57 protein-coding genes and 5 tRNA genes are annotated in these 81,297 nt (G+C 58.9%); 47 read left to right on the forward strand and 15 right to left on the reverse strand.

The features are described from left to right. The coding region (locus tag AC1VS5_RS01435; protein WP_481217449.1) for a GGGtGRT protein at positions 1 to 826 on the forward strand (826 nt) is incomplete at its 5' end. Between the two features lie 233 nt (positions 827 to 1,059). On the opposite strand, the gene AC1VS5_RS01440 is transcribed toward AC1VS5_RS01435, so the two are convergent. Then, positions 1,060 to 1,776, reverse strand: a complete 717-nt coding sequence (locus AC1VS5_RS01440; protein ID WP_019128107.1) for a coenzyme F420-0:L-glutamate ligase — start codon at positions 1,774 to 1,776, stop codon at positions 1,060 to 1,062. A gap of 180 nt (positions 1,777 to 1,956) precedes the next feature. On the opposite strand from AC1VS5_RS01440, the gene AC1VS5_RS01445 reads away from it, so the two are divergent. From AC1VS5_RS01445 to AC1VS5_RS01455, 3 genes are all read left to right on the forward strand, one after another. Then, positions 1,957 to 2,033 (forward strand) — tRNA-His (locus tag AC1VS5_RS01445). A 16-nt stretch (positions 2,034 to 2,049) separates the two neighbouring features. Beyond that, a tRNA-Lys gene (locus AC1VS5_RS01450) sits at positions 2,050 to 2,125 on the forward strand. 141 nt (positions 2,126 to 2,266) lie between these two features. Then, a complete protein-coding gene (locus AC1VS5_RS01455; protein WP_481217450.1) occupies positions 2,267 to 3,061 on the forward strand; it encodes a transposase in 795 nt (264 codons plus the stop codon). A 9-nt stretch (positions 3,062 to 3,070) separates the two neighbouring features. On the opposite strand, the gene sufU is transcribed toward AC1VS5_RS01455, so the two are convergent. The 5 genes from sufU to sufC all read right to left on the reverse strand — a co-directional run bounded on the left by sufU (position 3,071) and on the right by sufC (position 8,586). Next, positions 3,071 to 3,490 (reverse strand): Fe-S cluster assembly sulfur transfer protein SufU, encoded by a 420-nt coding sequence (sufU, locus tag AC1VS5_RS01460; RefSeq protein WP_087185734.1) that lies wholly within the window; start codon positions 3,488 to 3,490, stop codon positions 3,071 to 3,073. Positions 3,491 to 3,622: 132 nt separating this feature from the next. Further along, entirely contained in the window at positions 3,623 to 4,963 is a 1,341-nt protein-coding gene (locus AC1VS5_RS01465; RefSeq protein ID WP_481217451.1) for an aminotransferase class V-fold PLP-dependent enzyme, read from the reverse strand. Continuing rightward, the gene (locus AC1VS5_RS01470; protein WP_481217452.1) at positions 4,960 to 6,351 is read right to left on the reverse strand and encodes a SufB/SufD family protein; all 1,392 of its coding nucleotides are present in this window, start codon (positions 6,349 to 6,351) and stop codon (positions 4,960 to 4,962) included. The genes AC1VS5_RS01465 and AC1VS5_RS01470 overlap by 4 nt, the downstream gene beginning before the upstream one ends. Further along, positions 6,352 to 7,764, reverse strand: coding sequence for a Fe-S cluster assembly protein SufB (gene sufB / locus AC1VS5_RS01475; protein WP_481217453.1), 1,413 nt, complete (start codon positions 7,762 to 7,764; stop codon positions 6,352 to 6,354). Positions 7,765 to 7,773: 9 nt separating this feature from the next. Beyond that, positions 7,774 to 8,586, reverse strand: a complete 813-nt coding sequence (gene sufC, locus AC1VS5_RS01480; protein ID WP_481217454.1) for a Fe-S cluster assembly ATPase SufC — start codon at positions 8,584 to 8,586, stop codon at positions 7,774 to 7,776. A gap of 279 nt (positions 8,587 to 8,865) precedes the next feature. Between sufC and AC1VS5_RS01485 the strand changes: the two genes are divergently transcribed. Both AC1VS5_RS01485 and AC1VS5_RS01490 read left to right on the forward strand, forming a co-directional pair. Beyond that, entirely contained in the window at positions 8,866 to 9,294 is a 429-nt protein-coding gene (locus AC1VS5_RS01485; RefSeq protein WP_019128114.1) for an RrF2 family transcriptional regulator, read from the forward strand. A 362-nt stretch (positions 9,295 to 9,656) separates the two neighbouring features. After that, on the forward strand, positions 9,657 to 11,528 hold the full coding sequence (locus tag AC1VS5_RS01490; protein ID WP_481217455.1) for a hypothetical protein: 1,872 nt from the start codon (positions 9,657 to 9,659) through the stop codon (positions 11,526 to 11,528). A 299-nt stretch (positions 11,529 to 11,827) separates the two neighbouring features. Here the strand turns inward: AC1VS5_RS01490 and AC1VS5_RS01495 are convergent, their stop codons facing one another. From AC1VS5_RS01495 to AC1VS5_RS01510, 4 genes are all read right to left on the reverse strand, one after another. Beyond that, complete coding sequence (locus AC1VS5_RS01495; RefSeq protein ID WP_481217456.1) at positions 11,828 to 12,949, reverse strand: IS1249 family transposase; 1,122 nt, start codon at positions 12,947 to 12,949, stop codon at positions 11,828 to 11,830. Positions 12,950 to 13,260: 311 nt separating this feature from the next. Next, a tRNA-Glu gene (locus AC1VS5_RS01500) sits at positions 13,261 to 13,337 on the reverse strand. A 4-nt stretch (positions 13,338 to 13,341) separates the two neighbouring features. Then, positions 13,342 to 13,415, reverse strand: a tRNA-Gln gene (locus AC1VS5_RS01505). Between the two features lie 131 nt (positions 13,416 to 13,546). Beyond that, entirely contained in the window at positions 13,547 to 14,653 is a 1,107-nt protein-coding gene (locus AC1VS5_RS01510; protein WP_022348642.1) for an ATP-binding protein, read from the reverse strand. Between the two features lie 223 nt (positions 14,654 to 14,876). On the opposite strand from AC1VS5_RS01510, the gene AC1VS5_RS01515 reads away from it, so the two are divergent. After that, entirely contained in the window at positions 14,877 to 17,552 is a 2,676-nt protein-coding gene (locus AC1VS5_RS01515; protein ID WP_022348643.1) for a hypothetical protein, read from the forward strand. Between the two features lie 84 nt (positions 17,553 to 17,636). On the opposite strand, the gene AC1VS5_RS01520 is transcribed toward AC1VS5_RS01515, so the two are convergent. Continuing rightward, positions 17,637 to 18,935 (reverse strand): Shedu immune nuclease family protein, encoded by a 1,299-nt coding sequence (locus AC1VS5_RS01520; RefSeq protein ID WP_481217457.1) that lies wholly within the window; start codon positions 18,933 to 18,935, stop codon positions 17,637 to 17,639. A 240-nt stretch (positions 18,936 to 19,175) separates the two neighbouring features. Here AC1VS5_RS01520 and AC1VS5_RS01525 point away from each other — a divergent pair, with 240 nt between their 5' ends. After that, a complete protein-coding gene (locus AC1VS5_RS01525; protein WP_481217458.1) occupies positions 19,176 to 20,336 on the forward strand; it encodes an IS256 family transposase in 1,161 nt (386 codons plus the stop codon). Positions 20,337 to 20,665: 329 nt separating this feature from the next. On the opposite strand, the gene AC1VS5_RS01530 is transcribed toward AC1VS5_RS01525, so the two are convergent. Then, positions 20,666 to 21,121: an acyltransferase family protein gene (locus AC1VS5_RS01530; protein WP_481217459.1), complete on the reverse strand. Its 456-nt coding sequence runs from the start codon at positions 21,119 to 21,121 to the stop codon at positions 20,666 to 20,668. Positions 21,122 to 21,548: 427 nt separating this feature from the next. Here AC1VS5_RS01530 and AC1VS5_RS01535 point away from each other — a divergent pair, with 427 nt between their 5' ends. The 6 genes from AC1VS5_RS01535 to AC1VS5_RS01560 all read left to right on the forward strand — a co-directional run bounded on the left by AC1VS5_RS01535 (position 21,549) and on the right by AC1VS5_RS01560 (position 35,517). Continuing rightward, entirely contained in the window at positions 21,549 to 24,833 is a 3,285-nt protein-coding gene (locus tag AC1VS5_RS01535) for an NlpC/P60 family protein (protein WP_481217460.1), read from the forward strand. A gap of 157 nt (positions 24,834 to 24,990) precedes the next feature. Next, a complete protein-coding gene (locus tag AC1VS5_RS01540; RefSeq protein ID WP_481217461.1) occupies positions 24,991 to 28,860 on the forward strand; it encodes an N-acetylmuramoyl-L-alanine amidase in 3,870 nt (1,289 codons plus the stop codon). 290 nt (positions 28,861 to 29,150) lie between these two features. Continuing rightward, entirely contained in the window at positions 29,151 to 30,185 is a 1,035-nt protein-coding gene (locus AC1VS5_RS01545; protein WP_481217462.1) for a glycosyltransferase family 2 protein, read from the forward strand. A gap of 3 nt (positions 30,186 to 30,188) precedes the next feature. Continuing rightward, entirely contained in the window at positions 30,189 to 31,295 is a 1,107-nt protein-coding gene (locus AC1VS5_RS01550; protein ID WP_481217463.1) for a glycosyltransferase family 4 protein, read from the forward strand. 57 nt (positions 31,296 to 31,352) lie between these two features. Further along, positions 31,353 to 32,795: a lipopolysaccharide biosynthesis protein gene (locus AC1VS5_RS01555; protein ID WP_481217464.1), complete on the forward strand. Its 1,443-nt coding sequence runs from the start codon at positions 31,353 to 31,355 to the stop codon at positions 32,793 to 32,795. Positions 32,796 to 33,069: 274 nt separating this feature from the next. Then, entirely contained in the window at positions 33,070 to 35,517 is a 2,448-nt protein-coding gene (locus AC1VS5_RS01560; RefSeq protein WP_481217465.1) for a YfhO family protein, read from the forward strand. Positions 35,518 to 35,613: 96 nt separating this feature from the next. Here the strand turns inward: AC1VS5_RS01560 and AC1VS5_RS01565 are convergent, their stop codons facing one another. Then, positions 35,614 to 36,858 (reverse strand): nucleotide sugar dehydrogenase, encoded by a 1,245-nt coding sequence (locus AC1VS5_RS01565; protein ID WP_481217466.1) that lies wholly within the window; start codon positions 36,856 to 36,858, stop codon positions 35,614 to 35,616. 275 nt (positions 36,859 to 37,133) lie between these two features. On the opposite strand from AC1VS5_RS01565, the gene AC1VS5_RS01570 reads away from it, so the two are divergent. Further along, the gene (locus tag AC1VS5_RS01570; RefSeq protein ID WP_481217467.1) at positions 37,134 to 39,512 is read left to right on the forward strand and encodes a glycosyltransferase family 2 protein; all 2,379 of its coding nucleotides are present in this window, start codon (positions 37,134 to 37,136) and stop codon (positions 39,510 to 39,512) included. Positions 39,513 to 39,852: 340 nt separating this feature from the next. Here AC1VS5_RS01570 and AC1VS5_RS01575 read toward each other — a convergent pair whose 3' ends face one another. Next, a complete protein-coding gene (locus tag AC1VS5_RS01575) occupies positions 39,853 to 41,064 on the reverse strand; it encodes a DUF4422 domain-containing protein (protein WP_481217468.1) in 1,212 nt (403 codons plus the stop codon). 264 nt (positions 41,065 to 41,328) lie between these two features. Here AC1VS5_RS01575 and rfbA point away from each other — a divergent pair, with 264 nt between their 5' ends. The 9 genes from rfbA to AC1VS5_RS01620 all read left to right on the forward strand — a co-directional run bounded on the left by rfbA (position 41,329) and on the right by AC1VS5_RS01620 (position 52,233). Next, on the forward strand, positions 41,329 to 42,225 hold the full coding sequence (gene rfbA, locus AC1VS5_RS01580) for a glucose-1-phosphate thymidylyltransferase RfbA (protein ID WP_481217469.1): 897 nt from the start codon (positions 41,329 to 41,331) through the stop codon (positions 42,223 to 42,225). A 49-nt stretch (positions 42,226 to 42,274) separates the two neighbouring features. After that, the gene (locus AC1VS5_RS01585) at positions 42,275 to 42,544 is read left to right on the forward strand and encodes a type II toxin-antitoxin system prevent-host-death family antitoxin (protein ID WP_276867785.1); all 270 of its coding nucleotides are present in this window, start codon (positions 42,275 to 42,277) and stop codon (positions 42,542 to 42,544) included. Then, the gene (locus AC1VS5_RS01590; RefSeq protein ID WP_481217470.1) at positions 42,534 to 42,857 is read left to right on the forward strand and encodes a type II toxin-antitoxin system RelE/ParE family toxin; all 324 of its coding nucleotides are present in this window, start codon (positions 42,534 to 42,536) and stop codon (positions 42,855 to 42,857) included. The genes AC1VS5_RS01585 and AC1VS5_RS01590 overlap by 11 nt, the downstream gene beginning before the upstream one ends. A 12-nt stretch (positions 42,858 to 42,869) precedes the next feature. Further along, complete coding sequence (rfbB, locus tag AC1VS5_RS01595; protein WP_481217471.1) at positions 42,870 to 43,892, forward strand: dTDP-glucose 4,6-dehydratase; 1,023 nt, start codon at positions 42,870 to 42,872, stop codon at positions 43,890 to 43,892. A gap of 121 nt (positions 43,893 to 44,013) precedes the next feature. Next, positions 44,014 to 45,480, forward strand: coding sequence for a sugar nucleotide-binding protein (locus tag AC1VS5_RS01600; RefSeq protein ID WP_481217472.1), 1,467 nt, complete (start codon positions 44,014 to 44,016; stop codon positions 45,478 to 45,480). Between the two features lie 74 nt (positions 45,481 to 45,554). Continuing rightward, complete coding sequence (locus tag AC1VS5_RS01605) at positions 45,555 to 46,637, forward strand: glycosyltransferase family 2 protein (protein ID WP_481217473.1); 1,083 nt, start codon at positions 45,555 to 45,557, stop codon at positions 46,635 to 46,637. Next, positions 46,637 to 47,704, forward strand: a complete 1,068-nt coding sequence (locus tag AC1VS5_RS01610; protein ID WP_481217474.1) for a glycosyltransferase family 2 protein — start codon at positions 46,637 to 46,639, stop codon at positions 47,702 to 47,704. The genes AC1VS5_RS01605 and AC1VS5_RS01610 overlap by 1 nt, the downstream gene beginning before the upstream one ends. Next, positions 47,694 to 50,126: a glycosyltransferase family 2 protein gene (locus tag AC1VS5_RS01615; protein ID WP_481217475.1), complete on the forward strand. Its 2,433-nt coding sequence runs from the start codon at positions 47,694 to 47,696 to the stop codon at positions 50,124 to 50,126. Before AC1VS5_RS01610 ends, AC1VS5_RS01615 begins: the two co-directional genes overlap by 11 nt. A 1-nt stretch (position 50,127) precedes the next feature. Further along, on the forward strand, positions 50,128 to 52,233 hold the full coding sequence (locus tag AC1VS5_RS01620; protein ID WP_481217476.1) for a hypothetical protein: 2,106 nt from the start codon (positions 50,128 to 50,130) through the stop codon (positions 52,231 to 52,233). 70 nt (positions 52,234 to 52,303) lie between these two features. Here AC1VS5_RS01620 and AC1VS5_RS01625 read toward each other — a convergent pair whose 3' ends face one another. Continuing rightward, positions 52,304 to 53,245 carry a glycosyltransferase family 2 protein gene (locus tag AC1VS5_RS01625; protein WP_481217477.1) on the reverse strand — a complete coding sequence of 314 codons (942 nt, stop codon included), beginning with the start codon at positions 53,243 to 53,245 and terminating at the stop codon, positions 52,304 to 52,306. 140 nt (positions 53,246 to 53,385) lie between these two features. On the opposite strand from AC1VS5_RS01625, the gene AC1VS5_RS01630 reads away from it, so the two are divergent. From AC1VS5_RS01630 to AC1VS5_RS01740, 23 genes are all read left to right on the forward strand, one after another. Next, positions 53,386 to 55,095, forward strand: a complete 1,710-nt coding sequence (locus tag AC1VS5_RS01630; protein WP_481217478.1) for a DUF6020 family protein — start codon at positions 53,386 to 53,388, stop codon at positions 55,093 to 55,095. Between the two features lie 175 nt (positions 55,096 to 55,270). Further along, a tRNA-Arg gene (locus AC1VS5_RS01635) sits at positions 55,271 to 55,347 on the forward strand. A gap of 617 nt (positions 55,348 to 55,964) precedes the next feature. After that, the gene (locus AC1VS5_RS01640; protein ID WP_019128138.1) at positions 55,965 to 56,228 is read left to right on the forward strand and encodes an HPr family phosphocarrier protein; all 264 of its coding nucleotides are present in this window, start codon (positions 55,965 to 55,967) and stop codon (positions 56,226 to 56,228) included. 142 nt (positions 56,229 to 56,370) lie between these two features. Further along, entirely contained in the window at positions 56,371 to 58,074 is a 1,704-nt protein-coding gene (gene ptsP, locus AC1VS5_RS01645) for a phosphoenolpyruvate--protein phosphotransferase (RefSeq protein WP_481217479.1), read from the forward strand. A gap of 155 nt (positions 58,075 to 58,229) precedes the next feature. Next, positions 58,230 to 59,159, forward strand: coding sequence for a 1-phosphofructokinase family hexose kinase (locus AC1VS5_RS01650; RefSeq protein ID WP_019128140.1), 930 nt, complete (start codon positions 58,230 to 58,232; stop codon positions 59,157 to 59,159). Positions 59,160 to 59,396: 237 nt separating this feature from the next. Beyond that, positions 59,397 to 60,854: a CCA tRNA nucleotidyltransferase gene (locus AC1VS5_RS01655; RefSeq protein ID WP_481217480.1), complete on the forward strand. Its 1,458-nt coding sequence runs from the start codon at positions 59,397 to 59,399 to the stop codon at positions 60,852 to 60,854. A gap of 163 nt (positions 60,855 to 61,017) precedes the next feature. Further along, the gene (locus tag AC1VS5_RS01660) at positions 61,018 to 62,676 is read left to right on the forward strand and encodes an ABC transporter substrate-binding protein (protein ID WP_481217481.1); all 1,659 of its coding nucleotides are present in this window, start codon (positions 61,018 to 61,020) and stop codon (positions 62,674 to 62,676) included. Continuing rightward, positions 62,676 to 63,659, forward strand: a complete 984-nt coding sequence (locus AC1VS5_RS01665) for an ABC transporter permease (protein ID WP_481217493.1) — start codon at positions 62,676 to 62,678, stop codon at positions 63,657 to 63,659. The genes AC1VS5_RS01660 and AC1VS5_RS01665 overlap by 1 nt, the downstream gene beginning before the upstream one ends. Further along, a complete protein-coding gene (locus AC1VS5_RS01670; protein ID WP_481217482.1) occupies positions 63,656 to 64,597 on the forward strand; it encodes an ABC transporter permease in 942 nt (313 codons plus the stop codon). Before AC1VS5_RS01665 ends, AC1VS5_RS01670 begins: the two co-directional genes overlap by 4 nt. Then, a complete protein-coding gene (locus tag AC1VS5_RS01675; protein WP_481217483.1) occupies positions 64,597 to 65,499 on the forward strand; it encodes an ATP-binding cassette domain-containing protein in 903 nt (300 codons plus the stop codon). Before AC1VS5_RS01670 ends, AC1VS5_RS01675 begins: the two co-directional genes overlap by 1 nt. Beyond that, on the forward strand, positions 65,496 to 66,332 hold the full coding sequence (locus AC1VS5_RS01680) for an ABC transporter ATP-binding protein (protein WP_481217484.1): 837 nt from the start codon (positions 65,496 to 65,498) through the stop codon (positions 66,330 to 66,332). The genes AC1VS5_RS01675 and AC1VS5_RS01680 overlap by 4 nt, the downstream gene beginning before the upstream one ends. Positions 66,333 to 66,440: 108 nt before the next feature. Then, positions 66,441 to 68,102, forward strand: coding sequence for a CTP synthase (locus AC1VS5_RS01685; RefSeq protein ID WP_481217485.1), 1,662 nt, complete (start codon positions 66,441 to 66,443; stop codon positions 68,100 to 68,102). A gap of 4 nt (positions 68,103 to 68,106) precedes the next feature. Further along, positions 68,107 to 69,087 carry a tyrosine recombinase gene (locus AC1VS5_RS01690; protein WP_287748089.1) on the forward strand — a complete coding sequence of 327 codons (981 nt, stop codon included), beginning with the start codon at positions 68,107 to 68,109 and terminating at the stop codon, positions 69,085 to 69,087. Between the two features lie 440 nt (positions 69,088 to 69,527). Beyond that, positions 69,528 to 69,956, forward strand: a complete 429-nt coding sequence (locus AC1VS5_RS01695) for a division/cell wall cluster transcriptional repressor MraZ (protein WP_019128157.1) — start codon at positions 69,528 to 69,530, stop codon at positions 69,954 to 69,956. 16 nt (positions 69,957 to 69,972) lie between these two features. Continuing rightward, positions 69,973 to 70,932: a 16S rRNA (cytosine(1402)-N(4))-methyltransferase RsmH gene (rsmH, locus tag AC1VS5_RS01700; RefSeq protein ID WP_417057393.1), complete on the forward strand. Its 960-nt coding sequence runs from the start codon at positions 69,973 to 69,975 to the stop codon at positions 70,930 to 70,932. A gap of 87 nt (positions 70,933 to 71,019) precedes the next feature. Next, positions 71,020 to 71,565, forward strand: a complete 546-nt coding sequence (locus AC1VS5_RS01705) for a cell division protein FtsL (RefSeq protein WP_481217486.1) — start codon at positions 71,020 to 71,022, stop codon at positions 71,563 to 71,565. A 235-nt stretch (positions 71,566 to 71,800) separates the two neighbouring features. Further along, positions 71,801 to 73,603 (forward strand): peptidoglycan D,D-transpeptidase FtsI family protein, encoded by a 1,803-nt coding sequence (locus tag AC1VS5_RS01710; RefSeq protein WP_481217487.1) that lies wholly within the window; start codon positions 71,801 to 71,803, stop codon positions 73,601 to 73,603. A 171-nt stretch (positions 73,604 to 73,774) separates the two neighbouring features. Next, complete coding sequence (locus AC1VS5_RS01715) at positions 73,775 to 75,223, forward strand: UDP-N-acetylmuramoyl-tripeptide--D-alanyl-D-alanine ligase (protein ID WP_481217488.1); 1,449 nt, start codon at positions 73,775 to 73,777, stop codon at positions 75,221 to 75,223. After that, entirely contained in the window at positions 75,223 to 76,254 is a 1,032-nt protein-coding gene (gene mraY, locus AC1VS5_RS01720; RefSeq protein WP_019128163.1) for a phospho-N-acetylmuramoyl-pentapeptide-transferase, read from the forward strand. The genes AC1VS5_RS01715 and mraY overlap by 1 nt, the downstream gene beginning before the upstream one ends. A gap of 9 nt (positions 76,255 to 76,263) precedes the next feature. Next, positions 76,264 to 77,670 carry a UDP-N-acetylmuramoyl-L-alanine--D-glutamate ligase gene (murD, locus tag AC1VS5_RS01725; protein ID WP_481217489.1) on the forward strand — a complete coding sequence of 469 codons (1,407 nt, stop codon included), beginning with the start codon at positions 76,264 to 76,266 and terminating at the stop codon, positions 77,668 to 77,670. 33 nt (positions 77,671 to 77,703) lie between these two features. After that, positions 77,704 to 79,389: a putative lipid II flippase FtsW gene (ftsW, locus tag AC1VS5_RS01730; protein ID WP_481217490.1), complete on the forward strand. Its 1,686-nt coding sequence runs from the start codon at positions 77,704 to 77,706 to the stop codon at positions 79,387 to 79,389. Next, positions 79,379 to 80,503, forward strand: a complete 1,125-nt coding sequence (murG, locus tag AC1VS5_RS01735) for an undecaprenyldiphospho-muramoylpentapeptide beta-N-acetylglucosaminyltransferase (RefSeq protein ID WP_481217491.1) — start codon at positions 79,379 to 79,381, stop codon at positions 80,501 to 80,503. Before ftsW ends, murG begins: the two co-directional genes overlap by 11 nt. A gap of 201 nt (positions 80,504 to 80,704) precedes the next feature. Further along, positions 80,705 to 81,297: Mur ligase domain-containing protein (locus AC1VS5_RS01740; RefSeq protein ID WP_481217492.1), on the forward strand; the 593-nt coding region annotated here is incomplete at its 3' end.

Consider the following 81,297-nt stretch of genomic DNA (forward strand, 5'->3'; position numbering starts at 1 on the left):
CACCCTTGGCTGCGCAGTTGCCATCAAGAAGGGTGCCAAGACCGCTTCCGAGGCCGCTTCCATGATCGGCGAGGGCATCCAGGCCTTCACCGTTCCCGGCTCCGTTGCCGAGGACCGCAAGGTCGGTCTGGGCCACGGCAACCTGGGCGCCATGCTCCTCGGTGACGACACCGAGTGCTTCGCGTTCCTGGCTGGCCACGAGTCCTTCGCTGCCGCTGAGGGCGCCATCGGCATCGCGATGAACGCCAACAAGGCTCGCAAGAAGCCCCTGCGCGTCATCCTCAACGGTCTGGGCAAGGACGCCGCCCAGATCATCGCCCGCATCAACGGCTTCACCTATGTGAAGACCCAGTTCGACTACTACACGGGCGAGCTCAAGGTCGTCGAGACCATTCCGTACAGCGATGGCCCGCGCGCCGAGGTCAACTGCTACGGCGCCGACGACGTCCGCGAGGGCGTTGCCATCATGTGGCACGAGAACGTCGACATCTCGATCACCGGTAACTCCACCAACCCCACGCGCTTCCAGCACCCCGTCGCGGGCACCTACAAGAAGGAGCGCCTCGAGGCCGGCAAGAAGTACTTCTCCGTGGCCTCTGGTGGCGGCACCGGCCGTACCCTGCACCCGGACAACATGGCTGCCGGCCCTGCCTCCTATGGCATGACCGACACCATGGGCCGCATGCACTCCGATGCCCAGTTCGCCGGCTCCTCCTCGGTGCCTGCGCACGTGGACATGATGGGCCTCATCGGCATGGGCAACAACCCCATGGTCGGTGCGACCGTCGCCTGCGCCGTGGCCGTGAACGCCGCCCTCAACGCCTAATGTGAAATTAGGACAGAGGTAATTTTACGAAAGGCCGCCGTTCGGGTTCGTCCGAGCGGCGGCCTTTTTCATGCAAAAATAGGACAGAGGGAATTTTGCATCGCATCGCATAGCGGCGGTAGCAAAAACGCCACCGCCTGGATGTGTTAAGCGGTGGCGTGCAGGACTGCGTATGGAAACAAGGACGAACGGACGCGACGGGGCGTGTGAGCGCCCGTGTGCGCGTTTCTCGGCTACTGAACCTTGCGCACGATGCCGAAGGGCGTGCGCTGAGAGGCCTGGCCCAAGGGATTGTCGTGCAGGATGTCGATGAGCGTCTCGTTGGAGTAGGGGAGGTTGTAGGCGCCGAGGATCTCGCCACCAAGGTCGTTCTGGTCGATGATGGCAACGCCGACGTTCTTGCCGAGCGCCTCGGCGATCTTCTTCGCGGATTCAGCGGGTTCGGCAGGGGCTAGAGAGACATATTCGTTGTAGGGAGGGATGGTGTAGGAGCACGGTCCATCGATAGACGCTGCCTTGCGCCCTGCAACCATGTAGAACCAGCCCCGTTTGCCCACGAGCTTGCCAAGGGCGCCTACGGCCGCAGCAAGCAGGATGCGGGGCGTTCCGACCTCCTGAAGGGCCATCTCCATCGTCTCGGGCATGCCGAGGCCGATGCCGGCCGGGGTCTTCGTGACGAACTTGGTGAGGAAGCGCGCGAGCGGGCGCGGGTGGATGTCCGTGAGCTTGACGGCGCGGCCCTGGGTGCAGCCGAGCGCTTTCTCGGAAAGCACGATCACGTCGTTGGGCTCGCAGTTGGGGCCAACGTAGCGCTGGGCAACCTCGCAGATGTCATCGCTCTTGTCGAGTACGTGCGTCTGCACGCCATAGCGCTCATAGCTCACGCCGTCGACAACGCGCACCTTGTTCTTCTCGTCATTGACGATGAGGTTGTTCATGTTCGTATCCATTCGGTCTCCCGGTGATGATCCTTGTGCCCTACACGGCGCATCTATCATACCGCAGTGCATGCGGCCCTGGAGCAGGCTCGCTGCAGCGCGACGGATGCTCCAAAATATTTTGAAGAAAGTACTTGCATCCGTGGGCGAGGCCTGCAATAATAGTCAAGCGCTTTGGCGCGAGGAAACACGGTGGGTGTAGCCCAGTTGGCTAGAGCGCCGGGTTGTGGTCCCGGAGGTCCAGGGTTCGAGTCCCTGTACCCACCCCACTGTTTCTTGATATGTGGACCGGTAGCTCAGCTGGTAGAGCAGGGGACTCTTAATCCCAAGGTCCAGGGTTCGAACCCCTGCCGGTCCACCATTTGATTTTCGAGCTCCTTCGGGAGCTTTTTTTATGCAAAACCAGTGCAAAACCAGGACAGAGGGAATTTTGCATGCGCCTGCCCCGTCCCTTCCCGACTCGTTGGGGAATAAGGACTCTAATCGGGGGAGGTGGGTGCGTATGGCAAATGCACCTCGGCGACGTTCTGAAACAGGCGTGTACCATGTGGTCGTTCGCGGGAACGGGCGACAGGTCCTTTTCTATGACGATGCGGACCGTCAGGCCTTCTTGGCCATGCTTGCTCGGCGGACATCTGATGCCGGCATGAGCATCTGGGCGTGGTGCCTCATGAGCAACCACGTTCACATGCTTCTTGAGGATCAACGAAACGAGCTAAGCCACGCTATGCAGTTGCTGCTCACGGGCTATGCTCGGTATTTCAACGATAAAACGGGGCATGTCGGCCACGTCTTTCAACAGCGGTTCTTTAGCGAGCCTATCGAATCGGAGCGATACCTCATGGCGGCCGTGCGCTACGTCCACATCAACCCGGAAAAGGACGGCATTGAGGCTGCGTCAACGTATCGATGGAGCAGTTATGCCGAGTACACGGGCGGCGCGCTTGCAACTAAGGAGCCGCTCTGCACGACGAAGCCCGTGCTCGATGTATTGGATGGCCCACAGGGCTTTGTTGAACTCTGTGGGGGCGCAGAGCTCCATGAGGCGGGTTTTGAGGGCTCGTTGCACCTCTCTGATGCGGAAGCGATTCGTTTGGCAGATGAGATTGCGCGGGCGCGCGGGTTCGCGCACCTGATGGAAGTTCGCAAGCTGCCGCGTGCCGAGCGCGATGCTGTGATTCGCCAGCTGCGCGGTAACGGTATGACTATCAACCAGGTGGAACGCGTGACCGGTGTCGGAAGGAGCATCGTTGCGCGCGTCCATGAGCGGTCGAATGCAAAATCCCCTCTGTCCTGATTTTGCAAGTTAGGAGAGAATGCCGTCGAGGGTGCGCCAGGCGAGCTCGGCGCACTTCACGCGGGCAGGCATGTGCGAGATGTCCTTGAGCTGCGCGGCCTCATCGAGGTCTTCGAAATCGTCTTCGGAGAGCTCCTCACCGCGAATCATCGCGAGGAACAGCCCAGAGAGGCGCTTGGCTTCCTCTACGGTCTCGCCGGTGATGAGGTCGGCCATGATGTCGGCCGACGCCTGGCTGATGGCGCATCCGTGACCGGTGAAGCTTGCTTCCTCGATCACGCCGTTCTCCACGCGCAGCATGAGCGTCAGCTCGTCTCCACAGCTGGGGTTGATGCCGTCGTGGCTATGGGTGGGGGAATCCATCTCGTACTTGTAGTCCGGGTGCGAGTTGTGCTCCATGAAGGTGGTCGAAGTATAGATGTTGCCCATGAAGGGTCCTTTCGTGCGGGTCATTTTGGGACGGGGTTAAAATGACTCATCGGGGCTGGGCTGAAAAGCTGCTGCTCCACACAGCTCCGTCCCATTTTGAGTCAAAACAACCCCGTCCCATTTTGACTCAGTCTAGTTGAAGGTGCGGTAGACGGTTTCGAGGCCGTCGATGAAGGCATCCACGTCGTGCTTGTCGTTGTAGAACGCGAGGCTCGCGCGGCAGCAGGCGAGGTTCTCGACTCCGAGCCAGGTGAGCAGCGGCTGGGCGCAATGGTGGCCCGCCCTGATGCACACGCCCTGCATATCGAGGATGCTCGCCACGTCGTGCGGGTGCACGCCGCGCACGTTGAAGCTGATGACGCCGTGGTGGCGATCCCAATAGATCGAGCCGATGATTTCCACATAGGGAAGCTCCACCATGCGGCTCATCGCGTAGTGGACGAGCGCCTGCTCGCGCGCCTGCACGGTGTCATAGCCCACCTGGTTCACCAGATAGTCGAGTGCTGCGCCCGTGGCGTAGATGCCTGCCGCATCCTGCGTGCCCGCCTCGAACTTCTCGGGCACGGGAGCCCAGACGGCATCCTGCTCGGTCACGGAGTCGATCATCTCGCCGCCCGTGAGGAAGGGCGGCATGGCCTCCAAAAGCTCCAGGCGGCCCCAGAGCACGCCCACGCCCATGGGGCCCAGGGCCTTGTGGGCGGAGAAGGCAAGGAAGTCCGCGCTCAGCTCTCGCACGTCGACCGGCATGTGCGGCACGGACTGGGCAGCATCGACCACCAGGTACCCGCCGCGGGCGTGCACGGCAGCGCCGAGCTTCTCGACCGGCACACGGCAGCCGAGCACGTTCGACACCTGCGTGCACGCCACGATTTTCGTGCGCGGGCCGATCTTCTCGGCAATCTCGGCGTCGGTGAGCTCACCGGTCTTGGTGGGGTAGAGGTAGACGAGCTTGGCACCCGCCGCGCGGCATGCTTGCTGCCACGGGATGAGGTTAGAGTGATGCTCCATGATGGTGATGGCTACCTCGTCGCCCGGTTCGAGGACCGTGGGCGCGAAGGAGCTCGCCACGATGTTCAGCGACTCGCTCGTGTTGCGCGTGAAAACGACCTCGTCCGCGCGTGGCTTGCCCGCCTCGTCAACGGCGCCGATGAGGCCCGCGATCTGCGCGCGCACCTTGGCGATGGCCTCGGTCGCCTCCACCGAAAGCGAGTACAGTCCGCGCAGCGGATTGGCGTTCATGGTCTCGTAGAAATGCTTCTGCGCCTCCAGCACGCAGGCGGGGCGCTGCGCGGTGGCGGCGCTGTCCAAAAAGGCGATGTCCGGATGCTGGGTGAATAGCGGGAACGCCGCCTTGAACGGATTGGTCTCGATGTCGATGCGCGGCCAGGCGCGCGAGGCGGCGTCGGAGGCATCCAGCACGCCCGGTGCGGGCGCGGTGCAGGACTCGCAGGCTACGGACTCGGTGTCAATCATGCGGCATCCTCCTTGGGTGCGTCGATGTCGTCGGTAAAGCCAGGGATGAGGGCCTCGCCCAGGCGAAGGACGGAGGCGCGGATGCGCTCGTCCGGCGCGGAGAGCGCGGCGTCCTCGAGCTTGGCACGGATGAACAGCGCCTCGGCAGCCTCCGCGGACACGCCGCGGCTCTCAAGGTAGAAGAGTTGCTCGGGGCGAACGTGCCCGATCGTGGCGCCATGGTTGCCCGCGACGTCGTCTTCATCGCAGAGAATCGTGGGCACGGTCTTGTTGTCCACGCCCTCGCTCGCCAGAAGGACGGTCTCCTGCTCGGAGCCCTCGCTGCCCTTGCAGCCGTGCACGAGGTCGATGGTGCCGCGCAGTACCTTCTTGCTGGTTCCGGTGAGCACGCCGTTGGCGTTCATGTTGCTCACCGTCTTGCGTCCGCGCTGGCGAACGACGTAGTTGAAGTCGCGCTGCTCGGAGCCGGAAGCGAGGTAGCGGGTGTCGATATCCAGGCGAGCGGCGTCACCGCGCACGTCGGCGGCAAGGCCGGTGACGGTGAGCTCTCCGCCGAGCACCACGTGGCGCACATTCACGCGCGCGCCCTCGTCGAGGACGTAGCCCTCGTCGTCCAGCAGCATGGCCGCAGGCGTTCCCAGGGCGTAGACGGTCACGTTCACGCGGGCATGTGAACCGGCGAAGACGCGGAGCGTGGTGCCGGCAAGTGCCGCGGTTGCGTTGTCCTCGGCGCCCATGGCGGCCGTCGCGTCGAGCGCGATGACGAGGTCGAGGGTGGAGCCCGGTGCGGCAACGACGTCGATGCTCGCTGCCGCGGCCTCGCCAGCCTCGGCCTCAACGCGGATGGTCGCTTGCTCGCGCGCGTCCTTCGCTGCCGCGAGCACCATGGTCTCGCGGGCGAGGAAGTTCAGGTAGGCGCGGGCATCTGCGCCGATGCCGGTCTCGAAGGCGGTGGCAACGTCGAGCGCGGCCTCCTCCAACGCGGCGCGCTTCTGGTAGCGCGAGAGCGCGGGGAGCTCGAGATTGGACGTGGGCGCGCTGGCGGAGCCGCTTTCAGCCGTCTCGGCCGTGCCGGGCATCTCGGTTGCACCGTCTGCTGCGACGTTGCGGGCAGCATTCTCGGCCAGTGCAGCGCGCACGCAGGCACGGTCATCGCCCGTGCTGTCCTCGTCCGCCGCCGCGCGTGCCGCGTCGAGGCGCGCCTGCAGTTCGGCCACCGCACCCTCGAAGCTCATGGCGTGGTCGAACAGGCGGTCTTCCGCCTCAACCTCCATCGAGCCGCCGGGTGCCAGGCTCATCGGAATCTCGATCTGCGTATCGTTCATGCGCAGCCAGCCCCAGGTGGGGGCGGGCATGGCGTTGGCGTGCTTAATCGTCAGGGAATCCATCTAGCCAATAGCCCCTTCCATCTCCAGCTTGATGAGGTTGTTCATCTCGACGGCATACTCGAGCGGCAGTTCCTTGGCCACCGGCTCAGCGAAGCCGTTCACGATCATCGCGCGCGCCTCCTCCTCGGAGATGCCACGGCTCATGAGGTAGAACACCTTGTCGTCGCCGATGCGCCCGATGGTGGCCTCGTGGCCCACGTCCACGTGCTTGGCGCGGATGTCCATGGCGGGGATGGTGTCCGAGCGGCTCTGGGCGTCGAGCATGAGCGACTGGCAGCTCACGCTCACCGCGGAGTTCTCGGCGCGCTCCGTTACCACCACGGAGCTGCGGAAGGTCTGGATACCGCCGCCCTTGGAGATGCCCTTGGTCTCAACGGTCGCGCTCGTCTCGGGAGCGTTCAGCACCACTTTGCAGCCGGTGTCCAGGTTTTGCCCCGCGCCGGCGAACGTGATGCCCGTGAAGCTCGAGCGGCTTTTGCGGCCGTTCAGCACGCTCATGGGGTAGAGGTAGCCCACATGGCTGCCGAAGCTGCCGCTGATCCACTCGATCTCGCCCTCGTCGTCCACGCGGGCGCGCTTGGTGTTCAGGTTGTACATGTTCTTCGACCAGTTTTCGATGGTCGAGTACCGCAGGTGCGCGCGCTTGCCCACGAAGAGCTCCACGGCGCCTGCGTGCAGGTTGGCCACGTTGTACTTCGGGGCCGAGCAGCCCTCGATGAAGTGCAGGTCGGCGTCGTCCTCCACGATGATGAGCGTGTGCTCGAACTGGCCCGCGCCCTTGGCGTTCAGGCGGAAGTAGCTCTGGAGGGGAAAGTCCAGCTTCACGCCGGCGGGCACATAGACGAACGAGCCGCCGCTCCACACCGCGCCGTGGAGCGCGGCGAACTTGTGGTCCGTGGGCGGGATGAGCGTCATGAACTTCTCGCGGATGAGCGCCTCCCACTTGGGCTCGTGGAGCGCCTCCTCGATGCCGGAGTAGACGATGCCCATCTTCGAGGCCGTGTCCTGCATGTTGTGGTACACGAGCTCGGAATCGTACTGGGCGCCCACGCCGGCCAGGTAGCTGCGCTCAGCCTCGGGGATGCCCAGGCGCTCGAAGGTGTTCTTGATATCGTCGGGCACCTCGTCCCACGTTGCCTGCTGGTCGGTGTTGGGCTTCACGTAGGTGACGATGTGGTCCATGTCGAGGCCGGCGATGCTGGGGCCCCAGGTGGGGTTGGGCATCCTGTGATAGGTCTCGAGCGACTTCAGGCGAAAGTCGAGCATCCACTCGGGCTCGTCCTTGCGCTCGGAGATTTCGCGCACGATATCCGGCGTGAGTCCGCTGTCCAGGCGCTCGAAGCCCTCCTCGCTGTCAACGATGTCGTAGAGGGTGCGGTCGATGTCCGCGACCTCGGTGCGTTGCTTTGCCACGGCCGCCTCCTAGCGCTCGATGACCGCGGAGAGGTCGGCCGGGGAGAGCTCGGCGTCGGAGCTGTCGCCCGCTGCCTCCTGCTCGAAGCGCTCGAAGCCGTGCTCGTCGATCCAGTCGATGAGCGAAGCGTCGCCCTCATGCACCACGCGCCCGTTCACCATCACGTGCACGCGGTCGACGTCGAGGTGCTCGAGGATGCGCGTGTTATGCGTGATGATGAGGAGCGTTCCGTCGCAGCTCTTGCGGTAGAGCTCCATGCCGCGGCTCACCACGCCGAGCGCGTCCACGTCGAGGCCCGAATCGGTCTCGTCCAAGATGGCAAGCTTGGGCTTGAGGAGCAGCAGCTGGAGCATCTCGACCTTCTTCTTCTCGCCACCGGAGAAGCCCACGCCCAGTTCGCGGTTGAGGTAGGCGGGCGGCATGTCGAGCTCCGCGCAGAGCTCCTTCATGCGGCGGCGGAACTCCTTGCCGCGCATCTCCAGACCGGAGCGGTCGGCGATGGTGGCGCGCAGGAAGCTCGAGAGCGGCACGCCGGGAATCTCGACCGGTGCCTGGAAGGAGAGGAAGACGCCGGCACGGGAGCGCTTGTCCGGGCTGAGCTCGGTCATGTCTTCACCATCGAAGGCGATGGTGCCGGCGGTCTGCGTGTAGGCGGGGTCGCCCATGATTACGTGGCCGAGCGTGGACTTGCCGGCACCGTTGGGGCCCATGAGCACATGGGTCTCGCCAGCGGGGATGGTAAGGTCGATGCCGTGGAGAATGGTCTTCTCGTCCACGGCGGCGGCAAGCCCCTGAATGGAGAGGAGCGGGGTCTGGGACATGGTTTCTCCTTGCTGTGAACTCGGATGTTAATCCTAGGAATTATCTCGGATTAACGATAAAATGATTGCGCTCGAAGTCAAGGTTAATTCCCACTAATCCACTAGGATTTCGGAGCTCAGGGCCGGTGAAGCAAAAACACCGGGTGATTATGTTTCACGCGGGCCGAGCAGGGTGCGAGGCCTGGGCGGGCCCCGGCTCCGGGTCTTCCGGTGTCACGGGATGGCGGGGTGAGACAATTTGCCCCGGCACGTTTGTCTCATTGTTTCGAAGGAGGCGGCATGCTCATTTCTTCCAAGGGGCGGTACGCTCTCCGCCTCATGATCTACATCGCGGCGTTCGGTGATGCCGAGGGCAAGATCGCCCTGCGCGAGGTGGCCGATCGCGAGGACATCTCGCTGAAGTACCTAGAGCAGCTCGTGCGCCCGCTCATGCATGCGGGGCTCCTCACGAGCGTGCGCGGCAAGGGCGGCGGCTATGCGCTCGCGCGCCCGGCGGACGAGATTCGCGCCGGCGATATCCTGCGTGCTGCCGAGGGCACCACGGCCCCTGTTGCCTGCGAAGGGCTCGAGGGGGCGTGCCATCGAGCCGATCTCTGCTCCACCGTCAAGTTCTGGACCGGGCTCGACGAGGCGATCGAGGCGTATGTGGACGGGGTCACCCTTGCGGATCTTGCGCGCGTGCCCGAGATCGATCTGAGCATCGATTAGGCGGCTCTCGCTCGCGTGCCGATTGGCGCCGGTCGTGCTCCAAGAGACACTTGTGCCGGGTGAAACTGTCTCAAGCGAGACACTTGTGCCGGGTACAACTGTCTCATTTCAGAGTATCCCGGGAACCCTTCGTCTGGGTTCTCGCGGTTCCAGTGTGCGCTGGTTGAGTTTGCCGCTGTGGCGCCTCCAAAATAGGGGGGCCGGCACTTTCAAGCTCTACTTCAACCTTAATTGACTTCCTTAAGCTTCGTGTGAATGCCTTGACCCGCTTTTTGGGCCCTTGGCATACTGGGAGCCTCTCGCGTACTGCGAATGAAACCTTAACCGCACCAGCTCCTCGGAGCCGCAGATTGGAGAGCTTCATGAAGCCCCGCCACATCGCTATAGCATCGGGCCTTGCGCTCACGTTGACCTTCGGCGCCGTACAGGCAACCACCGCAGCATTTGCCGAGCCGAGCGCTTCCGCAGACGCGGATGCCGCTGCAACCGGCACTTCCGCGGCCGGCAGTGCCGACTCCGCCGCAGACGATACGGCGGAGCAGCTTCCCGCACCGGCGGACTACGATAAGGCCGACTTCTACGAGAGCGCCCCTGCCGTCTCGGCGCGTTCCGCGCGCTCGGCGAGCAGCTCGAGCCTCTCTTCGGTTTCTGTCTCGAGCGAGATGAAGTACTTCACCAAGTACGAGAGCCACAGCAACTATCGCCAGGGCTTCAGCTATGGCGATGGCTACAACGCGCTCGGCTACTACCAGTTCGACCGCCGCTACTCGCTCATTCCGTTCCTTACCCAGGTGTACAACGCCAACCCCACGAAGTACTCGATGCTCAAGGCCGTGATCGACCGGGGGAGCGAGGTCAAAAGCGCCTCGTCTATGTACGATAGCGGCAGCAAGACGTTGACCGAGCTCGGCCAGCTCGTGCAGAGTGCCTGGTATGCCGCATACGACGCCGACCCGGCGGAGTTCTCTGCCTTCCAGGATGCGTATGCATACAATAGCTACTATGTGCCGACCGAGCGCTGGCTGAAGAGCGAGCTGGGGATCGACATGTCTGGCCGCGCGGACTGCGTGAAGGGCATGGTGTGGGGTCTGTCCAACATGTGGGGCACCAGAGGCGTCAAAAAGGTGCTCCGCGGCGCGAACCTCTCGAACGACATGACCGATCGCGAGTTCGTGGCGGCGCTTTCCGCGCAGATGACCGACAACATCGAGAAGTACAGCTCGCAGACCCAGTATTACAAGGGCTGGAAGGACCGTTACAAGAACGAGCTGAACGACTGCCTGGCATTTATCTCGCTGCATGAAGCGGAAGACGAGGCGGCGGGCGGCGCGGCAGGTTCGACCGACGATGCGACCAATGGAGCGGCCGGCGATTCTGCGGGTGATGCGGGCGGCTCGGCGGGCGATGCCGGCGCGGGCTCTGGGTCGGATTCCGGTTCGGACGAGGGCGCCGGGGATAGCACGGGATCCGGTTCGAATAGCGGCACGGCTGGCGGCTCGAATAACGGGGCATCCGGCTCCGGTTCGAATGGCGCTGGGTCTGCCGGTGATTCGGCTGGTTCCGGCTCGGGCTCTGCAGACGATGCGCCGAGCAATGGAGCTACTGCTGGCGGCGATTCCGCGGGCGGAAGCGGCGGCAGCTCTTCGAACAGCGGGTCGGCGAACAACGGCGCTTCGAATGGGGGCAGTTCCACGAACGGGGCCGCAGATGATTCGGTTGCGGGCGGCTCCGGTTCCAACGATGCTTCTAACAACGGTATCTCAGGCGGCGCTTCGAACGGCGCGTCCAATGGGGCTGATGCCGACGATTCCGCAGATAAGAGCGACGGTGCGGCGGGTGACGCTTCATCCGACGATACTGGATCGGATGAGGATACGAAGGAAGGTGCATCGTCCGACGGCACCGGCCAAGACAAGTCGGGTACGGATGGTGCAACAACGGATACGGCGAAGCAGGACGATGAGACCGCTTCGAAGAAGGAACCTTCGACGACGTCTTCCAACGGGGACGAGAATGCTTCCGGTGATGCAAGGGATGCGGACCCGGATGCGAAGAAGAGCTCCGATGAGCCTAGCGATGGGGCTGCTGAGGATGCGGGCGGCCGCATGCCGCAGACTTCGGACCTCGTTATGTTCGCTGGCTTTGCGGGGGCGAGCGCGGCGACGTTCGGAGCTACGTTCATCGCTGCCGGTAAGCTTGGCTTGAAGCGGCGCAAGGATGACGACGCCGAGTAGCGCGATCGAGTTCCGGCTGCTTGTTGTCATGGACGTCTGGGCCAGGGGATAGCGGACGCTTGCAAGAGGGTTGAGCGGGTGCGTGCGAGTTTCGCGCGTGCCCGCTTTTGCGTAAGCAGGGCTTTAGCCTGTGCGCCGTGCGCAGCGTGTCGCGCCAAAACCCACCCGCTAAGCGCGTGAGCGATAGTGCGCGTGCAGTGCGTTTCGCCCTGATGGCGTGGATGGTTGCGTTCTGGCCAACGGGGCGGCGGTTGAGCCTGCCGGGCTGTGCGGGTTATAGGACAAAAAGTGTGTATGGGCTAGTCCCAGTCCATACGGTAGGGCTCCGAGCGATGCAGTTCCGACCACACTATGGCATCTCCCCACTGAGGAATGGTTCCCTGTAGCTTGTCCTGTTGATCGAGTCTTTCGTATATAGCTTTGATAGAGCTGTCCGTCGGCATGACGCGCAGGATCTCCGCCGCGGGCAAGGGGCTCGGGCTGTGCATATAGCACCACCAGAAGATCGCCTTGAGCCTGCGCTCGATGGATAGGCCCCTGTGGTCTCTGAGCATGGCCCTGAGCTGCGCGTTGGTGCCGCCTTCAATGCGGTTGTTGGTGGCCGGAAGGGGAGCGAGGTGCTCTAGGCGGGGATCGAGGTAGGTGAACAGCGTCCCGGCGTTGATGAGCCGGGCGAGGGATCTCCGCGCCTTGACGAGGCGTTCATGCGTGAGGACGCACCTCCCCTCCTCCGTCTCCGTCCTCTCCGATAAGAAGTCGTCCCACCTCTCAGACCACGCAAGGAATGCCTCCACCCACCCCTGCGCCTCTTTAAGGGCGGTGATGCCGAGCAGCGCTTTGGCAAGGCCGTACAGCTCTGCGCCCGCCTGCGTGCGGGGTTTCGAGGTGGTGTAGCGCTTGACCTGGGAGAATGCGTGGAAGACGCACCGCTGGTGATGCGCATGGGGCCATGTCTTTCCGAGCGCCTTCGGAAAGCCATCGCCCCCGTCCGAGACGACAACCTCGGGAGCGGCAATGCGCTGCATCAGGGCCGACCAGCCACGGCTGTTCTCCGCACGGCATAGATGCCATCCCAGCACATGGCGCTCATCCGAGGCGATGAGCACGACGGCCCTTCTCCCGAGGTGTATGCCGTCGACGTAGATGACGTCTCGCGGTTCCTCTATCTTGGGCGGCATGGGCCATATATCCCAGAAGGGCGCGCACCTCCTTCTGAAGGTCCTGCCGGCTCCCGGCATATCTGATTGACGCTTGCGAGACAAAAGCCACGCCAAGAAGGTTTTAAGGTCCTTGGCAGAGGTGTCGATCTTCCTCACCGAGCTCGAGCCGCAGCGCCTGCATCTGAAGCGGGTCCTGCCAGCCTTCGTCTTTCCGTTCCTGACCATGTTGGAGCCGCAAACAGGGCAGTGGGGATTTCCCATGGCAACCTCGCAGATAGGCCGACTTTACCGTTAAGAACAACATGGTCTACCTGCGAGGATATGAAAATCTATACACACCTTTTGTCCAGGCAAAAAGTTGGGGCGATACAACTCGAAGAGGCGATTTATAGGTATCTACCTGCAGTGATACAGGAATTCCATACACACTTTTTGTCCTATAAGCCAGGAATTCCATACACACTTTTTGTCCTATAAGCCGGCTGTGCGCGGGCGTGGTGAGAGGCGATTGAGTTTGCAGGGGGCGGGAGCATACGAAAAGGCCCCAACCGAAGTTGGGGCCTTGCAACCGTTGGTAGCCCGTACCAGATTCGAACTGGTGATCTCCGCCTTGAGAGGGCGGCGTCCTAAACCGCTAGACGAACGGGCCATTATGGCTGGGATGGAGGGAGTCGAACCCCCATTGACGGAACCAGAATCCGCTGTCCTGCCATTAGACGACATCCCAGTGGCATCACGCGGCAACCCGCGTGCGGATAGATATACTACGGCACAATTCCCTGAAGTGCAAGGGGTGAATTTTGGAGAATTTGAAGCACGGTAGCAGATGGACAAAGATATCTTTCTGCTGCGCGGGCGTCATTCACCATAGCGTTCAAGGATTTCATCCCTGGCTTCTCGAAGGTATTCCCGTAGGAGGGGGATAGAAAAGTCCACGTATCCACGGGCGGTACGTTCGATAATTTGCCGTTGTATCAGCAACCTCTGGACATACGTTACTGAACTGGGCTTTTTACCAAGCTCAGTCGCAAGCTGCTTTGTGGAAGTTGCTCCATCGTGGTTGGCGAGGGCAATCAGATATTCCATCGCTTTTTGCGAGATGTTTGAAATCGCTGGCTCATGTACCGTTTCGTGAAAACGATTTGTTGCTAGGGCGATTCCGTTTTCGACGTCCTCGTTCGAGACCGTTATAGAGCCGTTTCTGTGTTTATTTGCGCGATCCCATACATAAAAACCGACGAGTTGAATGAGATACGCGTATCCGTGGGTTGCCTTTGCAACTTGATCAAGCTCGTCACCTTCGAGCGACAGGCCTGAATCTCTAAAACTGTCGTTTAGCGATAGCTTGACCTCAAGATTATTGATTTCTGTTAGATCCTCGGGCTGCGCTCGCTGTAAAAATGACATCGCCTTGCCATTGATGAGGTCCATGACTCCCGTTGTGAGGCCTGCGAAAACGAACGCGACATCTTTTTTCTCTCCCGTGAGTAGTTGCACGGTCGAGGCAATGAGTCGCACATCCTCCTCTTGGGCGTCTTGAATCTCATCAACTGTTACGAGTACGCCACGGTCTTTTTCAGACGTATCTCGAAGCAGATCGCGCAACGTTGGGGTTTTGGTTTTGACGTTTGCCTCACCGGATGCAAAGAGGGCTTTTCCGGAGATATTCGCTCCCTCAATTTGGAATTGGGGCAAGAGCTCGTGAATAACATCATTAATTAGCTCTTTGCTTGCCGATACGCTCACTGTCTTCCATCCCGCATCGCGTGCGATTTGGGCAAGCTCGGTAAGAAGCGCCGTTTTGCCCGATCCACGGGGGCCAGTGATACGCATGAGTCTTCCCTGGGCGCCAACGCCACCCACAAGGCCATTTTGAAAATCTGCGATTACGTTTTCTCGTCCGATTAGTTGGGGAGGTTCGGCACCTGGTGTAGGACGGAAGGGGTTGATAAGCGTTTGTGACATAGTGTGCCTCCGTCTCTCTTCTATAGTCTATCGTGTCTAAATTATTTTATCGTGAATAATTAAATTGATCGCAGATAAGTAGAAATGGATGATGATCAATTCAGCTTTTGGTTTATCGGGAGGAAGCTATTTCGATTTCGGGTCAATGATATAGTTCAATTGTTTTCCTTGAGATGGGATGGCGATGACTGAAATAATAAAAGTATCTGCCGCTAGCAGCCCTATGAATAATGATCTTCCCAACGATCTGATTTGTCCCCACGATCGAATAGATCTCTTTGTCAGCTCATCTATGAGAGACGAGGAGGATTTTTCATGGTCCTTGTATCGCAGGGAGCTCGGTAAGCTACTGGGGCAATCTCCGCTTTTTAACCCGTTTGAGATTGAGGGTCATGCAAGTATCGAGCGTCCAAGGAATTACTATTTAGGTCGAGTTGAACGCTCTGGGATAGTCGTCGCCGTTGTTCGCCAAGAACTCAGGCAGGGCACTGAAGAAGAGATCCGTCATGCAATTAATCACGGCAAGCCGCTGGTTCTCATCCTTATTGGTGATAAGCGCGATTCTGCAACGGATAAGCTTATCAGCTATATTCAAGATACAGGTTACTGCACATACTACGAGGCCCGAGCTATTACCGTCCAAGGCCTTGCTCGGGAAACATTCGAACAAATCAACAATATTGTCGTCGACTTAGTCAACAAGAGAGTTTCCCAGTGGCAAAACGAGCGATTGACGGATGTAGCCGAGCGCGATTCAGCGAGATACTCCCTCCCCAAGACATCTTTGTTAGCTTTTGGCGACGCAACAGCTTTGCTTGCTAAGAACTTCGGATACGAAGTTAATCGAAAACGACAGGAGTGTCCGAACCCATATCTTGCCGCTTTGGGCAGTTCAATTGTCGCATGGCTGCTTAAGGGAGAGCGATTTTCTATAGAGCCCTTTATTCCTACCATTCACATAGCCATGAAAGACGCTGGAATAGCGAGCGACGTTCTCGATAGTAGATTGAAGGCGCTTGATTGTTTTATCGATAATGATTACGATCGAGCGCTCACACTCGAGCGACAGGCTTGTGAGCTGCTACCCGATCAGGACTCATGGCTCTACGGGAACTGCCTCATCGACATTAGAAATCTTTCGGGATGGCTTACTAATGGAGATTGGAAGGCTGGCTTCGACGCTCAAAAACAGATTGAGGAGCTGAAGGCTCCTGCATTGTTTCCGCCCGCAGAGCATTTTTCCAACAGCGCATTGAGCCAGACCTTGATAACTGAAAGGAAATATCGTACCCAAAAGCAAGGTTCACTTATTTTTGATAGCACGCTGTCCACGGTTCTCAATGATTACGCCTCGTACGCCTTCGTTGCTGTGCTTTATGGGAGTATTGCCAGTTTCAATTACAGTCGAGTATTAGTCGCCCATGCGTTGCTGGATTATTCGGAAACATACTTGAATGACGACCTCGCCTACGAAGGGGTCAAGCTTCTTGTACTTGCAGGCGAGGCCTCCGAGTTTGCAGCGCAATTTAACAATGGTGCGAAGGGCTTTTCAAATTCATTGAAGGCAAGCGCAGATGACCTCTGGGTCCTTTCGGGCAAAGGAATCGCTTCGCGCATTCCGGTTATGAGATGCGCGCTTGTCAGGCAGGTTGTTCCCTACCTTTCCGATGGGGTCTTTGCCGATGTTGAAGAATACCTTTCCTCAGACTTGTCGTTGTTTTCTAAATGCCGTACTGAATGGCTACGGGCAATCAATGCAATAAAGCTTCGCATGAATGGTGCGGTATTAGCAGATCTGATTTTTGAGATGCTGTCTAGCAGGCTATATGCGCTGGGATCGGATGTAGGACGGATTATTGCTGGTAGCAATCTTGATGCCCTTCCAAAGAGCTCGCTCGAAGGCATTGCTGGCTATCTCAAAGAGCATGCGTCGGACCTCATAAAGGATCACATGCAGCTTTCGGCTTTTTCAGTCGTAGGACGCTACCTTGGGGAAGACCTTGTGGGTCAGACCCTTACGGACTCCCTGGGCGAGATTGAGCGGAATGAGTATTTGCGTGGGTTATCGCAGGGCGAGGTGTCGGCGGAATCTTATGTAAACGAACTTGTGCGTCAATTTGATAAGAACGACGTGTCGGGGTATTACGCGTGTCCGGCCTATTCCGTTGCCGCTGCAATTTGCGATGTAATGGATAAGGGAGCAACTGCTGAATTCGCTGAATATATTAGAGGGGCGCTAGATGGAATTGTCGGGCGAATCAGCGACTATAAGGGTTTTGCGGTTGCCTTGGACGAATCAATGGCTGTGCTGTGTAGATATGTTTGCATGCTCAGGTTGGATGGAAAGGAATTACCAGATAATTGGCTTGAGCAGATTAGAACGATTGATGGGGAACGATATACGATTGTGAACCTTGGTTCCTTAAATAATTACGACACGAGGACTTGGAAGGTTCGCGTTAGTTCTCTTCGCGTTGCCGCTGGGCTGGAGGATGGAATTGACTACCTCGCTGACGGTTTTGCTTTAGGGAGTTTCTCACAGCGTGCAGCTGAAGCTTATCTCGAGTCGCTTGAATGGTTCATCTCTTCGTTGGCCATACCTGATGAACATGCTCCGTTGGTGAAAAAGATTTGCGAGAACGCTGCCGAGATATATGATTCTGGCGTAAGAAGAAAAGCTGTCAATTGCCTTGCTGCATATAGCAAGCGCTGGGGACTTGAGAATGTTGCGAACGCCCTCTTAACGCTCACGAGAGATCAAGACGACTCAGTTGTTTACCGCATGCTAGTTCTTTGCAAAGCCGGCTCGTTTGGGGATAGGGGCTTCGAGAGTCAAACCATCAAATTGCTTTCGAATGATGCAAACTGGTTCATTCGCTGGCATGCAGCAAATGATTAGGGGGCTAGTGGAAAAGCAGTCTGTCGAATAGTTTTTGCGATGCGACCCAAGATGAGATGCACCAGACAATTTGAGGTTATGCCATCAAGACTTATCCGATAACGGAATCGCATCAATCATCGTTTCGAGACGTTTAAGCAGGTCAGTGTAGGTAATGATGTCTGTGATATGTGCATACTGACGACGAATCAAATCAAAGTCGCGCTGTTCGGTTTTGTTGAACCTGCAACCGCCGGTTAAGAGGATGCCACGAGGGGTTAGGAATCGTATTATGAGGCCCTGTGGAAGAAGGGGGGAGTAACGTTTGGTCAGCTCCTTTTCTCCATCTATGCCCCAGTTAAGCAGAAGATGAATGTATTTCTCAATTTGCGAGATGCCTCCACCAAGTTCCCGCGCCGGTATGTAGTTGTCGCGATAGGTCCGTGCCATGAGTAGCTTGTTTTTCTGGAATGCCCTTTTTATTTCCAATACGTCTACATTGCCTGAAGCATCAACTAACAGAAAATCAATTACTCTTCGTCTTCCCGTTATCCGGTCCTCAATCGAAACCTTTGGGATTACGGTTACGTATTGAGGAAATAGAACAGGTATGATGTCCAGGATTCCTTGTTGCCATAGCTCTTCTGGGACCTTATCGTTTTTGTCTAGCAAGTCTTGTAGCTGCTGTCGGGCAACAGAGAGGTTTGTAATTCGATTCTTATTAAGTTCTGGGCTGCCTAGTCTGTACGATAGCCGGTGCTGTTTTCTCGAAAGATGGCGATCAAGCTGCGCTTGGTAGTCCTTTTTTATGTCGAGGAAGTCCTGTACATAGCTTGCTATCAGCGCCTCGCCGTATCGTTCAAGACTTGTTGTGGTGGGGAATTTATCCAAAAGGTCCGCGAACTCATCTAATGGAATGGCTTTCTCGTTTTCACCGCCGATGATTATTTGTTTTTCTGAGTCATCTAGAATTGACGATATCGTTTTAATCACAGAGGTTCGACGTTCATAGCCAACACAGAACATCCTCCAGTCAAGGCTTATACCTTTAGCAACAAGAAGGTCTTGCGGACAGCTAAAAATATCCCCTTTGATTCTGAAGTAATCTGGAAAGCTATTGTCTAGATAGGCGAATTTGAAAACTAGGGTATCGCCGTCACATTCGTCATCCACCAAGTCGCTTTGGAGAAGAGTGAACACTCTCTTTATCCGAAGGCTTGCATCTGGATATGTCGTCGGTCGCGCACGCTTAAGCCGATCGGGAAGATTATCTAGCGAATATCGGATGAGCTTTTTTTCTCTATCAAAGTCGATGCAAAGCTTGGATAGGATGGTGTTGTCAAGTGTGTAGGGTTGATACCTCAGCCATATTTCTCTTCCAGAATCGAAAAAGTTGATTGACATCCGATTTCCCTCCGTCGGTTGTCGTGAACAAGACAGATAGGACGAAGCGCCATTCCAATTAAGTATAGCTACATCCCTGCATGGAGGGCGGATGTGGGGATGATGGGGCGACACTGGGAGAGGTAACGTACAATTTCTTGCGCACTTTGACAGCGGAATAGCGTCCAGATAGGAAGGAGGGCACGGCCCGCGCCGGTATGATTCGAGTTGTCGAGACAAGAAGCATATTGGAGGCAGGCCATGCCCGAGCCCATCGTAACACTCAACGAGGAGACCCTGAAGTCCGACCTTCGCGAGCTCGTCAGGAGGACCGTCGAGGACACCCTGAACGGCCTTCTCGAGGAGGAGGCCGGAGACCTCGTCGGCGCCGAGCGCTACGAGCGGACCGCCGAGCGCGAGGCGTACCGCGCCGGCCACTACGACAGAAGCCTGACCACGTCGTCCGGCGAGGTCACGATCCATATGCCCAAGCTCAAGGGGATGCGCTTCACGACCGCGATCATAGAGCGCTACAGGCGCAGGGAGACCAGCGTCGAGGAGGCCATGATCGAGATGCACCTGGCGGGCGTCTCCACCAGGCGCATCGAGGACGTGAGCGAGATCCTCTGGGACTCCAGCGTCTCGGCAGCCACCGTCTCGAACCTGAACGAGAGGGCCTTCGAGGCCGTCGAGGCGTGGCGCAACCGCCCGCTCGAGCGCGCCTACCCCTACGTCTACGTCGACGGGATATACCTGAAGCGCAGCTGGGGCGGCAGCTACGAGAACGTCGCCGTGATGGTCGCCATAGGCGTCAACGACGACGGCTACCGCGAGGCCATAGGCGCGGCCGAGGGGTTCACGGAGTCCTCGGAGTGCTGGCGGGAGTTCCTCTCGTGGCTCAGATCGCGCGGGCTGCACGGGGTGCGCATGCTCACCGGCGACAAGGCCGCCGGAATGGTCGGCTCGATAGCGGAGGTCTTCCCCGACGCGGCGTACCAGCGCTGCACCGTGCACTTCTACCGCAACGTGCTCTCGAGGGTGCCCAAGTCGAAGCGTCCGAGGGTCGCCGCGATGCTCAAGGCGATCCACGCGATGGAGTCCCGCGAAGCCTCCGAGGCCAAGGCGCTCGAGGTCGCATCCGAGCTGGAGGCGTCGAGGCTCGGGGAGGCCGCGAAGGCGGTCCGCGAGGGCTACGCCGAGACCCTGACCTACACGCGCTTCCCGGCCGCTCACTGGAGGAGGATCCGCACCAACAACGCGATCGAGCGCCTCAACCGCGAGATCCGCCGCCGCACCCGCGTGGTCGGCACCTTCCCGGACGGCAAGTCGGCCCTCATGCTCGTCACCGCGAGGCTCAAGTACGTCGCGGAGAGCGAGTGGGGGTCGAGGCGCTACCTGGACGTGACGCTGCTGGACGAGTAGCCGTACCGGATGGCGGGCCTATGGGGCTGTCCAAAAGTGCGCAAGAATCTTGACGGTACCAGCGCCGTCCGGTCCATTCAAGGGCGCGCTGTGCGCCTACATTCGTAATGCGAATGCGGTCTAGCAAAAACAGCACGGCGATAGTCGCGAAGAGCCAGGGGAAGCTCGGGTCGAATCGGTCGACGCCAAAGTAGGCTCAGGCAACATCGATTACCCAGGCACACAACCCAATGACGATGAGCCTCTTGCGCGTGGCGCCCGATGTGCCCGGGGCGAGTCGCCGAAAGACATAGCCGAGGCAAAATACGCGAAGTACCCTGATTCAGGAATCATGACCGTGGGGACATAGCGCTGGAGAATGCCAACGACAAGGACGAGCGTCTCGTTCCCTGAGCTCCGAAGGGCCCATGCAAGAACATAGGAGATGAAGCCAATGCGGTGAGAGCGCACGCGGCTGTTGCGACTGTTTTTGCTTGATGTTCGCTGAGTTTCTCAAATAGCCAATACAAAAATGGTGCAATCAGCAAAAAGGGGATAAGGGTCGGAATAAACCACCAAGGTGTGAGTACGTCCGAGAAGTAGGCAATATAGCCATGAATCGAAGCACCAGAAAGACCAGTCGTATAGAGATAGAGAACAATTGAGTAGACCACAAGCGGAAGAATAATGATTGATACCTTGTGCGCAAAATAGCGTGCCAAACTCGTCTTGGGCGGACGAATCGCGAAATAGCAGGAGAGAGCAAGGAAAATCGAATCGCATAGAATCGCGGTGTTGGGTGGCAATGCGACCGGCGTCTATCCCAGCGAGGGGACCGAGATGGCTGCCGTAGTGGACAAAAGCTGCTGCAAGCATGCAAAGAGAGCGATGATAATCCGAGCTTGAAAGGCATTTAGTGGCTTTGACGGCGGGGATACGCATCGGAATCTTCAATCGAAGAATGTTGCTCAGAAATACTTGCGTTCGCTGCTCTCGTAAAAACTCGAAAGAGATAAAGGCTGGACAGCATGGTGTTCCTAGGGCGAGTCAGCTGCTATGAAGCAACATGTGCGGCAGAGGCTCGAGCCTGCATTACGCAAGAAGAGGCCTGTCAGCGTGAAAGCTTAAATTGGCAGGCAATCTCATGGGCGGAATAATTTGTTATAGCTATCATAATAAATACGAGAATGAGTAACTTGCTGCACAAGCTCGTTTGATAGGGGGGCGGATGCTATGAAAGCTAGACGGATCATAGCGTTTTTCCTTGCTTCGGTTTTGTTTGCTTATCCGGCTTTGCAACCGGCTGCGTTGTACGCACTGGAATCACGTGCTGATGAGGCCGTGCAGCTGGATCAGGAGACCGATTCCATCGACCAGGAGGCCGATTCCACCGACCAGGAGGTAACGCAAGGCGATGCTTCCTCTGCGGATTCTCAGCAAGACGGGGAAGCGTCTGGCACCGGGGATATAACAGACCAAAATACAGGCGACTCTGCTTCTGAAGGTTTGAGCCCCCTCGAAGGCGCCGACGGGAACACGCTTCCAAACTCGACTGATACTCCGCAAGACACTGACGGCGAGGAGAATCCCGTCTCTTCTTCGCAGGACGAAACAAGTGGGAGCGATGCTGGTTCGAGAACTGACGGTTCCGCTGTCTACGAATCGGGCTCGCTCCTTGCGGTTGAAGCGCATATTCAGCACGATGGATGGATGGACCCCGTTGGTTTGGGTGAGGTTGCAGGAACAACCGGCGAAAATAAAAACCTCGAGGCTATTAGAATAGCTCCTTCTGATGGGTTCCCTGATGATTCGAATGTTTCGATTCGGGTTTTTGTTAATGGAGAATGGCTTGGTCCATTTTCTGCTAATGAGGTAGCTGGCACTGTTGGGAAAAGCCAGGCAATCGAGGCTATCCAGATTGAGCTTACCGGTTCAGCTGCTGACCAGTACGATGTATGGTACTCAGTTCACTCGGCGAAAGACGGCTGGTCTGGATGGGCTAAAAACGGTGAAAAGGCGGGCTGCAGCGGTTTAGGTAAAAATGCGCAAGCGGTCAACCTTCGTCTTACTCCGAAGGGTTCAGACGCTCCGGAACCGCTGGGAGCAAAGACAGAAGCGTACAGCTACGTAAAGGTTTCCTATCGTGCGCATATCCAGAAACTTGGCTGGCAATCAAAAGTCTCCGATGGTGTGACGTCTGGAACGACAGGTAGAGGGCTAAATCTCGAAAAGATTGAGGTGGAGCTTGGTGACGAGCTTTCAAATGGTAGCGTCGAGATCCGGGCTCATATCGCCAAAAATGGATGGGGGAAATGGCAGACTGGCTCAGCAGGCACCACAGGTCGAGGGTTGGCTGTTGAGGCTGTTCAGATTAGGCTGTCTGGTGATATAGTCAACCAGTACGACATTTGGTATCGCGTTCACTCTGCAAAAATGGGCTGGCTCGATTGGGCGTGTAATGGGGCGCCTGCTGGCACCTCGGGCAAGGGTTATGGAATTCAGGCAATCGAGATTAGGTTGGTCGAGAAAAACGGTGCCGCGCCCGGTTCGACTGCAAAGAGCTTCGACGGTCTTTCAGAAACGGTTAAGGTTTCTGGAATGTATATTAACGGCACTTCGGCTGGAAATATGGATGCGAAGGAAGTTGTTGTTGGAGATAGCGGCTCAACAGTCCCGCTCCAAAGCTTTTCATTGATCATCAATAACCAGATAATGGAAGATGCCTCGGTTTCATACAGGGCAAGTACAGCCTTTTCGGGATGGCAGGATGCTTGGAGTAGTGAAGGCTCTGCCGTAAACAGCAGCTCTTCTGGTTCAGGATGTCAGATTAATGCTATCGAGATTAAGCTTAATGAAAGCCTCTCCGACCAGTATGACGTTTGGTATCGAACTTATATCGTCGGGTCGGGCTGGCTCGGCTGGGCGAAAAACGGAGAGCCCTCTGGAACCGAAGGAACCCAAGGGGGTATAGCCGCAATTCAGATTCGGTTAACAAATACCGGATCGTCTGCTCCTGGCTCTACGAACAATGCATATAAAACGCTTGGCAACTCCACGCCGAAAGTGGTTTATCAGACTCATGTTTCGAAAGTTGGCTGGCAGCCTGCGGTGAGCGACGGAGAGACTGCCGGCACGACTGGGCGAGGCATATCGATTGAGGCGCTAAGAGTAACTGTTGAAGGCGCAAATGACGTATCTGGAGATGTTCAGGTTTGGGCCCATGTTCAAAAGCGAGGATGGACAAGTGCTGATGAGCCGGTGGTTGCTCCGACATACGCTGGTACGACTGGGGAAAAGCTGGAACTTCAGGCAATAAAATTGAAGCTAACCGGAGAGCTGGCAGACTCGTACGATATTTACTATCGCGTACACAGCGCAAAATATGGCTGGCTTGGCTGGTCGAAAAACGGTGAGCCTGCAGGCACTACGGGCCTTTCGCTTCGAGCGGAAGCTATACAGATAGTTCTAGTGAATAAAGACGATTCCGATGGTATTCCAACAAGTACTGACCCTGCATACATCTCATTGCCCGATGTTTCTTATGAGGCGTATGTTCAATCGCAGGGTTGGATGTCTACAACTGCAAACGGCTCTATTGTAGGGACTACAGGTCGTGGATTGCGTCTGGAGGCGTTGAGACTTTCGGTTTCATCAGATATTTCCGGTGATGTTGCTTATAGCGCACACGTTCAGCACTATGGATGGCAACAAGAGGTTACCGATGGGTCAGTTGCGGGCACTACGGGCGAAGGAAAGCGTGTCGAAGCGATTAAGGCTCGGTTAACCGGCAATTTGAAAAAATACTTTGATATCTACTATCGAGTGTATATTGATGATATTGGATGGCTCGGCTGGGCGAAAAATGGTGATACGGCTGGAACTACCTCCTGTAGCCTTGGTGTTCAAGCTGTTCAGATAACAATTGTGAATAAAGGGGCCGCAGCCCCTGGCTCAACTTCTGGTGCCTATTACTCCAGCTTGTCGTCCCTACCGTATATCGGATACCAAACACCGGGTTCTTACTACAAAGTTTCAAACAAGTCCGTGAGCATTAAAAACCTCGGCGTCAACCAGTTTGGCTATCGAACGGAATCTCGTATCCCGTATAACGCCACGCGTGAGCAGTGCATCAATGCCATGATAACGCGTGCGATTGAGTATACGGGAACACCTTATAGGTGGGATTACTCCTGCGCCCCGGGCGTGGGCGTCGACTGCGCCGGATTGGTGATGCAGGCTCTTTATGCTACGGGAATGGATTTGACTCCCATGAATCCTTGGGATCACTACTACACCCCGGGCCATGATCACTATGCGAACGATATGCGTAGCAATAGCCGTTTCATGCATGTGAGTACCTCGCAGCTCCAGCGTGGCGACCTGATTCTCTATAGCGGACACGTCGCTATTTATCTGGGCAACAACACGATTATCGAGGCCGTTTCTCCTCGAGTGCGTACCGTAGGGTCCATTGCGCCGCTTAAGCCGGTGCTTGCGGTTGTTCGTCCTTTCCCCTAATGGGATAAGAACATAGTGCCGAATGGGGGCCTGCCGGTAAATGATGGCAGGCCCCTTTTCGTTGTACTTGGGTGCTATCGAAGTATATCTGGCGCATTTTCGCTAGACTTAGATACTGCTGAGTTGAATGACAACGTAGTGAACGGTGGGCAGGGAAATGTTGGCAAAACGTGTTCTGGCGGTCTGTTTGGCTGCGCTCTTGGCACTCATGCCTGTTGTGCAGCCCCTTGCGGTGTATGCGGAATCTGTAGGGGCTGTGTCGTCGGCTGATCTTTCGAATCAAAGCTCGGCACAGGCGGGTGAACAGGTAGAGCCACATTCTGATGAAACTGCTTCTACTGAGGACGCCTCGCACAGCGAGTCGGTAGATTCTGTTACTCAGGGGCCGGAAGACCAAATCGCTCAGAATGGGTCCTCGTCCGAAGAGATCACGAACGAAACGATTGGCGTCTCGGACCGGCAGCCAGCTGAGATGGATGTGTCTTCGGTCGCGTATGTTTATGTCGACCAGGGCGTAATCGCGATCGGGGACACCCAGTACATCGCTATCGGGTTCAACGATCTTGATGGCAGCCTTTCTACGGCGCAGATTACGCTGGGCAGCACGCAGCATGAATCTATCTCTGTGAGTGCTTCGAAGGTGATTGACGATGCCGCTTTGTTTGAGGTCTCGTTTTCTGATGACAGCCAAGCGGATGCATACACAGTCTCTGACGTTGCGTTTACGCTGCAAAACTATGAGACGAGCTATGTGGTTCAGTTCTCGGATGATGCCAACGCAAATAATGACTATTCGTTTGAAGTGGTAACCGCCGATGTTGCCAATGCGCTGAGTGAAAGCGGGATCGAAGATGGCGTGACGGCAATGACTGTCGGTGAAGATGGAGAGCTTACTGCTGCCGCATCAGTGGAGGATGCCCTTGAAACTGCTGATGCCTCAGGGGTCCAGGAAAGCCAAGATAACGCGACCGCACCAAGTGTTTCTAGCTCACGGTCTCGTTCTGCCGTGTCTACGACTCGCGAAGACTATCTGATTGTCGCCATAGACCCCGGACATGGTGGAAGCGATGTTGGCGCCGTTGGCAATGGGTTACAGGAGGCCTCGGTTAATTGGGGAATTTCCCAGAACCTAAAGGACGAGCTTGACTCTTATACGGGGGTCACCGCCTATCTTACTCGATCGGAAAACGAGCGTGTGAGCCTGCAGGCGCGCGCAGACCGAGCAAAAAGGATCGGAGCGGATGTTTTCGTTAGCGTGCATTGCAATTCCGCCACCGCAAGCGCCAACGGGGCAGAGGTTTGGGCACCTAACAGCAGCTCCTATAACAGCGACGCTCATACCGTCGGAACGGATTTGGGCAACAAAATTTTGGCCCAACTTTCTTCGCTCGGGTTGAATAATCGCGGCGTTAAGTTTAGAGACTACCCAGCCGGCGAGGGGGATTCCTCATACCCCGATGGAAGCAGGTCGGATTACTATGGAGTAATAAGAAATTGTCGAAAGTACGACATTCCCGCCATCATTGTTGAGCATGCGTTCATTACCAATCCAAATGACGCGAACTATCTTGCGAATCGTCAGCACGATTTGGGTGTTGCGGATGCGACGGGAATCGCCCAGCAATACAACCTAGGTAAGGATTCGACGGCACGTGCTCAGGCGTCGGTTGCGGTTCAGGCCCATGTTTCCAGTCTTGGGTGGGAGGATACCGTTTACGATCACAAGGTGTCAGGAACGACGGGTAAAGGCAATAACCTTGAAGCGTTTAAGCTTAGCCTGCTGAACGGTGCCGCGTCTTCGGGTGGTGTCGAATACCAGTCGTATGTCAATGGGTCCTGGCAGGGCTGGGTGAAAGATGGCGCGCAAAGCGGAGTCACGGGCCAGGGCGCTGCTATCCAGGCAATTCAGATTAGGCTGACAGGCGAAGCTGCGAATACGTACGATGTATACTATCGCGTTCACTCGGCCAAGGTTGGTTGGCTTGGCTGGGCTAAAAATGGCGAGAGCGCGGGCACCGTGGGCTATGGCTATGGCGCCCAAGCGATTGAGGTCGTGCTGGTTAACAAGGGCGCCACTGCCCCCGGCTCTACTTCAGACGCTTTTCGCGACAAGACTACTGCGGAACCCATCATTACCTATCAAGCTCATGTGCAACACGTCGGATGGCAAAGCGCGGTGAACGCAGGTGTTACAGCGGGTACTACAGGGCAAAGCAAGCGCATGGAGGCTTTCAAGCTCAATCTTGATTTAGGCAAATATTCTGGCACAGACAGCAGCGTTTCTGTCGAGGCCCATTGCCAAAGTTATGGCTGGCGTGGCGCAGTTTCCAGCGGGTCGGTTGCCGGTACGACGGGCGAGGGTAAAAGACTTGAGGCGCTAAGAATTACGCTGTCTGGGTCGATTTCCGAATCCTATGACATTTATTATCGTGTTCACGTGTCTGGTATCGGCTGGATGAATTGGGCGAAGAACGGAGAGGCCGCCGGTTCGCAGGGGTATTCAAAGGGCATTGAAGCAATTCAAATCGTCTTGCAGGAAAAGGGTAAAGGGGCCCCTGAGACAAATCCTGCAAACGCAACAGACGATGCATTCAGAAAGAAGGCCGTGGATGTTACCTACCGTGCTCATGTCGCGAAAGTGGGATGGCAGAGTTACGTTAATGGTGGTTCCACTGCTGGGACGACCGGCCAAGGGCTTTCTTTAGAGGCTATGAACATTTCGCTCACCAACCAAGATGATGATGAGTCTGGTTCCATACGGGCGCGAGCCTTTTATACAAGCGATGGCTGGCAGGCTTGGACTACAGGCCAGATAGGAGCCACCGGCAAGTCGAAGAAGATCGAAGCGGTTCAGATTACATTAACAGGCGAGATGGCAGAAAAATACGACGTCTACTATCGAGTGCATTCCGCCAAAGTGGGCTGGCTCGATTGGGCGAAAAACGGCGAGAGTGCCGGTTCTGAGGGGCTTGATTATGGTATTCAAGCAATTCAGATCGAACTAGTTAAGAAGGATGAAGACGGATTGTCGGAAGCGCCCGGGAAGACCGATGAGCCGTTCGTTTCTGCTCAGATTACCTATCGTGCTAACGTTGCGAATACTGGTTGGCAGGGATTCATTGGAGATGGCGCTACGGTAGGGACTACAGGGCAAGGACAATCGATTCAGGCAATCGAGGCATATTTGCCAAGTGGCAGCGGAACGGTTGAGGTGACCGCCCATATTCAGAGCTATGGTTGGGTCGATTCTGTCGAGGTGTCGCGGGGAACTTATGCCGGTACGGTTGGAGAGAATAAGCGTCTAGAAGCACTTCGTATGGAACTGAAGGGAGACGCTTCAAAAGATTTTGATATCTATTATCGCGTCCATGTTTCTAAAATCGGATGGCTTGACTGGGCGAAGAACGGTGAACGAGCCGGAACGCAGGGATATGGCTACGGCATTGAGGCTGTTCAGATTAAGCTGGTCAAAAAGGGATCTGATACACCTGGTTCTACCGATGTGGCATTTAGAACTCCTTCGGATATCATGGGAGACTCTCTTGCCTCTGCCAGCCAGATGGTTGCCTATTTTCAAAGGTCGGGACAGGCTTACCCTGCTGAGGTATATGCTGAAAAGGGCGCTCCAACCATTGATGCTTTTTGCAACTTAGTTGTGCGAGCTGCAAACACCGAAGGAGTCAGGGCCGACGTGCTCTTCTGTCAGGCGATGAAAGAGACCGGTTGGCTACAGTTTGGCGGTTCCGTTAAACCCGGGCAGTGCAATTTTGGCGGTCTCGGGTCAACGGGTGGGGGAGTGGCCGGTGCGTCATTCGATGACGTGTATACCGGTTTATTGGCACAAGCGCAGCATCTCAAGGCATACGCATCTACGAAGCCGCTCAATGCCGCGTGTGTTGACCCACGCTTCGATTTAGTGGAGCGTGGCGTTGCTCCCAAACTGGAGGATCTTGATGGCCGTTGGGCCGTGCCCGGTAACGGTTATGGCGAGTCTATTCTTCTCATGATTAACGAGATGATTGGCTAGCTAATCATGGCTGCAGAATTGCCTCTGTTGGAAAGTGCCTTTTGGCTCGACGTGCTTAAAAGCTTGAACGTACATGATGAAAGACAGGTGAAATGGAAAGGAAGCTGTCTCCAGATATGGATGTCGCGGATGTCCGGCTGCTGGTTGTATCATCAAGCTCTGCCATCCATTGCTGGGCTAGTTCATTTGAGTGAACGTGTTGTATTTGCATACATTATTGGTAGTGTTCAAGGGCAAGTGGTTGTCGCAATATAATTACGAATCTACTTACTGCAAGAAAGATGGTTTAAATGCGTCTATTTATTCAAATTCCATGCTTGAATGAGGAAAAGACTCTTCCGCTCGTGTTTCAGACTATGCCGCGGGAGATTCCCGGCATCGAAAGCATCGAGTATCTAGTGATTGATGATGGCTGCTCAGACAATACTGTGCAAGTTGCTCGGAGGCTTGGTGTGCGGCATTTCGTACACCACGCTAAGCCCATGGGGCTCGCGCGCTCGTTCCGCGATGGCGTGGACTATGCACTCAAGCACGGTGCCGACATAGTGGTTAACACCGACGGTGACAATCAGTACCCCAGCGATGCCATCGCGCAGCTTGTGCAGCCGATCGTGCGCCATGAGGCCGAGATTGTGGTCGGCGACCGCCAGACCTCGAAGATTTCCGAGTTTTCTGCGTTTAAGAAGCTGATGCAGCGCTTTGGCTCTTGGGTGGTGAACAAAGCGGCGGGAACCGACATCCCTGATGCCGCTAGTGGTTTCCGTGCGTATTCTCGCAACGCTCTGCTCAAGCTTAACATCGTGACTGAGTTCAGCTACTGCATGGAGACCATCATCCAAGCGGGGCATAAACGCATTGCAATTACCTCATACGCCATCACCACGAATCCTAAGACGCGCGAATCTCGACTATTTAATAACATCTTCGAGCACATGGGAAAGTCGGCGGGTGCCATCATTCGCAGCTACCTCATGTTCCAAGCGCACGCGGTATTTAAATGGGCCACGATCATTTTTGGCATCCTCGGCCTGGTTCCTTTCGTGCGTTACCTGGTGCTCCTTTCTCTGGGCAGCAGCGGCAATCATATGCAGTCTCTCATTTTGGGCACCGTCCTTTTGGTGTGTGCACTTCTCTCACTTATGCTACTCATCATTTCCGAGTTGCAGCGTATTCAGCGCAAGCTGGTTGAGGACGAGCTCGAGCGTACGAAAGAGATCCTTTACAGTACGCCGCTCCAGAAGATCTGGGCCCAGCAGGACGAGTACGGCAATTTCCCGGCGTTCGCTTCCGCTGCTGGTAGAGTTCACGACAAGGACGGCGAGTAAGCAGTGACGCGCGTACTGGCGTTCGGCACGTACAATGTGCGCAAGCATCCGCGCGTGGGCATCATTATCGATGGCTTGCGCAAAAACGGCGTTCAGGTGGCGGAGGTCAACCGCCCCCTCGAGCTTTCCACCGCTCAGCGCGTCGAGGTGTTGAAGAAGCCTTGGAAGCTTTTCGGTTTTGCGCTTGGGATTCTCCGACTGTGGCACGGTATCAGTGCGGATGCTAAAACGTGGGTGCGTGAGCACGGCGTCCCCGATGCGGTGCTGGTCGGTTATCTAGGTCATTTTGATGTGCTGCTGGCGCGTCGTCTGTTCCGAGGCGTGCCTATCGTGCTTGACCATCTTATCTATGCTGCTGACACGGCTAAAGATCGCGGCGCCAAGGGGCTTAAGGTGCGATTACTCGAAAAGCTCGATAAATGGGCGCTTGGCTCTGCCGATCTCGTGTTGTTCGATACTCGAGAGCATCAGGATATGCTGCCTGCTGACTTTGCGGGACAGAGCATGGTCGTGCCCGTTGGCGCGCCTGAGGCGTGGTACCAGGCGGGTGTTGCTCAGCGGGAGCACCCCGTTGAGAACGACGTGGTGTTTTATGGTCTGTACACCCCACTCCAGGGTACGCCGATTATTGCCCAAGCGTTTTCCATCCTGCATCGCAACGGCTGTCACTTCCATGCAACTATGATTGGAACCGGCCAGGATTACGATGAGGTCCGGTCGTTGCTTGCTGGCGTGAATGAGGTCGAGTTTGTTGATTGGGTAGAGCCCGAGGAGCTTCCGCAAGTGGTGGCACGCCACGCTGTGTCGCTTGGCATCTTCTCCACCACGCCGAAGGGCTTGCGCGTTGTGCCCAACAAGGTGTACCAAGCGCTTGCAGCGGGCTGCGCGGTTGTTACGAGCGACACTGCTCCCCAGCGAAGAGAGCTTGGGGAGGGCGCTATTCTGGTTGAGCCGGGCAACGCCGAAGCCCTTGCCGAAGCGCTACAGGATCTGCTGACTGACCGCAAGGCACTGCAGCAGGCGCGCAAACGGGCTTCCGAGGCCGGTGCACGCTTCACTGATAGGCGGATTGCCGAGGAGCTGTCTGCTTGGATTGCTGAGCAGCGGTAAACAGACAGTAACGGCCAAAGATCGCCGGCAGTCTTCGTCAAGCTAGGGAAACAGGGGATGCGTATGCGTCGAGGCCTTGTGCTAAACCTTATCAGCAACATCATGTTCTTCCTGAGCGGTTACGCTCTCCACTTCTTCCTGGGCAACTCCATGCCGCCTGCTGAGTACGGCGTTGTGGGTACGATACTCACCGTGCTTGACTTCGAGTATATGTTCGTTTCGAACGGCGCGCGTCAGTCGCTTGCAAGTCAGATTTCGAGCGGCCGGTACGATATCGTCGACACCGTCGTTAAAACCATTGCCTTCCAGTTCATTGTCATTGCGGTGTTTTTCTGCATCAACTTCTTTGGGGCTCCGGTGTTCGGGGTTGTTTTCAACGATGCTTCGCTCGATTTCTACTTCAGGGTTGCCGGCTTGCTGGTAATTGTAAACGGTCTTCAGGTAATCTTGCTCGGCATAAATGACGGTTTACAGCGATTTGGAACCAGCGCTCTTCTCGGTACGTTCTACCCGGTGGCAAAGTTGGGAACCATTCCACTTATCCTGTTTGTGTTTCAGTCCGACCCGGTTCTGGGTGTTGAGGCTGGCTTTACGCTTGCCGTGCTTGTCACCATAGCGATCGGATGCGTTTTGCTCGTCGCGAATCATGCACCGTTTACGGTGCGCAAGCCCGAGCGCATTCGCTTTGGCCAGATCGCGCATCACACGCTGAGCTTCTCCGTGTTCTTCATTGTTGTTTCGCTGGTTCTCAGCTTCGACACGCTGATTGTCAAAGCAGTGGTGGAGCCCTCTTCCATGGCGGGGTATTACACAGGAGCTATGAATTTCGGCAAGATTACGTACTATTTGCTTCAAGCGTTCTCCACCGTTATTCTTCCGGTGGTTGCGGGCCTTATGAGCAAGGGTAAGTCTGTCGAGGCGCTTCAACGCATACGCGGTCTGTTGATTCTTGCGTTTGCGTTCATTCTGCCTATATCGGTTATCATTTCAGCAAGCAGCGCAAGTCTGCTGGCTTCGTTTTACAGCGAGGATTACGCCGTGGCCGCGACGGCGCTCTCATGCCTCTCTTTTTCCAACTTCTTTATGGGTATGACGGTGATTCTCAACATGGTGCTGAACGCGACGCAGCCGAGTCGATTCTCGGATGCGTTGTCGGTTATATCGTTGGTGCTGGTCATTCCCATCTTCATCGTGAGCGCCAGCAACGGCGGCATCACGGCTATTGCGGTCGCCAGCGCCTCGTGTACGGCGCTCATGATGCTTGCGTCGTTCGCGCGCATCCGTCAGGTTGTGGGCAAGGTTATGACAAGAACCGCCTGGGTCATCATTTGCACTTGTGTAGTGCTGTGGCTGCTGGTCCATGGCATCTTCGCGGCGCTGGACATTACCGGGCTGCTGTCTATTGTGGTGGCATATGCTGTCTGCTACTTCGCCTTCCTAGGCGCGCTCGTTGCCGCCCAGGTTCTTAAACCGAGCGAGCTCCTCGCCCTTCTGAATTAAATGTCGAGATAAGGCCGTTTTTACAGCAAGGCTTGGCATTTGCAATAGGATATTGCCCGCTTGATGTGGATCAAAGTGCCTTTGTATTTGTAATGTTCCACAATGTAGCATAATCATGTCGCCAAGATTATCTATCAAGTTTTCAGGTTGCCTAGCTTTGTCTATTATAGATTCGATTTAATAATGCTGGGCAATGCTGTCAACAACTAGCATAAACGTCTGAGGAGTGTTGGATATGTCGCGGTTTGGGCTAGCCAGACAACAGGAGAACTCGGTGGATAATACTGTTTCTCAAACGAGCCATTCACGACAAACCGCCCTACGGGTGCTGCAAATTGTTCTGATAATAGCGAGTTTTGCTGCAATTCTTTTGTTCGTATTTCGCGAAGTTATCTTTCGAGGCATGAAGCTGTCTTTTACCAGTGTGACTTACTCATTTCCTCCATTTTCTTCTCTTGGGGTTGATATTGCTGGGCCTCTGTTGAGTGACCCAGCGGACAACGTTCTCCCTATAGCTTGGATGACGTATCATATTTCCGGCTTTACAACATGGCTTACAGATTTTGCTCTCGGAACCGCACAAACCATGTCGCTATATCTCTCTCCGCTTAATTGGGTTTATGTGCTCGATTTCGATGTCGCCCAGCAGGCCATTTCGGTTCTTAAGTTCACCGTGCCATTCATCGGCATGTTTTTATTTCTGCGTCGGCTCGCATGCAGCTGGCGTGGTGCTTTCATCGCGGGTGTTAGCTTCGCGTTTTCATCTGCAATGGTTATGTGGCATGGGTGGCCGCATTCCGAGGTAGCAATGTATGCGCCGTACCTATTCTGGCTGATCGACCTGATGCTCACTCGTATTCGCGTGCGGTATTGCGTGGGAGTGGCTTTGGTGGTTTACCTTATGATGGTGCCAGGCATGCCGACTTATGCAGCTTACTTCTTTTATTTGGGATTTGCTTACGGTCTGTTTTACGTGTTGAGAACTCATTGGGGGGAAGTACGGTACGTAATATCTTACTTGGCCGCTTGTGGCATCTCTGCCGTTATCGGCGTTCTTATGTCGTTGCCATATTCTGGTCAGCTCCTACTGTCCGTAGGTAGTAACGGCTATTCTGAATCTCGTGCTGGGCAAGCGTTGGCAACGCTTCCGGTTAGCCAGATAAAAACTCTACTGCTTCCTTACGTTCCAACTAGCGCGGGAATACATCTAAATGAGTGCGTATTGTTTACTGGTGTGCTTGCCATACTTTCTATTTGCCTTACCATAGTCCATTTCAAGAAAAAGCGCCGCGTGGGTTTCTTTTTTACCGCTTCATGCGTGCTCGCGCTTCTTATCTTTACGAATGTACTGTCCCCTATATTCACGCATTTGCCACTAATTAATACTTCCCTGAAGTTCCGCGTGATTATCCTGCTGAATTTTTCATTGAGCGTATTGGCGGGAATCAATTTGGATGACCTGCTGACACGAACGCTCGAAAGTCGATTCGAGCGAATTGTGACCCCGGTACTCAGCGTTATTCCTCTTGTCGCTTTTATCGCATTAATTGTTCGCGTATATCCTGTTATTGTCCAGGCGGGCGAGCGCTATATGATGCTTGAAGCGTTTGTTGGCCTCGCGCTAGGCATAGCCTTGTTTCTAGTATCTTTGATCCGCGCATTAGTTCCTAAGGCACCGATCGTTGCAATGCTCTGTTCAGTAGTTCTTGTTGCCGGATCGGCAGTTGATAGCGGCTATTTTGCCTCAAAGTATCTGCCCTTAATTGAATCGGAAGCAACGTCTATCCCTCCAGCGACAAGTTCTATTTCGTATCTTCAAGACAATCTTGATGACGCTAAATTTGCGAGTCTTGGATCCTGGACTGTGATGCCCTCAGTCAATATGTATTACGGAATACGGGATGTTAGGGGGCATGGGTTGTCTTTCTCAAGTCCAGACTTAACAAGCTATTACACCGCAGTTGGCGGCGATGGTTCCACTGGTAGTCCAACTAGGCCTGTGTGGGAGAGTATTGATAATTACAACTTGCTTCGATACCTTGGTGTGAAGTATCTTGTGATGACTGAGGCTGAATTTTCGGAATGCAGCGACGGTCTTCAAAACGAAATCGTTGGATATGACGTTCAAGATGATGGGCTTGTTATCTGCGAGCTGAGCCATGCATCTCAGATTGAGCTTGTTGATGAAATTGCGATATCTCGCGACGATGCGGGCGTGCTCACTATGATGATGGAGGAGGAATTTGACCCCAATACCCTCTATTTAAGCGAGGAAACAACCCAGAATGCTCGAGAGATTGCTTCCACGGCATCAACCAAGAAGCTTTCGGACGATGAGACGATTTCCAACATTTCTACCGGCGCTAACGGGTCGATAACTTTCTCTGTGACTACAAACGAAGACCGGTATGTTTTGGTAAATGAGTATAATGATGGAAATTGGAAGGCGTACATTGATGGGGAAGAAAGTCCTGTTCTGAAGGGTAATTATCTCTTTCGAGCAATAGAAGTTCCTGCTGGTACACATACGGTAGAGTTAAAGTATGAACCTACTGCTTTGTACGTGTTTTTCATCATTGCTGGAGCGGCTTCAGTCTCGTTAGTGGTTATCGCCATTGCGCATCGTCCGATTAATCGTTTGCTTGCTGGCGGTACAGGTCATACCGATGATACGGATGCCGGGCTTCCCGAGGCACAGTACAAACATCTTCGGAAACATTAGAGCTTGCGGATGACCGGTTGATCAAAATGAAAATGGCCACCTTGGAGGGTGGCCATTTTTGTGAATACTGACGTTGAAAAAGATGGCTGCTGGCAATTAATCCCGATCGAAGAGGTCCCGTGTGTACACGCGATCTTTTACGTCGGCCAGCTCGTCGTTCCAACGGTTTGCCAAAATCACTTGGCACCGGTTCTTAAAGGTGTCGAGGTCGTGGGTAACTTCGCTTCCGTAGAACGTCGAGTCATCGAGCGTGGGCTCGTAGACAAGAACAGGTATGCCCTTGGCCTTAATGCGCTTCATCACGCCCTGAATGGCGGACTGACGGAAGTTGTCTGAGCCAGACTTCATAGTAAGACGGTACACGCCAACCAAGGGGTTCTCGATCCTGTTAAGACTCTCCATGACTTCATCAGCAATAAAATCCTTGCGCGTATGGTTGGCCTTAACAATGGCTTCGATGAGGTTCTGCGGTACGTCTTTGTAATTGGCGAGAAGCTGCTTGGTGTCTTTGGGCAGGCAGTATCCACCGTACCCGAAGCTCGGGTTGTTATAGTGGGAACCGATGCGTGGGTCCAGGCAAACACCCTCGATGATCTGCGTTGCATTGAGGCCGCGAACTTCGGCGTAGGTGTCGAGCTCGTTGAAGTAGGCAACGCGGAGAGCGAGGTAGGTGTTTGCGAACAGTTTGATCGCCTCAGCTTCGGTCGGTCCCACGATGAGCTTTGGGACCCCGGTGGTGCCGTTTGCGTTAACGCGCTGCATCTCATCGGGCGCAGCTCCCTGCAAGAGCAGGTCGGTAAACATGTGTGCAGCGGCGACGGCCTCTTCGTCGTCGTGTGGCGCGCCAGCGACGATTCGGGAGGGGTGGAGGTTATCGTACAGGGCATGCCCTTCGCGCAGGAATTCGGGCGAGAAGATTATGCGCTGGTCGTTCAGCGATTGGCGGATCTGCAGGGTATAACCTACGGGAATCGTCGACTTGATGACGATCCATCCCGTGGTGTTCACGGCGCGTACTGCGTTGATTGCTGCTTCGACGCTCGAGGTATCGAAGTAGTTCTGCTTAGAATCGTAGTTTGTCGGCGTGGCGACAACGATGTACTGCGCATCAACATACGCCTCGACAGGGTCAGACGATGCATGGAAGTGAAGTGGACGCTCGCCAGATGCGTTGTCTGCAAGGAACTGCTCAATCTCGCGGTCGACGATGGGGCTTTCACCCGCGTTGAGCATTTCGACCTTCTCGGGGACGATGTCATAGGCGTAAACATCGTTATGCTGGGAGAGCAAAAGGGCGACCGACAAGCCTACGTAACCGGTGCCCGCAACAGCGATTTTCATAAACGTCCCTTTCATGTTCCGCTAGCTCATTTCTCATAAGCGACTATGCAAGCAAATGATAGTACATGCTGAGCTGTTTCGCCTGTATGGGCGTATGCGCCTCGTCTGATTGAGTCTCCCACAGCTGTCTAAGAATGACACTGCGTTTATGCATGTTTGCTCTGTTTCGATTGATTTAAATGAATTGCAGGTAAAATGACGGAGGCACTTAGCTGGATTGACAGTGTGTTAAATAATGGCCCATTGTGTTTTGAGATAAGGATGTTTGAGTGCTCATGAAGCTGCAGATCGGAAAGATATGCCGTGGAACGGGAATTGCATATATTGAATGCCGCGTACTAAATGTTGCGAAGGGCAATATCATTCGCTTTTCCGCAAAATCTGAGGCTGCAGTCGAACTTCCGGTTGCTGTTTATAAATTAAATAAGGACGTCAGCACCTATGTCTTGGCAACACCTCTTCTTGAGACAAGGCGCGTTGATGTTAACGTGGAGGAGATTGACAAAGCACGTCGTGTGGTAAGTTCGGCTGAGCGTCGGTTTAGTCGCTTTTTCATCAAATGGGCTTCCCGGTTCAATTATCGGTTCTTTCGCGTGGACTCTTTATCAATGAGGGATATCGAGAAGTCCGTTTACTCGAACCAGATTCATATCAATCTCCTTGTATGCCATTGGCCGGACCACGGCAACGAGATTATCGTAAAAGGCGTTGTCTGCACACCCATTGCGGACCGAAACGTTGATTTGCGGGTCTTGAACGCACGGGGTACTGAGGTAAAGGATATTAAACTTTACCGTGGGTCAACGGTAATGACGAACAGTGATGGTGTTGTTCGCAAAGAGGTTTCATTCACTGCACGCATTCCGCGTGATGAAACCGTTTGTCTTGTTGCGCGTGGCGAAGAGGGGACTCGCACTGCGTTCACCTGCTTTGACGAGCCCTCCCGTAATTATTACCGGTCTACTCTTGAGCCAAGATATTATCCTCTTGCCGATCCCAATGGATGGGATGCAGTTTTCCGCAACAAGATGCAGAAGTTCGAGCACGAATCTCCTGACGACTATAAGGTTGAAGGCGGCCCGCTGTTCAGCATCGTAGTTCCGCTGTATCACACTCCGGTTAATTTGTTCAATGAGATGGTCGATTCCGTTTTATCCCAGCTTTACCAAAACTGGGAGCTGATTCTCGTCAACTCAACTCCTGGAGATGCAGAGCTTGCTGCGGCAATTGCTCGTCTTGACGATAATCGTATTCGCGTTATCAAGCTTGAAACCAATGGTGGTATTTCATTTAATACCAACAAAGGGACTGAGGCGGCGCAGGGCGATTATGTTGTCTTTTTTGACCACGATGATCTTCTGAGCCCAATTGCGCTGTTCAGGTATGCAAAGGAGATAACTGCAAATCCTGAGATTGACGCGTTGTACTGCGATGAGGATAATCTGTCGGAAGATGGTGCCTTTTGCAATCCACATTTCAAGTCGGTGTTTAATATCGATCTGTTGCGATGCCATAACTTTATTACGCATCTGGTCGCAGTGCGATCTTCTCTCGTAAGGCAGCTTCCGCTGCGTTCCGAATATGACGGCGCGCAGGATTACGATTTTCTGCTGAGGCTGTCCGAGCTTACTGACAAAATAGTCCATGTTCCCGAAGTGCTTTATCACTGGCGTATGAGTGACAGATCCACCGCGAAAAACGCAGGAAATAAGTCCTACGCGCAAGACGCTGGCATTGCTGCGTTGCGCGCTCATTTGGAGCGCTGTGGTTTATCTGCCGTCGTCGAAGAGACGGTCACGCCTTTCATTTATCGAACTCGCTATGAGGTAGTCGATAGCCCGCTGGTGAGCGTTATCATTCCAAACAAGGATAACGCTGCTGTTTTGGCACGTTGTCTTTCTTCTCTTACTCGCATTACTGATTATCACAATTTTGAAGTGATTGTGGTGGAAAATAATAGTACCGAGGCTGAGACCTTTGCATTTTACCGCGAGGCGGAGAAACGCTATCCATTTGTCCGGGTGCTTACTTGGGAGGGACCGTTCAACTACTCCGCGATCAACAACTTCGGTTCCCAGTATGCTTCGGGAGACTTTTTTCTGCTTCTGAACAACGACATTGAGATACAGTCTCCGACATGGCTTCAGTCTATGTTGGGCATATGCCAGCGCAAAGACGTAGGAGTGGTCGGGGCAAAACTCCTGTACCCCGACAATACCATTCAGCATGCTGGCGTTACGATGGTGCATTGTCCTCATTTGGTTGAAATGGGCGGCCCTGTTCACATTTTCAATCATTTTGATAAAGATGATCAGGGTTATATGTGGCGGGCGCAGTTAACGCAGGACGTGTCGGCAGTTACCGGAGCGTGTCTCTTAACCAAGGCATCGGTTTTCAGACAGGTTGGTGGGCTGACGGAGGATTTTGCCGTTGCGTATAACGATATCGATTACTGTCTTAAGGTTGCTGAGAATGGGTTCAGGGTGGTGTATGATGCCGAGGCAGTTCTCTATCACTACGAATCTCTGAGTCGTGGTAGTGATTTTGCTCCGGACAAGGTCAATCGGTTTGTTTCTGAGCAGGGTAAGCTCAGGGCAAAATGGCCGAGGTACTACTCTGAGGGGGACCCTTTTTATAGTAAGTACGCTCTCTAATGATGCTTAGACATAGCTCCGGTGTGTCTATCTCTTCTTCGACGTTATGAGGCCTTGCGCCTGAACATCTGTTGAACCGAACTTCATTATGGGCTCTCGACTGTTGCCGCCTAGAGGTCGAGAGCTGCTCCTTGCGGTGGCGTCGTGAATCGTGGTGTATGGGATTCCGCCCATAATCTCTGACAAAACTAAGTTACGCCACCTGAGCAGCTCGTCAACCCGGGCAGCATGGCAATCTGCGACTGCGGCCTGTCACCTGCTTGTTTGTCAACTTCCGCAAAGGCGGTCTGAATCTGAATCTACCCCCCCCTGCCTTATCGTCAGGCTGAGAGGTCGACGATTACAGGCCTCCATCCAAGACCGGTTTAGACTCCGCTTCGTTTGTCCAGCGCTCGAAGCGGAGTCTTTTTATTCTTGTTGCAAGCGAAGCGCCCCTCTCAATTGTTGTGCTAGGGGAACGTAGCAAATTTTCGTAACCTATGGCATGACGACGGTCACCCTCGTCATCAAGATAGTGACGAACGATTGCAATTGGGTTGTCGTATTTAAGCCAAAGGTGTGGGTTTCCATTAGCATACGAAGTTATCGAGAAATTGGGGTGGGCCGTCCGACCCTCTCGTGCTCCATTAAGCAGGAAATGATCGAGAGCGAGCGAGGGGTTCTCGTTAAACGCGGCGGCAATGTCGCGATAATTGTTGAAGTAGAACGAAAAATCGAAAACAGGCGAATAGTCAATGCCGTCGCGCACTTTGGAAAGATGCTCTAAACCGATGGGGTTGGTGATTGTCTCATATTGGAGAGGTTCTGACATCCCTGGGGTGCATCTAGTTAGATCCATGGGATTAAAGACCTTGCACGCAAATGCAGACAGATTGTGCTTCACGATATAAACGTTCATGAGTCTTTCTGCGAGAAATCCGAATACCCGTTGTTGATAGGGTGGCCGATCAGTCAGGGGGTCAATCGCTCGAGCCAATTTACGCTCAATACCAAAAAGCCAGCGTGCGTAAGCGTTGAATAGTTGCTTTTTACAAATAATGATGTTAAAGGGGGACAAGCATTCGTTATGCATCACCTTGTCGAACGCATCGCTGTATTCGGGGTAGTGACGGTCAATGATCAGCTTTGTTTTAATGAGGTCGGTTGAACAATGGCAGATGCGGTAATGTTTGGCGACCGAGATGTTTTTCGAGCCATCGTGGAGAAATGCCTTTTGCGCCACGATGCAGTCGTAGTCTTCCAGAAGATTTCGTATTTCCTGTTCTGATAGTGGATGTGGTTGGTTGGGTGGAGATAGGGGGCTTGCAAGAAATCTTCTATAGTGGACCAGCCCCACAGCGTCTTCTTGTGATTTTTTCCAAATCCATTTAAGACCGGTGAGCTCGCAATATGTTGAATTATCCTTCGAGATGTTGCCGGGAAAGCCGTCGTCATATTCCCAGCTAGGTTTTCTTTCCTCTTTGGGGAGCTTATATGCCCCAACAAAAAGTGGTTGATAGGGATATGGGTGAGGCACATCACAGTAGGCGTGTGCCGCTATATATACTTTCATCCCGCCCCGATCAAGTCGTTATCATTACAACAGGCATTATATGACGAATTGAAGGGCAAGGCCCGTAACGAGAGCATAGAGGAAGTCGCATGCTCGGTACGCTCGGCATATCGAATCGTGAGGTGAGCCATAGGTTGTCCGAGAGTCTACGCTGATGGCTGGATTATCGAGGAAGCCTGATTTATTGCATACGGGGTGAACGGGCGGGCGTGATGCGGCTATGATTAGAGCAGTTTTCGTGGCTTCTCGATTGAAAGGCTTCGCATGAAAGGCATCATCCTTGCAGGCGGATCGGGCACGCGCCTGTACCCGCTCACGCTCGTGACCAGCAAGCAGCTGCTGCCGGTCTACGACAAGCCCATGATCTACTACCCGCTTTCCGTCCTCATGATGGCGGGCATCCGCGACATCCTCATCATCTCGACGCCGACGGACCTCCCCAACTTCCAACGCCTGCTGCGCGACGGCTCCGACTTCGGCATCTCGCTCTCCTACGCCGAGCAGCCCTCGCCGGACGGCCTCGCCCAGGCCTTCATCATCGGCGAGGAGTTCATCGCCGGTGAGCCCTGCGCCCTCGTGCTCGGCGACAACATCTTCTTCGGGAACGGCCTCAGCCGGCACCTCCGCCGCGCCGTCGCGAACGCGGGGGAGGGGCTCGCCACCGTCTTCGGCTACCATGTGGACGACCCCGAGCGCTTCGGCGTGGTGGAGTTCGACGAGGGCGGCCGCGCGGTCTCCATCGAGGAGAAGCCGGAGCACCCCAAGTCGAGCTACGCCGTCACCGGCCTCTACTTCTACCCGGGCGACGTGGCGGAGCGCGCTAAGCTCGTGCGCCCCTCTGCGCGCGGCGAGCTCGAGATCACTGACCTCAACCGGATGTACCTCGAGGACGGCTCGCTCAGCGTCGTGACCCTCGGGCGAGGCTACGCCTGGCTCGATACCGGCACCATGGAGTCGCTCTACGAGGCCGGCGAGTTCGTGCGCGCCGTCGAGCGCGCCCAGGACACGCCCGTCTCCATCCTCGAGGAGATCGCCTACGAGAACGGCTGGATCGACCGCGACACGCTCGTGGCCTGCGCGGAGCGCTACGGGAAGAGCGTCTACGGCGCGCACCTGCGCAAGGTGGCCGACGGGGCGTACGTGAAGCAGTCACTCGAATAGCTTTTCGTCGGGCGTGGTACAATAAGGCCACAATGACGAGGAGGTTCCTATGGCTACCTGCGTTCCCGTGCGCGACATGAAGGATACGGCAAAGTTCAGCGAGACCGTCCGCAACGCGGACGGTCCCGTAACCGTTACGAAGAACGGCCGAGACGAGTTCGTGGTCATGACGAGTGATGCCTACGAGGGCATCAAGCAGGAGCTGGCCCGTATGAAGTTATACGATATTGTTTTCCAGGCAGAGCGAGAACTGGCTGAGGGTAAGTATAGCGATTACGATACGTTCTCCTGTGAACTCAGGGAGAAGTATGGCCTATAAGCTCGAGATATTGGAATCTGCTCGACGCGATGAAGAAGACATCGTCCGCTATCTTGCTCGTGACACGGGCTCGACGGCAGCTGCTTTGAAGTTCATGGACGAACTTGACGCGCGGGCACATAGCATCCAGCTGTTTCCATTCTCACGGCTACTCTGTCCCGATACCAGTTTGGCTGAGGCGGGCTATAGGTCTTTTGCCATCATGAGCTATGTGGTTCTATATCTGGTGAAGGAAGATACGGTGTACATCGCACGCATATTCCATCAGCGTCAGGATTATGCTGGCTACGTTTATGTAGATGAAAGTAACTAACAGGGGAGAATCATGTCTGAGGATACCTTCGAGCCCAAGAACATCATCGTCACCGGCGGCTGCGGCTTCATCGGCAGCAACTTCGTGCACTACGTCGTCAATAACTGCCCCGGCGTGCACGTGACCGTGCTCGACAAGCTCACCTACGCCGGCAACCCGGAGAACATCGCGGGCCTGCCGGAGGACCGTGTCGAGCTGGTCGTCGGCGACATCTGCGATCGCGCACTGCTCGAGGAGCTCGTCCCCGGGCACGACGCCATCGTGCACTACGCGGCGGAGAGCCACAACGACAACTCCATCGCCGACCCCGAGCCGTTCCTGCGCACCAACGTCGAGGGCACCTACGCGCTCCTCGAGGCGGCGCGAAAATACGGCGTCCGCTACCACCACGTCTCGACCGACGAGGTCTACGGCGACCTCGCCCTTGACGACCCGGCGCGCTTCACCGAGGAGACCCCGTACCGCCCGAGCAGCCCCTACAGCTCCACGAAGGCGAGCTCCGACCTCCTGGTCCGCGCGTGGCACCGCACCTTCGGCGTGAGGGCGACGATCTCCAACTGCTCGAACAACTACGGCCCGTATCAGCACGTGGAGAAGTTCATCCCGCGCCAGATCACGAATCTGATTGACGGGGTGCGCCCGAAGCTCTATGGCGACGGCCTGAACGTCCGTGACTGGATCCACACCGAGGACCACAGCTCGGCCGTCTGGACCATCCTGACCCGCGGCCGCATCGGCGAGACCTACCTGATCGGCGCCGACGGCGAGAAGAACAACATCACCGTCCTTCGCGAGATCCTCAAGGCGTTCGGCCGTGACGAGGACGACTTCGACTGGGTGCGCGACCGCCCCGGCCACGACCGCCGCTACGCGATCGACTCCGCCAAGCTCCGCCGCGAGCTTGGCTGGGAGCCGGCCCACACCGACTTCGCCGAGGGCCTCGCCGAGACCATCGCTTGGTACCGCGAGAACGAGGCCTGGTGGCGCCCCGCCAAAGAGGCCACCGAGCGGAGGTACGCCGCGCAGGGGCAGTAGGGGAATCTCGAGCCCGCCTAAGGCGGCCCGCTCGCCGCGTCATGGGGATGAGCAGGTGGGCGGGTCACCTGCGGCGGGCTCGACTTGAGTATTGGACAGCGGAAAGCGGAGGTGCGCGGACATGGCCGCGATCGAATACGAGAAGCAGCTCAAGGTAGAGGAGACGGGCATCGAGGGCCTCAAGGTGCTCGACCTGTCCGTGCACGGCGACAGCCGCGGCTGGTTCAAGGAGAACTGGCAGCGCGAGAAGATGGCGAAGGGCCTGGGGCTCCCGGACCTCCGCTGGGTGCAGAACAACATCAGCTTCAACCTGAGCGCCGGCGCCACGCGCGGCATCCATGCCGAGCCGTGGAACAAGTTCATCTCCGTCGCGACGGGCTCGGTCTTCGGCGCGTGGGTTGACCTGCGCGCGGGCAGCCCCACATACGGCCGCGTCTACACCTGTATCCTGGACCCCTCCAAGGCGATCTTCGTGCCGCGCGGCGTGGGCAACTCCTACCAGGCGCTCGAGGACGGCACCGCCTACACCTACCTGGTGGACGCGCACTGGTCCGCCGAGCTCAAGAAGACCTACACCTTCGTGAACCTCGCCGACCCGGAGCTCGCCATCGAGTGGCCCATCCCGCTCGATGAGTGCGAGATCTCCGAGGCGGACAAGAACCATCCGTACCTCCGCGACGTTGTCCCCATGCAGCCGAAGCGCACCCTCGTGACGGGCGCGAACGGCCAGCTCGGCCGCGCCGTCCGGGCGCTCGCCGAGGAGCGCGGCCTGGCGGAGACCTTCGACTACTGCGACATCGACACCTTCGACATGTCCGACGCGGCAGCTTACGGCCAGTACGACTGGAGCCTCTACGGCACCGTCATCAACTGCGGTGCTTATACAGCCGTCGATCGCGCCGAGACCGACGAGGGGCGCGTGGCCTGCTGGAAGGCGAACGCGACGGGACCGGCGCTCCTGGCGCGGACCTGCTCCGAGCACGGCATCACGCTCGTGCACGTGAGCTCGGACTACGTCTTCGACGGTTCGAGCGACATGCACGCCGAGGACGAGCCCATGAGCCCGCTGGGCGTGTACGGCCAGTCCAAGGCTGCGGGCGATATCGCCGTGGCAGGCTGCCCCGCGCACTACATCCTTCGCTCGAGCTGGGTGATCGGCGACGGCAGGAACTTCGTGAAGACCATGGCGGCGCTCTCCGACCGCGTTGCCGACCCCGAGGACGCGCTGGAGCGCGTCACGGTGGTGGACGACCAGGTCGGCCGCCTCACGTTCACGGCGGATATGGCGCGCGCGATCTTCCATCTTCTCGACACGGCTGCACCCTATGGCACCTACAACTGCACCGGATCCGGCGAGCCCGCGAGCTGGGCGGAGGTTGCCCGCCGGGTGTTCGAGCTGCGCAACGGCAACGGCGGCGCCGTGGCGCCCGTCTCCACCGAGGAGTACTACGCGAGCGCCGATGGCCCCATCGCGCCCCGTCCCGTCCACAGTGCGCTCGACCTTGCTAAAATCGAAGCGACGGGTTACGCTGCACCCGCTTGGAACGAGGAGCTCAAGGAGTATATGAGCCTCATTTCAAGCAAGTAAGCATATCGTTTGATGGACGTATGCGGGCTCGGATGGTATCCGGGCCCGTTTCTGTGAATGAGGCGGAGGAACGCATGGCATCGATGCAGACACCTAAGGTCTCCTTGCTCGTACCTGTGTATAACGTTGAGCGCTATCTTGAGCAATGCTTGGATTCGGCGCTTTCGCAGACGCTGTCGGATATCGAGGTCATCTGTGTCAACGATGGGTCTACGGATTCCTCGCCGGAGATTTTGCGTGCATATGCCGCACGTGATGGGCGCATCCGCATCATCGATAAGGAGAATTCCGGCTACGGCGCTTCGATGAATCGCGGATTGGACGAGGCGCGTGGAACCTACATTGGTATCTTGGAGTCAGATGACTTCTTTGAGCCGTATGCGCTCGAGCATCTGGTGAGCGCCGCGGAGGACGCCTCGGCGGATATGGCGAAGGCCGATTTCTGGTTCTATTGGTCTGTGCCATCTGAGCGTCGCGAGCGTGGGCAGGTCGTAAGCGCAGATATTGTTGGCGCTTATTGCCCGCTCGATAAACCGGATATCTTCTATCAGAAGCCATCCATCTGGTCTGCGGTGTATAAGCGCGAGTTTTTGCTGCGGCATGGCGTGAGGTTCTTGGAGACCCCGGGCGCTGCGTATCAGGATTGCTCGTTCAGCTTCAAAACCTTGGCGCTTGCCAAGCGTGCGGTGTTCCTTGATGAGCCGGTGCTGAGCTATCGCCAGGATAACGAGGCGTCATCTGTCAATTCGCCTGGTAAGGTGTACTGCGTTTGCGATGAGTATGCGGAGATTGAACGGTTCCTGTGTGAGCATCCTGACCTGCGCGAGCGGCTTGAGGGCATCAAGAGCCGAATGAAGTACGACAGCTACATGTGGAATTATGAGCGCCTAGCGCCGGAGCTGGGGGCGAAGTTCTTGGAGCGCGCCTCGCAGGAGCTTGCATGCGACCTTGAGCAGGGGAACATTGATTTCTCGCTGTTCCCGGCTTGGACGGAGGCGGACCTGCATGCCCTTATTCGCAACCCCAAGGGTTTTGGTGCGGCGCATGATGAGCTCATGAAGCCGGGCAAGCTGAATACGTTTAAGCATTATTACCGGCTAGGCGGTATGCGCCTGGTGGCGAAGGTCCTTGCCGAGAAAAGCAAGGGGCGAGCATAATGGCGCGGCTTTCTGTGGTTGTTCCCGTATATAACGTGGAAGATTGCCTCCCATGGTGCCTTGATTCGCTCGAGGTGCAGACGCTTTCCGACATTGAGATTCTGTGCGTAAACGATGGCTCGACCGATGGGTCGCGCAGCGTGCTTGCTTCGTACGCCGATCGCGATGCACGTATCCGTGTTATCGATAAGCCGAACGGCGGGCTATCATCGGCTCGCAACGCTGGCATTGATGCCGCTTCGGCACCCTACGTGAGCTTCTTGGATTCTGATGATCGCTACACGCCGAATGCTTGCGAGCGCATTGTTGCTGCTTTGGATGAGACGGGTGCTGACGTGCTTACGTTTGGCGCCAATCCGTATCCGGCCGAGGACGGCTACCCGTGGCTCGAGCATGTGCTGAGCCCAAGGGACGTGGTGTACGATGCATTCAGCATGGACCTAGTCCTGAAGGAGAGCTCGCTGCCGTTTTCTTGGCGTACGGCATGCCGGACTGATTTCCTACGTGAATCTGGCATCGCCTTTGAGCAAGATCTTCGCTTTGGCGAGGACCAGGTCTTTGCGTTTGCGGTGTATCCGCGCTCGAGCAAGACGGCGCTTATCTCTGACAAGCTGTATGACTATCGCGTGAGCCGTCCCGGTTCCTTGATGGACCGTTTGCGCGCTACGCCCGGGAAGCGCCTCATGGAACATGTGACGATTGCCGGTGCTATTTTCGCCGATTGGCAGCAGGCGGGATTCTTGCATGAGCATGCCGCGGATATGGCGTTCTGGCTCTGCACGTTTGTTTTGTACGATGCGCTCGACCTTGCCCCTGCATCCGCTGACGAGATCTTCGCTTTAACGGGTCAAATGCTCGCGCCGTATCGAGAGCTGCTTGACGCGGCGCGAGCCGATTTGCCACAAGCGGTTTCCGCATTGATCGACGCTGCGTTTGATGTGGGCGAGCTGAAGGGCGCGGTGCACCGTGAGCGCCTGATGTTTGCGTTTGATTGCTATCGGTATGGAAGGAAGCGCGCCGCTGGACGAGCGGCAAAGCGATTGCTAAGGGGAGCGAATGGGAATTAAGCGGCTGGTTTCCTGCCGGAGTGCAGGAAAGGTGTATTCGCTGCTGCGTATTCCTGCGTCGCAGGGGGAGGGCGCGTGCTCCGCTCGCTTGCTGGTGGGCGAGCGAGAGCTTCCGGCATCGCTGTTTGCCTTGGAGCGTCGGAAGGTTCGCAAACTTGGTCTCGACGCTTCGTTCGCGTATAAAGTCCTCGTTATGCCGTTTCTCAACAGCCGGGTTGCCCGCGCTGAGATGCTAGGGCATGGCATTGTCGTCGATTCGTTCCCCGTGCGGTTTGATGCGCTTAAGGTGGCGTCGATTCTTGCGTATCGAACCAAGCCAGCGCTCTGTGCAGCTATACGCGATTTCGATTGCGATTATTGTGCTGGCGGGTATTACCTTGCATTTGACCACGGTTTTCAGGGCGCTGAGGACGATGTCTGGCGTATCCGGATTGATTGGCAGGGCGATGCAGACGCCCAGCCTGGGCTTGCCGTGTATGGCGCTGACGGCGAGCCGCTTGAGTTCACTTCGCATGTATTTGAGTACCAACCCGGGCTGCTGACACAGGATGGCGTAAGACTGCATCGTCTGTACCTGTCTGTGCTTGTAAAGGGCTCCCCGCGAGACTTCGTGATTGTTGCCAAAGATTCATCTGGGCACGTTGCGTCGGGTTTTTGCTCGCTCGACGGCCGCTTTTTCAATGCGCTTCGGGGTGCCTCTGATGCCTACATGAGCGATGCCTGCGCGGATGACGAGGAATATCGCCGGTGGTTCGAGCGGCATCGGGCAACACCAGGTCAGCTTGCTGCGCAGCGAGCGGCGGAGCGTGGCCTGTCCCCACTGGTTAGCATTGTGGTGCCCTGCTTCCGTTCGAATGGAAGCTACCTGGTTGAGTTGATCGATTCCGTGTTGGCTCAGAGCTATGCACGGTGGGAGCTCCTTTTGGTGGACGGGTCTCCCGAGGACGGTGTGGTTGCCCAGGCGGTTGCTAAGGCATCCGATAATCGTATTCGGATTATTGCCCCCTCTGAGAACACCGACATCGTTTCCAATACCAATGTGGGCATCGAAGCCTCCCGCGGTGAGCTCATTGCGTTTTTGGATCATGACGACCTACTTGAGCCCGATGCGCTTCATTGCTATGTCGCTGCGCTGGAGGCTGATCCAGGAATTGCCGTTCTCTATTCTGACGAGGACCACATCGGTGAGGACGGCCTGCTTTGTCAGCCGGTCTTTAAGAGCGCGCTTGATGTTGACTTGCTCTATAGCCACAACTGCGTGACGCACTTCTTGGCGGTGCGTGCCGAGCTCTTGGATCAGATCGGGCTTTCATCGGTCGATGTGGCAGGTGCGCAGGACTATGACCTGACGCTTCGCGCGCTTGCCGCCGGTGCGAAGTTCAAGCATATTCCACGTGTTCTCTACCACTGGCGCATGCATGCCGGTTCTACGGCGGGGGATTCTGCAGAGAGCAAGCCGTATGCGCATACGGCCGGACGCCTTGCTTTGGGGCGGCACTTTGTGCAGCGTGGCATTGCAGCTACCGTTGAGGATGCGGGCGAGCCTTTCGTGTATCGCGTTCGCTACGAGCTCCCCCAGCCGCATCCGTTGGTGAGTGTCGTGATCCCCTCGCGCGATCATGCGGATATGCTTGAGGAGTGCGTTGCGTCGTTCTTGGAGCATTCCACCTACGATAATCTTGAGTTCGTAATCGTTGAGAACAACAGCGAGCAGCCCGAGACCTTTGCCTGCTACGATCGCCTGATCGAGCGTGGTGCTGGTCGCGTGCGCATCGTGACATGGAAGGGCGAGGGTTTCAACTACTCGTCTCTCATCAACTTCGGCGTTGCGGCGTCCTCTGGTGAATATTTACTGCTGCTTAACAATGATACCGCGCTTATCAGCCCAGATGCCATTGAGGAAATGCTCGGCCACCTCCAGCGTCCCGAGGTGGGCGTTGTTGGCGCCAAGCTATATTTCCGCGATGGGTTGACGCAACATATCGGAATGTTGATTGGGCCGGGTCAGGCATGCGCGCATGTAAACCAGAATTTCCCGCCCAAGCGCGGGGGATATCGCGGACGCGCGATTCGCCCCAGTAACTTCAGCGCCGTGACCGGGGCTTGCCAGATGGTTCGCCGTTCTGTGTTTGAGCAGGTGGGCGGGTATAACGAGGCATTTGCAGTGGGGTTCAACGACGTCGACTTCTGCTTGCGCGTGCGCGAGGCCGGATATCTCGTTGTTTGCACGCCGTATGCTGAGCTCTATCACTATGAGTTCACTTCGCGGGGGCGTGAATTGGCTGACCAGGAGAAGCTTGTGCGTTGGAAGCGCGAGCAGGGCATGTTCATCCAAGCCTGGCCACGCATCTTCACCGAGGGCGACCCCTATGGCAACCCCGCCTTTGATTCTGAGAGCACGTATTTCGGGCTAGGGGAGTAGCATGACGATGATCGCGAAGCATATGAGACGGGCTGCGGTGTCGGAGGGCGCTCCGGGGCGAAATTGCACCAGCCGACGATTCTGGACAATTACCGTTGTTCTTTCGGCGGTGGTTGCGCTCGTGTGCGAGCTCGGCTTGTTCAACCTCTTGCATTGGACTTCGCTGGGCAACACGCCGGTTTCGCTGGATGTACAGCCCTCGGCGGGACTTACGGTCCAGGGGAGCACCTATACGATTACAGATCCAGACAATGCCTATCTGGAGCTCACCGGAATCAACGCTCATGTCAGTACGCTGTTCATCGGATTGAGCGCATGCGATGACATGGCGCTGGATATCACGGTCTTTATGACCGATGAGGCGAACTCGACCTATACGGCCTTGCCCTCGGAAGAGCTTACGCTCGTCGTCCCCGCATCACGCTATCTCGAATTACATACGGCGGGCGAGTCACAAAGCCTGCGCATCGGGATTAACGAAGCCGCTGGTTATACGTTTTCCGTTGACGAGGGCTTCGTAGCTAATGCGACGGCGCCGTTTGATTTCTCGCCGCTCCGCTTGTGCGTCGTCTTTGTGCTGGCGTGCTTCGTGCTCGCATTCCGACCCTCCTCTCCGCTGTTTCGCACGTCGCTTTCGTGGCGTTCGAAGGCCCAGAAGGCACTCATCGTCGTGCTCGCCGTGGTGGAGGTTGGTGCGTTCGGCGCTTTTTCGTACCGGGGCTTTTCGACCAATGACACCTGGGAGGCGCACGACCAATACGACGACTTGGCAAACGCCTTTTTGTCGAGGAGCGTGGTGATTGATAAGGAGGTACCCGAGGCTATTCGTGAGCTCGAAAACCCGTATGATCCGGGTGCCCGTGCCGTCGCGCTGCAAGAGGCGGGACAGTCGGAACTTTCGGGACGTATCACCGACTTCGCGTATTACGACGGGCAGTTCTACTCGTATTTTGGCCCGGTTCCCGCGCTCATGCTCTTCGTGCCGTTTAAGCTACTGACGGGTCACGATATGCCAACATGGCTGGCGGTCTTCTTCTATGGGGCGCTCTTCATCGTTGCGATTAAGGCCCTGCTGGTTTTGCTCTGCAATCGACTGCTTCAGCTCCGGCCGAGCTTGGGGCTTTTCCTGCTCGCCGACTTCTTGCTGTGCGGGGCAACCGGCTTGGTCTATCTCGGCTATCTGCCTGTCGTGTACTCGGTCCCTATCATCTCATCGCTGGCGTTTGTTGCTTGGGGCCTGGTGTGCTGGCTGTCAGCCAAGCGCGGCGAGGGCGAGGTCTCTGCACCGCTTCTGGTGCTTGGAGCCGCGTGCATTGCGCTAACGCTGGGCTGCCGCCAGTCGTTCGTGCTCTGCGCGCTGCTGGCGTTTCCGCTCTTCTGGGAAGAGATTACGCGCTATCGTGCGTTCTTCTCGCGACGCGGCATCGGTAACACCGCATGCGTCATGGTGCCGTTTGTTCTTGTGGGCATTGCCGTCATGGCGTACAACGCTGTGCGCTTCGGTTCTCCGTTCGACTTCGGCGCGACGTATAACCTGACGAGCAACGATATGACCAAGCGCGGCATCGAGCTGGCTCGGTTCCCGCTCGGCATCTTCTCGTATCTCTTCCAGCCTCTGGCGCTCACGGGTAAATTCCCCTTTATGACGACCGTTTCGGTGGTGAGCGGCTACCAGGGGTATACGAGCTCCGAGCCCATGTTCGGCGGATTCTACGCGTTTTGCACCATCGCGCTCGCCGCGTTTGCGTTCTGCTCACGGCGCTTTAAGACGCTGGGACCCGTGCGCGGGTTCGCCCTCGTGCTCATGGGCATCGGCTTTGTGCTCATGTTGTTCGATATCCAGGCGTCCGGCATTACCGCGCGGTATATGGCTGATTTCTCGTTCTTCCTGCTGCTGCCCGCCGTGCTGGCGCTCTTTATGCTGGAGCGGCGTGTTGGTACGGGCTCTGCAGCATGGGCGTTTCATCTGGTGGTCGTCGTGGCGGCGCTCCTCTGCTTGGGGCTTAATGTGTGGAGCATCTTCATCGACGGGCGCTATGGCCCGCTGAAGGAGGCCTTCCCCTCAATCTACTATGGTGTGAAGCAGGCGCTTTCATTTTTGTGGTAGGAGATAGGGCGATTAGCGTTGCAGCGGTGTTGTGCAAAAGTCATGTCGCGGTATCACCGCTTCGGCTTTCTTATCTGCTCGTCTTTCGATTCATTTCTCGATAAACGGCGAGCTCCCATTCGCGCCGCTCGCTTTTGGCAACGGTGTCGAGGATGAGCCCAGCACAGAAGGCGAGACTCGCCAAAAAGACGAAACCGACTGCAAGAATGGCGGTGGGGAAGCGCTCGACGAGTCCGGTGTTGAAGTATTCGAGAATAACCGGAATGCCCGCGATAAGACCTGCGGCAAGCAGGATGAGTGCGACGAGGCTGAAGAACTTGAGCGGTCGATAGTTCTTGAACAGCGATGCGATGGCCATGATCACGCGCGCCCCGTCGGATACGGTATTGAGCTTTGACACGGACCCCTCAGGCCGGTCGCGATAGACGATGGGAACATCCACGATGCGCCAACGACGATCAACCGCATGGATGGAAAGCTCGGTTTCAATCTGGAACCCTGCTGAAAGCACCGGGCAGGTCTTGACGAAGACGCGCGAGAATGCGCGATACCCGGTCATGACGTCTTCGAAGCCGTATCCATAGATCCACTTGATCATCGCGCGCACCAGGTTGTTGCCAAAGCCGTGTCCTGCTCGCTTGTTCTCCTGTGCGTAGGTACCGTTGGACAGGCGGTCGCCTACCGTCATGTCAGCCGTGCCGTTGAGGATGGGCGCGCAAAGCGCTGGGGCGGATTCTGCAGGGTAGGTGTCGTCGCCGTCGACCATGAGGTAGCAATCGGCCTCGATGTCGCGAAACATCTGCCGGACGACATTGCCCTTGCCTTGGCGGGGCTCGTAATGGACCACGGCGCCATGGGTTGCTGCAATGGTGGCGGTGTCATCGGTTGAGTTGTTGTCGTAGACGTAGATGGTCGCCTGTGGAAGCGCCGCATGGAAATCGTCAACGACTTTTGCAATGGTGAGTGCCTCGTTATAGCACGGAATGAGTACGGCGATGGAGTGACCAGGCATGTGCGTCCTATCCAGAATCGATATCATAGGGCAGGCGCTATTGGCGCGCGCACTAGATTATAGAATATGGGATGCTCTAGCATGTCTGTTGACGTGCTGAATCTTGCTTGCATTGCATGTCTATTGAACGGGGGCCTTCGATGAAACTGCGCCAGATTGACTTCAGGTGGTATTCCGCAAGCAGTCTCGTTCTTTTCTCGGCGCTCTTCGGTCTAATCGGAATGCTCTCCCTTCATATTCACACGGTTTCCCCTCAAGAGGCCGCTGCGGGCGAAGTCATTTTGGGGACGATGGAAGAGGTGACCTTCAGTCCGTTTACGGCGGTCGATGTATGGTGGTTCCTCCTATTTACGGTCATCAGCGCTGCGACCATTGTGGTCCTTTCAAGAGTGGCGTTCATCTTTGCAGGCAGAGGCAAGGGAGCTTCATTTCGCGTGACCGTGCGTATGGCCTTGTTGTTTGCCGTGATAATGCTCGTTTGCTGGTTGCCGTATATGTTGACGTGGTTCCCGGGCGGCGTATACTCGGACACTCTCAACGTCATCGACCAGGCATATGGCGTGGTCCCGCTGTCCAACCAGCATACCTTGCTCTACACCTTTGAGTGGAAGGTGTGCTTGAAGCTTGCCGGATACAACCTCTTTATTGGCTGTGCGCTGATGATGGCCTTCCAAGCGGTGGTCATGGCGGCGGTGTGCTCATATACGGTCTTATGGCTGAATCGTCACGGGGTGGGAAGAGTCGGTTGTGCGTTTTCCGCTTGCTTCTTTGCGCTCTTCCCATTATTTCCGTATTACGTGGTATCGCTGTGGAAGGATACGACGTTCTCCACGTTCGTGCTGTGGTTCTGCTTGTGTTTTGCCGATGCTGTGCTCACACGGGGGAGGATTTCTCGTGCGCAGGTTGCTTCGCTTTGCGTTTCGGCGCTGCTTGTAGCCTTTGCACGCAACAACGGCAAGTACATCGTGCTGGCTGCCGCTGTCTTCCTGCTGGTTGTGTGCCGGAGAGAGATTCGCGAGGCGCTGGTGAGCCTGTTTGTCCCGCTTTTTGCCACGTTGCTCGTCATTATCGTGGTGCAGGGGCCGGTATATTCCCGCCTGGGTGTCGATAGCTCTTCTACGGTCGAGAGCCTGGGCGTACCGATTCAACAGGTTGCCCGCGTGATTGCCTACGACGGAGAGCTTTCGCCTGAAGCTGAGGACGTGTTCTATTCCATTATGCCGCGTGAGACCTGGAAGGCAGCATATCGCCCATTGCTGGTGGACAGTGTAAAGTGGAACCCATCGTTCAACGCTTCTGCGCTTTCTGAGGATAAACTTGGATTTGTGCGCGCCTACCTCGATATGGGACTGCGTAACCCGCAGTTATATCTTGAGGGGTTTCTCATGAGCAACGCGGGTTTTTGGGATCCGCTAATGGGCGCCAACGAAAACGTTGCTTACGTGCAGCTTGATATGTGGAGCGGGTCGACGGTTTCACAGGTTGACGTCATCGAGTCGCTGACCGGCGTTTCACTCCGCTCTCTACTTCAGCCGCATGGTTATTTCTCTTGCGCGTTGTTTGCGCTCATCATGTTGGCATCGCTCGCCGTGCTGGCGGTAAACCGTCAATGGCAGTGGGCCTGCGCGCTTATTCCTATGTTGCTGCTCTGGGGAACGCTCATCATTGCTTCTCCGATTGCCTACAGCTTACGCTATTGCTACGCGCTCGTACTGGCCATACCGTTGTTTGTAGCGTTTCCCGTGCTGGCGTTGCGTTGGTCAACCGTTGAAGGGCCTCTTTACTTGACGCGTGATAGGGAAAACGAGACCGTGATGGTGGATGTCGATTCGTCTTACCAGGCGTTGTAACATAAAGAGGAAGCGCGTTCGCAAGAGATGAAGATACGCGAAAGCTTGATGCGCGGATATGGGGACGTATTGGATGACAAGGCCATCGAGGCCACCACGGTGTTTGATAGGATCCGCGCCCAACTTCGCCGCGCCCTCGTCCATAGGCTATAATCATCCATGCACTAGCACGCATGCGCCCATAGCTCAGCTGGATAGAGCGGGAGACTTCTAATCTCAAGGTCGAGGGTTCGAATCCCCCTGGGCGCACCAGCTATGAATAACGCGGCCGCGCGGGAAATAACATCCCGTGCGGCCGCTCTCGTTTGGCCAAAAGACAGCCTCACTCCCGAGCATCTGATTGCAAAGTCACCGTTCCTGCGACTTGAATGGGCCTCCAATTTGGGACACCGAGCAAAACTCCCGCCAAAGGATCGAATTTTGGGGTGGGGTCGAAGTAGCCGCTATTAAGCCGGTGTATCTACCTGCGGCTTTTATACCTCTTCGGTTGGGAGTACTCGGCTGGTCCTTCAAAATTCGATCCTTTGGCGGGAGTTTTGTTCTGGAGGCTCTCCAGCGACCGAGGCGCTTGCGGCGTTGTCATCGCCCTAAATCAAACTCGGGCAAGAAATGGCAGAAATAGGGGTGTATTAAATTGTTAATTCGGCAAAATCTTGCCCGAAATAAGCCAGACGCGGCACCGCAGCAAAGGGGAAAACACTTCCTGCCGTCCCGCCGTCGGTTTCCGGTGCGCATCCTACTCCGCAACATCCCGAACCACTCATCCGTTTTTCCATACCAACCGGCGCGGTATGGGGTACACTAGGAGAGTCGTTGATGTACCCCACGACGGCGCATCCGTTGTGGGCATCCAGAAAAAGGAGACAAGTATGGTTTCTGAGAAGGTCACCCTCGTCAACCCCCAGGGTCTTCACATGCGTCCCGCGGGCCTCTTCGCCTCTACCATGGGCAAGTTTGCCTGCGACGTGACCGTTGTCACCCCCGAGAAGGAGGTCAACGGCAAGTCCCCGATGGCCCTCATGGCCGCTGGCATCCCCTGCGGCACCGAGGTTGAGATCCGCTGCGACGGCGCCGATGAGGCCGATGCTCTCACCACCGCCATCGAGCTCATCAAGAGCGGTCTTGGCGAGTAGCCCAGTTGCCGTCCATCTCGTGTTGAACGGATCTCACAACAACTGAGTTCATATGGTGAGCGCAGGTGCCCTGTCGGTGCCTGCGCTTTCACATATCCGCATGCCGCGCGGCCACGCCCGCGGCAATGGAGAGAGGATAAAAATGTACGAGGGAGTTAACGCATCCGAGGGCATCGGTATCGGTACCGTCGTTGTCGCCGCCGAGCCCGACCTGTCTTTCGAGCCGCACGCGGTTGAGGACACCGCCGCCGAGAAAGCTCGCTACCAGGCCGCCCTCGATGCCTTCTGCGCCAAGACCCAGGCCCAGGCCGACCGCATGAAGATCACCGTGGGCGAGAACGAGGCCGAGATCATGAGCGGCCACATCATGCTCGCCCAGGATCCCGGCATGACCGACGGCATCACCACCGCCATCGACGGCGGCACCTGCGCTGAGCAGGCCCTCGTCGAGACGAGCACGATGTTCGAGAACATGTTCCTTTCCATGGACGACGAGATGTTCCGCCTTCGTGCCGCCGACATCGCCGACATCCGCACCGGCATCCTGGCCGAGCTCCTCGGCCGCGAGGTCGTCGACCTCTCCGTCCTTCCCGCCGGCAGCATCGTCGTCGTGCACGACCTCACCCCGTCCATGACGGCCACCATCGACAAGGAGAACGTCGTCGGCGTCGTCACCGAGGTCGGCGGCCGCACCTCGCATTCCGCCATCATCTGCCGTGCCCTCGAGATCCCGGCAGTGCTCTCGGTCTCCAATGCTTGCGGCGCCCTCCACGGCGGCATGGTCGCCATTGTCGACGGCATCAACGGCCATGTGATCAGCGAGCCCGACGAGCAGCAGCTCGCCGACTACCAGCAGCGCGCCGAGGCCTTCGCGGCCGAGAAGGCGGCGCTCGAGTCCTTCCGCGGCAAGCCCACGGTCACGGCCGACGGCGAGAAAAAGGTCCTGGCCTGCAACATCGGCAACCCCGAGGACGCCAAGGGCGCCGTCGACCACGACGCCGAGGCGATCGGTCTCTTCCGCTCCGAGTTCCTCTTCATGGACGCCACGTCGCTTCCCACCGAGGAGGAGCAGTTCGAGGCCTACCGCAAGGCCGCGGTCACGCTCAAGGGCGCTCCGGTCATCATCCGCACGCTCGATGTGGGTGGCGACAAGGAGATTCCGTACATGAATCTCCAGAAGGAAGACAACCCGTTCATGGGCTATCGCGCCGTGCGCTACTGCCTCGATAACGCCGATGAGTACAAGGTGCAGCTGCGCGCGCTTCTCCGCGCGAGCGCATTCGGCGACATCAAGATCATGGTGCCGCTCGTCACCTGCGTCGAGGAGATTCGCTCGGTCAAGGCGCTCGTCGAGGAGTGCAAGGAAGAGCTGCGCGCCGAGGGCTACAAGTTCAACGAGAACATCGAGGTCGGCATCATGATGGAGACGGCCGCCGCCGCCAACATCCCCGACCTGCTCGCCAAGGAGTCCGCGTTCTTCTCCATCGGCACGAACGACCTCACCGGTTACACCATGGCCTCCGACCGTGGCAACGACAAGGTCGCCTACCTCTACAGCTGGTACTACCCGGCGGTCCTGCGCGCCATCAAGAACATCATCCAGGCTGGCGTGAAGGAAGGCATCATGGTGGGCATGTGCGGCGAGGCTGCTGCCGATCCGCTGCTCACGCCGCTCCTCATCTCGTGGGGCATGGAGGAGTTCTCGGTTTCCGCGCCGAGCGTCCTGCGCACCCGCAAGGTCATCTCCCAGTGGACGAAGGCCGACGCCGACGCCCTCGAGGCGAAGGTCATGCAGCTCGAGACCGCCGAAGAGGTCAAGGCCGCGCTCACCGAGGCCGCGCGCTAGGCTTGTTGCCTGCCCGCACCCGGTCGCGCTCCTACCACCGTGCACGGCTGCGTTAAGTCTCGGTAAGCATCCGGGTCGCGACGCTTGATTTTGCTGCATGGCGCGCCTAAGCTATGCGCCATGCAGCATTAGTATGAAAGGATGGTAGCTGTCTTATGTTTTATACGCTGACTGCTAACCCCGCGGTCGACATGACCGTTTCCTGCCCGCCGCTTGTTCCGAACGAGAACATCCGCTCCTTCTCGGCGAGCTATACCGCCAACGGCAAGGGCCTCGACGTGTCCTTCGCGCTCAAGAAGTTCGGCGTCGACTCCGTGGCGCTCGGCTTCTTCGCTGGCTTCACGGGCAAGTACGTGGTCGATGAGACCATGAACATGGGCTGCCTCTGCCGCCCCGTCTGGATTGATGGCGTGACCCGCATCAACTCCTACTTCAACGACGGTCAGTCCGAGCATGGCATCCTGAACCCGGGCCCCGCGATCACCCCGCAGAACGAGCAGGAGCTCTTCCGCATTCTCGACTCTACCGGCGACCTCGACTGCCTGATCGTTTCCGGCTCGCTGCCCCCGAAGGCCTCCAAGGACTTCCTGGACAAGGTCGTGGCGCATGCTCAGGATCGCGGCGCCGACGTGGTGCTCGACCTTTCGAGCGACAAGCTTAAGACGCTCTGCTCCACGCACCCGCTGCTCATCAAGCCGAACCATCACGAGATGCGCGAGATCTTCGGCGTCCAGATCGATACCGACGACGACGCCCGTCGCGCCCTTGCTCTCGCCCACGAGGCCGGCGTGCAGAACGTCCTGCTCACCATGGGCAGCCGCGGCAGCGCCTACTTCTCGAATGGCGAGGACATCTGGTACGCCAAGCGCGAGTTCAACATTAAGCTCGTGTCTTCCGTCTGCGCCGGCGACTGCACCCTCGCTGCCTTCCTGCTCAAGTGGTACAAGGATCGGGACAACGTGGAGGAGGCGCTCAAGCTCGCTATGGCCACGGGCGCGAACGTTGCCGAGAGCGTCGGTTTGGGCGACTTCGGCCATGTGGACGAGTACAGCAAGCGCGTGACCGTCCGCAAGCTCCCGCGCTAGCGCCTGCTGGTGCGTCTTCACGCGTTAACGCCTCGTTGAGGATGTGCGATGCCCCCGTGCTTCGGCATGGGGGCTTTCTTTTGGCGTCCGTGTCGGTACGCTCGGAAACTGGTCCAGGACGGACAGGTGCAGGTCGTGGCGCATGAGACCGCGCGCGGGGCACTTGAAGCGCAAAACGATGAGCGCCTAATTCGCCACGGCACCGTATACTGTACCTGTTAACGTGAATGGGGTGTAATGGACGAGTGCTTGCATATCGATACCGGCGCGGTGCCTAGCATTACCGTCGAGCAGCCTGCCCTGAACGGAACGCCTGCGCCCGCAACGGCGCTCGAGGTGCTTCGGGCTCTTGAGGGGGCGGGGCTCGAGGCGTGGATCGTGGGCGGCTGGGTACGTGACGCGCTGCGAGGCGCTCCGTGCCACGACGTGGACATTTGCTGCTCGGGAACCTGGCAGCAAAGCGAAGCCGCCCTCAAAGCGGAAGGCTTCAAGGTTGTTCGGTCGGGCATCAAATTCGGCGGCATCACGGCGGTGCGGGGTGAAGAGCGTATCGAGGTGACCTCGTATCGTTTCGACGGCTTTTACACCGATGGGCGTCATCCCGAATCTGTGCGCCTTGCGCAGCGCGTGGAGGACGATCTTGCCCGCCGCGATTTCACGGTCAACGCGATGGCGTGGCATCCAACGCGCGGTCTGCTCGATGTATACGACGGTGCGGGAGACCTTCGCCGCCGTATAATTCGGGCGGTGGGGGAGCCGCGCCGGCGCTTCGAAGAGGACGCGCTTCGCATGCTTCGCGCCGTGCGGTTTGCCTGCCGGCTCGATTTCGTGGTCGAGCCCCAGACGGCGTCCGCACTCGCTTCGTGCGCGCCCCTCCTCGACGCGGTGGCACGCGAACGAGTGGGCTGGGAGCTCGATGGCATCCTTGCAACCGGCCATGCGGGAGATGCCCTGCTCCGGTATCCCGACACCATGTGCGCAGCCATTCCCGAGCTGGCACCTTGCCGTGGCTTTGACCAGCATAGCCGCTATCATGCCTTCGATGTGTACGACCATATCGCCCGCGTGCTTACCGTGGCGGGCGAGCTCTCGCTCTCGAGCGTGGATGGTGCCGGCCCCGAGGCCGCCCCATCGCCTTCGCTCATGTGGGCGGCGCTCCTGCACGATATCGCCAAACCGGCCTGTTTCACGCTCGACGACCGGGGGCGCGGCCACTTCTACGGACACCCCGAGCGCGGGGCGGAGCAGGCACGAGAGATCATGCACCGCCTTGCGTGTCCGAGCGAGGTGATGCGCGACGCATGCCTGCTCATTCGTTATCACGACCGGCCCATGAGCGCCGAGCGCAGCGACCTTTTGCGCGTTATGGGGCTTTTCGCTGGTTCGGGTTTGGATACGCTGCGCCTCATGAACGAGCTTTTCGATATCAAGCGCGCCGATACGCTCGGAAAGGCTCCGTCGTGCTTCTACTACGTGAAGGATATCGAGCGCATGCGCGAGATGGTGCGCGTGCTGCTTGCAAACAACGAGGCGTACAGCGTGGGAACCTTGGCCCTCAGCGGGGCGGACCTCATCGCCGCCGGCGTGGCGCCCGGCCCCCGTATCGGCGCCCTGCTTAGGCGTGCGCTCGATGCAACGGTCGATGGCCTGGTGCCCAATAAGCGCGACGACCTGCTTGCTTATCTCGATGTATAGGGCCTTGCAAACCCGTTTCGCTTCCGTTGCCGCCTGCGCGCGTGATGCCGGCGGCTGGGATGCCTCCAGCGAATGTGGTAGGATGGAGCAAGAGTAATACGAATGGAGCAATTCGTAACACTCGGTCTATGCGAACTACCCAGAGGTTCTGAGGAGCATGCTCATGATAAACGAAGTGGCGCGCGGCAGCGGCATGCTGTCGCGTCGTGGATTTATAGCGGGTGCAGGTGCTGCGGGTGCCGCGGCGTTGCTGAGCGGCTGCACGGTGGGCGCGGGCGAAGGCGGCTCTGCACCCTCCGGGTCCGGTTCCGAAAGCGCTTCTAGCCAGGTGATCGTCGCCATGAACGCGGGAAGCGAGCCAGCGGCTGGGTTTGACCCGCTTGTGGCATGGGGGTGCGGCGAGCATGTGCACGAGCCGCTCATCCAGTCGACGCTCATCACCACGGATGAGAACCTCGAGTTCATTAACGACCTTGCGACGAGCTACAGCTGCTCTGCGGATGGGTTGACCTGGACCTTCGAGCTTCGCGACGATGTCGCGTTCACCGACGGGGAGCCGCTCACCGTCTTCGACGTGGCGTTTACGGTGAACTCCGCGATCCAAAGCGACACCTTCGAGGGCGACCTCTCCATGGTGGACGAGGCGGTTGCCGTGAGCGATACGGTGGTGGAGCTCCATCTCAACAAGCCCTACAACGCGCTCCTGTACACCCTCGCGGTGCTGGGCATCGTGCCGGAGCACGCCTACGGCGATGGATACGGTTCCGCTCCCATAGGGTCGGGCCGCTACATGCTTGAGCGCTGGGATCGCGGCCAGCAGGCGATCTTCAGCGCCAACCCGGATTACTACGGCGAGCCGCCGCTCATGGAGCGCGTGGTCGTCGTGTTCATGGAGGAGGACGCAGCGCTTGCGGCGGTGCAGGCGGGCGAGGTCGACATCGCGTATACCTACGCGACGCACGCCCAGCAGAGCTTCGACGGCTATGAGCTTGTGAACTATGCGACGGTCGACTCGCGCGGCATCTCGCTGCCCACGCAGCCTGCCGGCGGCACGAAGTCCGAGGGCGGGACGAGTTACGCCATGGGCAACGACGTGACCTCGGACCTCTCGGTTCGCCGCGCGCTCACCTACGCTATCGACCGCGATGCGGTGATCGAGAACGTGCTTTCGGGCTATGGCAAGCCTGCCTACAGCGTAAGCGACGATATGCCGTGGTCGAGCGACGACATGAAGGTCGAGCTCGATCGCGACCTGGCCGCGCGCCTGCTCGACGATGCCGGCTGGGCTATAGCCAGCGATGGCGTGCGCGCGAAGGGCGGCGTGCGCGCCGCGTTCGACATCTGGTACTCCTCGGACGATTCGGCGCGCCAGGCGATCGCCAACGAACTCTCCAACCAGTTTGCCCAGATTGGCATAGAGGCGAGCCCGCGCGGTGGCAGCTGGGACGAGATCTACAGCCACCAGTACGAGCAGCCGGTCCTCTGGGGGTGGGGTTCCAACTCACCCATCGAGGTGTATGCGCTCAACTACTCTACGGGCTGGGGTAACTACGCGTGCTATGAGAACGCGGCAATCGATGCCCATCTCGACGAGGCGCTGGCGCAGCAGAACATCGAGGATTCCTACGCGTACTGGCAGCTCGCGGCTTGGGACGGCGAAAACGGCTTCGCGCCCAAGGGCGCTGCAACGTGGGCGTGGATTGCCAACGTCGACCATCTCTACTTCAAGCGCGAGGGGCTCGTCGTGGCAGACCAGAAGCCGCATCCCCATGGGCACGGATGGTCGCTCGTGAACAACGTGGACCGCTGGGAATGGTCGTGATGCGCTCGGTCGCTCGCGGCGTTGCGCGCTTCGCGCTGCTCATGTTAGCGGTGAGCTTTCTGACCTTCCTCTTGGTGGGAAGTTCGCCCATCGATCCCGTGCAGGCCAATGTGGGACAGGCGGCATACGCAACGATGAGCCCGGAACGCAGGGAGCAGCTGGCAGAGCGGTGGGACGCCGACATGCCCGTCGTTGAACGCTATCTCTCGTGGCTGGGCGATGCCGTGCGGGGAGATCTTGGCGAGAGCCTTCGCTTCAACGAGCCGGTTGCCAAGGTGGTGGGCGAGCGGTTCGCGAGCTCCGCGCTGCTTCTGGCGGCGTCGTGGATCATCGCGGGCGCCGTGGGCCTTGTGCTGGGGGTCGCATCCGGCGCGCTTCGGGACAGCTGGCTCGACCGGCTCGTGCGAGGGTATTGCTATGTGCTCTCGGCCACGCCGACGTTCTGGCTCGCGCTCATCGCACTCATGGTGTTCGCCGTATACCTTGGGTGGTTTCCCCTGGGCTTCTCGGTTCCCATCGGCTCTACGGGCGCGGTGCCGCTCGCCACGCGTCTCTACCATATGATGCTTCCCGCGCTGGTGCTCTCGCTTACGGGCATAGCCAACGTGGCGCTTCATACGCGCGAGAAGACCATCGACGTGCTGGGGAGCGATTATGTGCGGTTCGCGCGTTCGCGCGGCGAGGGGCTTCGGTCCATCGTCTTTCGCCACGGCCTGCGAAACCTCGTGTTTCCAGCACTTACGCTGCAGTTTTCCCAGGTGAGCGAGATCGTGGGAGGCTCCATCTTGGTGGAGCAGGTCTTTTCGTATCCCGGGCTCGGGCAGGCGGCTGTTACGGCGGGCCTTGGCGGAGACGCGCCGCTGCTCGTAGGCATCGCGCTCGCCACGGCCGCGCTTGTCTTTCTCGGCAACGCGATCGCAAACCTGCTGTATGGCGCGGTGGACCCGCGTTTGGGTTCGCGCGTGCGGGAGGAGGTGCGATGACGGTGCGAGAAGATGGCGAGGCACAGCTTTGCCGGCAGGCTGAGGCGGATGCCCCCGGCCTCGTTCAAGATCACGACCACCCGTCGCTCCCCGTTTTCCACGAGCCGGCGGCGACGGGGGCGCTCAGCGGCAGGCGCGCCATGCTCGTCATGGCGGCAGGGGTTGCGATCGCGCTCTGCGCGGTCGTTATCGCGGGAATCATGCTTGCCGACGCCGCCTCGACGACGAATTTCGATGCGCGCAACCTTGCTCCCTCGCTTGGCCACCCCTTCGGAACCGATTGGATGGGCCGCGACATGCTCGCGCGCACGCTTGCGGGGCTTTCGACCTCGGTTGTCGTGGGGCTCGTCGCCGCGACGGTCTCGTCCGTCATCGCGCTCGCGCTCGCTTCTGCCGCCGCGCTCGGTGGGTCCCGGGTCGACGCTGTGGTGAGCTGGCTCATCGACCTTACGATGGGCATCCCCCATATGGTGCTTCTCATCCTCATCAGCTATGCGCTCGGCCGCGGGGCGCTCGGGGTCATGGTTGGCATCTCCGTCACGCATTGGCCGAGCCTTGCCCGCGTGCTGCGCGCCGAGATCCTGCAGCTTCGCGAGCAGCCCTATATCTCCTGTTCGCGCGCGCTCGGCGTATCGCCTATGCGCATCGTCTTCACGCACGTCGTACCCCATGTGCTTCCGCAGTACCTGGTGGGGCTCGTGCTGCTCTTTCCCCATGCCGTGCTGCACGAGGCCTCGATCACGTTCCTCGGATTCGGATTGTCGCCCGAGCAGCCCGCCATCGGCGTGATCTTGTCCGAAGCGATGGGTTATCTCACCTCGGGTGCCTGGTGGCTCGCGGTGTTTCCGGGCCTGGCCCTCCTCGCCGTGGTGCTCATGTTCGATCGCGCCGGTGCGCTGCTTCGGCGCATGATGTCGCCCGAGGGGGTGCAGGGCTGATGCATGCCGATGCAGAGTTCCACCATCACCATCGTCATGCCTCGGGGTCGCGTCATCCGCAGGGCCGGCACCTTCTCTCCGTCGAGCATCTCTCGGTCGGGTTCAAGATGTACGATCCCGCCGCACCCTATTTTCAGGCGCAGAAGGTCGACGCCCCCGTCATCAAGGACCTTACCCTGTCGGTGCATGAGGGGGAGATGCTTGCGCTCGTGGGGGCGAGCGGTTCGGGGAAGACGCTTTTGGCCGATGCCATCATGGGCTTGTTCGAGCCCAATGCGCGCGTGACGGGAGCCATGTGGTTCGAGGGGCAGCGCTGCGACGCCGCCGACCTTGCGCGCCTGCGCGGGCACGGCATTTCACTTGTGCCGCAAAGCGTGAACAACCTCGACCCGCTTATGCGCGTGGGCGAGCAGGTGGTGGGGGCCTGCGGCCGGGGCCGAGCGGGCAGGGAGCGCCGTAGGCAGCGCAAGGAGCGCATGCGCGAACTCTTCCGCGCCTATGGGTTGGCGGCGGAGGTCGAGCGCATGTACCCGCACGAGCTCTCCGGCGGCATGGCGCGCCGCGTGCTGCTCATCTGCGCGATCGTGGACGATCCGCGGCTCATCGTGGCGGACGAGCCCACACCGGGCCTCGACATGAATCTTGCCATCCACGCTCTCGACGACCTTCGGTCCTTTGCCGACGGGGGAGGCGGCGTGCTTCTCATCACGCACGACCTGGAGCTTGCGCTCAGCGTTGCCGACCGCGTGGCGGTCTTTCGCGACGGAACGGTAGTCGAGGAGACCGCCTGCTCGAGCTTTGCCGCCCCCGAGCTGCTCGCGCATCCGTTCTCGCGCGCGCTTTGGCATGCCATGCCGGAGCACGGCTTTTCTGCGTTAGTCGAAGAGGGGAGAGAGCGATGAGTCTCGAGGCGCGCGATATCTCGTTTTCCTACGTGCCGGGCCGGCCGATTCTTCATGACGTGAACTTGGTTGTCGATCCGGGCGAGCGCGTGGCGCTCACGGCTCCCTCGGGCAGGGGCAAGACGACGCTCTGCCGGGTGCTTTCCGGCTATCTGCGCCCAGAGGCCGGAGCCGTCCTCGTCGATGGCGTTGAGCTGTCGTGCGCCCGCGCCGCCCGCAGTGGCGTGCCTGTGGTGCGCGCGTGCGGCGCACGTGCTGCTCGCGATGGCGTGCCTGCGGCGCGCGCCCAGGGCGCTTGCGATGGTGTGCCCGCAGCTCCCGGCCCGCGGGGTTCCCGCCTGCGCGGTCCCCGGCCTGTCCAGCTTATCTGGCAGCATCCCGAACAGGCCTTCGATCCGCTTTTGCGTTTGGGCAGGAGCCTGACCGAGGGGATGCCTCCGCGAGCAGCTGCCCGTGCAAGTGGTTCCAGCGGGGCGGAGAGCCTTGGCGCCGCGCGTTCCGCCGCCGCGCATTCTGCCGTCGCGCGCCTCGAAGCCGTGCGCGACACCGGCCTGCTCGAGCGCTTCGGGATTCGCGAGGCGTGGCTCGACCGCTTCCCGCACGAGCTCTCGGGCGGTGAGCTCATGCGCTTCTGCATCGTGCGGGCGCTCATCGCCGAGCCCTGCTACCTTGTATGCGACGAGATGACCGCCATGCTCGACGCGGTGACGCAGGCGGAGCTCTGGCGCGAGGTGGTCGCCATCGCGAGCGAGCGGTCGATGGGGATCGTGCTCGTCTCCCATAGCCCTGCGCTCGTTGACCGTGTTGCCACCCGGTTGTTTCGACTGATTTAATTCCGTCCCGGAGCGCCACCGCGCAGAGGCTAGTGCTACTATGGAATCCCGTACAGAGCGCCGCGTGCGCGGCCGAGATTCTACTACGGGAAGCGCAGGTACAACATAATGACTAAGCACATCTTCGTGACCGGTGGCGTCGTCTCGTCGCTCGGAAAGGGCATCACCGCCGCGGCACTCGGCCGCTTGCTCAAGAGCCGGGGATACAAGGTCACCATGCAGAAGGCTGACCCGTATCTCAACGTGGACCCGGGTACCATGAGCCCGTTCCAGCACGGCGAGGTCTTCGTGACCGAAGATGGCTATGAGAGCGACCTCGACCTTGGCCACTACGAGCGCTTCATCGACGAGAACCTTACCCGCGACTCCAACTTCACCACAGGTGCCATCTACCGCTCGCTCATCCATCGCGAGCGCCGCGGCGACTTCCTGGGCGGCACCGTGCAGGTGATTCCGCACGTCACGAACGCCATCAAGGACAAGTTCCGCCGCATCGAGGAGCAGACCGGCTCCGATGTGGTGATCACCGAGCTCGGCGGCACGATCGGCGATATCGAGAGCCAGCCCTTCGTGGAGGCCATTCGCCAGTATAAGAAAGACGCCGGCGCGGAGAACGTCTGCTACATCCATGTGAGCCTCGTGCCCTACATCGCCGCCGCCCACGAGGTCAAGACCAAGCCCACACAGCATAGCGTGAAGGAGCTTCGCAGCTTTGGCATTCAGCCCGATATCATCGTGCTGCGCAGCGACCACGAGATCGACGATGCCATTCGCGCTAAGATCGCGAGCTTCTGCGATGTGGATGTAGACTGCGTGTTCACCAACGAGGACTGCGCCTCCATCTACGATGTGCCGCGCATGTTTGCCGAGCAGGACTTCGATCTGCGCGTCTGCGAGCGCCTGGGACTCGATCCGCGCGAGCGCGACATGAGCGAATGGGATGCCTTTCTCGAGAAGAAGAACCACGCCAACCATCATGAAGATGCCGTAAAGGTGGCCGTGGTGGGCAAGTACACCCAGCTCCCCGATGCGTATCTCTCGGTGATCGAGGCCATCCGCCACGCAGGGATCTTCTACGACCGCCATGTGGACGTTGAGCTCGTGGATGGCGAGGAGCTTACCTGGGATTCGTGCCAGGAGGTGCTGGGCGATGCATCGGGCATCGTGGTGCCCGGCGGCTTCGGCGTGCGCGGTCTTGAGGGCAAGATCTGCGCGGCCCGCTTCGCGCGCGAGAACAAGATCCCCTACCTTGGCCTCTGCCTCGGCATGCAGGTGGCGGTGTGCGAGTTCGCGCGCGATGTAGCCGGTCTCGCCGACGCCAATTCCACCGAGTTCGAGCCCGAGTGCGCGCACCCTGTGATCGGCCTCATGAGCTCCCAGGAGGACGTCACGGAGAAGGGCGGCACTATGCGCCTGGGCGCCTATCCTGCAAAGCTTGCCGAGGGTTCGCTGGTGCGCGAGGCCTATGGCGAGGAGCTCGTGTATGAGCGCCACCGCCACCGCTACGAGTTCAACAACGCCTTCCGCGATGAGCTCGAGGGGGCTGGGCTCGTTATCTCGGGCATCTCGCCCGATGAGCGCTTGGTCGAGATGATTGAGCTGCCGCGCGACGTGCACCCGTGGTTCGTTGCCACGCAGGCGCACCCCGAGTTTAAGAGCCGCCCAACGCGCCCGCAGCCGCTCTTCCGCGAGTTCACGCGCGCCGCGGTGGGCTATCACGAGGGCATCGACCGCTTGGACGTCACGCCCAAGAACGCCCCCGTGGCGTAGGGCGTTGGTCGCGCCTCGACATAGCGAGCGAAACGCCGGTTCGGCGCCTGGTTCCGCCTTCAGCGAGGCGGGCCGGGCGCCGTCTGCGCTCGAACAGGCGGCGGGGGAGTACCTCACCTCGCTGGCGGTCGAGCGGAACCTGGCGAAAAACACGCTCTCTGCCTATCGGCGCGACCTTACGGCGTATCTGGGCTTCCTTTGCGAGAGAGGCATAGACGAGCCCGACGCCGTGAACAAGCGCGATATCGATGCATTCGTGGCGGCGCGGCGAGATGCTGGCTACGCGGATGCCTCGATCGTGCGCGCCCTATCCGCCGTCAAGGGGCTCCATACCTTCATGGCGCGCGAGGGGTTCTCGACCGCACATCCCACGGCGTCGGTGCGTTTGCCCAAAAAAGAGGAGCGCTTGCCGGACTTCATCTCCGTTGAAGATGCCCGCGCCCTGCTCGACCAGCCGTTCCCCGCAACTCCGGCGGGTGCTCGCGATAGGGCTGAGCTCGAGGTCCTCTACGGCTGCGGGCTGAGGGTGAGCGAGCTTTGCGGCCTCGATTTGCGCGACCTCTATCTCGACGATGAGTTCATGCGCGTGTTCGGCAAGGGGTCTAAAGAGCGGGTCGTGCCCATCGTGGGGAGCGCGCGTGCTGCGCTCGCGGCATACCTCGCGGGCCCGCGGGCGGAGCTCGCAGCGCATGACCGCGCGCGGCGCGGCAGTGCTGCCGTGTTCCTCAACAAGAACGGCGGGCGCATTTCCCGGCAGTCGGTGCATGCTACGTGCGAGCGCTATGGGCGCCTCGTTGGCATCGAGGGGCTGCATCCGCACACCCTTCGGCATTCATTCGCGACGCACCTGCTCGCCGGCGGCGCCGACCTTCGCGTGCTGCAAGAGATCTTGGGGCATGCCGATATCTCGACCACGCAGATTTACACGCACCTGGACCGGAGCCAGCTGCAAGAGGTCTACCTCGCCGCCCATCCCCGCGCCTAGTGAGACAGTTGTGCCGGGTCAATCTGTCTCACGAGACAGTTGTGCCGGGTCAATCTGTCTCGTGGCGCGGGGCACCCGGGCGGTGCGAGAAGAGCCGGAAGTGCAAGCTTTGCAGCCGACCTGCGGTCTCCATATCTTGCGCACGCCCGCTCCATCGTGCGGAAAAATCGCCTCAAGGTGAGGTTGAAGGTTAGGGTTGTCGCTCGTCCATCAAGCGGTAGGGCGCCCACTGCCATCCAAACACAATATGTCGTGCTCAGGTTGGTTTCCCCATTTGGGGAGCCGGTGTCCGTTGGTGGAGGTGTGGGAACCGGTGGGGGAGAAAGTGGGAAAAAATGTTGCTAAAAATCGCTTCAAACCATACTATTGAATGCGTCGACAGCCGGGGTGGTTCCCCGTACGAGCCCTAACCGAGTAACCGAGAGGAGGGCGCAGCAGAGATGTTTGCCGGGACGTTCGAGCGCAATCTCGATGCCAAAGGCCGCTTATCCCTGCCTGCTGCCATTCGCTCTGAGCTCGGCGAGCATGTGTACGTGTTGCCTGCACCGGACGTTGATGCCTTGTACGTGTTCTCGAACGAGAAGTTCGAGGATTGGGCACTGGGCCTCTTCGAAAAGCGCGGAGGCTTCAATTCCCGCAAGCGCGAGGATCAGGCGCTCATGCGCAAGATCATGGCGCGGGCGACGCCGATGGATATCGACTCCGCTTCGCGTATTGGTCTGAGCGAGACGCTGCGCGAGAAGGCTGGCCTCAATCGCGAGGTCACCGTGGTCGGAAACTGGGACCATCTCGAGATCTGGGATCGCGCGAAGTGGGCTGAAGCCGATGCGGATGATGAAGGGGACGAGGACCTGTTCTTCGACGAGTAACCGGGAGCAAACGGACATGGCTACGTTGACACCTGAATATCGGCATGAACCCGTCATGCTCCAGGAAGTGCTCGAAGCGCTTCGCCTGAGCGAGGGCTCCACCGTCTGCGACTGCACGCTCGGCGGCGCCGGCCATTCTGTGAAGATGGCCGCGCAGGTGGGCGAGGAGGGGCTCCTCATCGGCATCGACCAGGATGACATGGCGCTCGCCGCCGCCCGCACGCGCCTTGCATCAGAGGCGCCGGGCGTGCCCTTGAAGCTCTTGAAGGGGAACTTCGGTGACCTAGACGAGCTTCTGTGCCGGGCCGAGGTGCCCGGCATCGATGGCATCCTCTTCGACTTGGGCGTTTCGAGCCCGCAGCTTGATATCCCTGGAAGGGGCTTCTCGTACCACGAGGACGCCCCGCTTGATATGCGTATGGACCCGGGTAACAACCCTTTAAACGCAGCTGAGGTCATCAACACCTATAACGAAGCCGACCTCGCCCGGATCCTTCGCGTATACGGTGAGGAGAAGTTCGCCGACAAGATCGCGCGAGAGATCGTGCGTCGTCGGCAGCTAAGCCCCATCGAGACCACGGGAGAGCTCGTCGAGGCCATCAAAGCGGGGATTCCCGCGGCGGCGCGCCGGCACGGGCATCACCCCGCGCGCAAGAGCTTCCAGGCGATACGCATCGAGGTCAACCATGAGCTCGATGTTCTCGAGCGCGGCCTCGAGGCAGCGGTGCGCTGGCTCAATCCGGGAGGGCGCATCTGCGTCATCTCGTACCACTCGCTTGAGGACCGCATCGTGAAGCATGTGTTCCAGGAGCGGAGCCGGGGCTGCACCTGCCCGCCGGAACTTCCGGTCTGCATGTGCGGAAACGTGCCGACACTCAAGGTATTGACGAGAAAACCGCTGGTTGCCACGGCCGAAGAGGTCGAGCGCAACCCGCGAGCGAGATCTGCCAAGATCCGCGTGGCCGAGCGCTTGTGAGCGCAACGCCCGCTTATCTTAGGTTCCATCCCGCACCGCACCAGAAACGTACCGTAAACGCACCACTAACGCACCGGGATGGGAGGCATGCGTACCATGGCGTACTACGATTCCAATGCGGCGTATGCCTACGACTTCGAGGCGATGCCGGCTCCGGCAGCTCGCCCCGAAACGGGCGCGGCGCCCGCTGAGCGCCCGCGCTTCGACGTCTATACAGGTGAGGGCCGCGAGGCTAACCAGGTCGTTAGCCCTGTCTTCACCCATGTGGTGAAGGTCTTCTGCGTGCTCGTCGCGCTCTTCTTCGCCATCGGCATCGCACGCGTCGCCATCGCGGGCGTTACGGCATCGGTGCTCAACACGAACGCCGCGCTTAACAGCTCGCTCGAGACGGCGCAGGACGAGAGTTCGAACCTCGAGGTCATGAACTCGGTCTATGGAGCCGATACGCGCATCCGCGACCTTGCAACCGGTACGCTCGGCATGGTCGAGCCGGAGGACACGACGGTGCTCGATCTGAGCCAGGGCGCCTCCGCGCAGGCGGGTTCAACCGATGACCAGGGCGCCGGCGCGGCAGCCACCGATGCTGCAGATGCAGGGTCGTCCGGGGCATCGAGCGCCGACACAGCCCAATAGGCCCCGGGAGGTAGCAATGGCGCGCGACCGGTATACCGGGAGCGGACGAGACGACGGGCGGTCCAGCCGCAGAGGTTCGTCGCGTCCGCGTCGTGATGCATTCAATCAAGGATATGAATCGATGTCTCGGGGAGGGGCCCCGCGCGATGCGTCGCAGCGTGGGTCCCGTTCCCATGCCGGTCGTTCAGGGCAGCCCTACGGGTCCCCTCGTGGCGCGGTGCGCCATGAAGGCGGGATGATGCGAGGCGGCCCAGCGCGAGGCGGCTCGGGCTCCGATGCCCTCGGCCCGGCATGGGGTGGCACCCGGGGCGGCGGAGGTTCCGGAAGGCCTCCCCGCGGTACGCGCCCGCAGGTCGACCTGCTCCATAGCGACCTTGACCACGAGGGCATCCCGCGACGTGCCGTCGTGATGGGGGCACTCGGCTTAGGCATGGCGCTCGGCCTCTGGAATCTCGCGGATTACCAGATCGTGAACGCCGAAACGTACCGGAAGCGCGCCGACGAGCGCCGCCTCTCGCGCCAGACCCTCTTTGCCAAGCGCGGCACCATCTACGACCGGAACGGAAACGTCCTCACCTCGAGCGTCGAGTGCCAGAACGTCTATGCCAACCCCAAGCTCGTGGAAGATGCCGACGAGGCGGTGAGCGCCCTCGTCGAACTATTGGGCATCGACGAGGAGGCGTGCCGCGAGAAGGTCACGCGCGACACAACCTTCGTCTATATCAAGCGTCAGGTCGACCAAGATATCGCCGATGCGCTCTCGGAGCGCGGCATCAAGGGCATCGAGTTCGAGCAGACCATGAAGCGCGTGTACCCGTACGGCACGCTCGCCTCTCAGGTGATTGGCGTGGTGAACATCGACAACGAGGGCGTCTCCGGTTTGGAGAGCTACTACGACGATGTGCTCACGGGCACGAACGGCTCCATCGTCCGCGAGCGGGCCCGCGATGGCTCGTATATCGCGGGCGGCGCCTACGAGAAGGTGTCTGCCAAAGACGGCACCGACCTCGTGCTCACGCTCGATGTGAACATACAGAGCGTCGCGGAGCAGGCGCTTGCCGACGCGGTCGAGAGCTCGGGCGCGGATTACGGATCGGTCATCGTGTGCGATCCCGCGACGGGCGAGATCCTTGCCTGCTGCTCGTGCCCCACGTACGACCAGACCGATCTGGCGAACACGAACGCCGCCGACATGAACCTGCGCGTCGTGACGGATGCCTATGAGCCGGGCTCCGTGTTCAAGACGCTGGTGAGCGGCATGGGTATCGATTTGGGGCTCATGACGCCCGACACCACCTTCGACGTTCCGGCCGAGGTCAAGGTCGGCGACGACTGGGTGAACGACATCGACGACCGCGACTACGCCATGACCATGACGCTCCGCGAGATCATACGGAGGTCTTCGAATACGGGCATGGTGCTCGTGGGCCAGAAGATCGGAGCGGATAACTTCGCCGAGTATCTTGACGCCTACGGCATCGGAACCAAATCGGGCATCGATTTTCCGGGCGAGTCCACCGGCATCGTGCGCGAGCGCAGCGAGTATGACGGCTCGAGCCTGGGGTCGATGTCCTTCGGGCAGGGCATTTCCGTCTCGCCGATCGAGGTCACCCGGGCGGTGTGCGGCATAGCGAACGGCGGCGTCATGACGACCCCGCATTTCTTGAAGTCGAAGCACGGCGAGGAGCTCGATTGGAGCGACGGGGAGGCGAGCGCCATCAGCGCGGAGACGGCAGAGCTCGTGAAATCGATGATGATCACCGTCGTGGACGAGGGAACCGGTTCAGGGGCTGCGATCGAGGGGTATGACGTTGCGGGCAAGACCGGTACCGCCCAGCGCGCAGACGCGTCCGGTGGCTATCAGAAGGGTAACTACATGTCGTCCTTCATTGGGTTCGCCCCGGCAAGCGAGCCGGCGGCCCTTGCCTACATCACCCTCGACGGCACGCCGTACCACTCCTCGGCCGCCACGCCGGCATTCAAGACCATCATGGAGCAAGCGCTTTCGGTGCTGGGCGTCAAGCGAACGCGTTCATAACAAGCGTGCGGCTGCGGCCGGTGCCGCCGGGCGCCACGAGCTTGGCTGCGCTCGGGGCGAGGTGGTCCGCGCGCGAGCTTGCACACCTTGTGCGTTCCGCGCCGGCGCGCCCGGGCATCTAGGTCGCTACGGTACAATACGCAGCTGATGGAACTCGATTGAGGGGATTGCATGTTTGAGTTCACCGTAGAGACTATCGCGGGAGCTACGGGTGCCAGCGTTGTTGCCGGCGACCCCGCCCGCATCTGCCGAGGCTGCTTCATCGATTCGCGCCTTGTCGAGCGCGACGGCCTGTTCGTGGCATTTTCTGGTGAGCGCGTTGACGGTAACGACTTCGCGCCTCAGGCGGTGAGTGCGGGCGCGGCTGCCGTGGTGCTCACCCGGACGCCCGAGGACACCTTGCTCGAGCAGGCGGATGCGGCCGGTTGCGCCGTACTGGTAGCGGACGATGCCCAGGAGTTCCTCCTGCGCCTTGCCCATGTCTACCGTGCCGAGCTCGCCTGTACCGTCGTGGGCGTCACCGGGTCGATCGGCAAGACCACGACGAAGGACTTCTTGGCGGCGCTTCTGGGCGCTCGCTTCCGCGTCTGGGCCACGAAGGGCAACTACAACAACCTGATCGGTTTGCCGCTCTCGATTCTGAGCGCTCCGCGCGATACGCAGGTGCTCGTGCTCGAGATGGGCATGAATGCCCGTGGCGAGATCGAGCGCCTTGCTGCATGTGCCGAGCCCTCGCTGGCGGTGATCACCAAGGTGGGCACCTCGCATATCGGCATGCTGGGGAGCCGTGAGAACATCGCGCGCGCTAAAGCAGAGATCGTCTCGGGCATGAGGCCCGTGCCAAGCGGCTCCGAGGCCGGGGTGCCCGGTACCGCTCCCGTGCTCGTGCTTTCGGGCGAGGACGACTTCACGCCATTCATTCGCGACGAGTTCGCCCTTCCTGCGGCGGTCGAGGTGGTCCTTGCCGGGACGGGCGCGGACGACGAGGTTCGCGCGTCGAATATCGAGCTGGACGTCGAGGGCCATCCGAGCTTCGACCTTCTGCTCGCCTCCGGTGAGTCCGCGCGCATCGCGTTGGCGGTTACCGGGGCGCAATCGGTCTCCAATGCCGTGCTCGCCGCCGCCCTTGCGGAACGCCTGGGCATCGATGCCGCGACGATGGAGGCGGCGTTCAAGCGCCTGGCGATCACCGGCCGCCGTCAGGAGCTCCGTCGTGCCGCGTGCGGTGCCCGCGTAATCGACGACACCTATAACGCGAGCCCCGAGTCCACGGCTGCGGCGCTCGATCTCCTCGAGATGCTTCCCGTCTCCGGCCGTCGCATCGCCGTTCTCGGCGAGATCGGCGAGCTTGGCGAAGAGGGGCCCCGCCTGCATGCACTCGTAGGCTCCTATGCGGCAGCGAAGAAGCCCGACCTGCTCGTGTGCGTGGGCACGGCCTGCGCGGAGGAGATGGCCGCTGCGGCGCGCCTCATGGGCATGCCTGCCCGCTCCGTCGCGATTGCCGGCGATACCGAACGCGCTACGGAGCTCGTGCGGCAGTCGCTCCGCTCCGATGATACGCTGCTTGTGAAGGGCTCCCGCTTCCTGGGGCTCGATCGCCTCGTTGAGGAGGTCTGCTAATGCTCGGAAACGCTGCCTATCCAACCTATCAGGCATTCATCTCGCTCGCTGTCGCAGCGGTTATCGCCGCGGTGATCATGCCGCTGTGGATTCGCGTCATGAGGATCGAGCACTTCGGACAGCAGGTGCGCGCTGACGGCCCCGAGCAGCACCTCATCAAGCAGGGTACCCCCACGATGGGTGGCGTCGTCATCCTCGTCGCCCTGGCGATCACCTGCCTCGTCATGGGCAGGCTCACCGCAGAGCTGGCACTTGTGCTCATCGCCACGCTGGCTACCGGAGTCCTCGGCCTTATCGACGACCTCACCTCCGTTACCCACGGGCGCTCCCTTGGCCTCACCCCGCACGCCAAGATGATCGGCCTCACCCTCATCTGCGTGCTCTTCTGCCTTCTTTCGATTAACTGGTGCGGCGTCGAGCCCGTCGTGCGGTTCCCGGGCGGCCTTTCCGTCGACCTCGGCGTGCTCACCACGACGGTCGATATCGCCGGCGAGCCCTTCCATATCCCGTGGCTCTACATGATCTTTACCTGGCTGTTGATCGTGGGGCTCTCCAATGCGGTCAACCTCACCGACGGCCTCGACGGTCTTGCGGGCGGAACGTCCATGATCGCGATGCTCGTGATGGCTGCAGTGTGCTTCATCTGCAACGATTCGAACCTCACCATCTTCTGCGCCGCGTGCGCGGGTGCCTGCCTTGGCTTTTTGTGGTTCAACTGCTATCCGGCGAGCATCTTCATGGGCGACACCGGCTCGCTCGCGCTCGGCGCGGCGCTCGCCTGCGTCGCCGTCATGACCAACACCGAGGTCGTGTCGCTCATCGTGGGCGGGCTTTTCATTATCGAGACGCTCTCTGTCATGATCCAGGTCGTGAGCTTCAAGCTCACGGGCAAGCGCGTCTTCCTCATGGCGCCCATTCATCATCATTTTGAGAAGAAGGGCTGGGCCGAGACGAAGGTGGTCATCCGCTTCTGGATCATCGCGGCCGCCTTCGGCGCGCTTGGCCTCGCGGTCTTCTTCCAGTTGGGATAGTGGTTCTTCATGCTGCTGCCAGAAACCTTCGACCTGCTTGTACTCGGGCTCGGGTCTACGGGCCTGGCCGTTGCCCACTGGGGCGCGGCGCACCTTGGTGAGCGCGTGCGCTCGGTTACCGTATACGGCGGGGCGGCTTCTGCCCCCTCCGCCGAAACGGATGCGCTCGGAGCCGCAGGGGTGCACTTCGTCTTCGGGACAGAGTTGGTCGAGGGTGGCTACGATGTATGCGTGGCGAGCCCGGGTATCTCGGAGTTCTCCGCGTTCTTCGCCCGCGGCCGCGAGCATGCGCTTGCCATCATGGGCGAGCCCGAATTTGCATGGCGCCTCTCGCCCGAGCACTGGATCGCTGTCACTGGCACCAACGGCAAGACCACGACGACCTCGCTCGTCAACCATATCTTGAATGAGTCCGGCCGCGCCTCGGTCGCGGTGGGCAACATCGGCCTGGCACCGATTGCTGCCGTGGACGACCGCGCTCCCGGCTCGTGGTTCGCTGCAGAGCTTTCGAGCTACCAGCTGGCAACGACGAGCATGTTGCATCCGCGCGTCGCAGTGCTCATGAACATCACGCCCGACCATCTGGCGTGGCACGGCACGCTCGACGCCTATGCCGCCGCTAAGCGCAAGATCTTCGCTAATCAGGAACCCGGCGATCTTGCTGTTGTGTGCGTGGAGGATGCGGGCGCCCGAGCTGCGCTTTCTGCGGCGCGCTCGACGGGTGCCGCCGTCTGCGAGCTTTCGCATGCTGATTCCGGGGCCGCCTCGGCGGCGTTTTGCGATGAAGGCGTGCTTGTGGTGCGCTTGAACGGCGTGGAGCACCGCTTGGTTCCCACCGCTGAGCTTCGCATCCGGGGCGCGCACAACGAGCTCAACGCGCTCGCGGCGGCTGCAGCTGCGCTGTGGGTCGGTGCTTCGGACGAGGATGTCCGCGCGGCGCTCGTCTCGTTTACGGCTCTCGAGCATCGTATCGAGCCTGTCGCGCAGATCGACGGCGTGCGCTACATCAACGATTCCAAGGCGACCAACACCGATGCCGTCGTAAAGGCGCTCACCGCCTTTCCCGACGAGCCCGTGGTGCTGCTGCTCGGCGGCAGCGACAAGGGTACACCGCTCGAAGAGTTCGTCGAGGACGTCGTGCATTCCACGGTGAAGGCTGTGGTCTGTTTTGGTGACGCTCGCCAGCGTTTCCTCGACGCCTTCGTGGAGGCAGCCGGCCGCCACGATATCGACGTGGCCGAGGCCGAGGACCTCGCTGACGCCGTGGATGTGGCCCGCTCGCTTGCCGAACGGGGCGACGTGGTCCTGCTTTCTCCCGCCTGCGCCTCGTTTGACGAGTTCTCGGGCTTCGAGGAGCGCGGGCGCGCCTTCAAGGAGCTCGTGGCGGCACTCGGGCGGGATGCCGAGTCCGCATAAGGTGTTTTTACGGCAAGACCGATAGGGACGGTAATGGCAGAGGAACCAAGGCAGCAAACCGGTGCATCGGCGGATGCGCCGGATGAGAAGCGCTCCCGGCGCCACGGGCGCATGGGTGGCCGCGCGCGCCGGGAGGCGGGGGAGCACTCCGCGCTCGGAGAGCGCCTCATCGCTGGCGTGCCGGCGCGCATCATGCGCCCCCGGCTCGTCTTCATCGTATGCCTCGCGGCGCTTCTCGCGTTCGGCCTTCTCATGGTGTACTCGGCCTCGTCTGTCGAAGCGCTCAGCGAATACGGTAGCTCGACCTATTTCCTCGAGCGTCAGGCGTTCTTCATTGGGGCGGGCCTCGTGCTCGCAGCGGTCCTCTCGCGCATCCCGCTCGCCACCATGCGCTCCCATCTTGCGTGGTGGGCTTGGGGCGGCATCGTGCTTCTGCTCGTCGCCGTGCTCGTGTTCGGGCGGAACGTCGGCGGCGCCACGCGTTGGGTCGACCTGCCGCTCATCGGTCGTCTTCAGCCGTCCGAGTTCGCCAAGAGCGTCATCATCGTGACCGCAGCGAAGATCTTGCACGAGTACTACGAAGAGCAATCCATCGATGCCTGGACCATGATCAAGATGCTCGCGGTCTGCATCGTCGTCCCGCTCTTCTTCATCATTCTCGAGCCAGATTTCGGCACCTGCCTTATCATCGCGGGCACCGTATTCGTCATGTGCTACTTCGCTGGGTTCTCCTACAAGCTCATCGGATTCGTGCTGCTGGCGGGCTTGATCGTCGGCGCCCTATTCATCTTCTCGTCGAGCTATCGAGCGGCGCGCGTCTTCACGGTGAGCGACCCCTGGGCCGACCCGTACGGAGACGGTTACCAGGCCACCCTCGCCATCATGGCCTTCGCTTCGGGCGGCATCTTCGGCCGCGGCATCGGCAACTCGACCATGAAGTACAACTACCTCCCCGAGGCTCACAACGACTACATCCTCGCCATCATCGGCGAGGAGCTCGGGTTCGTGGGCGTCTCCATCTTCTTCGCGGTCTTCGCCCTGCTCATCTATGCGGGTCTCAAGATCGCAAGTCAGTCGCCCACGGTTCAGGGAAGGCTCATCGCCTCCGGTTGCTCGGTCATGCTCATGATCCAGTTCCTCGTCAACATGCTCGGCATCTTGGGCGTCACGCCCATGACGGGCAAGCCGCTGCCGTTCATCTCGTATGGCGGTTCTGCGATGATCGGCATGCTCGCGCTTGCCGGGCTCATCATGCGCGTCTCTTTGGAAAGCAATCCAAAGACGGTCTACGACGCCCGCCGCGCAGGCTTCCGCGTGATGGGGGAGGGAGCGCCCGAGGCAGATGGCGGCGATCCCGGAGCCATCGAGGGGAGCACCGCTGGCGCCGCCCGCCCGCGCTCCTCGCGCCGGCATGATGGCTTCAGCGTGGTCGACGGTACCGGCTTCGTTGCCCCCGGTGAAGGGGCCCGGCCGATGGGGCGCGCGGAGGGGCGCGCTGGCCGCACGGGCTCCGCGAGCCGCGGCGGCGGTGCGGCAGACCGCGCCACTCGGAACAACCGGCCCTCTTCGGGCAGGACGCAATCCTTTGAGCGCGGTGGATCCTATGAGCGTGTGAACCTTGGGGCAGATCCCGCCGACCGCTTGCGCTCGCGCGGTCCCCAGAGGCGCTATGATGGTGACGATGACTCATCGAAGAGAAGGGGGCCCCATGGCCGCTAACCTGAACATAGCGATTGCCGCAGGCGGCACCGCCGGGCATGTGAACCCCGCCCTCGCTCTTGCAGAGGAGCTCCGGCGCCGCGGGCACACGGTGCGATTCTATGGCGAGTCCCGCAGGCTCGAGGGCACGCTCGTACCCGAGGCCGGGTTCGACTTCACGCCCGTGCACGTGACGGGCTTCGACCGGGAACGGCCCTGGACGCTCATCACCGCGCTTATGCACCTCGCGCGTGCGGAGGGGCGCATCGTACGCGATTTCAAGCGCGACCCATCGCTTCGCCCCGATGTGGTCATCGGGTTCGGCGCCTATATCGAGCTGCCGCTCGTGCGCGCCGCCGCCAAGCTCGGTATACCCTACGCGCTCCATGAGCAGAACTCTGTTCCCGGACTTGCCAACAAGCAGTCGGCGAAAGGCGCTGCGCTCATCGCCATCGCCCAGCCGAGTGTGTCCGAGGTTTTCGAGAAGCACGGCGCGCCGGCTTCCGCCATCAAGTTCATAGGCAATCCCGTGCGCGCATCGGTGCTCGCGGGCGATCGTGCGCGCGGTCGCGCCGCGCTCGATGTCCCGGACGGCGCGACGCTCCTCGTTGCCTTCGGCGGGTCGCTCGGCGCGCACCACCTCAACGAGCGCTTGACATCGCTTAAGCGGGATCTGCTGGCACGGGACGACGTTTACGTGCTCCATTCCACCGGTGCAGACGATTACGACGATACCGTGCGCGCGCTTGAGCTCACACCCGAGGAGGCCGCCCGTTACCGCGTGCGCCCTTACATCGACGATATGGGCGACGTGCTCGCCGCGGCCGACCTCGTGCTCTCTCGCGCCGGTGCGTCCTCGATAGCAGAGATCGCTGCCCTTGCGGTGCCCGCGGTGCTCGTTCCCTATCCGCATGCAACCGCCGACCACCAGACGACGAACGCTCGCTACCTCGTGGACGCGGGAGCTGCGCTTCTCTGCCCGGATGCTCAGATCGACTCCCAGGATTTCGCCGACACCCTGCTGGGCCTCTTGGCCGACGGTGCCCGCCGCGACCGTATGCGCGCTGCCGCGCAGGGGCTTGGGCAGGACCGTGCCGCCCAGAACCTCGCCGACGCCCTCGAGGCGCTCGCATAGGGTCTCGCCAGGCTCTCGCTCCACGCGGGTGCTGGCGGCTCTGCATCTATTCAGCTCGCGCAGCGATATCCCGGTGCGGCGCGTGGCCGGCGCATATCGTGCCGCCGGGCGTGGGCGTCGCGTGTCGCCTTTGTCATGGCGGCGATTGTCACCTACAATCAATGGGTCGAACTACAGACCAGAGAGAGGGAGTAACCCCACATGGTAGACACCCCGAAAGCCCCCGGCTCGTTCCGCGTCCATTTTATCGGCGTAGGCGGGGCGGGCATGAGCGGCATCGCCCTCGTGCTTCACGAGCGCGGTTATGCGGTGAGCGGTTCCGACCTCAAGACCTCGCGCTATATTCGCCAGCTCACGCGCGCGGGCGTTGATATCCATATCGGTCACGACGCCGCCACCATCGATGCCGTGAAACCCGATGTCGTGGTCGTCTCCACCGCCATCCCCGAGACCAACCCCGAGCTCATGCGTGCGCGTGAGCTCGATATTCCCGTGTGGCCGCGCGCCAAGATGCTCTCTGAGCTCGGGCAGGGGTACACGACGATCGCCGTTGCCGGGACCCACGGCAAGACGACGACGTCGTCCATGGTCGCCACGATGCTCGACCGCATGAAGCTCGACCCGAGCTTCCTCATCGGGGGCATCGTCGAGGGCTACGATACGAACGGGCGGAACGGCCAGGGCGAGTATTTCGTTGCCGAGGCCGACGAGTCTGATAGCTCCTTCCTCTATCTTGATCCCGATGTCGTGGTCGTGACGAACATCGAGGCCGACCATCTCGACCACTATTCGTC

This window comes from Enorma sp. (genome assembly GCF_982429025.1).

Excerpts from the sequence above, each read along its gene's own strand:
- mraY (WP_019128163.1), top strand. The coding sequence starts at position 75,223 with ATGCTCGGAAACGCTGCCTATCCAACCTATCAGGCATTCATCTCGCTC.
- AC1VS5_RS01705 (WP_481217486.1), top strand. The coding sequence starts at position 71,020 with ATGCGTACCATGGCGTACTACGATTCCAATGCGGCGTATGCCTACGAC.
- AC1VS5_RS01600 (WP_481217472.1), top strand. The coding sequence starts at position 44,014 with ATGGCCGCGATCGAATACGAGAAGCAGCTCAAGGTAGAGGAGACGGGC.
- sufU (WP_087185734.1), bottom strand. The coding sequence starts at position 3,490 with ATGGGCAACATCTATACTTCGACCACCTTCATGGAGCACAACTCGCAC.
- AC1VS5_RS01545 (WP_481217462.1), top strand. The coding sequence starts at position 29,151 with ATGCGTCTATTTATTCAAATTCCATGCTTGAATGAGGAAAAGACTCTT.
- AC1VS5_RS01455 (WP_481217450.1), top strand. The coding sequence starts at position 2,267 with ATGGCAAATGCACCTCGGCGACGTTCTGAAACAGGCGTGTACCATGTG.
- AC1VS5_RS01515 (WP_022348643.1), top strand. The coding sequence starts at position 14,877 with ATGAATAATGATCTTCCCAACGATCTGATTTGTCCCCACGATCGAATA.
- ptsP (WP_481217479.1), top strand. The coding sequence starts at position 56,371 with ATGTACGAGGGAGTTAACGCATCCGAGGGCATCGGTATCGGTACCGTC.
- AC1VS5_RS01680 (WP_481217484.1), top strand. The coding sequence starts at position 65,496 with ATGAGTCTCGAGGCGCGCGATATCTCGTTTTCCTACGTGCCGGGCCGG.
- rfbA (WP_481217469.1), top strand. The coding sequence starts at position 41,329 with ATGAAAGGCATCATCCTTGCAGGCGGATCGGGCACGCGCCTGTACCCG.
- AC1VS5_RS01630 (WP_481217478.1), top strand. The coding sequence starts at position 53,386 with ATGAAACTGCGCCAGATTGACTTCAGGTGGTATTCCGCAAGCAGTCTC.
- AC1VS5_RS01520 (WP_481217457.1), bottom strand. The coding sequence starts at position 18,935 with ATGTCAATCAACTTTTTCGATTCTGGAAGAGAAATATGGCTGAGGTAT.
- AC1VS5_RS01585 (WP_276867785.1), top strand. The coding sequence starts at position 42,275 with ATGGCTACCTGCGTTCCCGTGCGCGACATGAAGGATACGGCAAAGTTC.
- AC1VS5_RS01665 (WP_481217493.1), top strand. The coding sequence starts at position 62,676 with ATGCGCTCGGTCGCTCGCGGCGTTGCGCGCTTCGCGCTGCTCATGTTA.
- AC1VS5_RS01650 (WP_019128140.1), top strand. The coding sequence starts at position 58,230 with ATGTTTTATACGCTGACTGCTAACCCCGCGGTCGACATGACCGTTTCC.
- sufC (WP_481217454.1), bottom strand. The coding sequence starts at position 8,586 with ATGTCCCAGACCCCGCTCCTCTCCATTCAGGGGCTTGCCGCCGCCGTG.
- AC1VS5_RS01615 (WP_481217475.1), top strand. The coding sequence starts at position 47,694 with ATGGGAATTAAGCGGCTGGTTTCCTGCCGGAGTGCAGGAAAGGTGTAT.
- rsmH (WP_417057393.1), top strand. The coding sequence starts at position 69,973 with ATGGCTACGTTGACACCTGAATATCGGCATGAACCCGTCATGCTCCAG.
- AC1VS5_RS01605 (WP_481217473.1), top strand. The coding sequence starts at position 45,555 with ATGGCATCGATGCAGACACCTAAGGTCTCCTTGCTCGTACCTGTGTAT.
- AC1VS5_RS01715 (WP_481217488.1), top strand. The coding sequence starts at position 73,775 with ATGTTTGAGTTCACCGTAGAGACTATCGCGGGAGCTACGGGTGCCAGC.
- murD (WP_481217489.1), top strand. The coding sequence starts at position 76,264 with ATGCTGCTGCCAGAAACCTTCGACCTGCTTGTACTCGGGCTCGGGTCT.
- AC1VS5_RS01555 (WP_481217464.1), top strand. The coding sequence starts at position 31,353 with ATGCGTATGCGTCGAGGCCTTGTGCTAAACCTTATCAGCAACATCATG.
- AC1VS5_RS01625 (WP_481217477.1), bottom strand. The coding sequence starts at position 53,245 with ATGCCTGGTCACTCCATCGCCGTACTCATTCCGTGCTATAACGAGGCA.
- AC1VS5_RS01535 (WP_481217460.1), top strand. The coding sequence starts at position 21,549 with ATGAAAGCTAGACGGATCATAGCGTTTTTCCTTGCTTCGGTTTTGTTT.
- AC1VS5_RS01670 (WP_481217482.1), top strand. The coding sequence starts at position 63,656 with ATGACGGTGCGAGAAGATGGCGAGGCACAGCTTTGCCGGCAGGCTGAG.
- AC1VS5_RS01510 (WP_022348642.1), bottom strand. The coding sequence starts at position 14,653 with ATGTCACAAACGCTTATCAACCCCTTCCGTCCTACACCAGGTGCCGAA.
- ftsW (WP_481217490.1), top strand. The coding sequence starts at position 77,704 with ATGGCAGAGGAACCAAGGCAGCAAACCGGTGCATCGGCGGATGCGCCG.
- AC1VS5_RS01590 (WP_481217470.1), top strand. The coding sequence starts at position 42,534 with ATGGCCTATAAGCTCGAGATATTGGAATCTGCTCGACGCGATGAAGAA.
- AC1VS5_RS01685 (WP_481217485.1), top strand. The coding sequence starts at position 66,441 with ATGACTAAGCACATCTTCGTGACCGGTGGCGTCGTCTCGTCGCTCGGA.
- murG (WP_481217491.1), top strand. The coding sequence starts at position 79,379 with ATGGCCGCTAACCTGAACATAGCGATTGCCGCAGGCGGCACCGCCGGG.
- AC1VS5_RS01610 (WP_481217474.1), top strand. The coding sequence starts at position 46,637 with ATGGCGCGGCTTTCTGTGGTTGTTCCCGTATATAACGTGGAAGATTGC.
- AC1VS5_RS01565 (WP_481217466.1), bottom strand. The coding sequence starts at position 36,858 with ATGAAAATCGCTGTTGCGGGCACCGGTTACGTAGGCTTGTCGGTCGCC.
- AC1VS5_RS01675 (WP_481217483.1), top strand. The coding sequence starts at position 64,597 with ATGCATGCCGATGCAGAGTTCCACCATCACCATCGTCATGCCTCGGGG.
- AC1VS5_RS01495 (WP_481217456.1), bottom strand. The coding sequence starts at position 12,949 with ATGGGAAATCCCCACTGCCCTGTTTGCGGCTCCAACATGGTCAGGAAC.
- AC1VS5_RS01465 (WP_481217451.1), bottom strand. The coding sequence starts at position 4,963 with ATGATTGACACCGAGTCCGTAGCCTGCGAGTCCTGCACCGCGCCCGCA.
- AC1VS5_RS01485 (WP_019128114.1), top strand. The coding sequence starts at position 8,866 with ATGCTCATTTCTTCCAAGGGGCGGTACGCTCTCCGCCTCATGATCTAC.
- AC1VS5_RS01695 (WP_019128157.1), top strand. The coding sequence starts at position 69,528 with ATGTTTGCCGGGACGTTCGAGCGCAATCTCGATGCCAAAGGCCGCTTA.
- AC1VS5_RS01575 (WP_481217468.1), bottom strand. The coding sequence starts at position 41,064 with ATGAAAGTATATATAGCGGCACACGCCTACTGTGATGTGCCTCACCCA.
- AC1VS5_RS01470 (WP_481217452.1), bottom strand. The coding sequence starts at position 6,351 with ATGGATTCCCTGACGATTAAGCACGCCAACGCCATGCCCGCCCCCACC.
- rfbB (WP_481217471.1), top strand. The coding sequence starts at position 42,870 with ATGTCTGAGGATACCTTCGAGCCCAAGAACATCATCGTCACCGGCGGC.
- AC1VS5_RS01440 (WP_019128107.1), bottom strand. The coding sequence starts at position 1,776 with ATGGATACGAACATGAACAACCTCATCGTCAATGACGAGAAGAACAAG.
- AC1VS5_RS01655 (WP_481217480.1), top strand. The coding sequence starts at position 59,397 with ATGGACGAGTGCTTGCATATCGATACCGGCGCGGTGCCTAGCATTACC.
- AC1VS5_RS01525 (WP_481217458.1), top strand. The coding sequence starts at position 19,176 with ATGCCCGAGCCCATCGTAACACTCAACGAGGAGACCCTGAAGTCCGAC.
- AC1VS5_RS01490 (WP_481217455.1), top strand. The coding sequence starts at position 9,657 with ATGAAGCCCCGCCACATCGCTATAGCATCGGGCCTTGCGCTCACGTTG.
- AC1VS5_RS01570 (WP_481217467.1), top strand. The coding sequence starts at position 37,134 with ATGAAGCTGCAGATCGGAAAGATATGCCGTGGAACGGGAATTGCATAT.
- AC1VS5_RS01620 (WP_481217476.1), top strand. The coding sequence starts at position 50,128 with ATGACGATGATCGCGAAGCATATGAGACGGGCTGCGGTGTCGGAGGGC.
- AC1VS5_RS01540 (WP_481217461.1), top strand. The coding sequence starts at position 24,991 with ATGTTGGCAAAACGTGTTCTGGCGGTCTGTTTGGCTGCGCTCTTGGCA.
- AC1VS5_RS01660 (WP_481217481.1), top strand. The coding sequence starts at position 61,018 with ATGATAAACGAAGTGGCGCGCGGCAGCGGCATGCTGTCGCGTCGTGGA.
- AC1VS5_RS01640 (WP_019128138.1), top strand. The coding sequence starts at position 55,965 with ATGGTTTCTGAGAAGGTCACCCTCGTCAACCCCCAGGGTCTTCACATG.
- AC1VS5_RS01710 (WP_481217487.1), top strand. The coding sequence starts at position 71,801 with ATGATGCGAGGCGGCCCAGCGCGAGGCGGCTCGGGCTCCGATGCCCTC.